This is a genomic window from Pseudomonas sp. R4-34-07, from assembly GCF_003852375.1.
Taxonomy (GTDB): domain Bacteria; phylum Pseudomonadota; class Gammaproteobacteria; order Pseudomonadales; family Pseudomonadaceae; genus Aquipseudomonas.
Genome location: NZ_CP027760.1, coordinates 5,143,953 through 5,256,936, shown reverse-complemented (window position 1 = coordinate 5,256,936; position 112,984 = coordinate 5,143,953). Strand labels below are relative to the sequence as shown.

105 protein-coding genes and 2 pseudogenes (2 of these 107 only partly in view) are annotated in these 112,984 nt (G+C 61.1%); 48 read left to right on the top strand and 59 right to left on the bottom strand.

Going from position 1 to position 112,984, the window contains the following annotated elements:
* Window positions 1–294: the final stretch of a S9 family peptidase gene (locus C4J85_RS24190; RefSeq protein WP_124408307.1), read on the top strand. It extends 462 nt beyond the left edge of the window; only the last 294 of its 756 coding nucleotides appear in the window; the start codon falls outside the window, past its left edge; the stop codon is at window positions 292–294.
* Between the two features lie 127 nt (window positions 295–421).
* Here the strand turns inward: C4J85_RS24190 and C4J85_RS24185 are convergent, their stop codons facing one another.
* The 4 genes from C4J85_RS24185 to C4J85_RS24170 are packed head-to-tail and all read right to left on the bottom strand — an operon-like array spanning window position 422 to window position 4,323.
* Window positions 422–1,375, bottom strand: coding sequence for a lysylphosphatidylglycerol synthase domain-containing protein (locus C4J85_RS24185; RefSeq protein WP_124368525.1), 954 nt, complete (start codon window positions 1,373–1,375; stop codon window positions 422–424).
* Window positions 1,365–2,627, bottom strand: a complete 1,263-nt coding sequence (clsB, locus tag C4J85_RS24180) for a cardiolipin synthase ClsB (RefSeq protein ID WP_124410891.1) — start codon at window positions 2,625–2,627, stop codon at window positions 1,365–1,367. The genes C4J85_RS24185 and clsB overlap by 11 nt, the downstream gene beginning before the upstream one ends.
* Complete coding sequence (locus C4J85_RS24175; protein ID WP_124368523.1) at window positions 2,624–3,400, bottom strand: endonuclease/exonuclease/phosphatase family protein; 777 nt, start codon at window positions 3,398–3,400, stop codon at window positions 2,624–2,626. The genes clsB and C4J85_RS24175 overlap by 4 nt, the downstream gene beginning before the upstream one ends.
* Window positions 3,397–4,323: a DUF72 domain-containing protein gene (locus C4J85_RS24170; protein WP_124368522.1), complete on the bottom strand. Its 927-nt coding sequence runs from the start codon at window positions 4,321–4,323 to the stop codon at window positions 3,397–3,399. Before C4J85_RS24170 ends, C4J85_RS24175 begins: the two co-directional genes overlap by 4 nt.
* Window positions 4,324–4,510: 187 nt before the next feature.
* On the opposite strand from C4J85_RS24170, the gene C4J85_RS24165 reads away from it, so the two are divergent.
* Window positions 4,511–6,601, top strand: coding sequence for a mechanosensitive ion channel family protein (locus C4J85_RS24165; RefSeq protein WP_124410890.1), 2,091 nt, complete (start codon window positions 4,511–4,513; stop codon window positions 6,599–6,601).
* A gap of 107 nt (window positions 6,602–6,708) precedes the next feature.
* On the opposite strand, the gene C4J85_RS24160 is transcribed toward C4J85_RS24165, so the two are convergent.
* Window positions 6,709–10,956, bottom strand: a complete 4,248-nt coding sequence (locus tag C4J85_RS24160) for a DEAD/DEAH box helicase (RefSeq protein ID WP_124410889.1) — start codon at window positions 10,954–10,956, stop codon at window positions 6,709–6,711.
* A 166-nt stretch (window positions 10,957–11,122) separates the two neighbouring features.
* Here C4J85_RS24160 and C4J85_RS24155 point away from each other — a divergent pair, with 166 nt between their 5' ends.
* Window positions 11,123–12,007 (top strand): sugar nucleotide-binding protein, encoded by an 885-nt coding sequence (locus tag C4J85_RS24155; protein ID WP_124364600.1) that lies wholly within the window; start codon window positions 11,123–11,125, stop codon window positions 12,005–12,007.
* A gap of 125 nt (window positions 12,008–12,132) precedes the next feature.
* Here C4J85_RS24155 and C4J85_RS24150 read toward each other — a convergent pair whose 3' ends face one another.
* The 5 genes from C4J85_RS24150 to C4J85_RS24130 form a co-directional block, all read right to left on the bottom strand.
* Complete coding sequence (locus C4J85_RS24150; RefSeq protein WP_124368519.1) at window positions 12,133–12,831, bottom strand: OmpW family protein; 699 nt, start codon at window positions 12,829–12,831, stop codon at window positions 12,133–12,135.
* 224 nt (window positions 12,832–13,055) lie between these two features.
* Window positions 13,056–13,577, bottom strand: a complete 522-nt coding sequence (locus C4J85_RS24145) for a DUF3299 domain-containing protein (RefSeq protein WP_124410888.1) — start codon at window positions 13,575–13,577, stop codon at window positions 13,056–13,058.
* A gap of 11 nt (window positions 13,578–13,588) precedes the next feature.
* Window positions 13,589–14,854, bottom strand: coding sequence for an ABC transporter permease (locus C4J85_RS24140; protein ID WP_124410887.1), 1,266 nt, complete (start codon window positions 14,852–14,854; stop codon window positions 13,589–13,591).
* A gap of 1 nt (window position 14,855) precedes the next feature.
* Window positions 14,856–15,566, bottom strand: a complete 711-nt coding sequence (locus tag C4J85_RS24135; protein WP_124410886.1) for an ABC transporter ATP-binding protein — start codon at window positions 15,564–15,566, stop codon at window positions 14,856–14,858.
* Between the two features lie 6 nt (window positions 15,567–15,572).
* On the bottom strand, window positions 15,573–16,187 hold the full coding sequence (locus tag C4J85_RS24130) for a DUF2796 domain-containing protein (RefSeq protein WP_124368515.1): 615 nt from the start codon (window positions 16,185–16,187) through the stop codon (window positions 15,573–15,575).
* 131 nt (window positions 16,188–16,318) lie between these two features.
* Between C4J85_RS24130 and C4J85_RS24125 the strand changes: the two genes are divergently transcribed.
* Window positions 16,319–16,660: a hypothetical protein gene (locus tag C4J85_RS24125; protein WP_124368514.1), complete on the top strand. Its 342-nt coding sequence runs from the start codon at window positions 16,319–16,321 to the stop codon at window positions 16,658–16,660.
* On the opposite strand, the gene trxA is transcribed toward C4J85_RS24125, so the two are convergent.
* The 3 genes from trxA to C4J85_RS24105 all read right to left on the bottom strand — a co-directional run bounded on the left by trxA (window position 16,657) and on the right by C4J85_RS24105 (window position 19,696).
* The gene (trxA, locus tag C4J85_RS24120; RefSeq protein ID WP_124368513.1) at window positions 16,657–17,529 is read right to left on the bottom strand and encodes a thioredoxin; all 873 of its coding nucleotides are present in this window, start codon (window positions 17,527–17,529) and stop codon (window positions 16,657–16,659) included. The two genes, C4J85_RS24125 and trxA, sit on opposite strands and share 4 nt — an antisense overlap.
* Before the next feature lie 1,061 nt (window positions 17,530–18,590).
* Entirely contained in the window at window positions 18,591–19,244 is a 654-nt protein-coding gene (locus tag C4J85_RS24110; protein WP_124410885.1) for a methyltransferase, read from the bottom strand.
* Window positions 19,241–19,696: a YbaY family lipoprotein gene (locus C4J85_RS24105; RefSeq protein ID WP_124364591.1), complete on the bottom strand. Its 456-nt coding sequence runs from the start codon at window positions 19,694–19,696 to the stop codon at window positions 19,241–19,243. Before C4J85_RS24105 ends, C4J85_RS24110 begins: the two co-directional genes overlap by 4 nt.
* A gap of 139 nt (window positions 19,697–19,835) precedes the next feature.
* On the opposite strand from C4J85_RS24105, the gene nrdR reads away from it, so the two are divergent.
* The 11 genes from nrdR to C4J85_RS24050 all read left to right on the top strand — a co-directional run bounded on the left by nrdR (window position 19,836) and on the right by C4J85_RS24050 (window position 28,011).
* Window positions 19,836–20,300 (top strand): transcriptional regulator NrdR, encoded by a 465-nt coding sequence (gene nrdR, locus C4J85_RS24100; RefSeq protein WP_124364590.1) that lies wholly within the window; start codon window positions 19,836–19,838, stop codon window positions 20,298–20,300.
* Window positions 20,297–21,424, top strand: a complete 1,128-nt coding sequence (gene ribD / locus C4J85_RS24095; RefSeq protein ID WP_124405409.1) for a bifunctional diaminohydroxyphosphoribosylaminopyrimidine deaminase/5-amino-6-(5-phosphoribosylamino)uracil reductase RibD — start codon at window positions 20,297–20,299, stop codon at window positions 21,422–21,424. Before nrdR ends, ribD begins: the two co-directional genes overlap by 4 nt.
* 48 nt (window positions 21,425–21,472) lie before the next feature.
* Window positions 21,473–22,135 (top strand): riboflavin synthase, encoded by a 663-nt coding sequence (locus C4J85_RS24090; protein WP_124368509.1) that lies wholly within the window; start codon window positions 21,473–21,475, stop codon window positions 22,133–22,135.
* Between the two features lie 15 nt (window positions 22,136–22,150).
* Window positions 22,151–23,242 carry a bifunctional 3,4-dihydroxy-2-butanone-4-phosphate synthase/GTP cyclohydrolase II gene (gene ribBA / locus C4J85_RS24085; protein WP_124408297.1) on the top strand — a complete coding sequence of 364 codons (1,092 nt, stop codon included), beginning with the start codon at window positions 22,151–22,153 and terminating at the stop codon, window positions 23,240–23,242.
* A gap of 88 nt (window positions 23,243–23,330) precedes the next feature.
* Window positions 23,331–23,807 carry a 6,7-dimethyl-8-ribityllumazine synthase gene (gene ribE, locus C4J85_RS24080; RefSeq protein WP_122539990.1) on the top strand — a complete coding sequence of 159 codons (477 nt, stop codon included), beginning with the start codon at window positions 23,331–23,333 and terminating at the stop codon, window positions 23,805–23,807.
* Window positions 23,804–24,304 (top strand): transcription antitermination factor NusB, encoded by a 501-nt coding sequence (gene nusB / locus C4J85_RS24075; protein ID WP_101273191.1) that lies wholly within the window; start codon window positions 23,804–23,806, stop codon window positions 24,302–24,304. The genes ribE and nusB overlap by 4 nt, the downstream gene beginning before the upstream one ends.
* Before the next feature lie 16 nt (window positions 24,305–24,320).
* Window positions 24,321–25,286: a thiamine-phosphate kinase gene (thiL, locus tag C4J85_RS24070; protein ID WP_124411230.1), complete on the top strand. Its 966-nt coding sequence runs from the start codon at window positions 24,321–24,323 to the stop codon at window positions 25,284–25,286.
* Between the two features lie 54 nt (window positions 25,287–25,340).
* Window positions 25,341–26,066: an ABC transporter substrate-binding protein gene (locus C4J85_RS24065; protein WP_124410884.1), complete on the top strand. Its 726-nt coding sequence runs from the start codon at window positions 25,341–25,343 to the stop codon at window positions 26,064–26,066.
* Window positions 26,067–26,195: 129 nt separating this feature from the next.
* Entirely contained in the window at window positions 26,196–26,813 is a 618-nt protein-coding gene (ribA, locus tag C4J85_RS24060) for a GTP cyclohydrolase II (protein ID WP_057724861.1), read from the top strand.
* Window positions 26,810–27,229 carry a nuclear FMR1 interacting 1 family protein gene (locus C4J85_RS24055; RefSeq protein ID WP_124364584.1) on the top strand — a complete coding sequence of 140 codons (420 nt, stop codon included), beginning with the start codon at window positions 26,810–26,812 and terminating at the stop codon, window positions 27,227–27,229. Before ribA ends, C4J85_RS24055 begins: the two co-directional genes overlap by 4 nt.
* Complete coding sequence (locus C4J85_RS24050; protein ID WP_124410883.1) at window positions 27,226–28,011, top strand: cobalamin-binding protein; 786 nt, start codon at window positions 27,226–27,228, stop codon at window positions 28,009–28,011. The genes C4J85_RS24055 and C4J85_RS24050 overlap by 4 nt, the downstream gene beginning before the upstream one ends.
* A 191-nt stretch (window positions 28,012–28,202) precedes the next feature.
* On the opposite strand, the gene C4J85_RS24045 is transcribed toward C4J85_RS24050, so the two are convergent.
* The 10 genes and pseudogenes from C4J85_RS24045 to C4J85_RS24000 form a co-directional block, all read right to left on the bottom strand.
* Window positions 28,203–29,336 (bottom strand): IS4 family transposase, encoded by a 1,134-nt coding sequence (locus C4J85_RS24045; RefSeq protein WP_124370322.1) that lies wholly within the window; start codon window positions 29,334–29,336, stop codon window positions 28,203–28,205.
* Window positions 29,337–29,429: 93 nt separating this feature from the next.
* Window positions 29,430–31,322, bottom strand: a complete 1,893-nt coding sequence (locus C4J85_RS24040) for a TonB-dependent receptor domain-containing protein (protein ID WP_124410882.1) — start codon at window positions 31,320–31,322, stop codon at window positions 29,430–29,432.
* Between the two features lie 137 nt (window positions 31,323–31,459).
* Window positions 31,460–33,358, bottom strand: coding sequence for a 1-deoxy-D-xylulose-5-phosphate synthase (dxs, locus tag C4J85_RS24035; protein ID WP_124410881.1), 1,899 nt, complete (start codon window positions 33,356–33,358; stop codon window positions 31,460–31,462).
* Between the two features lie 110 nt (window positions 33,359–33,468).
* Window positions 33,469–34,356, bottom strand: a complete 888-nt coding sequence (locus tag C4J85_RS24030; RefSeq protein ID WP_124368503.1) for a polyprenyl synthetase family protein — start codon at window positions 34,354–34,356, stop codon at window positions 33,469–33,471.
* Window positions 34,353–34,595 carry an exodeoxyribonuclease VII small subunit gene (locus C4J85_RS24025; RefSeq protein ID WP_003176346.1) on the bottom strand — a complete coding sequence of 81 codons (243 nt, stop codon included), beginning with the start codon at window positions 34,593–34,595 and terminating at the stop codon, window positions 34,353–34,355. Before C4J85_RS24025 ends, C4J85_RS24030 begins: the two co-directional genes overlap by 4 nt.
* 75 nt (window positions 34,596–34,670) lie before the next feature.
* Window positions 34,671–35,810 carry a Fic family protein gene (locus C4J85_RS24020; RefSeq protein ID WP_124410880.1) on the bottom strand — a complete coding sequence of 380 codons (1,140 nt, stop codon included), beginning with the start codon at window positions 35,808–35,810 and terminating at the stop codon, window positions 34,671–34,673.
* 524 nt (window positions 35,811–36,334) lie between these two features.
* Window positions 36,335–36,667, bottom strand: a complete 333-nt coding sequence (locus tag C4J85_RS24015) for a hypothetical protein (protein ID WP_124410879.1) — start codon at window positions 36,665–36,667, stop codon at window positions 36,335–36,337.
* 87 nt (window positions 36,668–36,754) lie between these two features.
* Window positions 36,755–37,411: a hypothetical protein gene (locus C4J85_RS24010; RefSeq protein ID WP_124410878.1), complete on the bottom strand. Its 657-nt coding sequence runs from the start codon at window positions 37,409–37,411 to the stop codon at window positions 36,755–36,757.
* 2 nt (window positions 37,412–37,413) lie between these two features.
* Window positions 37,414–42,009, bottom strand: a complete 4,596-nt coding sequence (locus tag C4J85_RS24005; RefSeq protein WP_124410877.1) for an RHS repeat-associated core domain-containing protein — start codon at window positions 42,007–42,009, stop codon at window positions 37,414–37,416.
* Window positions 42,010–42,237: 228 nt separating this feature from the next.
* A pseudogene (locus C4J85_RS24000) lies at window positions 42,238–42,369 on the bottom strand (MerR family DNA-binding transcriptional regulator); the annotation flags it as partial.
* Window positions 42,370–42,562: 193 nt separating this feature from the next.
* On the opposite strand from C4J85_RS24000, the pseudogene C4J85_RS23990 reads away from it, so the two are divergent.
* Window positions 42,563–43,595, top strand: a pseudogene (locus C4J85_RS23990) (YhcG family protein).
* A 61-nt stretch (window positions 43,596–43,656) separates the two neighbouring features.
* Here the strand turns inward: C4J85_RS23990 and ycaC are convergent.
* The gene (gene ycaC / locus C4J85_RS23985) at window positions 43,657–44,289 is read right to left on the bottom strand and encodes an isochorismate family cysteine hydrolase YcaC (protein ID WP_057724871.1); all 633 of its coding nucleotides are present in this window, start codon (window positions 44,287–44,289) and stop codon (window positions 43,657–43,659) included.
* Window positions 44,290–44,498: 209 nt separating this feature from the next.
* On the opposite strand from ycaC, the gene C4J85_RS23980 reads away from it, so the two are divergent.
* The gene (locus tag C4J85_RS23980) at window positions 44,499–45,263 is read left to right on the top strand and encodes a type IV toxin-antitoxin system AbiEi family antitoxin (protein WP_124410875.1); all 765 of its coding nucleotides are present in this window, start codon (window positions 44,499–44,501) and stop codon (window positions 45,261–45,263) included.
* Window positions 45,253–46,176, top strand: coding sequence for a nucleotidyl transferase AbiEii/AbiGii toxin family protein (locus C4J85_RS23975; protein WP_124410874.1), 924 nt, complete (start codon window positions 45,253–45,255; stop codon window positions 46,174–46,176). The genes C4J85_RS23980 and C4J85_RS23975 overlap by 11 nt, the downstream gene beginning before the upstream one ends.
* A gap of 223 nt (window positions 46,177–46,399) precedes the next feature.
* Here C4J85_RS23975 and C4J85_RS23965 read toward each other — a convergent pair whose 3' ends face one another.
* The 9 genes from C4J85_RS23965 to C4J85_RS23925 all read right to left on the bottom strand — a co-directional run bounded on the left by C4J85_RS23965 (window position 46,400) and on the right by C4J85_RS23925 (window position 55,784).
* Window positions 46,400–47,170 (bottom strand): S24 family peptidase, encoded by a 771-nt coding sequence (locus C4J85_RS23965; RefSeq protein ID WP_124408284.1) that lies wholly within the window; start codon window positions 47,168–47,170, stop codon window positions 46,400–46,402.
* Window positions 47,171–47,379: 209 nt separating this feature from the next.
* Window positions 47,380–47,907, bottom strand: a complete 528-nt coding sequence (gene ppa, locus C4J85_RS23960) for an inorganic diphosphatase (protein WP_124410873.1) — start codon at window positions 47,905–47,907, stop codon at window positions 47,380–47,382.
* 108 nt (window positions 47,908–48,015) lie between these two features.
* Window positions 48,016–48,831, bottom strand: a complete 816-nt coding sequence (locus tag C4J85_RS23955; protein ID WP_124368499.1) for a zinc-dependent peptidase — start codon at window positions 48,829–48,831, stop codon at window positions 48,016–48,018.
* A 6-nt stretch (window positions 48,832–48,837) separates the two neighbouring features.
* On the bottom strand, window positions 48,838–49,494 hold the full coding sequence (locus tag C4J85_RS23950) for a DedA family protein (RefSeq protein WP_046069710.1): 657 nt from the start codon (window positions 49,492–49,494) through the stop codon (window positions 48,838–48,840).
* A gap of 301 nt (window positions 49,495–49,795) precedes the next feature.
* Window positions 49,796–50,254 carry an N-acetyltransferase gene (locus C4J85_RS23945; protein ID WP_124368498.1) on the bottom strand — a complete coding sequence of 153 codons (459 nt, stop codon included), beginning with the start codon at window positions 50,252–50,254 and terminating at the stop codon, window positions 49,796–49,798.
* 91 nt (window positions 50,255–50,345) lie between these two features.
* Entirely contained in the window at window positions 50,346–51,179 is an 834-nt protein-coding gene (eutC, locus tag C4J85_RS23940; protein WP_124410872.1) for an ethanolamine ammonia-lyase subunit EutC, read from the bottom strand.
* On the bottom strand, window positions 51,176–52,570 hold the full coding sequence (locus C4J85_RS23935) for an ethanolamine ammonia-lyase subunit EutB (protein ID WP_124408281.1): 1,395 nt from the start codon (window positions 52,568–52,570) through the stop codon (window positions 51,176–51,178). Before C4J85_RS23935 ends, eutC begins: the two co-directional genes overlap by 4 nt.
* 53 nt (window positions 52,571–52,623) lie before the next feature.
* Window positions 52,624–54,057, bottom strand: coding sequence for an ethanolamine permease (gene eat, locus C4J85_RS23930; RefSeq protein ID WP_124410871.1), 1,434 nt, complete (start codon window positions 54,055–54,057; stop codon window positions 52,624–52,626).
* A gap of 206 nt (window positions 54,058–54,263) precedes the next feature.
* Complete coding sequence (locus tag C4J85_RS23925) at window positions 54,264–55,784, bottom strand: aldehyde dehydrogenase family protein (RefSeq protein ID WP_124368494.1); 1,521 nt, start codon at window positions 55,782–55,784, stop codon at window positions 54,264–54,266.
* A gap of 271 nt (window positions 55,785–56,055) precedes the next feature.
* On the opposite strand from C4J85_RS23925, the gene C4J85_RS23920 reads away from it, so the two are divergent.
* The 4 genes from C4J85_RS23920 (at window position 56,056) to C4J85_RS23905 (ending at window position 60,356) form a co-directional block, all read left to right on the top strand.
* Complete coding sequence (locus C4J85_RS23920) at window positions 56,056–57,963, top strand: sigma-54-dependent Fis family transcriptional regulator (RefSeq protein WP_124410870.1); 1,908 nt, start codon at window positions 56,056–56,058, stop codon at window positions 57,961–57,963.
* Window positions 57,964–58,103: 140 nt separating this feature from the next.
* Entirely contained in the window at window positions 58,104–59,453 is a 1,350-nt protein-coding gene (gene mpl / locus C4J85_RS23915) for a UDP-N-acetylmuramate:L-alanyl-gamma-D-glutamyl-meso-diaminopimelate ligase (RefSeq protein WP_124410869.1), read from the top strand.
* Window positions 59,450–60,079, top strand: a complete 630-nt coding sequence (gene ubiX / locus C4J85_RS23910) for a flavin prenyltransferase UbiX (protein ID WP_124364568.1) — start codon at window positions 59,450–59,452, stop codon at window positions 60,077–60,079. The genes mpl and ubiX overlap by 4 nt, the downstream gene beginning before the upstream one ends.
* Window positions 60,072–60,356: a YceK/YidQ family lipoprotein gene (locus C4J85_RS23905; protein ID WP_124368490.1), complete on the top strand. Its 285-nt coding sequence runs from the start codon at window positions 60,072–60,074 to the stop codon at window positions 60,354–60,356. The genes ubiX and C4J85_RS23905 overlap by 8 nt, the downstream gene beginning before the upstream one ends.
* A gap of 135 nt (window positions 60,357–60,491) precedes the next feature.
* On the opposite strand, the gene C4J85_RS23900 is transcribed toward C4J85_RS23905, so the two are convergent.
* The 3 genes from C4J85_RS23900 to C4J85_RS23890 form a co-directional block, all read right to left on the bottom strand.
* Window positions 60,492–61,133: an oxidoreductase gene (locus C4J85_RS23900; RefSeq protein ID WP_124410868.1), complete on the bottom strand. Its 642-nt coding sequence runs from the start codon at window positions 61,131–61,133 to the stop codon at window positions 60,492–60,494.
* A gap of 29 nt (window positions 61,134–61,162) precedes the next feature.
* Complete coding sequence (locus C4J85_RS23895) at window positions 61,163–62,881, bottom strand: C13 family peptidase (protein ID WP_124410867.1); 1,719 nt, start codon at window positions 62,879–62,881, stop codon at window positions 61,163–61,165.
* Between the two features lie 105 nt (window positions 62,882–62,986).
* The gene (locus tag C4J85_RS23890) at window positions 62,987–63,442 is read right to left on the bottom strand and encodes a MaoC family dehydratase (protein ID WP_124368488.1); all 456 of its coding nucleotides are present in this window, start codon (window positions 63,440–63,442) and stop codon (window positions 62,987–62,989) included.
* Window positions 63,443–63,622: 180 nt separating this feature from the next.
* Between C4J85_RS23890 and C4J85_RS23885 the strand changes: the two genes are divergently transcribed.
* The 4 genes from C4J85_RS23885 to C4J85_RS23870 all read left to right on the top strand — a co-directional run bounded on the left by C4J85_RS23885 (window position 63,623) and on the right by C4J85_RS23870 (window position 65,618).
* On the top strand, window positions 63,623–63,976 hold the full coding sequence (locus C4J85_RS23885; protein WP_124368487.1) for a CidA/LrgA family protein: 354 nt from the start codon (window positions 63,623–63,625) through the stop codon (window positions 63,974–63,976).
* Window positions 63,973–64,689, top strand: a complete 717-nt coding sequence (locus C4J85_RS23880) for an LrgB family protein (RefSeq protein ID WP_124368486.1) — start codon at window positions 63,973–63,975, stop codon at window positions 64,687–64,689. Before C4J85_RS23885 ends, C4J85_RS23880 begins: the two co-directional genes overlap by 4 nt.
* 21 nt (window positions 64,690–64,710) lie before the next feature.
* A complete protein-coding gene (locus C4J85_RS23875) occupies window positions 64,711–65,301 on the top strand; it encodes an LON peptidase substrate-binding domain-containing protein (protein ID WP_124410866.1) in 591 nt (196 codons plus the stop codon).
* Between the two features lie 101 nt (window positions 65,302–65,402).
* Window positions 65,403–65,618, top strand: a complete 216-nt coding sequence (locus C4J85_RS23870; RefSeq protein ID WP_124368484.1) for a hypothetical protein — start codon at window positions 65,403–65,405, stop codon at window positions 65,616–65,618.
* Here C4J85_RS23870 and C4J85_RS23865 read toward each other — a convergent pair.
* Complete coding sequence (locus tag C4J85_RS23865) at window positions 65,612–66,928, bottom strand: bifunctional DedA family/phosphatase PAP2 family protein (protein WP_124410865.1); 1,317 nt, start codon at window positions 66,926–66,928, stop codon at window positions 65,612–65,614. The genes C4J85_RS23870 and C4J85_RS23865 overlap by 7 nt on opposite strands.
* Before the next feature lie 146 nt (window positions 66,929–67,074).
* A complete protein-coding gene (locus C4J85_RS23860) occupies window positions 67,075–67,758 on the bottom strand; it encodes a DNA-3-methyladenine glycosylase (RefSeq protein ID WP_124368482.1) in 684 nt (227 codons plus the stop codon).
* A gap of 175 nt (window positions 67,759–67,933) precedes the next feature.
* On the opposite strand from C4J85_RS23860, the gene C4J85_RS23855 reads away from it, so the two are divergent.
* The 13 genes from C4J85_RS23855 (at window position 67,934) to C4J85_RS23795 (ending at window position 80,407) form a co-directional block, all read left to right on the top strand.
* Window positions 67,934–69,199, top strand: a complete 1,266-nt coding sequence (locus tag C4J85_RS23855; RefSeq protein WP_124408269.1) for a glutamate-5-semialdehyde dehydrogenase — start codon at window positions 67,934–67,936, stop codon at window positions 69,197–69,199.
* Entirely contained in the window at window positions 69,199–69,843 is a 645-nt protein-coding gene (nadD, locus tag C4J85_RS23850) for a nicotinate-nucleotide adenylyltransferase (RefSeq protein WP_124408268.1), read from the top strand. Before C4J85_RS23855 ends, nadD begins: the two co-directional genes overlap by 1 nt.
* 69 nt (window positions 69,844–69,912) lie before the next feature.
* Complete coding sequence (gene rsfS, locus C4J85_RS23845) at window positions 69,913–70,407, top strand: ribosome silencing factor (protein WP_003176298.1); 495 nt, start codon at window positions 69,913–69,915, stop codon at window positions 70,405–70,407.
* A 9-nt stretch (window positions 70,408–70,416) separates the two neighbouring features.
* Window positions 70,417–70,884 (top strand): 23S rRNA (pseudouridine(1915)-N(3))-methyltransferase RlmH, encoded by a 468-nt coding sequence (gene rlmH, locus C4J85_RS23840; protein ID WP_003176297.1) that lies wholly within the window; start codon window positions 70,417–70,419, stop codon window positions 70,882–70,884.
* A 15-nt stretch (window positions 70,885–70,899) separates the two neighbouring features.
* Entirely contained in the window at window positions 70,900–72,798 is a 1,899-nt protein-coding gene (gene mrdA, locus C4J85_RS23835) for a penicillin-binding protein 2 (protein WP_124364556.1), read from the top strand.
* A 31-nt stretch (window positions 72,799–72,829) separates the two neighbouring features.
* Window positions 72,830–73,933, top strand: coding sequence for a rod shape-determining protein RodA (rodA, locus tag C4J85_RS23830; protein WP_065952056.1), 1,104 nt, complete (start codon window positions 72,830–72,832; stop codon window positions 73,931–73,933).
* 17 nt (window positions 73,934–73,950) lie between these two features.
* Complete coding sequence (gene mltB, locus C4J85_RS23825; RefSeq protein WP_124364555.1) at window positions 73,951–74,961, top strand: lytic murein transglycosylase B; 1,011 nt, start codon at window positions 73,951–73,953, stop codon at window positions 74,959–74,961.
* Window positions 74,961–75,965: a septal ring lytic transglycosylase RlpA family protein gene (locus C4J85_RS23820; RefSeq protein ID WP_124408267.1), complete on the top strand. Its 1,005-nt coding sequence runs from the start codon at window positions 74,961–74,963 to the stop codon at window positions 75,963–75,965. Before mltB ends, C4J85_RS23820 begins: the two co-directional genes overlap by 1 nt.
* 178 nt (window positions 75,966–76,143) lie before the next feature.
* On the top strand, window positions 76,144–77,301 hold the full coding sequence (locus tag C4J85_RS23815) for a D-alanyl-D-alanine carboxypeptidase family protein (protein WP_124368476.1): 1,158 nt from the start codon (window positions 76,144–76,146) through the stop codon (window positions 77,299–77,301).
* Window positions 77,302–77,385: 84 nt separating this feature from the next.
* The gene (locus tag C4J85_RS23810) at window positions 77,386–77,661 is read left to right on the top strand and encodes a DUF493 domain-containing protein (protein ID WP_048724650.1); all 276 of its coding nucleotides are present in this window, start codon (window positions 77,386–77,388) and stop codon (window positions 77,659–77,661) included.
* Complete coding sequence (gene lipB, locus C4J85_RS23805) at window positions 77,661–78,308, top strand: lipoyl(octanoyl) transferase LipB (RefSeq protein WP_124368475.1); 648 nt, start codon at window positions 77,661–77,663, stop codon at window positions 78,306–78,308. Before C4J85_RS23810 ends, lipB begins: the two co-directional genes overlap by 1 nt.
* 25 nt (window positions 78,309–78,333) lie before the next feature.
* Window positions 78,334–79,335 (top strand): lipoyl synthase, encoded by a 1,002-nt coding sequence (gene lipA, locus C4J85_RS23800; protein ID WP_164484599.1) that lies wholly within the window; start codon window positions 78,334–78,336, stop codon window positions 79,333–79,335.
* Window positions 79,336–79,486: 151 nt separating this feature from the next.
* Window positions 79,487–80,407, top strand: coding sequence for an LD-carboxypeptidase (locus C4J85_RS23795; RefSeq protein ID WP_124410864.1), 921 nt, complete (start codon window positions 79,487–79,489; stop codon window positions 80,405–80,407).
* A gap of 128 nt (window positions 80,408–80,535) precedes the next feature.
* On the opposite strand, the gene C4J85_RS23790 is transcribed toward C4J85_RS23795, so the two are convergent.
* The 5 genes from C4J85_RS23790 to leuS form a co-directional block, all read right to left on the bottom strand.
* The gene (locus C4J85_RS23790; RefSeq protein WP_124410863.1) at window positions 80,536–81,861 is read right to left on the bottom strand and encodes a lytic murein transglycosylase; all 1,326 of its coding nucleotides are present in this window, start codon (window positions 81,859–81,861) and stop codon (window positions 80,536–80,538) included.
* A gap of 62 nt (window positions 81,862–81,923) precedes the next feature.
* The gene (gene arfA, locus C4J85_RS23785; protein ID WP_003176285.1) at window positions 81,924–82,088 is read right to left on the bottom strand and encodes an alternative ribosome rescue factor ArfA; all 165 of its coding nucleotides are present in this window, start codon (window positions 82,086–82,088) and stop codon (window positions 81,924–81,926) included.
* 210 nt (window positions 82,089–82,298) lie between these two features.
* A complete protein-coding gene (gene holA / locus C4J85_RS23780; protein ID WP_124364548.1) occupies window positions 82,299–83,336 on the bottom strand; it encodes a DNA polymerase III subunit delta in 1,038 nt (345 codons plus the stop codon).
* A 39-nt stretch (window positions 83,337–83,375) separates the two neighbouring features.
* Window positions 83,376–83,981, bottom strand: coding sequence for an LPS assembly lipoprotein LptE (gene lptE, locus C4J85_RS23775; RefSeq protein WP_124368472.1), 606 nt, complete (start codon window positions 83,979–83,981; stop codon window positions 83,376–83,378).
* 90 nt (window positions 83,982–84,071) lie between these two features.
* Window positions 84,072–86,678, bottom strand: coding sequence for a leucine--tRNA ligase (gene leuS / locus C4J85_RS23770; RefSeq protein ID WP_124410862.1), 2,607 nt, complete (start codon window positions 86,676–86,678; stop codon window positions 84,072–84,074).
* Between the two features lie 261 nt (window positions 86,679–86,939).
* On the opposite strand from leuS, the gene C4J85_RS23765 reads away from it, so the two are divergent.
* Both C4J85_RS23765 and C4J85_RS23760 read left to right on the top strand, forming a co-directional pair.
* The gene (locus tag C4J85_RS23765) at window positions 86,940–87,257 is read left to right on the top strand and encodes a hypothetical protein (RefSeq protein WP_124408263.1); all 318 of its coding nucleotides are present in this window, start codon (window positions 86,940–86,942) and stop codon (window positions 87,255–87,257) included.
* Between the two features lie 92 nt (window positions 87,258–87,349).
* On the top strand, window positions 87,350–88,111 hold the full coding sequence (locus tag C4J85_RS23760; RefSeq protein ID WP_124410861.1) for a YdcF family protein: 762 nt from the start codon (window positions 87,350–87,352) through the stop codon (window positions 88,109–88,111).
* A 121-nt stretch (window positions 88,112–88,232) separates the two neighbouring features.
* On the opposite strand, the gene lnt is transcribed toward C4J85_RS23760, so the two are convergent.
* The 5 genes from lnt to miaB form a co-directional block, all read right to left on the bottom strand.
* Window positions 88,233–89,756: an apolipoprotein N-acyltransferase gene (gene lnt / locus C4J85_RS23755; RefSeq protein ID WP_124410860.1), complete on the bottom strand. Its 1,524-nt coding sequence runs from the start codon at window positions 89,754–89,756 to the stop codon at window positions 88,233–88,235.
* Window positions 89,757–89,764: 8 nt separating this feature from the next.
* Complete coding sequence (locus C4J85_RS23750; RefSeq protein WP_122483878.1) at window positions 89,765–90,604, bottom strand: HlyC/CorC family transporter; 840 nt, start codon at window positions 90,602–90,604, stop codon at window positions 89,765–89,767.
* A 27-nt stretch (window positions 90,605–90,631) separates the two neighbouring features.
* Window positions 90,632–91,105, bottom strand: coding sequence for an rRNA maturation RNase YbeY (ybeY, locus tag C4J85_RS23745; protein ID WP_124368467.1), 474 nt, complete (start codon window positions 91,103–91,105; stop codon window positions 90,632–90,634).
* Window positions 91,098–92,102 carry a PhoH family protein gene (locus tag C4J85_RS23740; protein ID WP_124368466.1) on the bottom strand — a complete coding sequence of 335 codons (1,005 nt, stop codon included), beginning with the start codon at window positions 92,100–92,102 and terminating at the stop codon, window positions 91,098–91,100. Before C4J85_RS23740 ends, ybeY begins: the two co-directional genes overlap by 8 nt.
* 154 nt (window positions 92,103–92,256) lie before the next feature.
* Complete coding sequence (miaB, locus tag C4J85_RS23735; protein WP_124371962.1) at window positions 92,257–93,585, bottom strand: tRNA (N6-isopentenyl adenosine(37)-C2)-methylthiotransferase MiaB; 1,329 nt, start codon at window positions 93,583–93,585, stop codon at window positions 92,257–92,259.
* A 132-nt stretch (window positions 93,586–93,717) separates the two neighbouring features.
* Between miaB and C4J85_RS23730 the strand changes: the two genes are divergently transcribed.
* Entirely contained in the window at window positions 93,718–94,044 is a 327-nt protein-coding gene (locus C4J85_RS23730) for a DUF1820 family protein (RefSeq protein ID WP_003194436.1), read from the top strand.
* 12 nt (window positions 94,045–94,056) lie between these two features.
* Here C4J85_RS23730 and C4J85_RS23725 read toward each other — a convergent pair whose 3' ends face one another.
* The 4 genes from C4J85_RS23725 to C4J85_RS23710 all read right to left on the bottom strand — a co-directional run bounded on the left by C4J85_RS23725 (window position 94,057) and on the right by C4J85_RS23710 (window position 97,609).
* Window positions 94,057–94,611 (bottom strand): tetratricopeptide repeat protein, encoded by a 555-nt coding sequence (locus tag C4J85_RS23725; RefSeq protein WP_057724919.1) that lies wholly within the window; start codon window positions 94,609–94,611, stop codon window positions 94,057–94,059.
* A gap of 226 nt (window positions 94,612–94,837) precedes the next feature.
* On the bottom strand, window positions 94,838–96,121 hold the full coding sequence (gene hemL, locus C4J85_RS23720; RefSeq protein ID WP_124364539.1) for a glutamate-1-semialdehyde 2,1-aminomutase: 1,284 nt from the start codon (window positions 96,119–96,121) through the stop codon (window positions 94,838–94,840).
* An 11-nt stretch (window positions 96,122–96,132) separates the two neighbouring features.
* Entirely contained in the window at window positions 96,133–96,762 is a 630-nt protein-coding gene (gene thiE, locus C4J85_RS23715) for a thiamine phosphate synthase (RefSeq protein WP_124364538.1), read from the bottom strand.
* A gap of 49 nt (window positions 96,763–96,811) precedes the next feature.
* The gene (locus C4J85_RS23710) at window positions 96,812–97,609 is read right to left on the bottom strand and encodes a hydroxymethylpyrimidine/phosphomethylpyrimidine kinase (RefSeq protein ID WP_124410859.1); all 798 of its coding nucleotides are present in this window, start codon (window positions 97,607–97,609) and stop codon (window positions 96,812–96,814) included.
* Window positions 97,610–97,887: 278 nt separating this feature from the next.
* Between C4J85_RS23710 and C4J85_RS23705 the strand changes: the two genes are divergently transcribed.
* From C4J85_RS23705 to C4J85_RS23690, 4 genes are all read left to right on the top strand, one after another.
* Complete coding sequence (locus C4J85_RS23705; RefSeq protein WP_124410858.1) at window positions 97,888–100,293, top strand: hybrid sensor histidine kinase/response regulator; 2,406 nt, start codon at window positions 97,888–97,890, stop codon at window positions 100,291–100,293.
* Window positions 100,294–100,361: 68 nt separating this feature from the next.
* Window positions 100,362–102,014 carry an acyl-CoA dehydrogenase family protein gene (locus tag C4J85_RS23700; protein ID WP_124410857.1) on the top strand — a complete coding sequence of 551 codons (1,653 nt, stop codon included), beginning with the start codon at window positions 100,362–100,364 and terminating at the stop codon, window positions 102,012–102,014.
* Between the two features lie 185 nt (window positions 102,015–102,199).
* On the top strand, window positions 102,200–103,672 hold the full coding sequence (amn, locus tag C4J85_RS23695; RefSeq protein WP_164484569.1) for an AMP nucleosidase: 1,473 nt from the start codon (window positions 102,200–102,202) through the stop codon (window positions 103,670–103,672).
* 71 nt (window positions 103,673–103,743) lie between these two features.
* Complete coding sequence (locus C4J85_RS23690) at window positions 103,744–104,379, top strand: pseudouridine synthase (RefSeq protein ID WP_124405369.1); 636 nt, start codon at window positions 103,744–103,746, stop codon at window positions 104,377–104,379.
* Here the strand turns inward: C4J85_RS23690 and C4J85_RS23685 are convergent.
* Both C4J85_RS23685 and C4J85_RS23680 read right to left on the bottom strand, forming a co-directional pair.
* On the bottom strand, window positions 104,374–104,583 hold the full coding sequence (locus tag C4J85_RS23685) for a DUF2788 domain-containing protein (RefSeq protein ID WP_025999909.1): 210 nt from the start codon (window positions 104,581–104,583) through the stop codon (window positions 104,374–104,376). The two genes, C4J85_RS23690 and C4J85_RS23685, sit on opposite strands and share 6 nt — an antisense overlap.
* A gap of 197 nt (window positions 104,584–104,780) precedes the next feature.
* Entirely contained in the window at window positions 104,781–105,260 is a 480-nt protein-coding gene (locus C4J85_RS23680) for an Lrp/AsnC family transcriptional regulator (protein ID WP_003194418.1), read from the bottom strand.
* Between the two features lie 417 nt (window positions 105,261–105,677).
* On the opposite strand from C4J85_RS23680, the gene C4J85_RS23675 reads away from it, so the two are divergent.
* Window positions 105,678–106,694 (top strand): DUF6515 family protein, encoded by a 1,017-nt coding sequence (locus tag C4J85_RS23675; RefSeq protein ID WP_124410856.1) that lies wholly within the window; start codon window positions 105,678–105,680, stop codon window positions 106,692–106,694.
* On the opposite strand, the gene C4J85_RS23670 is transcribed toward C4J85_RS23675, so the two are convergent.
* Window positions 106,691–107,584, bottom strand: coding sequence for a cation diffusion facilitator family transporter (locus C4J85_RS23670; RefSeq protein WP_124405367.1), 894 nt, complete (start codon window positions 107,582–107,584; stop codon window positions 106,691–106,693). The two genes, C4J85_RS23675 and C4J85_RS23670, sit on opposite strands and share 4 nt — an antisense overlap.
* 10 nt (window positions 107,585–107,594) lie before the next feature.
* Window positions 107,595–108,014, bottom strand: coding sequence for a polyribonucleotide nucleotidyltransferase (locus C4J85_RS23665; protein WP_124368458.1), 420 nt, complete (start codon window positions 108,012–108,014; stop codon window positions 107,595–107,597).
* Window positions 108,015–108,261: 247 nt separating this feature from the next.
* On the opposite strand from C4J85_RS23665, the gene hrpB reads away from it, so the two are divergent.
* Window positions 108,262–110,772 carry an ATP-dependent helicase HrpB gene (hrpB, locus tag C4J85_RS23655; RefSeq protein ID WP_124410855.1) on the top strand — a complete coding sequence of 837 codons (2,511 nt, stop codon included), beginning with the start codon at window positions 108,262–108,264 and terminating at the stop codon, window positions 110,770–110,772.
* Window positions 110,773–110,855: 83 nt separating this feature from the next.
* Here hrpB and C4J85_RS23650 read toward each other — a convergent pair whose 3' ends face one another.
* The 3 genes from C4J85_RS23650 to C4J85_RS23640 form a co-directional block, all read right to left on the bottom strand.
* Window positions 110,856–111,812: a TauD/TfdA family dioxygenase gene (locus C4J85_RS23650; RefSeq protein ID WP_124368456.1), complete on the bottom strand. Its 957-nt coding sequence runs from the start codon at window positions 111,810–111,812 to the stop codon at window positions 110,856–110,858.
* A gap of 30 nt (window positions 111,813–111,842) precedes the next feature.
* Window positions 111,843–112,580, bottom strand: a complete 738-nt coding sequence (locus tag C4J85_RS23645; protein WP_124410854.1) for a TSUP family transporter — start codon at window positions 112,578–112,580, stop codon at window positions 111,843–111,845.
* Window positions 112,581–112,907: 327 nt separating this feature from the next.
* Window positions 112,908–112,984: the end of a membrane-bound PQQ-dependent dehydrogenase, glucose/quinate/shikimate family gene (locus tag C4J85_RS23640; RefSeq protein WP_124410853.1), read on the bottom strand. Its footprint extends 2,380 nt past the window's final position; only the last 77 of its 2,457 coding nucleotides appear in the window; its start codon lies off the right edge, out of view; the stop codon is at window positions 112,908–112,910.

Sequence of the window (112,984 nt, the reverse complement as noted above, 5' to 3'; positions counted from 1 at the left end):
TACCGCAGCACCCTTGTGCACGCCGAAACCAACCGCGCCTTGCACGCCTGCGCACAATTTACCGGCGATGTGCTGATCGTCGAATCGGAAACCGACGACCACGTGCCCCACGCCACCATCATGAGTTACCGCGCGGCGTGCCAGCAAACCCATTCCCTGACCCACCGCATCATCGACGGCGCCGACCATTCATTGAGCGACCCGGTGTCGCAACAGGCCTACACCTCGATCCTGGTGGACTGGATCACCGAGATGGTAGTGGGCGAACGGTTGAGCATCATTCAGTCGCAATAGCGATGCTCGATGATCGCTCCCACGCTCCGCGTGGGAATGCCTCCCGGGACGCTCCGCGTCCAGCAGATGACGCAGAGCGTCACGGGCTGCGTGCCCACGCGGAGCGTGGGGACGATCATCACAGGTATCAAGCTGTCTTCTTGACCCGCAACGCCTTGGCCTTCGCTTCCACACCCAAATACATCACCAGCGCGATCAGCAGCGGGCAGATAAAATAGATCGCTCGATAAGCAATCAACCCGGCCAGCAAACTCCCGCGTGACGCCTCATGCTGCAGCAAGCCGATAAACACCGCTTCGAGCACGCCCAGCCCCGCCGGAATATGCGTGAGCACCCCGGCAATCGCGCTGATCAGCAGCACTCCCAACACCAGCGGATAGTCCAGTTTCGACGGCAACAGTGTGAAAATCACCGCCGCCATCAGCGACCAGTTCAACGCGCCCAGCATCAATTGCAAACACGCCATGCGCAGCGACGGCAGGTTGATTTCCATGCCGCGAATCGTCCACGCGCGTTTTTTCGAAAACCGGCAGGCGGCCAGGTAGCCCAGGCTGGCCAGCACCAGCAGCGCGCCGATGCCTTGCAAGGCCGTGGTGCTGACCTTCCAGCCCGGCGGCATGGTGACCAGGCCGCTGCTGAAAATCACCCCCGAGATCGCCATATAGCCGAACCAGTTGGTCGCCAGGCTAAGCCCCAGGATCTTGGCGATATTGCTGGTGCTCACCCCCAGGCGCGAGTACAAGCGATAACGCATCGCGATGCCGCCCACCCACGCGCTCAGGTTGAGGTTGAACGCGTAACTGATGATCCCCACCGGCAGGATCTGCTTCCAGCGCAACGGCTGGCGAATGTAGGTGCGGCCGATCAGGTCGAAGCAGGCGTAGACGATAAAGCTGCACACGGTGAGCGCGCTGGCGATCAGCAAGGTGCGCACTTTGAATTCGCTCAGGGTCTGCAGCACTTCGCTCCAGTCGATGCGCCGGGCAAGCAGGGTGAACAGCACGATCAGCAGCAGGAAGAATGCAATGGTCAGGGGTTTCTTCCAGCGCTGGAACCGTGAGCCGTGTTTTTCAGACGTCATGGGCCGGACTCTCGATGGGTTTTAAACGCGGCTTGTGCGCCGGCAGCCAGCCGGTCAGGACGGGGAAGTGGCGCATTACATGAAACACCAGGAAACCCACAGTCAGGCGCCACAACCACAAGCGTGGTTTGCGTTTTTCCGGCATGGTCTGGCAGTGGTTTCTGGCGAGTGCCTCCAGGCTCTCGTACAACTGCTGATTGAAGGCCCGATCCCGAATCAGCACATTGGCTTCCAGGTTCAGTGCCAGGCTCAACGGGTCCAGGTTGCTTGAGCCCACGGTGCTCCAGTCATCGTCCACCAAGGCGACCTTGCCGTGCAGCGGGCGCTGGCAGTATTCATGAATCACCACGCCATCCTTGAGCAGATAGTCATAGAGCATGCGCGCCGCCAGCTTGGCGAGCAGCACATCCGGCTGGCCCTGCATGATCAGTTGGACGTGCACGCCACGGCGCGCGGCGTTGCGGATTTCGCGCAGCAGGCGGTAGCCGGGGAAGAAATACGCGTTGGCGATCACGGCGCGTGTACGGGCTTTGCTCAGGGCGTGGATATAGGCTTCTTCGATGTCATCGCGATGCTGCACGTTGTCGCGATAAATCAAGCGGACCAGGCCGTCTCCCTCGGACGTTGCCCAAAGCGCAGGGCGTTGCTGGCGCCGCCGCCAGCCACGCCGTGTGCGCACCTGACGACCACTTTGCGCCAGGGCGAAGTGGTGCAGGTCGGCTACCGCCGGGCCGACGATTTGCACCGCATAATCTTGCTTGGCTTCAGGGCCGAAGTCGCCCAGGTGGTCGGCGGAAAAGTTGATGCCGCCGATGAAGGCCACAGCGGCATCCACCACCACGATTTTGCGGTGCAGGCGGCGAAACCAGTTGGTGCGAATGCCCAGCGTTTTCGAGGCCGGATCGAACATCTGCACCGCCACCCCGGCCTCGGCCAGCTCGCGCAAAAACGCAACACTCAATTCGCCGCAACCAAAGCCATCAAGGCTGGCAACCACCGTTACCCCGCGCTGCGCCGCCTCGATCAAGATGTCTTTGAGCTCAAAGCCGACCTTGTCTTCGAAGAGGATAAACGTCTCCAGCAGAATCTCGCGCTGTGCCGCGCGCATGGCCTCGAACACCTTGGGGAAGTAGGCCTCGCCATTCTCCAGCAGTTCGATTTGATTGCCACTCTGCCAGCCGTAATCCAGGTCACGGGCCTTGGCATCATCCGGCGGCTGGTCGGTGGCGATATGTTCTACAGCAACGTTCATAGCTCAATCTCCACCGACAGCGGTACATGGTCCGAGAGGTGCGACCAGGGGCGCGTGGTCAGCACACGGGGGTTATGCACAGTCAGATTGCGCACGTAAATGCGGTCCAGCGGCAACAGCGGCAGGCGCGCCGGAAATGTGCGCGCAGGTTTGCCCAGGGTTTCGGCGAAGACCTCCTTGAGGCCGCTTTGGCTGAGGTCGGCGCGCTGGCGCCAGTCGTTGAAATCGCCGGCGACCACCAGCGGCGCGTCAGCCGGAATCTCGCTAATGCGCTGCTCCAGCAAGCGCAATTGCTGCTGGCGATGCACCTCACGCAAGCCCAGGTGGATGCAGATCGCATGCACTTGCTGCCCGCTGCCCGGCAGGCGCAGGACGCAATGCAGCAGGCCACGGTTTTCATGGCCGCTTTGGGAGATGTCGAGGTTGTCGTGACGGATGATCTGGAATTTCGACAGCAACGCGTTGCCGTGGTCGCCGTGGGGGTAGACCGCGTTGCGCCCATAGGCGAACTGCGGCCAGATGCTGTCGGCGAGGAACTCGTACTGCGGCATCTTCGGCCAGTCGCTGTAGCGCTGGGGATGGCGCTCGTGGGTGCCGTGGATTTCCTGGAGGAACACCATGTCGGCGCCGACGCTGCGCACCGCTTCGCGCAGTTCGGGCAGGATGAAGCGTCGATTCAAGGCGGTGAAGCCCTTGTGAATATTGACCGTCAGCACGGTAAAGCGCGTGATGGCAGTGGTGGGCGTGGTGGGGATCAACTCAGGCTGGGTCATGCCAGCACCCCCGGCTCGGGCAGTCGTCCGGGCTCGGTCAGCAGCTGTTTATCCAGCCCGAAGCGCTGCAGCAATTGGCGGGCATCGTAAGGTGCACGCACCTTGATGTCGTTGTCGAAAAAGCAGAATACGTCGCGCTGTTTGCGGGCGCGTGGCTTGTGTTTCGGGTCGATCAGGTGCGCATCCGTGGGCTGTTTGCCGTGACGCCAGCGCTCGATGCGGTCGCCCCAGCGCTTGAGGGCTTCGTCGGTATAGCCGCTGGCGTACAACTGTTTGTCGCCATGCAAACGCAGGTACATGAAGTTGGCGGTAACGTCTTCGGCATACGGCCACTTGCCGGCGGTGTCCGCCACCACCAGGGCCACGCCGTACTTATCCAACAACTGCACGAACTCAGGCACCGCAAAACTTGCGTGACGAATTTCCACGGCATGGCGCATAGGGCGCTTGCCGTAGGCCTTCATGCTCGCCTTGCCATTCAGGCGTGGCTCATGCTGATGGGCGAGGGCGGCCGCCTGCTGGGTGTCGGTGGGCAGTTCGGCGAGGAAGGCTTCGAACAGGGGCGGGTCGAACTTGAAGCTGGGCGGGAACTGCCAAAGGATCGGCCCAAGCTTTTCTTTCAACTCCAGTATCCCGGAGGCGAAGAAATTCGCCATGGGCTTGTGCACATCCCGCAGGCGCAGGATGTGCGTGATATAGCGTGGGGCCTTGACGCTGAATAGGAAGCCTTCAGGCGTGTCGGCATACCACTCGGCGTAGCGCTTGGGCGTTTGCAGCGCATAGAACGAACCGTTGATTTCGATGCCGTTGACGGCGCGTGACGCAAACTGCAACTCGCGTTTCTGGGTCAAGCCTTCGGGGTAGAAATCGCCCCGCCAGGGCGTGTAGCGCCAGCCGGAAATGCCGATATGAATCGCCGCCATGCTTACTCCCATTGATGTAGGGTCGATTGCCCTGCGTTTTGGGATGACTGTGAATTTTGACCGAAAGTTTCCACATTCCTACAAACGGTCGAGCGTCCGAAGGGAGGAGGCAGGTGGTTGAATCAGGGGAACGATCACGGCTCAAACCCGTCAGTTCCTAACAGACCCTCTGAAGGAGCCCGGTGTTTTGCTGAATTTCAAGACTGCATTACTGCTCGGCGCGCTGCTGTTCTGCGGCAATGGCGCACTGTATGCCGCGGCCACCGCGCCTGAGCCCGAAGCCCCGGCCAAGCCGGAATTGCTGGTGGAAGGCGGCCTGCTCGGGGCCATCAGCTCCAGCATCGATGATGTGCAGCAGAAGCTGGACCTCAACCAGAATTTCATCGACGAATGGCGCCTGCGCGCCGACCGCGCCGCTAACGAAGTAGGGCGGCTGGTCAACCAGACGGCCGCGCGCTCGCCGTGGAGCGTGGCCGGGGATTTCCTGTTGCTTTCGGCGGTGTGGATCGGCGCCTTTGCGCTGCTGACCCTGCTGGGGCGCCTGATCGTCCGGCGCTTGAGCCAGCGGGTGTTTTTCCAGCGCCGGGCGCGCCTGCTGGCGGTGCTGGGGTACGTGGTGCCTTACACCATCCCGGCGGTTATCTGCCTGCCATTGACGCTGTCTGTCAGCCACTTTCTAGTCAACTCCGTGGGCCGGGCGCTGGCGCTGTGTTTTGCCTATGCCACCAGTAGCGGCATCTTTTCCACCTCAATGCTGCTGTGCGTCATTGTTATGTTCAACCTCGGCCACAAGCGCCCGGCGGTGCAGATCATTCGCGACTACTGCCCCAAACCGCTGTTTCTGATCGGCTTCCTCGCGGCCCTCAGCGATGCGCTGACCAGCCCGCAGATCGCCCGCCAGTTCGGCGGCAATATCACTAGCAGCATCGCAGTGTTTACCGGCCTGTTCGCCACGCTGATCTTCGGCGTGCTGGTGGTGCGCCTGCGGCGTCCGGTGGCGCATCTGATTCGTAATCGGCCGCTGGCCCAGCGCCTCAAGCACCCAGCGTTGCAACAGTCATTGCGAGTATTTTCCGGGCTTTGGTATTGGCCGATTCTGCTGATGGTGCTGGTCTCGGCGATCAACCTGATCGGTGCCGGCGACGACAACCAAAAGGCCCTGCGCTGTGCCTTGTTCACCACGATCCTGCTGATCGGCACCGTGTTCCTCAGCACCGTGCTGCAACACCTGTTCAAGTCGCGCAGCCAAGTGGCGATCCAGCGCAGCAGCGCCTACAAGGAGCGCTTCCTCAGCCTGTTGCACGCGATATTGCGCATTGTCATGGCCATCGCCTTTATTGAAGTCCTCGGGCGGATCTGGGGCGTGTCGTTGTTCGAGTTTGCCCAGCGCAACTCGGTGGGCCGGGCGATCAGCGATTCCCTCAGCAGCATCGGCCTGATCCTGCTGATGACCTGGCTGTTCTGGGTGGTGCTCGATACGGCGATTCAGGAAGCGCTCAAACCCCCGGTGAACAAGCGCTCCAGCCGCCAGCCCAGCACCCGCGTGAAAACCATCCTGCCGCTGCTGCGTAACGCGGTGAAGATTATCCTCGTGGTGATTTGTGCGATCACCACCATGGCCAATCTGGGTATCAACGTCGCGCCGCTGCTGGCGGGTGCCGGTGTGGTCGGCCTGGCCATCGGTTTCGGTTCGCAGCAATTGGTGCAGGACGTGATCACCGGCCTGTTCATCATCATCGAAGACACCTTGTCGATCGGCGACTGGGTGGTGCTCGACTCTGGCCATGCCGGCACCGTCGAGGGCCTGACCATCCGCACCCTGCGCCTGCGCGACGGCAAGGGCTTCGTGCATTCGGTGCCGTTCGGGCAGATCAAGGCCGTCACCAACCAGTCGCGGCAGTTCGCTTATGCGTTCTTCTCGGTGCAGTTCACCTATGACACCGACGTGGACAAAGCCGTGGAGCTGATCCGCGAGGCCGGGCAGTCGATTCGCGACGATGTGTTCCTCAAGTACAACCTGCAAGGGCCGCTGGAAGTGTTTGGGGTCGACAAGATGGACCTCAACGGCGTGGTGCTGACGGCGCAGTTCCGTACCGTGTCGGGTGGGCAATATGCGGTGAGCCGTGCGTTTAACCAGCGTCTGAAAAAGCTTGTGGATAACTGCGATGAGGTGCATTTCGCGCAGACTTATCCACAGCAGGTGTTGTTGCCCAAGCGCACTGCCCAAGTGGATGAGACTGAGGCGGTGATGCTGACTGAGCAGCCCAGGCCTCAATAATGGTGTTGGTTGTCATGGCCCCATCGGGAGCAAGCCCCCTCCCACATTTTGATCTGTGAACGCAATCAACTGTGGGAGGGGGCTTGCCCCCGATGAGGCCCTCAAACTCAATGCCTGACCAATTTCTCCTGCACCGCCTGCTGATCCACCTCCGACAAAATCTGCTGCTTACCGCCCACCATCACCGCCGCCGGCACCCCATCCCGATACACAATCCGATTGCCACTCACCGCCGGCACCTTGTTGCCTGGTAACAGCGTACCCACCAGATTCAACGGATCCGCCCCGCACACGGCAATCAAGCTACCGTCGTGAGGGCGCCGCCGTACTTCGCGCAGCGACGGGATAGCCTCCGGCAATGCAAACTGCTCACCCGCCAACCCGCTGACAAACCGCCCACCGCGAATTTCGCCCCGGGCCTCCAGCCGATGGAAAGTGCGCAGCAATTCGCGCCAGCTCGGCAGCCAGTCCGCCTCGCGCTCCAGCAAGCGCCAGAACACCACGCCATAGCGGCGCAGCAGGGTCATCGCCACATGCTCCAGCGTCTCGGCCGAATGCGCACCGGCGTCGCTCGGCGCGCGGCGAATCAATGCCCAGCGCCCGGCGTCGTCCATGCCGCCGATAAACGCGCCGCGCCCCCGCCGGCTGCTGCGCGCCTGGCGTTTGCTGGCGGGCGTGGTCAGGGCGCGCAGCCCGGCGAAACTGTCGGCATTGACCAAGCCTGCGCCGACCAACTCCTGCAACGCGGTTTCCAGCTCGCTGCGCAGCAGATGGGCTTCGTGCGCCAGCTCATCGAAAAACAACGCGCCCTGTTCGCGCAGGGCCAAATGAACTTTTTGCGCCTTGGGTGACAGCGTCGTGCTGTCCGTCTGTTCGGTCAGCCCGCTCCACAGCGGCATCTGGCTGCGCGGCAACAGCACGATCGGCGTACTGCGCAAGGCCATGGCGCCGGCCTTGTTGCTCAGGCGCGTCCACACCAGCTTGCCGCTGCGGCACAAGTCGTCGAGCCAGGTCGACGAGTAGTCCTTGATCCGCGCGCTGAGCAGGTCGCTGTCCCAGGTCGAGGTGGCGGCGGCATAGCCTTCGAACTGGCCGACGATTTGCGGCAACACCGCGCTGCCTTGGCCACGCGCGTGGTCGGACAGGTGCTGCCAGTCGAACAGAAAGCGCATGAAATCCTGCAGCGCCACCGGTTCGATTTCCCGGCGCAGGCGCTTGACCGTGTAGCGATGAATACGCGCCAACAGGTGTCGTTCGCACCATTGCTCCTCAACGGCCCCGGGGCTGAAGTGCCCGCGCAGCACATAGCCTTCCTGCTCCAGCCGCGCCAATGCCTGGGCCACGGTGGCGGCGGGCAACGCCAGCGGCGCGGCAATCTCGGGCAGCGTCAACGGGCCGAAACCGCCCAGGCGTGCGCGCAGCACTTCTACCAACGCCTCTTCGAATGTCCACGGCTCATCGAAACCGGGCAGCAGCGCCAGGGTGTGCGGGTAAATCGCCTGCAAACAGCTCAAGCGTTCCACGGCCACCCACAGGCCGTTGGGCAGCGGGTAAGCGCGTCCGGCCTCGGTCAATGCTTGCAGCCACTCGGCCCACTGCGGCGTGACTTCCTGGCTTGCAATGCAGGCCAGGCTCATCAGCGCTTCGTGCATTTCATCCGGCCCCTGGGGCGCCGGCCAGGCCTCTTCGCGTACGCCGGCGATGGCCTCGGCATCCAGTGCGTCGAGGTCGTCGGTACTTTGCGGGTCGCTCCAGCGGCGGTTGAGCACGGCCTGGGTGCGGCGTTCTTCCAGCGGCGCGTCATCGAGGAAGGTGTAGGGGCGCGCGCTGAGAATCTCGGCGGCCATCGGCGAAGGCGCGGGCAGGTCGCGGCTGACCATGCGAATGTCGCCCGCTTCCATGCGCCGCAGCAGGGCCAGCCAGCCATCGCTGTCCATGGCTTCGTGCAGGCAGTCGTCGAGGGTTTGTTCCACCAGCGGATGGTCGGGCACTTCGCGTTCGCCGGCGAGGTTTTCCAGGCAGGCAATCTGATCGGGAAACACACTGGCGATCAGGTCTTCGCTTTTCATGCGCTGGATCTGCGGCGCTACCTTGCGCCCGCCGGTATAGCGCGGCAACGCCAGCGCCACGCCGGCGTTCCAGCGCCAGCGCACACCGAACAGCGGTGCATCCAGCACCGCCTGGATCAGCAGGTGTTCAGCGCTATTGCTGTTGAGGTAACGCCACACTTCATCGAGGGCGAAGCTGTGGCTGGTGGACAGCGACAGCACGATCGCATTTTCGCTGGCCGCCGCTTGCAGCTCGAAGTTGAAGGTGCGGCAAAAGCGCTTGCGCAGGGCCAGGCCCCAGGCGCGGTTGATGCGGCTGCCAAACGGCGTGTGGATGATCAACTGGGTGCCGCCGGACTCGTCGAAAAACCGCTCCATGATCAACGTGTCCTGGGATGGCAACGCGCTGAGGGCCAGGCGTGCGCGGGCCAGGTAATCCAGTATCTGTTCGGCGCTGGCGCGGTTCAAACCCAGCGTACCAGTGAGCCAGGCCTGCGCCGGGAGCAGGTCGCCGGGGCTGGCGCTGAGCAGCTGATCCAGCTGCCCCTGCAAACGGGCGACCGCCGCCGACAACTCATTGCTGCGCCCCGGCGCTTCACCCAGCCAGAACGGAATGGTCGGCGGCTGGCCGTGGGCGTCCTCGACTCGCACCTTGCCGGCCTCTACCCGCAGGATGCGGTACGACGTATTGCCCAGCTGGAAAATATCGCCAGCAATGCTTTCCACCGCGAAGTCTTCGTTGACGCTGCCGATGTTCAGGCTCTGGGGCTCCAGCAGCACGCTGTAGTCGGCGTTGTCGGGAATGGTGCCGCCGCTGGTCACCGCCGTGAGCCGGGCACCACGGCGGCCGCGCAGGGTATGGGTCACGGCGTCACGGTGCAGATAAGCGCTGCGGATACCCTGGCGTCCGTTGTAGCCATCGGCCAGCATGCGCAACAGCGCCTGGTAGTGGCGCTCATCCAACTCGGCATACGGCGCGGCGCGGCGAATAAGCGTCAGCAGGGCTGCTTCCGGCCATTCGCGGGCACTGACCTCGGCGATGATCTGCTGGGCCAGCACGTCCAGTGGCGCCACGGGGATGTGCAAGGTGTCGAGTTCGCCACGGCGTACGCAGTCGAGGAGAGCTGCGCATTCGATCAGGTCGTCGCGGGTAGTGGCAAACAGGCGGCCCTTGGGTGTGCCGCCGACCTGATGCCCGGAGCGGCCGACCCGTTGCAGAAATCCGTTGATCGAGCCGGGCGAGCCGATCTGGCAGACCAGGTCCACGTCGCCGATATCAATCCCCAGCTCCAGGGACGCGGTAGCGATCAGCACCTGCAGCTCACCGGCCTTGAGGCGCTGCTCGGCGTCCAGGCGCATTTCCTTGGCCAGGCTGCCATGGTGGGCGGCCACGGCCGTTTTGCCGAGGCGCTCGCTCAGGTGCCGCGCCAGGCGTTCGGCCAGGCGTCGCGTGTTGACGAATATCAGGGTGGTGCGGTGGTCACGGGCCAATTCGGCGAGGCGGTTATAGACCAGTTCCCACACATCATTGGCCATCACTGCCGAGAGCGGCACCGGTGGCACTTCTATATCCAGGTCGCGCGGGCGGGCGTGGCCGATGTCGACGATGGCGCATTCGCGCCCGGTGCCGACCAGAAACCGCGACACCGCTTCGATGGGCTTTTGCGTGGCCGACAAGCCGATGCGCGTCAGCGGCTCGGCGCACAACGCCTGCAGGCGCTCCAGGCTCAGCGCCAGGTGACTGCCACGCTTGCCGGCGGCAATCGCGTGGATTTCATCGACGATCACCGTGCGCGTGTTGGCGAGCATCTGTCGGCCCGAGTCCGAGCCGAGCAGCACATACAGCGATTCCGGGGTGGTGACCAGGATATGCGGCGCGCGCTTGCGCATCTGGGCGCGATCTTTTTGCGGGGTGTCGCCGGTGCGCACTGCGGTGCGGATCACCAACGGCGGCAGGCCTTGTTTCTCGAGGTGCTCGGTGATGCCTGCCAGTGGGTTTTGCAGATTGATCTGAATATCGTTGGAGAGTGCCTTGAGCGGCGAAACGTAGACCACCAGGGTTTCATCGGGCAATTGGCCGCCGTTGGCCAGACCCTGGTGGACCAGGTCGTCCAGCACCGCGAGAAAGGCGGTCAGGGTCTTGCCCGAACCGGTCGGCGCGGCGATCAGCGTCGAGCGGCGCTGCCGGATCAGCGGCCACGCCTGGGCCTGCGCGCCGGTCACTGAGGGGAAGGTGCTGCGGAACCAGGTACTGACGGCGGGGTGGAAACCGTCCAAAGCCCTGTCCGTGGATTCGGGAAAGTTCATGTAGTGATTGATGCCACCTGCTCCAACAAGTTGCAAACACCTACTTTGTCCGTGACGGTTGCGCTACAAACCCGCAAAATGCAACGATTCTGGAATAAACCTACGGCAAGGCTCACGCGCCTGCCGACACAACCATCGTTCCAAACAGACCGGGCCTGCTCAATCTATGCGAATGCGCCTTATGTTACTGGGCGGCGGGAATGCCCTCGGGCAGGCGCTGATTCGCCTCGGTGCAGAGGAAGACATCGGTTTCCTCGCCCCCAAACCGCCCCAAGACGGCTGGGATGCCGCAAGCCTCACCCAGTTGCTCGACGACACCCGTCCCGATGCGTTGATCAACCTCGCCTATTATTTCGACTGGTTCCAGGCCGAAGCGGTCAGCGAAACCCGCCTGGCTTCCCAGGAATTCGCCATCGAACGGCTCGCCGAACTGTGCCAGCATCACAGCATTACCCTGCTGCAACCGTCCAGCTACCGCGTGTTCGACGGTTCCCGCGCCACCGCCTACAGCGAAAAAGACGAGCCGGTGCCCCTGGGCCTGCGTGGCCAGGCGTTGTGGCGTATCGAGCAGAGCGTACGCGCCACCTGCCCGCAACATGTGCTGCTGCGGTTTGGCTGGCTGCTCGATGACAGCGTCGACGGCACCCTCGGGCGCTTCCTGGCCCGGGCCGAACAGCCGGATGAATTACTGATGGCGGACGACCGTAGGGGCAATCCGACGCCGGTGGACGACGCGGCGCGGGTGATCATTTCCGTGCTCAAGCAACTCGATTGCGCGGCGCCGCTGTGGGGCACCTACCATTACGCCGGCCACGAGGCGACCACGCCGCTGGCGCTGGGCCAGGCGATCCTCACCGAAGCGCGCAACTTCCACCCGCTGGCCATCGAGTCGCCGACCGCCCAGGCCCACGCGGCGCGGCCGGATGCGGCCGAAGAACCGCAACACGCGGTGCTGGCCTGCAAGAAAATCCTGCACACCTTTGGCATCAAGCCCCGGGCGTGGCGGGCGGGCTTGCCGGCGCTGCTCGACCGCTTCTACCGCCACACCTGAAAACAACACAGAACCAAATGTGGGAGGGGGCTTGCCCCCGATAGCAGAGTGTCAGTCAAAGATTTATTGACTGGTCCACCGCTATCGGGAGCAAGCCCCCTCCCACATTTGGTTATGCGTGTTGCTTAGAACTTGTAGCCGATACCCACCATGTAAACCATCGGGTCGACGTCCACGTTGACCTTGGCCCGGGTGCCCTGGCCCAACGCGTTGTTATCCACCGTCGCCTTGGTGCTGATATCGATATAGCGCGCCTGGGCGTTGATCATCCATTTGTCGTTGATCATGTAATCGGCGCCGATCTGCGCGGCCCAGCCCCAGGAATTCTCGGCCTTGAAGTTGCTGAAACCGGCCTGCTCGGCGCGGCTGCCGACGTGCTCGTCGTAGATCCAGGTGTAATTGATACCGGCGCCCACATACGGTTGAAACGCCGACTGGTGGTCCAGCGGGTAGTACACGACGCTCAAGGTCGGCGGCAGGTGTTTCAGCGTGCCGAGCTTGCCGTTGGCGGCGCCGAGGGCGGTGTTCTTGATTTTCACGTCATGCTCGAACGGCGTGGCGGCCAGCAGTTCGATACCGACGTGATCGGTGAGCATGTAGGCGAAGTTCAAGCCCAGTTGGGTGTCGCTGCTCATGGTCGCCTTGCCGCCCAGGTTGGTGCCCGCCAATGGGCCTTGGTCAACCTTGACGCTGCTGCTGTCGGCCTTCGGATTCACGGTGATTGCACCGGCGCGAATCAGGATGTCGCCCGCTTGGTGAGCGTGAGCGACAGGGGCGACGAGGGCGAGCGCGAACAGGGACGCGCCGAGCAGGGACTTGTTCATGGGAGCTCCAAAAGGACGTTAAAAGTTGTACGTCCAATGGTAAAGATCGTTCCGCTCGATCTGTTGACTCAGCTCAATGAAAGGGCAACCACGCGGTAAAAACTGTGGGAGGGGGCTTGCTCCCGATGGCGGTGAGTCAGCCAATAACTCTGTTGACTGGCACTCTGCTATCGGGAGCAAGCCCCCTCCCACATTTTGATCTGCGGTGTGTTTGCAGGTAAGGGTTATTCCTCCAGCTCGTACATATAAATCTTCTCGGCATCCATCTGGTAACCGGCGTCAGCCAGTTCACTGGACGACGGCTTGACCTGCATCGCGCCTTCGATCCAGTACGGCTGGTACAGCTCATCGAGTTTCACGCCGACTTCGCTTTTCACATGCACGATCTGGTTCGACGGCGGCGGCGGCACATGGATGCACGCGCCGAAATACGGCACCAGCAGGAACTCGGTGGTGCGGCCTTCTTCGCTCACCTCCAGCGGCACAATGTAGCCCGGCAGGCGAATATGCTGGCCGTCCAGGCTCTGTACCACCGGCGCGTTGGGCAGGTCCTGCCTGGCAGCCGGCGCGGCCTCGACGGACAAGGCCTCGGCCATGTTCGAGAGGTCATGCAGCGGTTTCATATTGGGCACTTCCGGTGGCGCATCCGGCGGGATCATTTCCTGCCACGACAAATCCCTGGGCTGCTCCTCGGCCCAGGCAGGCACGGCCACCAGCAATAACAGGGCAAACAGGGCACGACGCATCGATACCTTCCTCATAAACGGATGGACAGGCCATCGGCCAACGACTGGCGATAGGCACGCCATGCGGGCACGCTGCCCATCAACAACGCCGCCGCCAGGATACCGGCGAGCAACGTCCATTCATATTCGCTCGGCCACGCCATCGGCAGGTCCAGACCGTAGTTGGCCTGCAAATAACCCCGCGATGCGGCAATGCACAGGTACAACAAACCCAGACCTGCCACCACGCCGGCCAGGGCCAAAGCGAAAGCCTCGAAGATCAGCAGCGTTGCGATATGCCACGGCCGTGCGCCCACCGAGCGCAGGATCGCCATTTCGCGGCGGCGTTCGTTGAGGCTGGTGAGGATCGCCGTGAGCATGCCGATCAAACCGGTGAGCACCACGAACAGCGAAATCACGAACAGGGCTTTTTCGGCCGTGCCCATCATGCTCCACAGCTCTTGCAGCGCCACGCCCGGCAGAATCGCCAGCATCGGCTCGCCACGGAATTCATTGATTTCCCGTTGCAGAGCGAAGGTGGAAATCTTGTTGTTCAAGCCGAGCATGAAGGCGGTGATGGCTTGCGGAGTGAGGTCCATATTGCGCGCCTGATCGGCGCTGATACGGCCTTTGCCCTGGGCCGGCACGCCGTTGTGCCAGTCGATGTGGATCGCCTCCATGCCACCGAGGCTGATATGCAGCGTGCGGTCCACCGGCGTGCCGGTGCGCTTGAGGATGCCGACCACGGTGAAGGGCTTGTCATCGTGCTTGACCAGGCTGACCACCGCCACACCGTGGGCCAGCACCAGCTTGTCGCCAAGTTTGTAGTGCAGTGCGTCGGCCACTTCGGCACCGAGCACCACCTCGAACGGGTCGGTGGCAAAGGCGCGGCCGCTGGCCAGCTCGAGGTTTTGTTTGCGCCCGTACTGGTAATGCTCGAAGTACGACGCGTTGGTGCCCATCACCCGGTAACCGCGATGGGAATCGCCGAGGGAAATCGGGATCGCCCACTTCACCTGGGGGCTGGCGGCGAAGTGCTCGTAGCTGTCCCAGCGGATGTTATTGGTGGCGTTGCCGATGCGGAACACCGAGTACAGCAGCAGGTTCACCGAGCCCGAGCGGGCACCGACGATCAGGTCGGTGCCACTGATGGTGCTGGCGAAGCTGTTGCGCGCTTCCACGCGCACGCGCTCCACCGCGAGCAACAAGCAGACGGAAAGCGCGATGGCGAAGGCGGTGAGGATCGCGGTAAAGCGGCGGTTAGCCAGGCTGGCCATGGCTAGACGAAACAGATACATCTCAAACCTCTGCGGGCGTGGCGGCGCGATTGAGTTCGGCCAGCGACAGGTTGCGGTCGAACAGCGGCGCCAGGCTTTGATCGTGGCTGACAAACAACAGGCTGGCCCCGGCGTCGCGGCATTCGGCGAACAGCAGCTGAAGGAATGCCTCGCGCGCGTCGTAGTCGAGGGCCGAGGTGGGTTCGTCGGCGATCACCAGTTCCGGTTGGCCGATCAGCGCACGGGCGGCGGCCACCCGTTGTTGCTGGCCGATGGACAGCGAGTCGGCGCGGCGCTCGAGCAGGTCCGGGTCCTTCAAGCCCAGGTGTGCCAGCAAGGTTGCCGCGGCCTGGTCGACACTGCCGTGGCGCTGGATCGCCCGCTGTGCACGCAATTTGGAAAAGTGGCACGGCAGCTCGACATTTTCGCGCACCGACAAGAACGGCAGCAGGTTGAACTGCTGGAAGATGTAGCCGGTGTGGTCCACCCGGAACCGGTCACGGGCGCCTGCCGAAAGTTCGGTCAGCTCCTGGCCAAGCAGGCGGATACTGCCCCGGCTGGGCGTCTGTACACCGCCGAGCAGTCCGAGCAAGGTGGTTTTGCCACTGCCGCTGGGGCCCTTGAGGAACAGGGTTTCCCCCGGCTCCAGGCGGAACGCGGGGATGTCCAGCAACTGCGGGTGACCGGGCCAGTTGAAACCCAGGTCGGACAGTTGGATCAATGCATGGGTCATGTGAACTCAGAACTTCAGGGTGGCTGCAGTGGCGGTCGCGTCAACACCTTGCTGGCCGCTCGGGCCGATCAGTTGTACCTGAATCTTCTGGGTGGCGGGAAAGGTCTTGAACACTTGGCTCAGGTCCAGGTTGCTCAGTGCCTCTGGCGTGGCGCAGGTGAACTGGTAGTGGGCGTGGATTTCGCTGTGGTCGTGATGGTGTTCGTGGGCGGCGACGCCTTTGCCGTCGGTGGCGTGGTCATTGTCATCGCCATCGTCGTCATCGTGATCGGCTTCCGGTTTGTCGCCGAACAGCGGGCTGTTGAGTTCCTGGGAGCTGACGACGCAACCGGCGGCCTTGGGCAGCTTGAACAACACCAGCGGGCTTTCCAGCTGTTTGCGCGCAGCGGCGACTTTGGCCTTGTCGGCGGCACTGGTCGCGACGTGTTCGAAACCCACCAGGTTCATGGCCGGGCTGTCCAGTTCAAGCTCCAGGGACTGGCCGTCGAGCACCGCATTGAGACGGCCCACGCCATGTTCATGGGCACCGAGGCTGGCGTGCTCATGGTCGTGATCTTCATGAGCATGAGCGACCGCCAGTGGCAGCAGGGCAAACGGCAAAGCGAGCAGCAGACGGCGCATGACAGGACTCCAAAGATGAAAGTTTTGTTATGTGATCTTATAACACTGATGCCGAGAGTTTGACCGCCCGCTTGGCGTTGCGCAAGCTGCATGGGAGCATGCCCGTCAGAAAAAATGCAGGAGTAAGGACGATGTTGCGAATTCGTGGAACCGTCGGCGACCTGCCGGTGGACTTGACCCTGGAGTTGGACGACGGCGATTGGGCGCGGTTGGGCGCACAACTGCAGGCCGCCCCGGTGCCTACCGAGTCGACTGCGGTACCGGTCAGGCCAAGTGAGGATCTATGGCAGAACGCCCAGGATCTGTTGCGCAACGCCGGGCAGCTCAGCGGCTTGGAGTTACTGGATCAACTGGAAGGCCTGGCCGGCGATGCGGCGGCAGGCAAGCGCCTGTTGGTGCGCCTGCGCCACAGCGCCAAGGTGAAGGTGACCAGCGGCGGGGATACGCCGCTGTACAGCTGGATGGGCGATTAATACAACGCGGCAAACAATTTGCGGCGGTACGCCGTGACCAGCGGGTGATCGTTGCCCAGCAGCTCGAACACCTGCAGCAAGGTCTTGTGCGGCAGGCCTTCGCTGTAGCTGCGATTGCGGATAAACAGTTTGAGCAGGCCTTCCAGCGCGGCGTCGTATTGCTGGCGCGCCAGTTGGTGAATGCTCAACTGATAGGCCGCTTCGTCATCCTGCGGGTTCTGCGCCAGGCGGCTTTTCAGGTCGGCGGCGTCCGGCAGGTCGGCCGCCTGGCGCAGGAAGGTGATTTGCGCCTTGGCCCCGGCGAGGGCAGCTTTGTGGTCATCGCCTTTTACGGCGTCCAGCACGGTTTGCGCTTCATCCAGTTCGCCGCGCTCGGCCAGGCAACGCGCGTACAGGATCAGCGCGGCGGCGTTGGTGTTGTCTTCGCCCAGCAGCACAACCAGCACGGCTTCGGCATCGCTGATGCGGCCTTCGGCAAACAACGCTTGTGCCTGCTCCAACGGATCCGCCGCAGCCGGTGGCGGCATCTGCACATGGGGCTCGAGCATCGCCCGCACCGCCGACTCCGGCTGCGCCCCGGCAAACCCATCCACCGGCTGGCCGTCCTTGAACAGCACCACGGTCGGCAGGCTTTGAATACCAAAACGCGCAACGATGTCCTGCTCGGCCTCACAATCGACCTTGGCCAGCAGCAATTCACCGCGATAACTCTCGGCGATCTGCGCCAGCATCGGCATCAACGCCTTGCACGGCGCGCACCACTCGGCCCAGAAATCCACCAACACAGGTTTTTCAAAAGAGTTCTGAATCACCGCCTGGTCGAAGTTGGCGGTGGTGACGTCGAAGATGTACGGCGTGGGCTCACTCATGAGGCGTCTCGAATAAAGCGGGAATGGGGGCAACTATAAGGGCTGGCGCGGGCTATCGGAAGTCGTATGGGACTCAGCGCTCGGACGCTTGCCAAAACGGGTCGAGGTACCAGTCTTGAGCATAGGTATCTACACAACTTTGTAGCAGCCTACGGTAACCACGATGCGAAGCGAGCCGCTCTTGATCTTGATCTAGGCGCCCCGTTAAACCACGCTGGCCGGAATTCGATAGTGATTTGGGGGGTAAACCGGCAGGGATGCCGGTTTAGCCGCCCCGCGCCATGGATGGCGCGTGGCGGCGGCCCCCCAAATCAATGTCGGATTACGGGCACACCGAGCCTAGGCGAGGTGCCGAGTGGTGGGGCAAGAGCGTTTTGCTTACTTTTGCGCTTTTCAAAAGTGAGCCGCCGTAAGGGCGGAACCCTAAGCCGCCGTTACCGCAGCAACGGATATGTACTCGCCTTGATCCAACATCCTGGTCGGCTGTCAGGCCGCCATCGGGGGCAAGCCCCCTCCCACATTTGGATCGCGCGGCATCAGTCAGATAGCTATAGGCCGCCAGGCCGCCACGGGAGTAAGCTCCCTCGCCACAGGTTCAGGGCTACGCCAAAGTTGTGTAGATACCTATGAGGGAAACCCATTGTTTTGATACTGACCTCGGCAAACTCGCTGATAAGCAAATGCAGGCTGCGGCGCCAGCGAATGCGTGGACTAACTTGGCGCAAATTATCAGTCCGCGCAGCTTGAGCAGTTCCAGTTGAGCTGGAACATCGATGGCAGGTTTGCTGAATGACCTCATGCTCCGAAAATACCGGGCATAAAAAACCCGCACAATTTGTGCTTGGTTACCGAAGCAACCAGAGGCATGGCGGGTGTATTAGCGCAAAGGTTAGGCAGATGCCCTGCATTTGACAAGTCCTTTGCTTCTTTGGTTATCAGAGAATTTGTGTGCGAAGACATTGCAGTCGACTGTCAGAGCTGCGAGCGAGGAATGGCATTTTCCACGCCGTGCTTTTTCTTGTCTCAACCAATTTATTGCTGGAAATTTGTAACGCTGGCGATCATCGCCGCGAATGGTACAAGCTCACCTTGCGAAACTCCCAAGGCTCGGCCAGGTCCGGCAGGGTCAATGCGTCCAGCACTTCCAGGCGCTGATAGCCCGCGTGCTGGAAGTCGCGCACCCGCGAATCGGCCACCAGGGCTTCGCGGCCACGGGTCAGGAACTGGTCCAGCAGCGGCAGGTTGGCGCGGTCGTAAAGCACGTCGGCCACCAGGATCAGGTCGAACCGATCGGCTTCGGTGAAGAAGTCCGCCGAATAACTCAGTTTCACCCGGTTGAGTTCGGCATTCGCCCGGCAAGCGGCCAGCGCCAGCGGATCGAGGTCGCAGGCCACCACCTCCAATGCCCCGGCTTTGACCGCTGCAATCGCGGCCACGCCGGAACCGGCGCCGAAATCCAGCACGCGCTTGCCCGCGACCCATTCGGGATGCGCCGCCAGATAGCGCGCCAGCGCCAGCCCGCTGGCCCAGCAGAAGCTCCAATAGGGTGGCTCATGCAGGATGCGCCGGGTTTCTTCCTGGCTGAAGGCGCGGTCCATGTTGCCGGCGTCGAGCAGCCACAACGACAGTTCGGTGCCCGGCAGCGCGCAGGGCACCAGCTGTGCGTCGCCGATCAACTCGCTCAGGGCGTGTTGCAGGTGCAGCGGTGGCGTCATGGTGCCTTGACGAGCTGCAGGGGGCCGGTGGTCTGGGTGATCGCCTGGGTGATGCGCACGGCGGGCAGGTGCAGGATTAACTGGCCGGACTGGCTGGCGCGAGCGCGCAATTCCACCCGCGCACCGGCCGGGAACGCTTCGGGGTTGAAGCGCAGGCGAAAGGCCAGGGGCTTGCCGTTGCCGGTCAACACACTGCTGGCAAGCAGTTGTTGCGGGCGCGAGCGGTCGTCGATCACCAGCAGCGCCATTTCGACTTCGGCGCCGGCCGGCACGTTGGTCAGGTTGCCGCTGATTTCACGCTGGTAGGCGGGCAGGGGGCCGAGGTCTTCAATGCCGGGGACTTTTTTCTCTTGTGCAGGGGTTGGCTGCGGCGCGGCAGGCTTGGGGGCTTCGCTGCTGCAGGCGACCAGAAAACTGAACAGGGTGATCAAAACAAGTGGTCGTAACTGCATGTACGGCTCCAGAAAGGACAAAATCCGTGGCTTAAAAATATGAAACATATAAGCCTGCCTATATACCGTAAAGGCTATGGCTTGTCTTGCTACGGGGATGCGCTACCATGGCCCTCCCATTTTTTGTTGCCTGCCAACCATGCACTGTCCCTTCTGCGGTGCCAACGACACCAAGGTCATCGACTCGCGTCTGGTCGCCGAGGGCGACCAAGTGCGTCGCCGGCGCGAATGCCTGGCCTGCGGTGAGCGTTTCACCACCTTCGAAACCGCCGAACTGGTATTGCCACGTCTGATCAAGTCCGACGGCAGCCGCCAGCCTTTTGACGAAGAAAAACTGCGCGCCGGTATGCAGCGCGCCCTGGAAAAACGCCCGGTGAGTGTCGAGCGGCTGGAAGCGGCGCTGGCGCATATCAAGCACAAGTTGCGCGCGACCGGCGAGCGCGAGGTCAAGAGCCTGGTGGTGGGCGAGTTGGTGATGGGTGAGCTGCAAAAGCTCGATGAAGTCGCCTATATCCGTTTCGCCTCGGTGTATCGACGCTTCCAGGACCTCAATGAGTTCCGCGAAGAAATCGACCGCCTGGCCCGTGAGCCTTCCAAACAATGACCGCTGAACAGGCTGTGCTCGACGCCCATTACATGGCCCGCGCCCTCGAATTGGCGCGCAAGGGCCTGTACACCACCCATCCCAACCCACGGGTGGGCTGCGTGATCGTGCGCGATGGGCAGATTGTCGGCGAAGGCTGGCATGAGCGCACCGGCGAGCCCCATGCCGAACCTAATGCCTTGCGCGCCGCCGGTGACAAGGCACGTGGCGCTACGGTGTACGTGACCCTCGAGCCGTGCAGCCACCACGGCCGCACGCCGCCCTGCGCCGATGCGCTGGTGAGCGCCGGTGTGGCGCGGGTAGTGGCCGGCATGCAGGACCCCAACCCGGAAGTGGCGGGGCGCGGCATGCAGCGCCTGGCCCAGGCAGGGATCGAGATTCGTAGCGGCGTGCTGGAATCTGAAGCGCGCGCGCTGAACCCTGGCTTTCTCAAGCGCATGGAACAGGGCCTGCCGTTTGTGCGGGTCAAACTGGCGATGAGCCTGGACGGGCGCACCGCGATGGCCAGCGGCGAAAGCCAATGGATCACCGGCCCTGCCGCCCGCGCCGCCGTCCAGCGCCTGCGTGCCGAAGCGAGTGTGGTGCTGACCGGCGCCGATACGGTGCTGGCCGACGGCGCGCGCCTGACCGTGCGCGCCGCCGAGCTGGGCCTGGATGCACACACCACCGCCCTGGCCATGTCGCGTCCGCCGCTGCGCGTATTGATCGACGGTCGCCTGCGCGTGCCGCTCAATGCACCTTTCTTCAAGGCTGGCCCGGCGTTGGTCATCACGTGCGTGACCGCGGAAAACCAGTTTCCCCGTGGCCCCGAGTGCCTGGTGGTGCCGGGCGTGGAGGGCCAGGTCGACCTGCGCTCAGCGTTGGTGGCACTGGCCGCCCGTGGCGTCAACGACGTGCTGGTGGAAGCGGGCCCAAGCCTGGCGGGCGCGTTTGCCCAGCAGGGCCTGGTCGACGAATACGTGATTTTCGTCGCCGGCAAGTTCCTCGGCTCCGCCGCCCGGCCGTTGCTGGACTGGCCGCTTGAGAAACTCGTCGACGCCCCCCACCTCAAGATCACTGACATGCGCGCGGTTGGCGACGACTGGCGAATCACCGCCGTCCCGCTGCCGGCAGCGAGCGTATAATTCCCGGCCTGCGCGCAAGCGTCAGCCCCCCGTTTTCAGGAGCACGACATGTTCACCGGCATTATCGAAGCCATCGGCAGCATCCGCGCCATGACCCCCAAGGGCGGCGACATCCGCCTGCTGGTTGAAACCGGCAAGCTCGATCTGGGCGACGTCAAGCTGGGCGACAGCATCGCCGTCAGCGGTGTGTGCCTGACCGTCGTCGAGCTGCCGGGCAATGGCTTTGCCGCCGATGTCAGCCGCGAGACCCTGGACTGCACCGCGATGAGCGATCTTGCGGCCGGCAGCCCGGTCAACCTGGAAAAAGCCCTGACGCCGACCACACGCCTGGGCGGCCACCTGGTCAGCGGCCATGTCGATGGCGTCGGCGAAGTCGTGGCGCGCAGCGAAAACGCACGCGCCGTGGAATTTCGTATTCGCGCGCCGAAGGAGCTGGCCAAGTACATCGCCCACAAAGGCTCGATCACCGTCGACGGCACCAGCCTGACCGTGAACGCCGTCAATGGCGCCGAATTCGAACTGACCATCATTCCCCACACCCTCAGCGAAACCATCATGGCCGCCTACCAGCCAGGCCGCCGGGTGAACCTGGAAGTGGACTTGCTTGCCCGTTACCTGGAGCGCCTGTTGCTCGGCGAAAAGGCCGCAGAGCCTGCATCGGGTAACATCACCGAAAGTTTTCTGGCCGCTAACGGCTACCTGAAATCCTGACCAAGGGGGTGCCGCGTGGCGCTCAATAGCATCGAAGAACTGGTTGAAGACATCCGCCAAGGCAAGATGGTCATCCTGATGGATGACGAAGATCGCGAGAATGAAGGCGACATCATCATGGCCGCCGAGGCCTGCCTGCCTGAGCACATCAACTTCATGGCCAAGCACGCCCGTGGGTTGATCTGCATGCCCATGAGCCGCGAACGCTGTGAGTTGCTCAAGCTGCCGTTGATGGCGCCGCGCAATGGCTCGGGTTTCGGCACCAAGTTCACCGTATCGATTGAAGCCACCACTGGCGTCACCACTGGCATCTCCGCCGCTGACCGCGCTCGCACCGTGCAGGCCGCCGCCGCCAAGGATGCCAAGGCCGAAGACATCGTCAGCCCGGGCCACATCTTCCCGCTGATGGCCCAACCGGGCGGTACCCTGGCCCGCGCCGGCCATACCGAAGCGGCCTGCGACCTGGCGCGCATGGCCGGGTTCGAGCCGAGCGGCGTCATCTGTGAAGTGATGAACGACGACGGCACCATGGCCCGTCGCAGCGAACTCGAAGCGTTCGCCGCCGAACACAACCTCAAGATCGGCACCATTGCCGATCTGATCCACTACCGCATGATCCACGAACGTACCGTTCAGCGGATTGCCGAGCAGCCGCTGGACAGCGAACTGGGCCAATTCAATTTGGTGACCTACCGTGATTCAGTGGAAGGCGACGTGCACATGGCCCTGACCCTGGGCAATATCTGCGCCGACGAGCCAACCTTGGTGCGCGTGCACAACATGGACCCGCTGCGCGACTTGCTGATGGTCAAGCAGCCCGGCCGCTGGAGCCTGCGCGCCGCCATGGCCGCGGTTTCCGAGGCGGGCAGTGGCGTGGTGCTGTTGCTTGGTCACCCGCTGGATGGCGACGTGTTGCTGGCGCATATCCGCGAAACGGCGGAGCGCGCGCCGGTGAAAAAACCGACCACCTACAGCATCGTCGGTGCCGGTTCGCAGATCCTGCGCGACCTCGGTGTGCGCAAAATGCGCCTGATGAGCGCACCGATGAAATTTAATGCGATATCCGGTTTCGATCTGGAAGTTGTAGAATACGTGCCCTCCGAATAAAGGCTGGCGATTTTTGCCCCTTGTTCGCGGTTAAATCATCACTGAGGGACGCACTTTTCGCGTCCCGGCTCTTTAAGAGATTTGTCGAATGACCCTGAAGACCATCGAAGGTACCTTCATCGCCCCCCAAGGCCGCTATGCCCTGGTGGTTGGCCGCTTCAACAGCTTCGTGGTTGAAAGCCTGGTAAGCGGTGCCGTTGACGCCCTGGTTCGCCACGGTGTGAGCGAGAGCGACATCACCATCATCCGTGCCCCTGGCGCCTTCGAAATTCCACTGGTTGCGCAAAAGGTTGCCCAGCAGGGTGAGTACGCGGCGATCATTGCCCTGGGCGCGGTCATTCGTGGCGGTACCCCGCACTTCGAATACGTGGCAGGCGAATGCACCAAGGGCCTGGCCCAGGTGTCCATGGAGTTCGGCGTGCCGGTCGCATTCGGCGTGCTGACCGTGGATTCCATCGAACAAGCCATCGAGCGCTCCGGCACCAAGGCCGGTAACAAAGGCGCTGAAGCTGCCCTGTCCGCCCTGGAAATGGTCAGCCTGCTGTCGCAGTTGGAGGCCAAGTGATTTCCGACGAGAGCGATCGTTTCAACCCTCGCGACGAGCGTCCAGCTGACGCCGGCAAACCGTCGAAAAGCGAAAAGCGTCGCGCGGCCCGTCAGCTCGCGACCCAGGCCCTGTACCAGCGCCACATGGCCGGTACGTCGCTGAACGAAATCGAAGCGCAATTTCGCGTCGACAACGATTTCACCTTCGCCGACCAGAGCTACTTCCACGACATCCTGCACGGTGTTCCGGCCAACCTGACCGAGATCGACGCCGCGCTGTCGCCATGCCTGGACCTGACCCTCGAAGAGCTGGACCCGGTTGAACTGGCCGTATTGCGCCTGTCCACCTGGGAACTGCTCAAGCGCGTCGACGTACCGTACCGCGTGGTGATCAACGAAGGCATCGAACTGGCGAAAGTCTACGGTTCGACCGACGGCCACAAGTTCGTCAACGGCGTGCTCGACAAGCTGGCTCCGCGCCTGCGTGAAGCCGAAGTGAAGGAACACAAGCGCTGATTTGCGCTTGAGTCCCGTGGGCGAGTTCGAGCTGATCCGCAACTACTTCGCCGCCGCGCCCTGTGCGCAAGGCGGCGAAGGCATTGCCCTGGGGATCGGCGACGACTGCGCCTTGCTCGCGCTCCCTGCCGGCGAGCAGTTGGCAGTCTCGACCGACACATTGGTGGCCGGCGTGCACTTTGCCGACCCGTCTGACCCGTTCCTGCTCGGCCAGCGCTCGCTGGCCGTGGCGGTGAGCGATTTGGCCGCCATGGGCGCCCACCCCCTCGCGTTTACCCTTGCCCTGACCACGCCGACCGTCGATGCCGACTGGTTGCAACGCTATGCCCAGGGTTTGAACGCCATGGCGCAACGCTGCGGCGTGGGCCTGGTGGGCGGCGATACCACGCGGGGGCCGCTGAGCCTGACCTTGACCGTGTTTGGCCGCGTGCCGGCCGGGCTTGCCTTGACGCGCAGCGGTGCGCGGCCGGGGGACCTGCTGTGCGTCGGTGGGGAGTTGGGCAATGCGGCCGGGGCCTTGCCGCTGGTATTGGGTCAGCGCAGCGCGGCAGCCGCCATCGCCGAACCGCTGCTCGCCCACTATTGGTCGCCGCAGCCGCAACTGGCGTTGGGCCTGGCCCTGCGCGGTAAAGCAACCTCGGCCATGGATATCTCCGACGGGTTATTGGCCGATTGCGGGCATATCGCCAGGGCATCGGCTGTCAGCCTGTTGATCGAGCGCGACACATTGCCGTTGTCGGCGGCATTGCTGGCGTTTGTCGGCAACGACGAGGCCCATGTGGCCGCGTTGAGTGGCGGCGACGACTATGTGCTGGTGTTCACGTTACCCCAGGCCGAACTGGCACCGCTGCGGGCCAGTGGCTGGCCGATCCATGTGATCGGACGGGCCGAAGCGGGGCAGGGCGTGACGCTGCTCGACAGCCACGGCCAGGACATTACCCCGGCAGTGCACGGCTATCAGCATTTCCGCGAGCTGCCGTAGCCGGCGCCCTGGGCTACCCTTCATATGAATATCTCCACGTAGGAAGCCGTCACTATGAGTGTGCGCCGCCGGTTGCTGATCATGCTGTGCGCCTTTACCGCTGTGCTCCAGGCGGATGAAGCCCCGGTGCCTGGCAAGATCATGCTGGCCAGCGAGGAGTGGAACGACTATACCGACAAAGATGGCAGCGGCCTGGCCTGGGACGTGTTGCGCCGGGTGTTTGAACCGGCAGGCGTCACCCTGCAAATCCACAGCGCGCCTTATACCCGCTCGATTGGCCTGGCCCAGCGTGGCGAGGTGGATGGCTGCGTCGGCTCCTATCGCGACGAAGCTGACCAGGTGCTGTACCCGCACTGGCCGTTCGACTCCGACCCTATCTATGCCCTCGGGCTGGCCACGTTGCCCACGCCGAACCTGGCGACCCTCGGTGATTACCGCCTCGCTTGGGTGCGTGGCTATAAATACGAGAAATATTTGCCGAATGTGCGCCGGTTCAACCAGATCCAGCGACGCAGCGGTATTTTAGCGATGCTGCAATACGGCCATGCAGACTTCTACATTGAGGCGCTCACCGAAGCCAAGTACGTGCTCAGTCAGGCCGACGACCCGTCCCGATTCACTCTCACCCACATCATGGAACTGCCGCTCTATATAGCCTTTGCCGATAACGAACGCGGGCGGGTATTGATGAAAGTCTACGACCGGCGCATGACTGCCTTGGTGAAAAGCGGCGAGTTGAAGCCGATTTTCGAACGCTGGAAACAGCCGTATCCGTTCTGACCTGCATAGAACCAAGCCGAAGGCCAATCGAACCTATTGATCTTTATCAGCGATCATTCAGCTTAAGCGTCTGTAGGAACAGGCTGTTACAATGCCCGCCTCTGTGAAATCTGAAATCAGGAGCACACGGTGCCCGTCGTTTTCGTCGCCGCTTCCAAGCTGCCTACTCCCTTTGCCACGTTCACCATGCATGGCTTTCTCGAAGAAGCCACCGGGCGCGAGCACGTTGTGCTCAGCCTGGGCGATATCGCTGATGGTGCGCCGGTGCTGGGCCGCGTGCATTCCGAATGCCTGACCGGCGACGCGCTGTTCAGCCAGCGCTGTGACTGCGGTTCGCAATTGGAAGCCGCGTTGCAGGCCATCGCCCGTGAAGGCCGTGGCGTTCTGCTGTACTTGCGACAGGAGGGCCGTGGCATCGGCCTGCTGAACAAGATCCGCGCCTATGAATTGCAAGATGGCGGCGCCGACACCGTGGAAGCCAACGAGCGCCTGGGCTTTGCCGCCGACCAGCGTGACTACGCCATCTGCCTGCCGATGCTCGAGCACCTGGGCGTGAAATCCCTGCGCCTGATGACCAACAACCCGCGCAAGGTCAAAGCCTTGACCGAAATGGGTATCACCGTGGCCGAGCGCGTCCCGCTGCACACCGGGCACAACCCGCACAACAAACTCTACTTGGCCACCAAAGCCAGCAAGCTCGACCACATGATGGGTAATGAGCATCAGGGCGAGGTCGACCGCGCGTGACCCGCGGCCAGGTGAAACGGCGACTGTCCTTCAACTGGTGGCAGTACCTGGCCCTGGCATTGCTGCCATTGTTTGTGATCAACCTGGTGTTCGGCCGCGCCGAGTCCCTGCTTCCCGTACTGGCCATGCCGTTGTTTATCGCCGGCGTGGCCTCGATGTTTCTCAGCCTGCGTTATTTTCACGCCTATAAACACGCGCTGATCGCCACCTCCAAAGCCCTCGACACCCCGGAAGAACCCGCCGCCTGGATCGCCCTCGCGGCACGCCGGCGCACGGCCTTGCTGGTAGCAGCGTTACCGGCCTGGATCGGCGCGCTGGCGGTGTTCGTCGGGCTGGAAGCGGTGCCGTTGTTCTTGCTGGCGCTGTCGACGATGGTGCTGTTTTACCTCTACCGCATACCGCGTCAGTTGGGATGAAGCGCTACGGGCTGGCGTTGCTGCTGGTATTCAGCGCCCAGGTGGTGGCGGTCGAGCGGGTGGTGAGCCTGGCGCCGTCGCTTTCCGAAATCGTGGTCGAGTTGGGTGCCGCTGACTTATTGGTCGGCGTGCTCGATGGCGGCGATCGTCCGGCGCAATTGGCAAGCGTGCCATCGGTCGGCCGCTACGGCCAGTTGGACATGGAACGCCTGCTCAGCCTCAAGCCCGATCTGATCCTGCTCTGGCCCGGCAGCATCGGCGCGGCCCAACGTGAGCAGTTGCAGCGCCTGAACCTGCCGGTGTACATAGCCGAGCCGCATAACCTTGAACAACTGACCGCTCAGGTCCAAGCCATTGCCGAGCAATTGGGGCGCGGGGAGGCCGGCCGAGTACTTGCCGACAAACTGCGCCAACGCCTCGCCGACCTGCGCCAGCGCTATCAGCGCGCCGAGCCGGTGCGGGTGTTTTACCAGGTATGGAACCAGCCGCTGTACACCGTGGGCGGTGGGCAGATCATCAGTGATGCGTTGACGGTGTGCGGGGCGCGTAACGTGTTCGACGACCTCACGCTGCCGGCGCCGCAGGTCAGTGTCGAATCAGTATTGCAGCGTGATCCCGAGCTGATTCTGGTGGGTGATCAGGCGCAACTGGACGCCTGGAAGGTCTGGCCAACGATGCTGGCGCGCGTGCGCTTGGTGCCGGACAAGGGCCTGGAACGGCCCAGCGGGCAGATGCTGGAAGCGCTGGCGCGGTTGTGTCAGGTGATTGCGCCGAATTTGTGAGGCCGCTATCGGGGGCAAGCCCCCATATGCGCTAACCAAACCTCCCTCCCCACAACTCGTCCTGCTGGCGTCCTCGTTTTCGTGGGGATTCACGCAGTGCCTGGCTGATATCTCCCCACTTCTCGATACACGTAAACAACGACAAGTGGGGATTGATCGCGCTGCAAAGTAGCCAGTAAATAAAGGCCATCTCACGCCAGTGACAACGGAGTGGCGGCACTTCCTTTTTCTGTCTCGTCTCCCTCGATAGGGGAAAAATGCTCGCCCGCTGCGATTAACCGCTCAATCAGGCAAGCCACTAATAATTTCCCTTGCAACCATGCTTTTGCGCCTTCCGGATTTTTCTTTCTGAGGTGGGATAACCCCAGCAATGACTTCATCCGCTTGAACGCCAACTCCACCTGCCAACGGTGCCGATAGAGAGCCAAAACCTCCTGCGTATCCAGGCAGTCCAAGGTTGTTACCAGCACCACGTAACCGGCCGCTTCCATCGTTTCAGGTTTCAATTGCTTCTGCTTTTTTTGCCCGACTCTCTTGAGCTTGCACTCGCTTTGCGATCGCTGCTCGTCGGTTTTTCGATAGGCGCACACACGTACTGCAATATCCCCCTTTGAACCTTTCATCACAGCTGCCCACTCGCCCGTTTGCCCTGGCTGCAAGGTCCGTAGTCGCGCCAGTTGCTCAAAAGGCGACCCTTGCTCATCGCTAAGCGGCAGGCTGCTCAGGTTCATTCGTACCAGGATGTCACCGCCTGCATTGAGTACATGATTGACTCCACGCCGGTTGGCAAACCCTCGATCCGCGATGAAAACATCGCCCTGCTGCACCGAAAACCGAGTCAACGATTCGCCTGTTTTGGACGGTGTCACTTGCACTTCACAGCAACGCAACGTGCTGATATCCATCGTGTAATGCAGCCGCCATGTTGAGGTGACCGCGCCAGGCTCCATTACGACACTGCCATCAGCAGCCAGTATTCGTCTCCCCAGCAGCGCCGGGCATTGCATGGCCGCGACCGGCGATTGTTGGATCAACTGCTCTGTGATCCAACCTAGCCAGGCCCCCGATTTGTTGACCCTCTTGAGAAGGCCCACGTCTGATAACTCCAGCAATTTCCCTGTACGCGCTCGCTCTACCGTTTCGACCATCGAGCAATCGGCGCTCATGTACATCAATAATGTGCGCAATAGACTCTCTGGCCCGCTGAATCGGCGACCGAACTTCAGGGCCCCCAGCTCTTTTGCCTTGGCTTCCCATCCAGGCGGTAGTAGTGCCAGGAGCTTGGGCCAGTCTTCATTCAGTTTTTGTGTTGGGTCTATTGTCACTGCTCTCGCATCCTAAAGAGTCAGACTTGATTATATCTTTTGGGGTTTGGTTAGCGCATATGGGGCAAGCCCCCTCCCACATTTTGTGCCGCCTCACATCTGCGGCGTCCACGTTACGCCGAACATCCAGACCCGGCCTTCTTCCCGGTAATCCTGATTGTTCAGGAACGCCGGATCGTTATAGCTGTAGCGCGCACGGGAATAGGCCTTGTCCAACAGGTTGTCGACCTTCAACGACAGCGACACCGCGTGGCTCAACGCCCAACTGCTGCGCAGGCCCAGCAAGGCGTACCCGCCCAGGCGATTACGGTTGGCTTCGTCATCGTAGCTGCTGCTGATCGCCTGCCAGCTTGCACCTACGCCGAACTTATCGAACTGCCGGTCCAGATCCAGGTTCACCGTGCGCCGTGCACGACGTGCCAAAGTATGGCCGCTGTCGCGATCACGCGGGTCGATCAGCGACACACCCAGGTTGCCCTGCCAGCCAAACAGGTCCTGTTTGAGCGCCGCTTCAAAACCATTGATCCGCGCCGAGGCGACGTTCTGCGGCTTGCCGCCGTCGAGGATGATCGCATCGCTCAGGTCGGTGCGGTACAGCGAGGCCTCGAGCCGGGTGCTGTCGGTTAACTGACTGCGCCATTGCAGCTCGTAACTCTTTGAGCGCTCAGGCTGCAGGTTGGGGTTGCTGTACTGCGTATCGGGGTAATACAGGTCGTTGAAGGTGGGCGCACGGAAGCCTTCGCTGTAGCTGAGCAACACATCGTTGTCCGGATTGATCGGCACCGTCAGCGTGCCACTCCAGCTGTTCTGGCCGCCGAACTGCTGGTTCTGGTCGCGGCGCAGGCCCAGTTCGGTGGAAAACCACTCACCCTGGAAACGGTGCTGCACAAAGGCGGCGCGGTTCCAGCGGCTGTCTTCGGTAAAGGTGGTGGAGCCGTGGAAGCGGTCTTCGTACCAGTCGCCACCGACGATCAAGCTGTTGCGGTCGTTCAGCGTCAGGTCGTTCTGCCAGTTGACCGAGTCGCGGTAGGTATTGAACACGCTGAAATCGTCGCTGAGGGTATCGCGCTTGGTGTCGCGGTTTTCGCTGTGGCCCAGTTCCAGGCGCGACTGCCAGCCTTCGCTGAGGGTGGCGTCGACATAGCCGCTGGCACTGCTGACGGTGTAGTCGGTGTAGGGTTTCTGACCGAGGCTTTGCCCGGTGGCGAAGTCATAGCGCCCGAAGCTGTTGTCGTACTCCGACTTGCCACGGTTATCCAATAGGTTGAAACCCACCTCCAGCTCGTCGCTGAACGAATGGCTGAGGTTCAGGCTCAGGGACCGGTTGCGGTAGGCATCGTGGTCGCCATCGCTGGGAAACGACTGATGGGTTGAATTGATGCCGGCGGTTTCATCCAGGCTTGCGCCCAGGTTGAAGCGCGTCTGTTCATCGCCGCCCGACAGGCCGAGGCTGCGTTGCCACGTCTGGTTGCTGCCAACGCCCAGCTTCAGGCGCGGTTGCAGGCCTTGCGCGGCGTTGCGCCGGGTAAACACCTGGATCACCCCGCCAATCGCATCGCTGCCGTAAATCACCGAACGTGAACCGCGCAGCACTTCCACGCGCTCGATCTGGTCGACGTTCAGGTATTGCAGGCCGCTGTCACCGGACGTGGTGTTGGCAATGCGCTGGCCGTCCACCAGCACCAGGCTTTGTGCAGACTTCGTGCCGCGAATGTAAATGCCCGGCAAGCTGCCACGGCCGCCGGTGGGCGCGACTTGTACGCCGGGCACACGGCTGAGCAGATCGGTCAGGCTGGAAGGTTGCAGGCGGTCGATATCGGCGCGGGTGAACACGGTGTTGGCGGCGCTGCTGTCATTGCGCGCCTGCACCTGGCGGTTGGCGCTGATGACCACGTCGGAGAGCTTCAGGGCCTGGTCACGGGTGTCGGCGAGCAGGTGCGAGGTTGGCAGAAGCAGCAGGGGCAGGGCGAGACGAAGATGTTTCATGGGCTACCCATGGCCTTTGAAGGTGACACAAATCAAATGTGGGAGGGGGCTTGCTCCCGATGGCGGTGGTTCAGTCATATATAAGTTGGCTGATCCACCACTATCGGGAGCAAGCCCCCTCCCACATTTGGATCCGGTTACTGATTCAGGAGCGCCAAGCGCTCGCGCACCGAGGCTTCGATACCGGCTTCATCCAACCCACATTCAGCCAGCATCTGCGCCGGTTTGGCGTGTTCGACGTACATATCCGGCAGGCCCAGGTGCAGCACCGACTTGAGGATATTCGCCCGCGCCAGGAACTCGCTGACCGCCGCGCCGGCACCGCCCATGATGGCGTTTTCTTCGACCGTCACCAGCAGCTCATGGCCAGCGGCAATCTCGCGCACCAACGCTTCATCCAGCGGTTTGACGAACCGCATGTCGACCACGGTGGCGTCGATCTTCTCGGCGACTTTCAGGGCTTCGGCCAGTTGCACACCGAACACCAGGAAGGCCGTCTTGCTGCCCCGGCGGCGCACGATGCCCTTGCCGATCTCGATAGGTTCCAGGTCTTTCTCGATGAGCGCATTCGGGCCATTCCCGCGCGGATAGCGCACGGCCGCCGGACCGTTGTACAGGTGGCCGGTGCTGAGCATCTTGCGCAGTTCGTTCTCGTCGCTGGGCGTCATCACCAGCATGCCGGGGATGCAGCGCAGGTAGGACAGATCGAAGCTGCCAGCGTGGGTCGGCCCGTCTTCGCCCACCAGGCCGGCGCGGTCGATGGCGAACAAGACGTCGAGGTTCTGCACCGCCACGTCATGCACCAGCTGGTCATAACCGCGTTGCAGGAAGGTGGAATAAATCGCCACCACCGGCTTGGCGCCTTCGCAGGCCATGCCGGCGGCGAAAGTCACCGCGTGCTGCTCGGCAATCGCCACATCGAAGTAACGCAGCGGGAAACGCTCGCTGAACGCCACCAGGTCGGAGCCTTCCTTCATCGCCGGGGTAATCCCCACCAGGCGCGGGTCGGCGGCGGCCATGTCGCACAGCCATTCGCCAAAGACACCGGAATACTTCGGCCCGCTGGCCTTTTTTGGCGCAGCGGCGGGGGCGTCCAGCGGTTCCAGCTTGGTGATCGCGTGGTAACCGATCGGGTCGACTTCCGCCGGCGCGAAGCCTTTGCCTTTTTTGGTGACGATATGCAGGAACTGCGGGCCCTTGAGGTCACGCATATTGCGCAGCGTGGCGATCAGGGTCGGCAGGTCATGGCCGTCTATAGGGCCGATGTAGTTCCAGCCCAATTCTTCGAACAGCGTGCCGGGCACCAGCATGCCCTTGGCATATTCTTCAGTACGACGGGCGATTTCCCACGCACCGGGCAGACGCGACAGCACTTTCTTGCTGCCTTCACGCATGCTGGCGTAAGTGCGGCTGGAGAGGATTTTAGCCAGGTAATTGGACAGGCCGCCGACGTTTCGCGAAATCGACATGTCGTTGTCGTTGAGGATCACCAGCATGTTGGCGTCCACTTCCGGCGCATGGTTCAACGCTTCGAAGGCCATGCCCGCAGTCAGCGCGCCATCACCGATCACCGCAATCGCCTTGCGATCGCTGTTTTGCAGGCGAGCGGCAATCGCCATGCCCAGCGCTGCGCTGATCGAGGTGCTGGAGTGGCCGACGCCAAAGGTGTCGTACTCGCTCTCGGAGCGACGCGGGAAGGCGGCGATACCGTCCTTCTGGCGCAGGCTGGCCATACGCTCGCGACGCCCGGTGAGGATTTTATGCGGATACGCCTGATGGCCCACGTCCCACACCAGCCGGTCGTCCGGGGTGTCGAATACGTAGTGCAAGGCGATGGTCAGCTCGATCACGCCCAGCCCGGCGCCGAAATGCCCACCGGTCTGGCCGACCGTGTAGAGCAATTCCAGGCGCAGTTCATCGGCCAGGGTTTCCAGCTCGGCTTCACCCAGTCGACGCAGGCCGTCCGGCGTGGCAGCGCGGTCGAGCAGGGGCGTGGACGGGCGCTTGCGGGGAATCTCTTGGAACGTCGTGGGCATCAGGCGAATCGTTATAGGTATAGAAGAGGCGGCAGTTTACCTCAAGCGTTGCAAACTGCCCACGCAGGGGCGCCAACTTGGCCGATATGCGGCGCTGATCGCCACGGTTATCAGTGGCGACGTTCGACGATATACCGCGCCAGGTCACGCAACGGCTCAGCCGCCGCGTCGAAAGGTCGCAGGGCGTCCAGGGCCTGGTCGCGCAGTTCCAGGGCATACGCCTTGGCAGCTGCAAGCCCGAGCAGCGCAGGATAGGTGGGCTTGTCCCGGGCGATATCGGCGCCTTGGCGTTTGCCGAGGGTTGCGGTGTCACTTTCCACGTCGAGAATGTCGTCCTGCACCTGGAACGCCAGGCCAACAGCCCGTGAATAGGCGTGCAGCGCCGCCAATTGCGCGGCTTCGGCCCGGCCACTGGCCAGGGCGCCGAGTTGTACTGCAGCCTCGATCAACGCGCCGGTCTTGTGGCGATGCATGTGTTCCAGGGCTGTTTGATCCAGCTTGAGGCTGACCGAACCCATGTCGATCGCCTGCCCGCCGACCATACCGGCCGGTCCCGCCGCCAGGGCCAGGGCGGTGACCATGCGCAGGCGGATCTCGGCATTCACGCGGCTCAAACGCGGGTCGAGCAACGCGCTGAACGCCAGGCTCTGCAGGCCATCACCGGCCAGGATCGCATAGGCTTCATCGAAGGCTTTATGGGTGGTCGGCTGGCCGCGACGCAAATCGTCATCATCCATCGCCGGCAGATCGTCGTGTACCAGGGAATAGGCGTGAATCAGTTCTACCGCACAGGCCGCGCCATTCGCGTCCTCGGCTGGCGCACCCAGCGCTTCACACGCCGCATACGCCAGCAACGGGCGCACGCGCTTGCCGCCATTCATCACGCTGTAGCGCATGGCGTCGTAAAGGCGCTTCATTTCCGGGCTTGGCGCAACAAACAAGGGCTCCAGCGCCGCATTCACCCGGGCTTGGCTACTGGCCTGATACGCATCGATCATTCGGGTTGTTCCGCATCGAAAGGTTCTTCGGCCAACTCCCCATCACGCTCAAGCAATACCTGCACTTTCTGCTCAGCCTGCGCCAACGCGCTCTGGCAGTCACGGGTCAGGCCGATGCCTTGCTCAAACGCCGTCAACGAGTCTTCCAGCGACAACTCGCCGTTCTCCAGACGCTCGACCAGGGTTTGCAGGTCGGCGAGGGATTGTTCGAAATCGAGTGCAACTTTTTTGCGGGCCATGGCGGCAATTCCGGTAGACGGTAAACCGGCGCGACACTAGCAGACATGGGGGATTGGGGCAAATGAACGGCGGTGTCATCCGCCTTCGGTATTGACCTGATAACGCGTGCTGCGACCGCTTCCGGGGAGACGGATCAGGCAGTTTTTTTCCAGCAAATCAGACAGATGGCGGGTGGCTGTCGCCTTGGACACTTTGGCGACTGCCTGGTACTGCGCGGCGCTGATCCCATGCTCAAAGCCTTTATCACCACCGTCGAGCAGACGATTGAGTACTTTGACCTGCTCGGCAGATAACGCAGCGCCGCGGTGTTGGTCCCAGAACCGGGTCTTGCTCAACACACGGTCTATCCGCGCCATCGCCTGCTGCAGGCTGCGTAACAATGTTCTCAGGAACCACTCCAGCCAATCTGTAATATCAAGTGTGGCCTTTTGGTTGGACTCCAGCGCTTTGTAGTAACCCGAGCGGTCGTCAAGGATACTGGCTGACATCGCATAAAAGCGTATCGCGTGATGGTCGCCCTGGGCCAAGGCCAAGTCAGTGATGGCGCGTGTCAGGCGACCATTACCGTCATCGAACGGGTGAAGTGTGACAAACCAGAAATGCGCAATGCCAGCGCGTATGAACGGGTCCAGTTCTGGTTGATGGCGGCTCAGTTCGAACCATTCAAGGAAGTCATCCAGCGCCTGCTCCAGCCCCTGGCGTGGCGGCGCCTCAAAGTGCACGGTCGGCCGGTCAAGACGCCCCGATACCACCTGCATAGGCTCATCCCCTCGCAACCCCCCGACCTTTATGCTTCGCGCGGTAAGGCCCGCTTCCGAAGTTGGGAACAGCAAATGGTGCCAATGCATTAAACGCGCGTACGTGAACGGCTGAGCGAATTGCTCGGTGGCATCCATCATCAGATCAGCGAGACCTTCACTTCTGCGGCTTACCTGGCCGGCTTTCGTGGCCTCCAGGCCTAACCGTCGCGCCAGGGAGGACCGCACCGAGCCGACATTCAGTTGCTCACCTTCAATAGCGGAGGAGGTCAGGATGTTTTGCAGCAGCGCGTCCAGTTCGTTCTGCGCGCTGGCTGCCTGACCAGCGGAGCCGAGCATGCCTAGGAGTTTGCCTTGGGAGTGACCGCAGTCGCGCAGCAAAGCAGCCAAGCGTCCGGGCTGCCAGTGGAAATGGGGCCAGTCGATGTGTTGCCAGATCCAGCGTGAATAATCCATGGGCGGGGGCCTGGGAGTAAGTCGAATGGAGAGGTTATTCGGCTCATATTGTGAGCCGATTGTGCTGGTTATTCGGCTCATCGTCTAGACTTGATCTGTGAGTGGCGTCGTGATGGTGATGAGGGACGGTTATTAACACCTCAGTGGAAACTGGCGTCGATTCTTTCAATCTTTAGTTTGATAAAGTGCTCATTGCATTCGGGATGAACGTAATGTATGTCCTCATCATGAAGTGATGTGAAAGTGACGAACATGTTATTACTCAAATATCCGTAGAGAACATAGGCGTAACCTCGACCTATCCGTTTTACCAAAGGTCGGCTGACCACTGTGCGCTCAATTTCGTAATCGTCGGAAAGGTTTAATGTCAGCTCCACGGCATACGTTTTTCCTACTTCTAGCTCGTAGGGGCAGTAGCTGATAAAGCAGTTTATGAACGTACCCTCAATGAGCAGTGTAACGTCTTCTTCAACATGTTTGTTGAGCGCTATAACTTCTGCTTTTTTTAAGTTTATATTCATTGTTTAAAAATAGAAAAAGACGCCAGTTTTTTTATCGATAGCTAATTTATTTAGATGGATTATTTTTTTTAGTAATTCGGGGTTTTCAGGTAATGATTTTTTTTCCAGTATTCTCAGCATTTCGGAAAGATCTTCGTGATTTTTAATATGTTCATCCTCGTAGTCATCGATAAGTTTTCTCAAGGAATTGTTGATTTCTTCGAATATTCCTGAGTTTTGAAGCTGTAGGTGTTCTGCGTTTGTGAGGATGAGTCTTGCCATTTGGTCGTCTGGGCAGGCGTTAATATCTAGCAAAGACATGGCCTTGTCAGTCAGCGGCGTGCACATTATTTTCATTGCTTATCCCTATGTGCTACTTTTTTTGCCCCGCTCTTATTAATCTGAGTCTTGTTGGTTGGGTATTATTTTCGACAAGGTTTCTGATTAGTCTGAGCGATTTGTATGGGTGTTGTTTATATAGTTGCAAATTTCGCTTTCTCGTAATTGGTTAAAATTGTGCTCAATAAGATTTAAGAGTGTGCGGCTTTCGCCGTTAGTTGCGTAAAAAAATTGAGCTGCTGCATGGGTTTCTGAGTCATAAAATCTGCATAGCATGGTGTCAAGTTGTGATCCCAAAAAAATACTTATTTTCTCTGGCGTGATGCGATCTTCAAAAATTTTCATTTTGTCCCAGAGTTGTTCTATATCAGTTCCGTTTTTTTCCATAATAATTAGTGTGCCGTGAGAGCCCTCCAGAGCTAGATTGTCTATATTTTTTGGGCTGCTCGGAAGGTTTCTAATGGTGCTATAAATATTACTTATTTCATTTTTTTTGAACAGGTCGCCAGAGTTCAATGTGCTGATTTTGTTTTTTTTGTATAAATATTCTTCAGTTCGTGAGTTGAATGTGGCGCCAGTGGCGGCGCGCCATTCTCTTTTTATACGCCACTCTACTAATGGCTCCATAATCTCGCACCATGATCGCCATAGATTGCTAAAGCTGTGGTTTATCAATGTCGTAGTAACGAATTTCACATCATTTGTAGGGCGTGCGCTTTCCCATGGTCTTATGCCGAATTCGCTTATGTATGCGGTTTTCATTTTTATCTCTTGAAGTAGGTGTGTGAATTGTCACCGGTTTTTAATGGGGCTTTGATTTCATTTACCGTAGTTTTGGTGTTGAAGTGAGGTCCATGATTGCCTTTTTTGTGACCTAGCGAATGCTCATATATTTTAGTTAGATGGTTCTTTGCTAAGCTGAAAACGTACACTCGTCCTACAGTATGGCAATCCTGATCGCGAATGGTTTCTCGGTAGATGCCTATCGGTTGAGTATTTCTTGGTATGCCTCCAATCTCTTTGGCTCTTCTAAATGCGCCGTTTCTTGACAGTTTGCTATCGAAACCTTTCGGAAGCTCTACATCCCCTTCATTGGCCTTGACGTTTTCCGCAGGATCTTCAGAGCGATGTGCCGGCTTATATCCATCAATGCCTGGACATCTACTCAGCCCCAGCGGATCCACCCACCCCGTTGGGTTGGGCGCATATCGGTATGCATTGATCCCACCCGCCAGCTTCACCGGGTCGGGCGTCAAGTAACGACCAATATCCGGATTGTAGTAGCGATGGCGGTTGTAGTGCAGGCCGCTTTCCTGGTCGAAGTATTGGCCTTGGAAACGTAGCGGGTTGTCAATTTTGCCTACGTCGAGGCGGCTGATTTCGCCGTAGGCGCGGTAATGGGCGGACCAGACGATTTCGCCTTCAGGCGTGGTGAGTTCCTGTGGGGTGCCGAGGTGGTCGAGTTGGTAGTGGTAGAGCTTGGTTTCTTGTGGGCCGAAGCCTTCCAGCAGTGCTAATGGGCGGAAGCTGTCGGGTTCGTAGAGGTAACTGCGATGACGATCCGCGTGATGCTCAGCGACGATTTTGTCGCCTTGCCAGAAGAACTCCGTGGTGATGCCGTCGACGGTTTTGCTGATACGCCGCCCAAACGGGTCGTAGCGATAACTGGCGGTTTGGCCGTTGGGCTTGGTGATGCCGATTAGCCGGTGCTGGCAGTCGTAGCGGTACTCGGTAACGAGTTGATGACCCTTGCCACGCCGCTCGCGGATCAGGTTGCCGAAGGCGTCATAGTCGTAATGGTGATCGCCTTGGATCACCAACCGATTACCCGCGACGATGTCCGGGCCAGGACGGTCTTGCATGAGCAAGTTGCCGGCCGGGTTGTGGCCGAAGCGTTCCTGGACGTCTTGCGAGTGATCGGCGCGGGTCAGGCGGTGGAGCGGGTCGTAGCGGTAAAGGTGTTCGCCTTTGCGGGTGTCGTGCAGGCGGGTGAGGTTGCCGGTTTTGTCGTAGTCGTAGTGGCGTTGGTAGAGGTGGTTTTGCTGTTGGGTGACGGCGTGGGTATGTAGCCGGTTTTGCTCGTCATAGTGGTAATGGCTGAGCAGTTGGCCTTGTTGGCGTTGGTGTTCGCGGCCGGCTTTGAACAGGTGTGAGGTCAGCAGCGAACCGTTCAGCTCGACGGTGGCAAGATGGCCGCCTTTGTCGTGGTTGAAGGTGAGGCGGTTGTTGTCCGGTAGGCGTAAGTGCTGAAGTTGGCCGCAGGCGTCGTAGCCGTAGCGCAAAGTGCCCCAGCCTTGGTGTTCGGCAGTGAGGCGGTTTTGGCGGTCGTATTCGTAGGCCAGGAACCAGTGGCCGTCGTCGACGCTGAGGAGGTTGCCTTGGCGGTCGTAGGTGTATTCAACCGTATTGCCGTCGGGCAGGGTTTTTCCTACGAGGCGACCGGCATGGTCACGCTGGTATTGAGTGACGAGCTGACTGCCGTCGTCGCCGTATTCGGTTTTCTCCAGCAGGTTGCCGTTGAGGTCGTAGGTGTACGCGGTGCGTTGGCCGTCGAAACCGGTTTCCTGTTGGATCAGGCCGTTGGGGTGGTAGTCGAGCCGGTAGGTTTCGCCGACTTCGTTTTCGATGGCGGTCAGCAGTAAGCGGGCGTTGTCGTAGCGGTAGTTGACCTGAGTGCCGTCGGCATTAATGCGGCGGCTGATCAGGTGCAGGCCGTCGGCGTATTCGTAGCGGGTGACGTGGCCGAGTTCGTCGCGCTCGGCGATGATTTTTCCGTAGGGGTTGTAGCTGAATTCTCGTGTGGCACCGTCCGGCAATACCAAGCGAGTTAACCGGCTTACGGCGTCCCATTGATACTGGGTCAGCGCGCCTTGTTCATCCTCACGCGCAACCTGCCGGCCCAGGTCGTCATAGAGATAGCGCTTGATCCCGCCATTCGGTAACTGCTCTTCAACGAGCTGCCCGCGTTCGTTCCACACCAACCGATGGCAGCTGTTGTCGGGATACCAAACCCCGGTCAGTTGCCCTTGCTTGTCGTAGCTGTAGTCGGTCGCATTGCCATCCGGATCGATCTGGCGAATGACATCGCCCTGGTCATTACGCTCGTATTTCCAGACCGCCTCACCGCGCCTTACAACCCGTACGAAACCGTTGTCATGCTCGTAGGACGTCGGCTCATCATCCCCCGGAAACAGCGCGACCAAGCGTCCGGCGTCGTCGTATTGATAGGCCGTCACCGCACCCAGCGGGTCCTGCTCGACGGTCAGGCGGCCCTTGTCATCGTAGGTTTTGAAATGCTGGGCGCCGTCGGGATCGATGCGCTGTACCAGCCGTGCCCGCTGGTCATGTACGTAAACTTCCTGGCTGCCGTCGGCGTTGTGCACGGTGACGCGACCGTCATCGCCCCAGGCATACCGCGTGTCCATCTGCGAGAAACTGGCCAAGTGCCGAATACAGCGCGCTGCCTTGCCAGCGCGTTCCCATTCCCAAAAGAAACTCGCCCCACCGGCCAGCTGGCGCTCAAGAATGACGTGCTGCTCGTCGTACCGATAACGCTCGCATTCACCGACAGCGTTGGTCGCTGAAACCAGTCGTCCAGCGTCGTCATAGGCGTAGGAAACGACGTTCTGCTCGGTCACCCAGACGAAGGGTTCATGCCCCGTGGCGCGATGAACCTGGTAGTCCACCGCGACAATGCGATCCAGCTCATAGCGCAAGAGCAAAGAGCGGCCCACGCCGTTATCCAGTCGCTCAATCCGCCCCAATCGATCCCGGACAACCAACAACCGGTTGTCATGCGCATCGCTGATCGCCGTCAGCACACCGTCGCAAAAGTGGTAGAACCGCGAACCCTGGGCCAGCACCAGTTCATCAGGCAACGACCCCAAGTAAATCGCCGCTTCCGCCAGGCTGTTGGTAATCGCCGGCCGCGCCACCGTCGGCAAGGGCAGGGTGGTCGCGCGATTTTCGTGGTCCGTCCACACCACCGAGTCGTCTGACACCACAAGCCGCTGCGCCAGCGCATGACTCCAGCCAAACCCCAAGCCACAGTCCACTTCCACCGCACTGCTGCGATACAAGCGCGTCCACTCAAACGGCAAGATCCCATCCAGCGCGCCATCGGTAAGGGTCAGCAGTTCCTCGCCAGTGACCATCGACACCGGGCAGCCGTGGGTGACGGTTTTATCCGCAGAGTCAGCAGCCTCCCCAGCCGGATTTTTAGACGGGGCAGGCACATCATCCACATGCTCTTTGTGCCGCAGCACCGCGTTCTGCCGAGCCTTCCAGCGCATCTGCAGGGTGCCCTGTTTCAGCCCACCGACCACCCCTCGAACCGCCACCGCTTTATAGCGATCCACCGCCTGCATAAACTTGGTCAGAATCGCCAACATACTCTGTACGAAGCCAACCGCGGCCTCAACAATCCGAGCGCCATACTTGACCAGCCGCAAGCTTAAATACGCCACACCCGCCGCCGGTAAGGCGATGGTCAGCACCGCGCCAATCACCAGATCAATCAGCAGCGATACTATTAACCCTGCAGCCATTTCCGCGACCTGGCTCGGCGGCAACGCGTCCAGCCATATCATCGCCGTACGTATCAGCAGGTACAGTGCAGCCTCATCGCTGGCGAGCAACATCGCCTGTTCCATGATCTTGGGGGCATCGGTGGCGATTTGCGCCAACTTGGCTGCCTGGGCTCCCAGTTGTTCTACATATTGCAACGGATCTTCAAGGATCGACTGCACCAGCTTTATGCTGTCCCACACATCACGGATCGCCGCCCAACTGCCCGCCAGTACGCCGCTGCCAATTGCACTGGCCGTGGATTGCTGCCAATGCGGCTTGAAGTCCTTCCACTGATCGCGCAGCCATTGCTCCAGGTCTGCTGTCAGCCCGGCATAAGAGTCAAACAAGGCATCCACTTGCTGCGCTGAAACTCCGCCTTGAACCCGAACTTGATAGCGCCCGCCAGCGGCGCAGTAGTGCGAACCCTCGCCGTGTTCATCGAGCATGATCACTGCTGAGCTACCGTCATCCAGGCGGGTCACCTCAACGGGGATGTCGCCAATCGGCACGTCATACAGCGACTCGAACCTGCTCTGGATCTTAAGCACGCCACCCGCAGGGCAAAGAGCCACGGTAGAGAAATCCGCGTCGGTAAGGCTCACCGACTGCTGCGAATCCCCGGCCCGTAACACCCGGTCCATTCCCAGCAACGACGGCATATCCGTGGCATGGCTCACCGAATCCAGTGCCCGGGAATACCAGGCACCCATTTGCTGGCGATAAATCATCAGGCTCTGATGGAAAGTATCTAGCTCATATTCGATCGAGGTGATGTGGGCAGCGTGGGTCATCCATGACGTCTCGGCAGAAGGCAAGGCGTCGGAGTCTGCCCCAGCGAAAGGCAGCTGGATGAGTGGTTTGAAAAATCAGATTGCGCTTACAAACGGCGGGCAATAGTCGATGGCGACTGATGCCCACGGAGCACTTCAGATTGCGATGCTGCTGATTGACGAATAGTGCCCAATGAGCGCCTTTCAGCAGGACTCAAATGCATTCAACCAGACCCCCATCCGTTGCGATTCGAAACTTTTCGCCGTATAGACGCGATGACCGCCCTGGCGCTGGGGCTCGGGCATCAACCTGATGACCTCATAATGACGAAACGCCTTGATGGTCGTGCCGGACACCTGCGCGGCTTTGCCGATATGCATGAAAAGTTCTTTTTCAGATAGTGCGCCGGCCTATTTCAGCCGGTTGGCCCTCTGCGTCAGCGGAGAGCCCCGCGCGGGCCCGAACAGCAGGACCGTTCCGTAAGGTAAGCAGGACCCTTCCTAGACTATTTAAGAGCTCTTGTGACGGCCCGGCGGCTTGACTAGCCTGCCGAAAACACAACGGTAAAAAAATATGAACGAGGCCTCTATCGGTTTAAACGCGCCGCCTGATGGCTACACCGATTGGCTGACAGGCCTCAAGAGCCGTATCCATAACGCACAGCAGCGCGCGTCAATCGCGGTCAATCGTGAATTGGTGATGCTCTACTGGCAGATTGGACGCGAAATTTTGGCCCGTCAGAGCGATCAAGGCTGGGGGAGCAAAGTGATCGACCGCCTTGCGCAGGATCTGCGTGCAGCGTTTCCCGACATTAAGGGTTTTTCGCCGCGCAACCTCAAGTACATGCGTGCTTTTGCCGAGGCGTGGCCGGATTCGGAATTTGTGCAACAGGCTGCTGCACAATTGCCCTGGGGTCACAACGTGGTGTTTGCTCGAAAAGCTTCCCGGCCCGGAAACACGTCGCTGGTACATCACCCAGGCAGTTAAACACAGCTGGTCGCGGAACACGCTGTTACTGCACATCGAAAATTGCTTGCTGGAGCGCAGTGGCAAGGCAGTCAGCAACTTCGAAAGCCATTTGCCCAAGGCACAATCCGATCTGGCACGAGAATCTCTCAAGGACCCTTATCGCTTTGACTTCCTAAGCCTGGGCCTGGATGCGAAAGAGCGTGATATCGAAAATGCTTTGATCAAACATGTCACTGAGTTCTTATTAGAGTTGGGCGCGGGCTTTGCCTACGTTGGCCGGCAAGTACTGCTGAATGTTGGCGGTGATGAGTTCTTCGTTGACCTGTTGTTTTACCACTTGAAACTGCGCTGCTACGTAGTGATCGAACTCAAGGCGGGTAAATTCAAGCCCGAGCATCTGGGCAAGTTGAGCTTCTATCTCGCGGCTGTAGATGCCGAACTGAAGCACCCACAGGATGGCCCGACCATTGGCCTGTTGCTGTGCAAGGGTAAAAATGAGGTGGTGGCTGAATATGCTCTGCGCGATAACAACCGGCCTATCGGTGTGGCGGAATATCAGTGGGTAGAGTCTTTGTCGGCAGAACTGCAGACCAGTTTGCCCAGCATTGAGCAGATAGAGAGAGAGCTGGCGGGGTAAGCCGGTTCAAACACCGAAAGCCTGCCTTTTCAGGGCAGGCTTATCGTCACACTGGGCTGACTTATTTCTGCTGAGCCGTCAGCGCCGCATACCCATTCATCAAATTGCGATAGTTAGGAATCCGCTGGGACAACAAATTCCCCAGCCCTTCGATATCGTTGCGCCAGTCACGGTGCAACTCACACGCCACCGAAAACCAGTTCATCAACTGCGCACCCGCCTGGGTCATCCGGCTCCATGCCGCCTGCTGCACCGTGGTATTGAACGTGCCCGACGCATCCGTTACCACGAACACCTCAAACCCTTCCGCCAGCGCCGACAAGGTTGGGAACGCCACGCACACATCCGTCACCACGCCGGCGATGATGATCTGCTTGCGCCCGGTGGCCTTGATCGCCTTGACGAAGTCTTCGTTGTCCCAGGCGTTGATCTGGCCTGGGCGAGCGATATACGGCGCGTCCGGGAACATTTCCTTCAACTCCGGCACCAGTGGGCCGTTGGGGCCTTGCTCGAAACTGGTGGTGAGAATGGTCGGCAGGTTGAAGAACTTGGCCAGGTCGGCCAGGGCCAGCACGTTGTTCTTGAACTCGTTGGGGGAGAAGTCCTGCACCAGGGAGATCAGGCCGGTCTGGTGGTCGACCAGCAGGACAATGGCGTCGTCTTTGTTGAGGCGGTTGTAGGTTGGAGTGCTCATGGTTGAATCCTTTTTTTGTTTAGGTTGGTTGGGCGTTGTGTTCAACATGGGCACAGATTAATGGTTGGTCTGAAAGTGATAAATCGGCTGGCGCGTGTCTTACCGTCAACAGGAAGGAGACAATCAAAAGGTGGAAAAGAATGACTCCACATAGCGCTACCATGGTTTAATATTCATTATATAAAGACCCTTATAGGGTGATATTTTAAATGAAAATAAACCAGCTTCTAGCCAATTGGCCATCGGGCGTCATCGCCACCCAAGCGTGGCTGCGCGAACAGGGTGTTGGCCCGAATCTCATTCAGAAATATCAGCAAACAGGCTGGGTCGAACGCGTGGGTCACGGTGCCTGGAAACGCAGCGGCGAGAGCATCGACTGGCACGGCGGTGTATTCGCGTTGCAACAGGGCGCAACAGTGCAGGTTTGGCCGGGCGGCGCGACGGCCTTGAGCTTGGCCGGTTACAGCCATTACCTGACGTTTGGAAAAGAGTCTGTAGATCTATTCGGCCTATCAGGGGCCGTTCCTCCCGGTTGGTTTCGCAAGCATGCATGGGAAGCGCAGGTGAACTTCTATCCGGGCGTGCTCTTTACGGAATTGGAAGATATGGCGTTACAAGTTTTCCAAATACCTTACCGTCAATTCGCGCTAAAAATCTCCACCCCGGAACGTGCGGTGCTCGAGCTTATTCACCAAAGCGCCGACGAGATGCTGTTCAGCGGCGTGGCCGATATCCTCAACGGGCTTGCCACACTGAGCCCCAGGCGCCTGCAGAAGCTGCTTGAAGCGTGCAACTCCATTCGCGTCAAACGTGTGTTCTTTGTGCTGGCGCGTAAGGCGGGCCATGCCTGGTACGCGCGAATAGATCGTTCCAGCATCGATCTAGGCAAGGGCAAGCGGCAAATCATCCGGGGCGGTCGACTCGATAACGAGTTCCTTATTACCGTTCCGGAGCGTTTTGCCAATGCCACTTGATCCACGTTATGCCGCTCAGGTTCGTCTGCTGGTGCAGGTCATTCCTTACGTAGCGGCGCAACGATGTTTTGCACTGAAGGGCGGAACGGCGATAAATCTGTTCGTACGTGACCTGCCTCGGTTGTCGGTAGATATAGACTTGGCGTATCTGCCCAGCTCTGATCGCCAGCAGGCATTGGTCGATGTTCGTCAGGCCCTGGAGCGGATCGCCGATGCTATAGGGCGGGGCCTTCCCCGAACCCTCGCGACCGTTCAAGGCAATCGAGACGATGAGCTTCGGATTCTCGTCAGAAACCCTCAGGCCCAAATCAAGATTGAAGTTTCGCCGGTGCTGCGCGGCACCGTGCATCCACCGGCAACGCAAGACGTAGTGCCACGGGTCGAAGATGAATTCGGGTTCGCCTCCATTGCAGTGGTGTCCTTGCCCGACCTATACGGCGGCAAAATCTGCGCTGCGCTGGATCGGCAACATCCCAGAGACCTTTTCGACGTGATGTTGATGCTTCGAGAGGAAGGGCTGACGCGTGAAATCTTCGACGGCTTTCTGGTGTACCTGATCAGCCACGGCCGGCCCATGGCTGAATTGCTTGCTCCGCGCTGGAAACCGTTGGCGAGCGCATTTGAGGCTGAATTTGCCGGCATGACGCGAGAGCAGGTCACACTTGGCCAGTTGGAAGCTACCAGGGAGGCATTGCTGGCTGCGATCCGCCAACAATTCGGTGAACAGGATGCCGCCTTTCTGATTTCGGTCAAACATGGAGAGCCAGACTGGGCGACGCTGAACGTGTCGGGAATAGATCAGTTGCCTGCGGTGCAATGGAAGTTACATAACATCAGGCAAATATCTGCTGCAAAACGGATGGAGGCAGTGGCGAAGCTGGAGGCGGTGGTTGAGGGATTATTGGCTGGATAAGGCCGAGATAGACGGGCATTAAAAAGCCGGCTTGTGGCCGGCTTCTCGGGGACTGTCTCAGCTTGTTTTTGACAAACCTCATCAGCCTTCAAATCGCTCAGCCCACATTGCGTCGGGCTGAATAGTAGGGCATCTGCGGGAACTCCTCCGCATCGCCTGGCAGGGTAAATAGCTTAAAAGCCACCCCCTGCCAAATGTGCGGCGCATGATACCCACATTCACCTCAGTTGCCCACCTCCGGTTCCGATTCAGAGCCTTCCCAGCCCAGCAGGTGTTCGTCCAGCGGTACCGGTGGGCGGCGGTTGTTGAGGGTGGACCACCAGAATACCCAGCCGACTATCTGGAAGTTCTGCTCGAAGCGTTCGTCGTAGGTGAGGTATTCGTCCGGGTGTTCGCTGGCGTTGTGGCTGCGCATGCGCAGGCCACCGCCAGGTCGGTTGTAGAGGTATTTGATGCGCAGCATGCCGTCGTGTTCGACGGCGTAGATTTCGCCGTCGATGATTTGGGTGCGGCCTTTATCGATGGCGAGGGTGGCGCCTTGTTGGATGATGTCGATCATGCTGTTGTCGACCATGTAGGCGCCGACCGCGCGGTCGGGGTTTACGTTGAGGGTTTCGAGGGTGTGCTGGGTGACGCGGATGCGTTCGGTTGAGGTGAATGTGGGGTGGAGGGGGATCTCCACGTCGGTACTATCCGGGCGGCAGGCAGGGCCTGTGAGGTATTTGCCGATGTCTTCGCGGGTCGGTGCAATCCTTGCGGTGGGGCCGTCCAACAGGTAGTTGACCGGTGGGTGTTTGGGGCCGCGACCGTCGCTTAACCAGCGACTGGAAACGCACAGCAGTTCTGCGAACTCGTTGAGTCGGCCCATGGGGACGCCGCGTTTGAACCAGTTGTTCACGTGCTGAGGCGTGACGCCGCGATTCTTGGCGAAGTCGGAGGCGGAAAGATGAACTTCCCGTAATAGCGCTTTTAAACGATCACCTGATGTATTCATAAACGCAGAGTTTACCGGCCAGGAAAACTATTCAAATAAACTATGCGTTGAGTTGCGTGTGTAGGTTTTTCCTTAGTTGTAGCTTGATTCTTCATTCGTTCGTGTTAGTTAAACATGGAAATCAAACGTTGAACTCGGTGTTTAATGTTCATAAAAAAAGCCCCGAATAATCGGGGCTTTTTAATTGCCGTGGCAATGAGGCGCAAGTATCAGCCTTTGTAGGCGGCTACCGACTTCATGATCTCGGCGCGGGCAGCGTCTGCGTTGCCCCAACCGTCGATCTTCACCCATTTGCCTTTTTCGAGGTCTTTGTAGTTCTCGAAGAAGTGCTTGATCTGTTCCAGCAGCAGTGTCGGCAGGTCGGTGTATTCCTTCACGTCGACGTACAGCTGGGACAGCTTGTCGTGTGGCACTGCGATAACTTTGGCATCGCCGCCGCCGTCGTCGGTCATGTTCAGGATGCCGACCGGGCGTGCGCGAATGACCGAGCCTGGGGTGACCGGGTAAGGGGTCACGACCAGCACGTCGAGGGGGTCACCGTCGTCAGCCAGGGTGTTGGGAATGAAACCGTAGTTGGCCGGGTAGAACATCGGGGTGGCCATGAAACGGTCAACGAACAGGCAGTCGCTGTCTTTGTCGATTTCGTATTTGATCGGCGCGTGGTTGGCCGGAATTTCGATGGCGACGTAGATGTCGTTCGGCAGGTCTTTGCCAGCCGGAATCTTGCTGTAGCTCATTGGGCGTTGCCCCCGTAGTTGGCCATATGACATGGCCGGATTGGCCTAAAAGTGGCGGCGATTATAGGCATATTCTGACGCCGATGCCATGCGCCAAGCGTCGTACGGTCATTCGACCTGCGGCTGGTAGCGCGGGTCGTGGGCTTGCAGTTGGGTCAGGCGGGCCAGCGGGTCCTGGCGGTAGAAGCGGCTGAGTTGGGCGTACACCTGTGGGTAATGGCGGACCAGTAAATCCGGGGCGCTGAAAAAATACTCGCTGGTGACGGCAAAGAATTCCGCCGGGTTTTCCGCTGCGTACGGGTCGATCTCGGTGTCGGCGTCCGGGTTGGCGTCCAGTTGGTGATTGAGGTCGTCGAAGGCGCTTTGCATCACGCTGGCCCATTCCTGCACGCGCATGTCGTTGTGCAGTGGGGGCAGGCCGTTGGCGTCGCCGTTGAGCATGTCCAGTTTGTGCGCCAGCTCATGGATGACCAGGTTGTAGCCTTCCCATTGGCCGCTGGCCAGTACGCCGGGCCAGGCGAGGATCACCGGGCCTTGTTGCCAGGCTTCGCCGCTGTGCTCGCCGTCCCACTCATGTTCCACGCCGCTGGCATCGCGATGACGTTGCGGGCTGAGAAAGTCGTCAGGGTACAGCACGATTTCATGGAAGCCCTGATACCAGTCGAGGTCACCCAGGTTCATCAGCGGCAGTTGCGCCTGGGCCGCGAGCAGCAAGCGCTGTTCCTGATGCAGTTCGACGCCGGGCAGGGCGGTGAGGTGTTTTTCGGCGAGGAACAGCACACAGGCTTCGCGCAGCCACTGGTCTTGCTCGGCGGTGATGCCGTCGAGGAAGGTCAGGTGGTGACGCACCCGTTGCCAGGTGTCATCGGCAATCGGGTGCTTGGCCAGCAGGCGCCGGCGACGCCAGGCGCTGAGGGACCACATGGGCGATCAGTGCGGGTTGGCTTCGGAGGAGGTGCGGCCAAAGCGGCTGCGCACCACGCCGATGATCATCGGCACAAGGGATAGCAAGATGATGAACACCACCAGCAACGACAGGTTCTTCTTGATAAATGGCACGTTGCCGAAGAAGTAACCCAAAGTCACTAGGCCGCCGACCCAAAGGATGGTGCCCAGCACGCTGAAACCGAAGAAACGCGGGTAGGGCATCTTGGCAATGCCGGCGACGAACGGCGCGAAGGTGCGCAGGATCGGCAGGAAGCGCGCCAGGGTCACGGTCTTGCCGCCGTGCTTGTCATAGAAGTCGTGGGTTTTTTGCAGGTAGTCGCGGCGGAAAATTTTCGAGTTCGGGTTGCTGAACAAGCGCTCGCCCACGGTTCGTCCTATTACATAGTTGGTGCTGTCGCCGAGGATGGCTGCCAGCATCAGCAGGCCGGCCAGCAACACCGGGTCCATGCCGCCACCTGCGGCGACAGCGCCGGCAATGAACAGCAACGAATCACCCGGCAGGAACGGCATGACCACCAGGCCGGTCTCGCAAAAAATCACCAGGAACAGAATGGCGTAGATCCACGGACCATAGTTGGTTACCAGCATGTCGAGGTAAACGTCGAGATGCAGGATAAGGTCAAGCGGGTTGAAATCCATGGATGGCACCTGTGTGAATGGCCCGGCTCAGCAGGCCAGTGCGGGGACGACGGGGAATAAGGCTACACGTGTATGTCGAGATTCTTACAACCCTGAAAGGTCGGCATTATACGGATTGAATGGTGAAAAGCGTGTGGCTTTTGTAGCGGGGAGTGTCGTGAAAGTGTGAAGCGGTTGGGTGCCGGTTTAATGTGGGAGGGGGCTTGCTCCCGATTGCGGTGGGTCAGGGACATGAGTATTGGCTGACATACCGCTATCGGGAGCAAGCCCCCTCCCACAGGGGATCGGCGGTGTTTGAGGGTCAGTCTTCGTTGATCGACAGCACGTAGTTTTTGAATTCGGTGTCTTCGCGAAACCCTATCGACTCATAAGTCTTTTGCGCCACGTCGTTGTCGCTGCTGGTAGACACCCGCAACCGCACCGCGTGGGTTTCCTTGGCCATCTTCTTCGCCGTGCGCATCAGGTTGTCGGCGACCAATTGTCGACGTGCGTCCTCGGCCACATAGATGTCATTGAGGATCCACACGCGTTTTAACGACAACGAGGAAAAGCTCGGATACAGCTGGCAGAACCCCAGCAGTCGCTTGTCATCATCATCGGCCAGCGCCAGGTAGATCACCGATTCCTTGCGCCGCAGGCGCTTTTCCAGAAAGGCCCGCGAGGAGTCCGGGAACGGCAGGGCACCATAGAACTCGCGGTATTTGACGAACAACGGGGTCAGCAGGTCCAGGTGTTCCAGGGTCGCTTGAATAATCCGCATGCCAGGCCTCAACATCCAAATGGGTATGACCACACGCGCGGTGGTGGCTTGATGCTGCCTAATGCCGCGAAAAAGCGCAATCGTGCCGCGATCAATCCGCAGGTGGGCTAAGCAGGAAGTTGCCTTTCATCAGGTCCGGGTCATCTGATTCGATCGTCTGCAGTTGCGCCTCATCCTTGAGATGGACCCCGGACAGTTGCCGGCGACAGGCCTCGCGCATCAGGTACAGCAGGCGATGGGCCGCCATGCCGTAACTCAGGCCTTCCAGGCGCACATTGGAGATGCAGTTGCGATAGGCGTCGGTGAGGCCAACCTTGGGGTTGTAGGTGAAATACAGGCCCAGGCTGTCCGGCGAACTCAGCCCCGGCCGTTCGCCGATCAGGATCACCGCCATTTTGGCGCCGAGTAGCTGCCCGATCTCATCGGCCACGGCGACGCGGCCCTGTTCCACCAGGATCACCGGTGACAGGGACCAACCTTCGGCGTGGGTCTGTTCTTCCAGGCGTGCAAGAAAAGGCGCGGTGTGTTTATGCACGGCCAGCGCCGAAAGGCCATCGGCGACCACGATCGCCAGGTCCACGCCATCGGGATGCGCCGCCGCGTAATCACGCAGGGTCTGCGCCGATTCATCGCTGAGGCGACGTCCCAGATCCGGCCGTTGCAGGTACATATGCCGGTCGGTGGCGGCGCTGTGCAGCAACAGGCTGTCGCGGCCGCGTTCGGCGAATTGGCGGCTCAGCGCTTCATGGTCGAAGGGCAGATGCACCGCATCCCGCGCCTGGGCGTGGGCCAACTGGAAATCCAGCTGCGCGTTGGTGGGAATGCTGGTGCCGGTGCGGCCCAGGGCAATGCGCGCCGGGGTCAGGCGGCGCAATTGCAGCCAGGGGTTGTCAGGCAGGTCGAGTTGCACAGGCGGCTCCTTCATCCCAGTTGCGCCAACGCGTGGCGGAACGCCGGTGGCAGGCTGTTGCCGAAGCGCACCTTGCCGTCGGCTTGCGTAAAGATGCCCATTTTCGCCAGCCATTGCTCGAACTCCGGCGCCGGTTTCAACCCCAGGGTCTGGCGCGCATACAGCGCGTCGTGGAACGAGGTGGTCTGGTAATTGAGCATGATGTCGTCGGAGCCGGGGATGCCCATGATGAAATTGATCCCGGCCACGCCGAGCAGGGTCAGCAGGGTGTCCATGTCGTCCTGGTCGGCTTCGGCGTGGTTGGTGTAGCAGATGTCGCAACCCATCGGCACGCCGAGCAGCTTGCCGCAGAAGTGGTCTTCGAGCCCGGCGCGGATGATCTGTTTGCCGTTGTACAGGTATTCGGGGCCGATAAAGCCGACCACGGTGTTCACCAGAAACGGTTTGAAGTGCCGGGCCACGGCATAGGCGCGGGTTTCACAGGTTTGCTGGTCGACGCCGAAGTGCGCGTTGGCCGACAAGGCGCTGCCCTGGCCGGTTTCGAAATACATCAGGTTCTGCCCCAGGGTGCCGCGGTTGAGGCTCAAGCCCGCGTCATAGCCTTCCTGCAACAGGCTCAAGCTGATGCCGAAGCTGGCGTTGGCCGCTTCGGTGCCGGCGATCGACTGGAACACCAGGTCCAGCGGCACGCCACGGTTGATCGCTTCGATGGAGGTGGTGACGTGGGTCAGCACGCAGGCCTGGGTGGGGATGTCGTAGCGCTGAATGATTGCGTCGAGCATCTCCAGCATGGCGCAGATCGAGGCGATGCTGTCAGTGGCCGGGTTGATGCCGATCATCGCGTCGCCGTTGCCGTAGAGCAGGCCGTCGAGAATGCTGGCGGCGATACCGGCCGGTTCGTCGGTGGGATGGTTGGGTTGCAGGCGTGTGGACAGGCGTCCGCGCAGGCCCATGGTGCCGCGAAACTGGGTGACCACGCGGATCTTCTGTGCCACCAGTACCAGGTCCTGTACGCGCATGATCTTGGACACGGCGGCGGCCATTTCCGGGGTCAGCCCCGGCGCCAGTGCGCGTAGGGATTGTTCATCGGCGGCGTCGCTGAGCAGCCAGTCGCGCAGGCCGCCGACGGTCAGGTGGCTGACCGTGGCGAAGGCCTGTTTGTCGTGGGTATCGATGATCAGCCGGGTGACTTCGTCGTTTTCATAGGGAATCAACACTTCTTCCAGGAAGTGCTTGAGCGGGGTGTTGGCCAGCGCCATTTGGGCCGCGACCCGTTCGCCATCATTGTGCGCCGCCACGCCCGCCAGGAAGTCGCCGGAACGCGCCGGGCTGGCCTTGGCCATCAGGTCCTTGAGGCTGTCGAAGCGGTAGGTCTGTGCACCCACCGCGTGGGAAAAGCTTGCCATACAGTGTCTCCTTGACGACGCGGGCAAGGCGCCCGCGTCGAGGTTTACGGCAGTTAGTGCAAGGCGGCCTCTGCGGCCTGGATCGCCGCGAATTCTTCTTCCGGCGTGCCCGCTACCAAGTGATGCCGGCTGTAGAAAGCAAAGTAAGCAATTAATACTCCATAGATGATCGCGGCGCCAATGACCACGCGCGGATCCACCAGAAAGCCCGCCACCACGGCCACGCAGGCCAGTACCAGCGCCACGCCCGAGGTGAAGATGCCGCCCGGCGTGCGGTAGGGGCGTTCCATTTTGGGGCGACGGATGCGCAGGGTGATGTGGGCGGCCATCATCAGCACATAGGAGATGGTGGCGCCGAACACGGCCACCAGAATCAGCAGATCACCCTGGCCGGTCAACGACAGGCCAAAACCGATGATGCCGGGGATCACCAGCGCCAACACCGGCGCCTTGCTCTTGTTGGTCTCGGACAGCTTGCGCGGCAGGTAGCCAGCGCGGGACAGGGCAAAGATCTGCCGCGAATAGGCGTAGATGATCGAAAAAAAGCTGGCGATCAAGCCGGCCAGGCCTACCAGGTTGACGAAGCTGCCCATCCAGGTCGAGCCGCCGTAGGACAATGCCAACGCTTCCACCAGTGGGTTGCCGGATTTGATCAAGGCGTAAGTGCCCGCACCGCCCGGCGCGATCACCAGAATCAACAGGGCAAAACTGGTCAGCACCACAATCGCGCCGATCAGCCCGCGTGGCAGGTCGCGTTTGGGGTTCTTGGTTTCTTCAGCGGCCAGGGGCACGCCTTCTACCGCGAGGAAAAACCAGATCGCATAGGGGATCGCCGCCCACACGCCGACGTAGCCGAACGGCAGGAAAGGGCTGGCACCCTTGGCTTCGGTCACCGGGATATCCAGCAGGTTGACGACATTGAAGTGCGGCACCATCGCTACCAGAAACACGCCCAGGGCGATGGCTGCGATGGCGGTAATCACGAACATCAACTTCAGCGCTTCACCCACCCCAAAGATGTGGATGCCGATAAAGATGATGTAGAACGCCAGGTAGATCATCCAGCCGCCAATGCCGAACAGCGACTCGCAATACGCGCCGATAAACACCGCGATGGCGGCGGGCGCGATGGCGTATTCGATCAGGATCGCCGTGCCCGTGAGAAACCCGCCCCAAGGGCCAAACGCGCTGCGGGCAAAGCCGTAGCCGCCGCCTGCGGTAGGAATCATGGAAGACAGTTCGGCCAGTGAAAAACACATGCACAGGTACATGGTGGCCATCAGCAGTGTGGCGAGAAACATGCCGCCCCAACCGCCCTGGGCCAGGCCGAAGTTCCAGCCGGCGTAATCGCCGGAGATGACGTAGGCGACACCGAGGCCAACTAATAACACCCAGCCGGCGGCGCCTTTTTTGAGTTCGCGTTGTTGAAAGTAATCGGTGCCGACTTTTTCGAAATCGACGGAAGAACTTGTGGGTTCGCTGGGCATGGGAAGTACCTTCCATTCTTATTGTTTTAACTCGGCCTCTGTGTGCCGAATGCAGTTCGCAAGTACTTGTGAAGTTCTAAGTGTGGGAGGGGGCTTGCCCCCGATGGCGGTGTGTCAGCTACTGAGTTGTTGGCTGATCCACCGCTATCGGGAGCAAGCCCCCTCCCACCTTTGATTGCATTGCAAGGGTGGGAGGGTGTTGTGGGTTAGAAGAAACCCAACGGATTAATGTCGTAGCTCACCAGCAAGTTCTTGGTCTGCTGGTAATGGTCCAACATCATCTTGTGCGTCTCACGGCCCACACCGGATTTCTTGTAACCGCCAAACGCGGCGTGCGCCGGGTACAGGTGGTAGCAGTTGGTCCACACGCGGCCGGCCTTGATCGCACGGCCCATGCGGTAGGCGCGGTTGATGTCGCGGGTCCACAGGCCGGCGCCCAGGCCGAACTCGGTGTCGTTGGCAATGGCCAGGGCTTCGGCTTCGTCCTTGAAGGTGGTGATGCTTACCACTGGGCCGAAGATTTCTTCCTGGAACACGCGCATTTCGTTGGTGCCCTTGAGCAGGGTCGGCTGGATGTAATAGCCGGTGGCCAGGTCGCCGCTGAGCTTCTCGACCTTGCCGCCGGTGAGCAGTTGCGCCCCTTCGCCCTTGGCGATTTCCAGATAGGACAGAATCTTGTCGAACTGCTGCTCCGACGCTTGGGCGCCAACCATAGTGTCGGTGTCCAGCGGATCGCCGCGCTTGATCGACTCGACCTTTTTCATCACCACTTTCATGAAGTCTTCATAGATCGACTCTTCCACCAGCGCGCGCGATGGGCAGGTGCACACTTCGCCCTGGTTGAAGAACGCCAGCACCAGGCCTTCGGCGGCCTTTTCGATGAATTGCGGTTCGGCTTTCATGATGTCGGCGAAGAAGATATTCGGCGACTTGCCACCCAGTTCGACGGTGGACGGAATGATGTTCTCGGCCGCCGCATGCATGATGTGCGAACCCACCGGGGTGGAGCCGGTGAAGGCGATCTTGGCGATGCGCTTGCTGGTGGCCAAGGCTTCGCCGGCCTCTTTACCGAAACCGTGCACGACGTTGAGTACGCCGGGCGGCAGCAGGTCGCCGATCAGCTCCATCAGTACGTTGATGCCCAGCGGCGTCTGCTCGGCAGGCTTGAGCACCACGCAGTTACCGGCGGCCAGGGCCGGGGCGAGCTTCCAGGCGGCCATCAGCAGGGGGAAGTTCCACGGGATGATCTGGCCGACCACGCCCAGCGGCTCATGGAAATGATAGGCGGCGGTGAGTTCGTTGATTTCGGCGCTGCTGCCTTCCTGAGCGCGGATGCAGCCGGCGAAGTAGCGGAAGTGGTCGGCGGCCAGCGGGATGTCGGCGTTGAGGGTTTCGCGCACGGCCTTGCCGTTGTCCCAGGTTTCGGTGACGGCCAGCAGTTCAAGGTTCTGTTCGATACGGTCGGCGATTTTCAGCAAGACCAGCGAGCGGTCCTGGGCCGAAGTCTTGCCCCAGGCGTCAGCGGCGGCGTGGGCGGCGTCCAGGGCGTTGTCGATGTCTTTGGCAGTGGAGCGCGGGAATTCGGCGATGGGCTTGCCGTTGACCGGCGACGTATTGGTGAAGTAATTGCCATCGACCGGGGCAACGAATTCTCCACCGATGTAGTTGCCGTACTTGGCCTTGAACGAAACGATAGCGCCTTCAGTACCGGGGTGTGCATAACGCATGGTGGGCATCTCCTGCTTTTATGTTTATTGGAGTACAGCGCGGCAAGCGCGTGATAAAGCGTAGAGCAAAGGTTGGGCCACTGCGTTGCAGGCCAGGTAAATCAAGGGGTTAATATTTTTACCGGGCGTTGCTGTCACCCCGTCGGTACAGGTGGGGTGACAGTGTGTGTCATAAACGATACGGCCCGTGACCGGCGGGTCGGGTCGGGATTGCAATGGCTGGGTGCCTGGAGGATGCTGGGCGTTCTCACGCAGGGAGAATAATAAGAACATGCACAACGATCAGTTCAGTCGCCACGCCCGGCAAGTCTTGACCGTCACACGCGGGCATGAATGCTCCCAAGGCCCCGGCAGCGATCCGTCCATTGCTCGCTCCTGGCTGCGCTGCCTGGAGGATTACCACCTCGATCCCGCGCAAACTATCGCCCCTACCGTGCTCGAACAGGGTCGCCTGCTGGAAAGTCGCGAACGCCTGCAGCAGGTGCTGCACATCGCCGGCAACGAGATGAACAGCCTGCATCAACAGCTCTCCGGCGCGGGCCACGCGGTGCTGCTCACCGACGCGCGCGGCGTGATCCTCAACTGCGTCACCGCGCCGTCCGAGCGCAAGATTTTCGAGCGCGCCGGGTTATGGCTGGGCGCCGATTGGAGTGAGGCCCGCGAGGGCACCAATGGCATCGGGACGTGCCTGGTTGAGCGCCAGTCCGTGACGATTCATCGCGACGAACACTTTCGCGGCCGTCACACCGGGCTGACCTGCTCGGCGAGCCCGGTGTTCGATCCTCACGGTGAACTGCTGGCGGTGCTGGACGTGTCGTCGGCTCGGGAAGCGGTGTCGCGCCAGAGCCAATTCCACACCATGGCGCTGGTCAATCTCTCGGCGAAGATGATCGAGAGTTGCTATTTCCTGCGCCACTTTGAGCACCATTGGCTACTGCGTTTTCACCTGCAAGCCGAGTCCGTGGGCCTGTTCAGTGAAGGGCTGCTGGCGTTCGACGGTGAGGGGCGCATTTGCGCGGCCAACCAGAGCGCGCTCAACCTGCTCGCATGCACGCGTAGCGGTTTGCTGGGGCAGCCGGTGGAGGCATTTTTCGATTGTTCGCTGGACCAACTGCTGAGCCGCGCCAGCGCCAGTGCGACCGCCAGTTGGCCGTTGCGTACCCGTGAGGGGCGCAGCCTGTTTGCGGCGTTAAGAGGCCAGCCGCGCCGTGTGCCCACACCGGCTACCCAGCCCGCATCGCCACGGCTTTCCGGGATTTGCCTGGGCGACCCGGCGCTGCAAGACGAAATGCGCAAGGCGCTGCGGGTGTTCGAGCGCGATGTGCCACTGCTGATCAACGGTGAAACCGGGTGCGGGAAAGAAGCGTTCGCCAAGGCCGTGCACCAGGCCAGCCAGCGTTCCGATAAGGCCTTTGTCGCGCTCAACTGTGCGGCCATCCCGGAAAACCTGATCGAAAGCGAGCTGTTTGGTTATCGCGGTGGCAGTTTCACCGGAGCGCTGAAGGAAGGCATGCGCGGCAAGCTGCAACAAGCCGATGGCGGTACGCTGTTTCTGGATGAAATCGGCGATATGCCTGTGGCGCTGCAAACCCGTTTGTTGAGAGTGCTGGAGGACCGCCTGGTGGTACCTATCGGCGGTGAGCCCCAGGCGGTGAACGTGCGAATTATCAGCGCCACGCACCGAAATCTGCTTGAGCGTGTGCAGGACGGCAGCTTTCGCGAAGATTTGTATTACCGCTTGAACGGCCTGGAAGTCGCCCTTCCGGCGTTGCGTGAGCGCCGTGACAAGTCGCAACTGCTGGACTTCCTGCTGGCGCAGGAGGCGGGTAAGCAGGCTGTTGGCCTGACGCCTGCGGCGCGTGAAGTGCTGTTGGCGTACGCGTGGCCGGGCAATATCCGACAGCTGCGTACGGTGTTGCGCACGCTGGTCGCGCTGTGCGACACAAGCTTGGTCGGGCTTGAGGATTTACCTGCAAACATCCGCCAGGCTCGCGCGCAATCGAGTGAACAGCGCCCTGCACGTTCGCCCCTGGACGACGCCGAGCGGTCGGCTTTGCTGGCAACGCTGGAGCAGCAACGCTGGCACATGAGCCAAACGGCGCAGCAGTTAGGGGTGAGCCGTAATACGCTTTACCGAAAGTTGCGAAAGTATGAAATTTCACGCAGTTTGGTCGTTTAGCCGTGAAAAATGCAGTTCACCTCAAGCCCATGGGGGGCTCCACTGGGCTGCCTACTGCCAGCGCACTTGGCAGAGTGACCTAAAGAGTGCCATTTCCTATTCCCTGCGCTAACCTGCCTCGATGATTTACGAGGTCAACTATGCACATTCATATTCTGGGTATCTGCGGCACGTTCATGGGCTCGATGGCGGTACTTGCCAAAGAGCTGGGCCATCACGTTACCGGCTCCGATGCCAATGTTTATCCGCCCATGAGCACTCAGCTACAAGCTCAGGGCATTGAGCTGACTCAAGGCTACGACCCGGCGCAGTTCGACCCGGTCCCCGATCTGGTGGTGATCGGCAACGCCATGTCCCGCGGTAACCCTGCGGTCGAGTATGTCCTTAATAAAGGCTTGCCGTATGTCTCCGGCCCCCAGTGGCTGGCCGACCATGTGCTGCAGGGGCGCTGGGTGCTTGCAGTTGCCGGCACCCACGGCAAAACCACCACCAGCAGTATGTTGGCCTGGGTGCTGGAGCATGCGGGCATGAGCCCGGGTTTCCTGATTGGCGGTGTGCCACAGAACTTCTCGGTGTCGGCGCGCCTGGGGGAGACGCCGTTCTTCGTGATCGAGGCCGACGAGTACGACAGTGCGTTCTTCGACAAGCGCTCCAAGTTCGTCCACTACCGTCCGCGCACGGCGATCCTGAACAACCTTGAATTCGATCATGCCGACATCTTCCCGGATCTGCCGGCCATCGAGCGGCAGTTCCACCACCTGGTGCGTACCATTCCAAGTGAAGGGCTGGTGATTCACCCGACCACCGAACCGGCGTTGCAGCGCGTGATCGAGATGGGCTGCTGGACTCCGGTGCAAACCACCGGCGCGGGCGGGCAGTGGCAGGTCAGATTGCTCAGTGACGACGGTTCCAGGTTTGAAGTGCTGTTCGAAGGCCAACCCCAAGGCACGGTCGAGTGGGACATGACCGGCCAGCATAACGTCGCCAACGCCTTGGTCACCCTGGCGGCTGCGCGGCATGTGGGGGTGGTGCCTTCCATGGGTATCGCGGCATTGAGCGCATTCAAGAGCGTGAAGCGGCGCATGGAAAAGGTCGCCGATGTGAATGGGATTACCATCTACGACGACTTTGCCCACCACCCCACGGCGATTGCCACGACGTTGGACGGCCTGCGCAAACGCGTCGGTGATGCGCAGATTATTGCTGTCGTCGAGCCGCGCTCCAACTCCATGAAGCTGGGGGCGCACCGTGATGGCCTGCCGGAAAGCGTCAATGACGCCGACCAGGCGGTCTGGTATGCACCGGCCAACCTGGGCTGGGACCTGCCGGCGATCGCCGCGCGGTGCAGTGTGCCTTCGACCGTCTGTGATTCGTTGGAGGGTATCATCGAGCACGTCAAGCAGCTGGCCAAGCCAGGCACCCATGTGGTGATCATGAGCAACGGCGGCTTCGGCGGCCTGCACGGCAAGCTGGCCGAGGCGCTCAAGTGAGCGGCCCGGAACGCGTCACCCTGGCGATGACCGGCGCCTCCGGTGCGCCTTACGGCCTGCGTTTGCTCGATTGCCTGGTGCGTGAAGACCGTGAGGTGCATTTTCTGATCTCCAAGGCGGCGCAGTTGGTGATGGCGACCGAAACCGATGTCGCATTACCGGCCAAGGTGCAGATGATGCAGGCCTTCCTCACCGAATACACCGGCGCGGCGGCGGGGCAGATCAAGGTCTATGGCAAAGAGGACTGGATGTCGCCGGTCGCTTCCGGCTCCGGTGCGCCGGCGGCGATGGTGGTGGTGCCCTGTTCCACCGGCACGCTGTCGGCGATTGCCACGGGCGCCTGTAATAATTTGATCGAGCGCGCGGCGGACGTGACCTTGAAGGAACGCCGTCAGTTGATCCTGGTGCCGCGTGAAGCGCCCTATTCGAGCATCCATCTGGAGCACATGCTCAAGTTGTCGAACATGGGCGTGACCATATTGCCCGCATCGCCCGGCTTCTATCATCAGCCGCAGACCATCGACGACCTGGTGGACTTTGTGGTGGCGCGTATTCTCAACTTGCTTAATATCCCGCAAGACATGCTGCCACGCTGGGGCGAGCATCACTTGAGCGGCGATGAATAAGGCGCTGCTGGTCGTGCTGGCGCTGCTATTGGCGGGCTGCGCCACCGCTCGCACGCTGGATGCCGCGCAACCTGGCGCGCCGGTGGTGTATGCCGGTACGCGGTTGGACCTGTATGCGATCAATGGAGGCTGTTGTGCCAAGGACCGGTTCGGCGCTGAGGCGCCGAGTTACCCGCATATCGACCTGCCGGCCAGTGCGCTGCTCGACACCCTGCTGTTGCCACTGTCGGCGTTGACGGTGCTGGGTGTGGGCTTCAACGCCACCGGCGGGCTATAACTCGACCTTAATGGCAACACAAAACCAAATGTGGGGGGGCTTGCTCCCGATAGCAGTGGTTCAGTCAACCCATCAGGCGACTGACCCACCGCGATCGGGAGCAAGCCCCCTCCCACATTTGTTGCTGTGTAGACTTTATTTGCCGAGCTTGCGCAGCTCATCCGACTCCACCACGCGCACCCCGTCCTGCTCTTCCAGCGCCAGGCGCCACATGGCGCGGGCCAGTTCGCAGACTTCAATGCCGTGGTACTTGCCCGGAATCAGGCGTGACAGCGGCCCTGCCAGTTGTTCGGCCAGGCGCGGCTCGAGTCTTTCGCCCAACAGCAACGATGGCCGCACGATCGTCAGTTGCGGCCAATCCTGTGCTCTCAACGCCTGCTCCATTTCCCCTTTGACCCGGTTGTAGAACACCGAGGATTTCGGGTCGGCGCCAATCGCACTGATCACGATCAGGTGCCGCGCGCCCATTTCCCGTGCGCGCTTGGCGAAGGTCACCACCAGATCCAGGTCGACCGCACGGAACGCCGCTTCCGAACCTGCCTTCTTGATCGTAGTGCCCAGGCAGCAGAAAGCGATATCCACTTGGCCGTCCAGGTGTGGCAGGACCACTGCCGGGTCGCCCACCGGGTTTTCCAGGCGCGGGTGTTCAGCCAGTGGTTTGCGGCTGGGTGCCAGTACGCGGGTCACGGTAGGTTCGTTGAGCAGGCGGTCCAGCAAGTGTTCGCCGGTGAGGCCAGAGGCGCCGGCCAGCAGGATATGCTGCGGTGTCAGGTACATGGTGTTTCCCCCTTGTTACACGTTACAGCTTAGTTGCCTTTGGCTTCCTTGCTATTCATTGAGACGCTTTCGAGCGCCTTTCGTGCCTGCTGTTTGCGTAATAATTGCCAATGGGCGATCACGCCCTTGGGGGCCCAGATCTGCGGTTCGGAGGCTTCGAAATTGTCCGCCTGTTCGCGTTCGGCCACGTGCAGTTGTGCCAGTTTGAACGCCTGTTGCAAATCGTCTGTTTGGCTGAAAGCTTGTGCGAAAAGGGCATCACCAAAGTAGGTGAAGTCTGCTTCTTCTGAACAACCGAACGACACGCGATCCGCGCGCGAGGCGGTCATGATCAGCGTGCGTTCATCCTTCAATGCCGGGATGAATCCGCCGGAGTAACAGGCGGAAATCACGATGATCTTGTCGCGGTTTTTCAGCGGCGCGAGCACGGCGGCCAGCTCGTCGGCCGGCAGGTCGGCCAGCTCCATGCGCGGCTGGTCCAGCACCAGTTCGTGTTCATGAGTGCCGTGGCTGGTCATATAGATGAACACCAGGTCTTCCGGCCCGCTGCGTTCGGCCAGGGTTTGCACGGCACGGCGCAGATTTTCGCGGGTGGCCATGGGGCGGTCGGCGATATGGTCGCGGTGGTTGACCAGGCGAATCTGCCCATGTGCACCGAAGCGGGTGGCGAGCATATTGCTGACGTAATCGGCTTCGCGCAGGAATACGCTTTGCTTGCCGTCACCGGCCAGTGCCAGGGTGTACAGCTCGATGGCAGGCGTAGACGCGGGCACGGCGGCGAGGGCGTCAGCCAGCAAGCGACCCTGGGCCAATACGCCGATTTCCAGTGGGTCGGGCAGCAGCTTGCCCTCGGCATCGCGCACGCGCATGCCGTTGACCCAGGTGCCGGCCTGAACCGTGCCATCGGTGAGCACCAGCGTGCCGCGGCCCTGGTAGCTGTCGCTGTCGAAGCCGCCGATATAGAAGCTGCCATCGGTAAGGTTCAGGCGACCTTCGCCGCTGAAGCGCCAATCGATGAACTGGCCGACGTAGTGGCTGCCATCGACGCCGATCAATTCGCCCTTGCCGCTGAGCGCGCCTTCCTTGAACTGGCCGATCCACACGTCGCCGTCGGCGTTTTCATAGCGGCCCTTGCCGTTGAGCTGGTTCTGTTTGAACTGGCCGACGTAGATATCACCATCCGCGCTGTTGAACGTGCCGTTGCCTTCCAGCTGACCATCGACGAAGTGGCCGCTGAACTGATTGCCGCTGTCGTCGTTGCGCTGGCCTTCGCCATTGGGCTTGCCGTGGGCGAATTGGCCCTGATATTGGCTGCCGTCGGCCAGCTCCAGGCGTCCGAGGCCGGAGTACTGGTCGTCCTTGAATTCGCCGCGGTAGGTCATCTGCCCCTCTTTGAGGGTGCCTTCGCCGTTGCGTCGACCGTTCTTGAAGCCGCCGACGTAGCTGCTGCCCGCTGTGGTCAGGCGGCCCTGGCCGTCAAACAGGCCTTGCTTGAATTGGCCCTGGTAGACTTCGCCGTTGCTGCCATGCCATTCGCCCTGGCCATGCCACTGGCCCTTATCGAACTCGCCGGCGTACCAACTGCCATTGGGGTAGTCGACACGGCCCTGGCCTTGCAGCAAGCCGTTGACCACATCACCACGGTAGCGGCCGCCATCGGGCAGGCGCGCGTCAGGCGGCAACAGCGATTCGCCGTCTCCGCACGCGGTGAGCAACAGGGCAAGGGCAAGGGGAGCGAGTGGGCGCATAGCGGGATCCGGATAATTGAGCGCCGAGTATGCCGCAGCCGCGAGGTTCATACATAAATTTACATACACTGTGGCAAGGTTTGTTGCCTCACCACAGGCGGCGTCCTACACGAAGCAGAGTGACAGCGACTCGGCGATGTAGGCAGGTTTCTCCTGGCCTTCGATTTCCAGGGTGGCGGTGGCCTTGAACAGCCATTGGCCGGGTTTTTTCTCGTGGACATCGGTGAGCGTGACGTTCAGGCGCACCTTGGAGTCGACCTTTACCGGCTGGATAAAGCGCACGCTGTCGAGGCCGTAATTGACCGCCATCTTCAGGCCTTCGGGCATGATCAGGATGTCTTCCATCAGCTTGGGCATCAGCGACAGCGACAGGAACCCATGGGCAATGGTGCTGCCGAACGGGGTTTGCGCCGCCTTGACCGGGTCGACGTGGATGAATTGATGATCGCCGGTGGCCTCCGCGAACAGGTTGATGCGCGCCTGGTCGATGGTGAGCCACTCGGAACGTCCGAGTTCCTTGCCGACATACTCTTTGAGCTGCGCTACGGGTACCTGGGGCATTGCATCTCTCCTGGTTTCATCGTTTTTATCCCCCGCTGATGAGGGTTTTTTATGGGATACAGAGAACCAATGTAGATCATCATGGGCAATCGGCCCGGTCAACGACATGCTTTTGGCGAATGCCGGAGCATAGGGCGGGCGTGCTTATAATGCGCGCAGGCTTTAAGGGGGAGAAAGCGGATGCTGTTACGTGGCCTGACCTGGCTGGTGTTGTTTCAACTGATCGGCACAGCGATCAATCATCTGCTGTTGCCGGTATTGCCGGGACCGATCATCGGCCTGCTGCTGATGCTTGGCTTTCTGATCTGGCGCGGCGAAGTCAGCGAGCCGCTGAGCCTGGCGGCCGGCAGCCTGCTGCGGTATCTGCCGTTGCTGCTGGTGCCGCCGGCCGTGGGCGTGATGGTGTATGCCAAGGACATCGTTGCAGACTTCTGGGCCATTGTCGGCGCGCTGGTGCTGTCGCTGGTCATCGCCATGGGCGTCGTCGGCGTGCTGATGCAACAGATGGTCAAGCGCAAGGAGAAGGGTCAATGATGTTCGATTGGCAGGGCGCCTGGACGGCCGTCATTCATCACCCGCTGTTCGGGATCGGCATCACCCTGGGTGCTTATCAACTGGTACTGGCGGCTTTCGAGAAAACCCGCTGGATCTTCCTGCAGCCGGTGCTGGTCTCCATGTTGCTGGTGATTGGTGTGTTGCTCACTTGCGGCCTGAGCTACGTCGAATACCGCGAAAGCACCGAGATCATGGGCATTCTCCTGGGGCCGGCGACGGTAGCCCTGGCGGTGCCGCTGTATCTGAACCTGCGCCGGATTCGCCAATTGTTCTGGCCGATCTTTACTACGCTGGTGATAGGTGGGGTGTTGGCCACCGGCCTGTGCGTGGTGTTGGGCTGGTGGTTCGGCGCTGAACACAGGGTGCTGATGACCATGGCGCCCAAGTCGGTGACGTCGCCAATTGCCATGCTGGTGGCCGAGCAGATCGGTGGCGTGGCGGCATTGGCCGCGGTGTTCGTGTTGATCACCGGGGTGGTCGGCGCGATGATCGGCCCGGCGCTCCTGTCGCGCCTGGGCGTACACAGCCCCGAAGCACGCGGCATGGCCCTGGGTATGACGGCCCATGCCGTCGGCACCTCGGTGGCCCTGCAGGAAAGTGAAGAATGCGGCGCCTTCGCGGCGCTGGCGATGAGTCTGATGGGCGTGGCCACGGCGGTGTTCCTGCCGCTGGCCGTGTCGGTGATCGTTTGAACCGGGTTTAAGGAAACCTTTATGAGTCTGGCGCTGTTTCCGCTCAACACTGTGCTGTTCCCTGGCTGCACCCTCGATTTGCAACTGTTCGAGGCGCGCTACCTGGACATGATCAGCCGCTGCATGAAAAAGGGCGAAAGCTTCGGCGTGGTGTGCATCCTTGACGGCAAGGAAGTCGGCCTGGCCCCGGACGGCTATGCGCTGATTGGCTGTGAGGCGCTGATTCGCGACTTCAAGCAACAGGACAACGGCCTGCCGGGCATTCGTGTCGAAGGCGGGCGGCGTTTCCGCGTACGTGACGCCCAGGTGCACAAGGACCAGTTGCTGGTGGCCGAGGTGCAGTGGCTCGAAGAGCTGCCGGACCAGCCGCTGGAAGAAGAGGATGCCGACCTGCTGGCGCTGCTGCAGGCATTGGCGGAGCACCCGATGGTCGCTTCGCTGGATATGGACGCCCGTGCCGAGGGCCAGCAGGCCCTGGCTAATCAGCTGGCGTATCTGCTGCCGTTCACCGAGGCCGACAAGCTCGACCTGCTGCAACTCGACGATCCGCAGCAGCGGCTGGATGCGATCCAGATGCTGCTGGATGAGTTGCAAGGTGAATTATTCACCTGAAATTCGGATTTCCCTGACGTGGTTTTCAGACTTTGTTTCGTTGCTTCCAGCAGCGTGGCTTGCACTATTTTCCGATCACACCCTAATGATCGGAGATGACCATGATTCGGCTGACACCCTCGGAACAAGAAGCCTGGGACGCGTACCTTGTCAGCGTGACCACGCAATTACTCCAGCAGGATGCCACGCGGGGCCCGGAATACATCGCCGAACGCGCCGCTGAAATCGCTGATGAAATGCTGCTGGAGCGACGCGAGCGTTGCGTTGAGCGCCGCTCGGCATCGGTGGAGTGGATCGGCCCGGCCAAGGATCAGTAAGCGTACCTGAGCAAAGCATGGGACGTGCCGGTAAAAGCAATAAACCCGAGCACGGCCACCACGGCGGGCAACACCAGCCACCAGGCTTTTTGCGTCATTGGCGGCAAGGGGCTGCGGTATTGGCTGAGGGTGAGGCTGAACGCGCAGACGGTCATTGCCAACAGCGTGCCGGCCAGGATGTCCGAGGGCCAATGAGCACCGAGGTACACCCGCGACACTGCAATGAACGCGGCGGGTATGCAGCCCAGTAGCAGCCAGGTCAGGCGTAACCGCGTGGGTTGGCCGCGCCCGGCCAGTACCGCCAGGGCCAGAAAGAACGCAAACGCGCCGGAGGCATGGCCGCTGGGCATGCTGAAGCTGGTGAGCGGGTCGGTGAGGATTTCCGGGCGGCCACGGGCGAAGAAGAGCTTGGTGCCGGTGTTGATCACGGCGGCTCCCGCCAGTGTGACGCCAACGAATAGGGCATGACGCCACTGTCGCGCCAGTAACAGCAGGCCGGTGAACACCGCGCTGGCCACGAACATTTTCTTGAACTCGCCCAGTTGGGTGATGCGCACCATTACTTCGTCAAGCCACGGGCTGCGATGTTCCTGCACAAGGGCGCTCAGGCCCTGGTCGAAATGGTTGAGGTGCGGGTAGCCGATGAACAGCGCGACCAGCAAGGTCAGGCTGGCGCAACCAATCCACAGGGTCGCGCGACGATGGCCGCGCAGGCTGCTGTTCAAGCTCAGCCCCAGCAACACCGCCAGGCAGGCCGCGACAATGGCCGCCTCCGGCCAGAAACCTTCCGGCAATGGCAGGCGGAACGCAGCGCCGGCGGCCCATCCCGGCAGCAGATAAGCCACCGACCACCCCGCTGCCGCGATAACGCTCACGGCGGCGAAGCGCGGGAACGGCATGTCGCACATGCCGGCCACCATCGGCAGCATGGGGCGCAGCGGGCCGATGAAGCGCCCGACCAACAGGCTGGCGATGCCGTACTTATGGAAATAGGTTTCAGCGCCATTCATCCATTCGGGGTGCTGACGAAGGCCGGGCAGGCGTCGGATGTTCTGGTGGAAATGCCGGCCCAGGTAGTAGGAAACCCCATCGCCCAATAAGCCGCCGAGAAATCCCAGCAACAGGGTTTCGCTCAACGACAGCGCGCCGCTGCCGGCCAGTGCAGCAATCGCGAACAGCAGCACCGTACCCGGCACGATCAGTCCGGCGATGGCCAGGCATTCCACGCACGCAACGATAAACACCGCCGCCGCCAGCCATTGTGGGTTCAGGGTCAGCCAGCCGGTAATGCTATCGAGCCATTGGCCCATACACTCCACTCCATTTCTGTAATGCATATGCTGAAACGCTGATGATCAACTGTGGGAGGGGGCTTGCTCCCGATGACGGTGAGTCAGTATCAGATGGTCTGACTGACACTCCGCCATCGGGAGCAAGCCCCCTCCCACATGGAGCATCAAATCAAAAAATAATCGCGGCCTTCGACCTGTCCCCGGCGCAGCGGGTTCCGTGTGCAATAAGGCGCATAGCCAGCATCGACGAAACGGTACATCAAATGCTCATCGCGCCCGCTGGGGATGCCCAGTCGCGTGGTCTGGATGATCTGCGTGGGCACCTGGCCTACGTCTTCCACATACAACAGTTCCTGATCGAAGCGCTTGGCATCCCACATCGGCACCTTCAGGCCCAGCGCCTTGCACAGCAGCGTCTGGCCTGCACAGAGTTTCTGCGCGGCGCGCGGGCTGCCGTCGGGGTTCGGGTTGTTCAACAGCATTTGCGCCAAACTCGCCGGGCCGGAAATTTCATCGACCCAGGGATACGCCGATTTGATCAGCACGGCATTGCCCGGGCCATGGGCGCTGAAATTCAGCGAATCACCGCCACGGGCGTAATACATATAGATATGCCCGCCATCCAGAAACAAAGCCTTACGCTTTTCTGTGTAGCCGAGTGAGGCGTGGCTGCCTTTTTCGGCCACGTAATAGGCTTCGGTTTCAATAATTCGGGCTGAAAGCCAAATTCCGCCGACACGATGACGGATGACTTTTCCGAGCAGTTCTTGCGCGAGCAACTGTGCATCGCGGTCGAAGAAGCTGTCGGGGAGGGCGCTGGCAGGGAGTTCGGGCGTCATTGTGGGCATAACGTTCAAGGTAATTACGGCTAAATGTGACGGAATCATAACAACTCCCACCTTAATTACCGCTGAACCCCAGGTTTTTACAGTTCATTTCGACCATCCGCCCCTCACCGCTGTCAGTCGGGCGGCGTCACAGCTATAATCTGCCGCTTTCCTCTTTGCCAAGACTACCTGACCCATGACTGAGTCCGTTCTTGACTACATGACCCGCCTGGGTCGCGCTGCCCGTCAGGCCTCGCGGTTGATCGCCCGTGCGAGCACTGCGCAGAAGAATCGCGCGTTGTTGGCCGCCGCCGACGCTCTGGATGCTTCGCGCCCAGCGCTCACCGCCGCCAACGAACAGGACTTGGCCAACGGCCGCGCCAATGGCCTGGAGCCGGCCCTGCTGGATCGCCTGGCGCTGACCCCGGCGCGTATCGACGACATGATCGAAGGCTTGCGTCAGGTGGCCAAGCTGCCTGACCCCATCGGTGAAATCCGCGATATGCGTTACCTGCCGTCCGGCATCCAGGTCGGCAAGATGCGCGTGCCCCTGGGCGTGATCGGCATCATCTATGAGTCGCGCCCGAACGTGACCATCGACGCCGCGAGCCTGTGCCTCAAGTCGGGCAATGCCACCATCCTGCGCGGCGGTTCCGAGGCCATCAACTCCAACCGTGCCATCGCTGCCTGCATTCAGCAGGGCCTGGCCGTGGCCGAGTTGCCCGCCGAGGTGGTGCAAGTGGTGGAAACTACTGACCGCGCGGCGGTTGGTGCGTTGATCACCATGCCGGAATTCGTCGACGTGATCGTGCCGCGCGGTGGCAAGAGCCTGATCGAGCGCGTCAGCCGCGACGCCAAGGTGCCGGTGATCAAGCACCTGGACGGCGTGTGCCACGTCTACATCGACATCGCCGCCGACCTCGACAAGGCGATCCGCATCGCCGACAACGCCAAGACCCACCGCTACGCGCCGTGCAACACCATGGAAACCCTGTTGGTGCACGCCGGCATCGCCGAGCGCGTGCTGCCGCCGCTGGCCGCCATTTATCGCGACAAGGGCGTCGAGCTGCGCGGTTGTGAGCGTACCCGCGCGTTGCTGGGCGCGGATGTGATCGAGGCGACCGAGCAGGACTGGTACACCGAGTACACGGCGCCGATCCTGTCGATCCGCATTGTCGACGACCTGGACCAGGCCATCGAGCACATCAATAAATACGGTTCCAAGCACACCGACGCCATTGTCTCTGAGCATTTCAGCGATGCCCGGCGTTTCCTCAATGAAGTGGACTCCGCTTCGGTGATGGTCAACGCCTCGACGCGCTTTGCCGATGGCTTCGAGTACGGCCTGGGGGCGGAAATCGGCATCTCCACCGATAAGCTCCATGCCCGTGGCCCGGTTGGCCTGGAAGGCCTGACCAGTGAGAAGTACGTGGTGTTCGGCGACGGTCACGTGCGCACTTGATGGCTAAACGCATCGGGCTGCTCGGCGGTACTTTCGACCCCGTGCACATCGGCCATTTACGCAGTGCCCTGGAAGTCGCGGATGCCCTGGCGCTGGATGAATTGCGCCTGATGCCCAATTTCCGGCCGCCCCATCGCGATACGCCGCAGGTGTCAGCGCAACAGCGCCTGGAAATGGTGCGCGTTGCCGTGGAGGGTATATCGCCGTTGGTGGTGGACGATCGCGAGCTCAAGCGCGATAAACCGTCCTACACTGTCGACACCCTGGAACTGATGCGCGCCGAGTTGGCCGCCGATGACCAGTTGTTTCTGCTTTTGGGCTGGGACGCATTTTGCGGCCTGCCCTCTTGGCACCGCTGGGAGGAACTCCTCCAGCATTGCCACATCCTGGTTTTGCAACGCCCGGATGCCGACAGCGAACCGCCGGATGCCTTGCGCAACCTGCTGGCTGCGCGGTCGGTAAGTGACCCCTTGGCCCTGACCGGGCCGAACGGGAATATTGCATTCGTCTGGCAGACCCCGCTTGCGGTGTCCGCCACCCAGATCCGTCAACTGCTGGCCAGCGGTAAGTCGGTACGTTTCCTGGTGCCTGACGCGGTCCTGGCCTACATCGATGCGCACGGATTTTACCGTGCGTCGAACTGAAAAGGCGCGCTTGTCGCTACGCACCGTCGTGCAGCGAGCGCCCGAACATACGAGCAAAACGAGTTTTATATGACGAACAAAGACGTAAGCAAAGTTAAGCGCAAAGGCACCTTCAAGAGCGCGCCGCTGCCGGTAGAAGCCCACGTTGGTCCGGAACTGGCTGGCGAAGAGCTGGTAAAAGTTGCCGTGGCTGCCCTGGAAGACGTGAAAGCCCAGGACATCCAGGTGCTCGACGTACGCGACAAGCAGAGCATCACCGACTTCATGATCATCGCCACCGGTACCTCCAACCGCCAGATCGGCGCGATGCTGGACAAGGTTCGCGAAGCGGTCAAAGCCCAAGGCGTGAAGCCACTGGGTGAAGAAGGCAAGGGCGACAGCGACTGGGTGCTGCTGGACATGGACGACGTGATCGTTCACATGATGACCTCCAACGCCCGCCAGTTCTATGACCTGGAGCGTCTGTGGAAAGGCGCCGAGCAGAGCCGTGCCGCCGATGGCAAGCACCACAGCCCGGAAGTGGGCCACGCGCACTTCGACAAGCTCAACAAAGACCAGGAATAAGGAACGGCTGTGCGCCTGCGTCTGATCGCTGTCGGTTCACGCATGCCCAAGTGGGTGGAAGAGGGCTGGCACGAGTACGCCAAGCGTCTGCCTGCCGAGCTGTCGCTGGAGCTGGTGGAAATACCGCTCAATACCCGGGGCAAGAATGCCGACGTGGCGCGCTTTATCCGTCAGGAAGGCGAAGCCATGTTGGCCAAGGTCGGGCCCAACGAGCGCATCGTTACGCTCGAAGTGCACGGCAAGCCCTGGAGCACCGAGCAGTTGGCGGTGGAACTGGACCGCTGGCGCCTGGATTCGCGCACCGTCAACTTCATGGTCGGCGGCCCCGAAGGGCTGGCGCCGGAAGTCTGTGCGCGAGCCGATCAGCGCTGGTCGCTGTCGGCACTCACGCTGCCGCACCCGTTGGTAAGGATTCTGATCGGTGAACAGCTGTATCGCGCCTGGACAGTTCTGTCCGGGCATCCTTATCACAAATAATCTGCGCCATTCCCGATGACCCAGCCGATCCGCATCAAGGACCACGAGAAAGACGCACGTCTGGTACGTGCGCGCGTGGTATTTGGCGCGATCATGGTGGTGGCGCTGATCGGGGTGCTGATCGCGCGCCTGTATTACCTGCAGGTCATCCAGTACGAATATCACTCCACCTTGTCGGAAAACAATCGGGTGCATGTGCAGCCGATCCCGCCGACCCGTGGGCTGATTTTCGACCGCAATGGCGTGGTGGTGGCGGATAACCGGCCCAGCTTCAGCTTGAGCATGACCCGCGAGCGTTCCGGCGACTGGCAACAGGTGCTCGATGTGATCGTCGAGGTGCTGCAGCTGACGCCGGAAGACCGAGTCATTTTCGAGAAGCGCATGAAGCAGGGGCGCCGACCTTTCGAGCCGGTGCCGATTCTGTTCGAGCTGAACGAAGAGCAGATTGCACGGATCGCGGTGAACCAGTTCCGCTTGCCGGGTGTGGAGGTGGTGGCGCAGTTGGTGCGGCATTACCCCCAGGGGCCGCACTTTGCCCACTCGGTTGGCTATATGGGGCGCATCAACGAGAAAGAGCTGAAAACCCTCGATCCGGTCAATTACAGCGGCACCCATCACATTGGCAAGACCGGCATCGAGCGTTTCTACGAGCCCGAACTGCACGGCCAGGTGGGTTACGAAGAGGTCGAGACCAACGCCCGCGGCCGCGTGTTGCGCGTGCTCAAGCGCACTGATCCGTTACCGGGCAAAGACATCGTGCTGAGCCTGGACATCAAGCTGCAGGAAGCCGCCGAAATGGCGCTGGGTGGTCGTCGCGGTGCGGTGGTGGCGCTGGACCCGAAGACTGGCGAAGTGCTGGCCATGGTCAGCCAGCCGAGTTTCGATCCCAACCTGTTCGTGACCGGCATCAGCTTCAGGGCCTACGCCGAGTTGCGCGATTCCATCGACCGGCCGCTGTTCAACCGCGTGTTGCGCGGCCTGTACCCGCCGGGTTCGACCATCAAGCCGGCGGTGGCGATTGCCGGCCTGGATTCGGGTGTGGTCACGGCGTCGAGTCGGGTCTATGACCCCGGCTACTACATGCTGCCCAACTACGATCACAAATACCGTAACTGGAACCGCACCGGTGACGGCTATGTCGACCTGGATACCGCGATCATGCGCTCCAACGACACCTATTTTTATGACCTGGCCCACAAGTTGGGTATCGATCGCTTGTCGACCTACATGGGCAAGTTCGGCCTCGGTCAGAAAGTCTCCCTGGACATGTTCGAAGAGTCCCCAGGCCTGATGCCGTCGCGGGAATGGAAGCGGGCGACGCGCCGCCAGGCGTGGTTCCCCGGCGAAACCCTGATTCTCGGCATTGGCCAGGGTTATATGCAGGCCACCCCGCTGCAACTGGCCCAGGCGACGGCGCTGGTGGCGAACAAGGGCATCTGGAACCGTCCGCACCTGGCCAGGACCATCGAGGGCGAGAAACCGCTGGATGAGAACCCGATCCCCGACATCGTGCTGCGCGACCCTTCCGACTGGAACAAGGTCAATCACGGTATGCAGCAGGTCATGCACGGGGCCCGTGGCACCGCACGCAAGGCGGCGATCGGTGCGCAGTACCGCATCGCCGGCAAGAGTGGTACTGCCCAGGTGGTCGCGATCAAGCAGGGTGAAAAGTACGACCGCTCCAAGGTTCAGGAACGCCACCGCGACCACGCCTTGTTTGTCGGTTTTGCCCCAGCAGATGACCCGAAAATCGTGGTGGCGGTGATGGTGGAGAACGGTGAATCCGGCTCCGGCGTCGCGGCCCCGGTGGTGCGTCAAGTGATGGACGCCTGGCTGCTGACCGCCGACGGCAAGCTCAAGCCCGAATATGGCGGCCCCCCTTCAAGCCCCGAGGTTACGGCCCGTGAAGAGTAATTTTGACCGCATCCTCTCCAGTGAGGATGTGATGCGTCGCCGTGCGACGTTGCTGCAACGCATGCACATCGATGGCCCGCTGCTGGTGCTGCTGCTGATCTTGGCGGCGGGCAGCCTGTTCGTGCTGTATTCGGCCAGCGGCAAGAACTGGGACCTGCTGATCAAGCAAGCGTCTTCGTTCGGCCTGGGCCTGTTGTCGATGGTGGTGATCGCCCAGCTCGAGCCGCGCTTTATGGCGCGCTGGGTGCCGCTCGGTTATGTCGCCGGGGTTTTGCTGCTGGTGGTGGTGGACGTGATGGGCCACAACGCCATGGGCGCGACCCGCTGGATCAACATCCCTGGGGTGATTCGCTTCCAGCCGTCGGAATTCATGAAGATTCTCATGCCGGCCACCATCGCCTGGTACCTGTCCAAGCGCACGTTGCCGCCACAGCTCAAGCATGTGGGGATCAGCCTGGTGCTGATCGGCGTGCCGTTCATTCTGATCGTGCGCCAGCCGGACCTCGGCACCTCGTTGCTGATCCTGGCGGGCGGCGCGTTCGTGCTGTTCATGGGGGGCTTGCGCTGGCGCTGGATTCTCAGCGTGCTGGCCGCCGCCGTGCCCGTGGCCGTGGCCATGTGGTTCTTCTTTATGCACGACTACCAGAAGCAACGGATCCTGACGTTCCTCGACCCGGAGAGCGACCCACTGGGCACCGGCTGGAACATCATCCAGTCCAAGGCAGCGATCGGCTCCGGCGGCGTGTTCGGCAAGGGCTGGTTGCTGGGCACCCAGTCGCACCTGGACTTTCTGCCGGAAAGCCACACCGACTTCATCATCGCGGTGATGGGCGAAGAGTTCGGCCTGGTCGGCATTTGCGCGCTGCTGCTGATCTATTTGCTGTTGATCGGTCGCGGGCTGGTGATCACCGCGCAGGCGCAGACGCTGTTCGGCAAGTTGCTGGCCGGCAGCCTGACCATGACTTTTTTTGTTTATGTTTTCGTCAACATCGGTATGGTCAGTGGCCTGCTGCCGGTGGTAGGTGTGCCGTTGCCATTCATTAGCTACGGCGGAACTTCGCTGGTGACATTGCTGTCAGCGTTTGGGGTTTTGATGTCGATTCATACGCATCGCAAATGGATCGCACAGGTTTGAATAAGGTGAAGATGTCAATGCAAGTAATGCGCGGCTGGGCAACTCGGCATGCGTCCTGGATGGGCCTGATTGGGCTGCTGGGCGCAACGCAGGAGGTGCAGGCCGGTGACTACGATGGCTCACCTCAGGTCGCCGAATTCGTCGGTGAGATGACCCGCGACTACGGTTTCGCCGGTGAACAGCTGATGGGCGTGTTTCGCGAGGCCCAGAAAAAGCAGGCGATCCTCGACGCCATCTCGCGCCCCGCCGAACGCGTGAAGCAGTGGAAGGAATATCGCCCGATGTTCCTCACCGACGCTCGCGTGGCCAGGGGCGTGGACTTCTGGCGCCAGCATGAGGCGGTACTGGCCCGCGCCGAGCAGGAATACGGCGTGCCGGCCCAGGTCATCGTCGCGATCATCGGCATTGAAACCTTCTACGGGCGCAATACCGGCAGTTACCGGGTGATCGACGCGTTGTCGACCCTGGGCTTCGATTACCCGCCCCGCGCCGAGTTCTTCCGCAAGGAGCTGCGCGAATTCCTGCTGCTGGCCCGCGAAGAACAGGTCGACCCGATGACTCTCAAGGGCTCGTACGCCGGGGCGATGGGCTTGCCGCAGTTCATGCCGAGCAGCTTTCGCGCCTACGCCGTGGACTTTGACGGCGACGGGCATATCAATATCTGGAGCAACCCCGACGATGCCATCGGTAGCGTGGCCAGCTATTTCAAGCGTCACGGCTGGGTCGGCGGTGAGCCGGTGGTCGTCCGCGCCGATGTGACGGGCGAGCGTGCCGACGAAGGCCTGACCCAGGGTATCGACCCGGTGAAGACCGTCGGGGAGTTGCGAGCGCTGGGCTGGTCGAGTCAGAATGCGCCACGCGATGACATGCCGGTGACGGCGTTCCGCCTTGAAGGTGAAAATGGCCCGGAATACTGGATGGGCCTGAAGAATTTCTACGCAATCACGCGTTATAACCGCAGTGTGATGTACGCCATGGCCGTGCATCAGCTGTCAGACGAGCTGGTTCAAGCACGGGGCAACAAGTAATGCGGGTATCGCCGTTCAAAAAACCGCTCAAGCTGGTGGCGTTCGCCGCGTTGTCCCTGCTGATCGCCAGTTGCTCCACCAGCCCGAACCGTGCGCCGGCCAAGAAGGCCGGCGGCGCGGTGGTTCGCGCCCAGCCGGGCCTGGACATCAACCGTGCGCACAAAGATGGCGCGCCGTGGTGGGATGTGGATGTGTCGAAGATCCCCGATGCCACGCCGACCTTGCACTCCGGCCCCTACAAGGCCAACCCCTATACCGTGCTGGGCAAGAATTACTTCCCGCTGCAGGACTCCAAGACCTACGTGCAGTCCGGCACGGCGTCCTGGTACGGCACCAAGTTCCATGGCCAGAATACCGCCAACGGCGAAGTGTATGACCTGTACGGCATGAGCGCGGCGCACAAGACCCTGCCGCTGCCCAGCTACGTTCGCGTGACCAACCTGGACAACAACCGCACGGTGATCCTGCGGGTCAATGACCGTGGGCCGTTCTATTCGGACCGGATCATCGATTTGTCCTACGCCGCCGCGAAGAAACTCGGCTACGCCGAAATCGGTACCGCACGGGTCAAGGTCGAAGGCATCGACCCGGCGCAGTACTGGGCCCAGCGTGGCAAGCCGGCGCCGTTGATGCTCAACGAACCGCAAACCCCGCAACCACAAGTGACCGCATCGACCGGCAAGATCGAACAATGGACGCCGCCGCCCGCGCAGCATGCGCCGGATACGGTCGTCGTGCCCCGTGCCGCGCCCGGTGCCTCCACCGTGGGCGGGCAGTACCTGCAGGTGGGCGCTTTCGCCAACCCGGATGCGGCAGAACTGTTAAGGTCCAAGCTCAGCGGCATGGTCAGCGCGCCAGTGTTCATCAGCTCCATCGTGCGTAACCAGCAAACCCTGCACCGTGTGCGCATGGGGCCGATCGGCTCGCCGAGCGAGGTGGCGCAAGTGCAGAACAGCGTACGCCTGGCGAACCTGGGGCAACCCAGCGTAGTGACCGCGGAATAAGGCAATAAAGGACTGCAGGTTCAGGCGCATGCCTGGGCCCTGGTTGTTGGCTCGTTGAACAATAAAAACCCAGGGGCAAGGGGTGAGCGGGCAACCGAACACGTGACAGTCTGGAAGCGGGCTGTCTGAATAGTTTTGCCCGCGAGGGCAAGTTTCCATAAGCAATTTCGAGAGACGGATGAACATCACCACCTTAGCCAAACGTACGTGCCTGCTTATCTCGCTGATCATCACCCCGGCCGCCTGGGCGGTTGAGATGGTGCCGGCTTCCCCGCAACTGGCCGCCAAGGCCTGGGTCCTCATGGATGCCGCCAGTGGCAACGTGCTGGTCGAAAACGGCGGTGACATGCGCCTGCCGCCTGCCAGCCTGACCAAGCTGATGACCGCCTACATCGCGACCCTGGAAATCCGTCGCGGCCAGATCGGCGAAAACGACCCGGTGACCGTCAGCGAAAACGCCTGGCGTACCGGTGGTTCGCGGATGTTCATCAAGGTCGGCTCGCAAGTCACCGTCAGCGACCTGCTGCACGGCATCATCATCCAGTCCGGTAACGACGCCAGCGTCGCCTTGGCCGAGCACATCGCCGGCAGCGAAGACGCATTCGCCGACATGATGAACAAGACGGCCGGCGACCTGGGCATGACCAACAGCCACTTCATGAACCCGACCGGCCTGCCGAATCCTGAGCATTATTCGTCGGCTCACGACATGGCGATCCTGGCCCGCGCGATCATCCGTGTCGACCCGGTGCACTACGCCATCTACTCCCAGAAAGAGTTCTTCTGGAACAACATCAAGCAGCCTAACCGCAACCTGTTGCTGTGGCGCGACAAGACCGTCGATGGCCTGAAAACCGGCCACACCGACGAAGCCGGCTACTGCATGGTGTCGTCCGCTGTACGTGATGGCCAGCGCCTGATCGCCGTGGTATTCGGCACCAACAGCGAGCAGGCCCGTGCGGCCGAGACGCAAAAGCTGCTGACCTACGGCTTCCGCTTCTTCGAAACCCAGACCTTCTACCAGAAGGGTACGGAGCTGGCGACCGCGCCGGTATGGAAGGGCGCAACCTCCCAGGTCAAGGCCGGCCTGGCTGATGACCTGACCTTGACCATGCCTAAAGGCCAGCTGAAAAAGCTCGCTGCCAGCATGACCATGAACCCCCAATTGGTTGCCCCAATCGCCAAGGGCGACGTGATCGGTAAAGTCGAAGTCAAACTGGACGACAAGGTGGTGCACAGCGCCGACCTGATCGCACTGGATGCCGTCGACGAAGGTGGTATCTTCCGCCGCGTGTGGGATAGCATCCGTCTATTCTTCTACGGCTTGTTCAACTGATTGTGTGCACCTGCAAAGCCCCGCGTTGATCCGACGCGGGGCTTTGCCGTCGCCACGGCTTACCGCTTACGAGGCCGTTACGCCATGACCGATACCGAAGTAAAGGCGCCAAAGATCGAATTCCCGGTGGTGGACTACCCCATCAAGATAATCAGCGATACCGGCGTAGGCCGCAAAGACTTGATCCTCGAGATTGTGCGCAAGCACGCGACGATCAATGATCAGCGTGTGGACGAACGATCCAGCTCCACAGGCAAATACACCACGATCCAATTGCACATCGTTGCAATCGGTCAAGACCAGCTCTACGACATCAACAGCGAACTGCGGGCCACCGGCTTCGTGCACATGGTGTTGTGATGCCACAGGTCCTGGGCTTTCGCGAGCTCGGCCGGATGGCCTACGAGCCGGTCTGGCACGCCATGCAACGCTTCACCAACGAGCGCGGCAGCTCGGCTGCGGATGAAATCTGGCTGGTCGAACACCCGCCGGTATTTACCCAGGGCCAGGCCGGCAAGGCCGAGCACCTGCTGCTTCCGGGTGATATTCCGGTGGTGCAGGTCGACCGAGGGGGTCAAGTGACTTACCATGGGCCTGGCCAACTGGTCGCCTATCTGTTGCTGGATGTGCGCAAGCTGGGGTTTGGCGTGCGTGACCTGGTAAGCCGCATGGAAGCTTGCCTGATCGAGCTGTTGGCCAGTTACGGCGTGACCGCTGCGGCCAAGCCTGATGCACCGGGTGTGTATGTGGATGGCGCGAAAATCGCTTCCCTGGGATTGCGCATTCGTCACGGGTGTTCCTTTCATGGCCTGGCCCTGAATGTGGACATGGACCTGGCCCCGTTCCGGCGCATCAACCCGTGCGGCTACGCCGGGCTGGCGATGACCCAGTTGAGCGACCATGCAACACCCATAGAATTTGCCGAGGTAAGTGCCCGGCTGCGCGCGCAGCTCGTCAAACACCTCGACTATGCTGAGCAGACGACCCTGACGGGCGGAATCGATTGATATGACTACTGATGTTGTGCAAACCATGATCCCGACACTGGACGTTACCGAGCGTCCAGCCCCGGCCCCGCGTGCCAAGGTGGAAGCCGGCGTCAAGCTGCGCGGCGCCGAGAAGGTTGCACGCATCCCGGTCAAGATCATCCCGACCACCGAACTGCCGAAAAAGCCTGACTGGATTCGCGTGCGCATCCCGGTCTCGCCGGAAGTCGACCGTATCAAGGCCCTGCTGCGCAAACACAAGTTGCACAGCGTGTGCGAAGAGGCGTCCTGCCCGAACCTGGGCGAATGCTTCTCCGGCGGCACCGCCACCTTCATGATCATGGGTGACATCTGCACCCGTCGTTGCCCGTTCTGCGACGTGGGCCACGGCCGTCCGAAACCCCTGGACGTCAACGAGCCGGAAAGCCTGGCTATCGCCATCGCCGACTTGAAACTCAAATATGTGGTGATCACCTCGGTCGACCGTGACGACTTGCGCGACGGCGGTGCCCAGCACTTTGCCGATTGCATCCGCGAAATCCGCAAACTGTCGCCAAACGTCATGCTTGAAACCCTGGTGCCCGACTACCGTGGCCGCATGGATGTGGCGCTGCAAATCACCGCCGCCGAGCCGCCGGATGTGTTCAACCACAACCTGGAAACCGTTCCGCGCCTGTACAAGGCCGCGCGTCCGGGTTCGGATTACCAGTGGTCGCTCACCCTGCTGCAGAAGTTCAAGCAGATGATGCCGCACATTCCGACCAAATCCGGCTTGATGCTGGGCCTGGGCGAAACCGACGAAGAAGTCATCGAAGTCATGAAGCGCATGCGCGAGCACGACATCGATATGCTGACCCTGGGCCAGTACCTGCAACCGTCCCGTAGCCACTTGCCGGTGCAGCGTTTCGTGCACCCGGATACCTTCGCCTGGTTCGCCGAGGAAGGGTACAAGATGGGCTTCAAAAACGTGGCCTCGGGCCCGTTGGTACGCTCTTCGTACCACGCCGACGAGCAGGCCAAGCTGGTCAAGGCGAGCCTGGTGTCGTAACACCGAGCTATGTAACGCCGCAGGTCCAATGTGGGAGGGGGCTTGCCCCCGATTGCGGTGTGACAGTCAATACACGAGTGACTGATACATCGCCATCGGGAGCAAGCCCCCTCCCACATTTCGTTATGCGTCATATTAAGGAGAATTGTGCATGACTAGCGCCGTACCCGCTCTGCGCCCCGAAGGCACCATCGGCCTGATCGCTCCCGCCGGCCCTGCCGCGCTGGACGTTGAAAAAGCCGGGCAATGGATGCGCGCCCGTGGCTACGAACTGCGCATTTTCCCGGGTGTGTATGAGCGCGACGGCTACTTGGCCGGCAGTGATCAAGTGCGTCTCAACGACCTGCATGCTGCCTTCGCCGACCCCGAAATCGACGCGATTTTCTGCCTGCGCGGCGGCTACGGCACGCCACGCCTGCTCGACGCGCTGGACTTCGACCTGTTGCGTGCCAACCCCAAACCGTTCGTGGGTTACAGCGATATCACCGCCTTGCACCTCGCGATCAACCGCTACGCCGGCTTCGTCACTTTCCACGGGCCGATGCTCAATGCAGACCTGCTCGGTGGCAAGCAACCCCCCACCGAGTCATCGCTGTTCAGCCTGCTGCGTGGCCAGCTCGGCGCCGGCAGCTTGTTGACGCACCCGGCGGCCTACCCGTTGACCACCATTGAACCTGGCATCGCCTGCGGGCGCTTGTTGGGCGGTAACTTGTCGATGATCGCGGCGGTGATGGGTACCGCCTACGACATTGACGCTGAAGGCATCATTCTGTTTATCGAGGACATCAACGAGCCGCTCTATCGCATCGACCGCTTGCTGACGCACCTGCGCCTGGCAGGCAAACTCGACCAGGTCGCGGGGGTGTTGGTGGGGGATGTGGCCGGTGTGGATCAGGTGGGGCTTGAGCGATTGTTGCAACAGACCTTCGAACCGCTGTGCGTTCCGGTGCTGTCCGGCTGGCGCAGTGGGCATTGCGATCCGAATCTGACGTTGCCGATGGGGGCTTTGGTGCGTTTGGATGCGGGGGAGCAGCGGGTGGTGTTGGAGCAGGATGTCGTGTTTAGCCGCTGAGTTTTCGGCGCCTGCTAAACCGCATCGGGGGCAAGCCCCCTCCCACAATTGGACCTGTACACCCTTTGGAATGCGGTCAAATGTGGGAGGGGGCTTGCCCCCGATGGCGATAGTCGCCATAAACCAATCTATCGGCCCTGCAGTGACTCCAGCAGCTTCACCGTCGGATACCCATCCGCCGGCCAGCCCAGCGCTTGCTGCGCCGCTCGAATCGCCTTGCGTGTGTTGGCGCCAATGATCCCGTCGGCATTGCCCGCGTCGTAGCCCTTGGCGCTGAGCGCCGTCTGCAGGTCGATGCGTTGCGAGCGGCTCAGCGGTAGCTCATCCTTCGGCCAGCTCCCGCGAATCACGCCACCGCCGCCAAATCGCTCCGACAGCAGGCCAACGGCCAGCGCATAGGACGACGAGTTGTTGTATTTCAGGATCGCACGGAAGTTATCCAGTACCAGGAACGCCGGGCCACGGTAGCCGGCCGGCAACAGCAGGGCGGCGGACAGTTGGTCGACATTGGCTGGCAGGCTTGCGCCAGGCGGCAGCTGGATGCCCAGTTGCAGCCATTCGGCGACGGGCTTGCGGATGCCACCATCGGCCAGGGAGTAGTCGAAGCCCGTTGGCAGTGGCTGCACCTCAACGCCCCACGGCTGGCCTTTTTGCCAGCCGGAGCTTTGCAGGTAATGGGCAGTGGACGCGAGGGCGTCACCGGGGCTGTTCCAGATATCGCGGCGGCCGTCGCCGTCGAAATCCACGGCATGGGTGTTGTAGGTGGTGGGGATAAATTGGGTCTGGCCCATTGCGCCGGCCCAGGAACCTTTCATCTGGTCGGCCGCAATATCGCCGTGCTGGATGATCTGCAGCGCCGCCAGCAGTTGCGCCTGTGCGAACGCCGGGCGACGGCCCTCATAAGCCAGGGTCGCGAGGGAGCGAATCACCGAGTTATTGCCCTGGAACTGGCCGAAGTTGCTTTCCATGCCCCACACCGAGACCAGTGCCTGGCGATCGACGCCATACCGCTCTTCGATGCGCTGCAGGATATCGGCGTACTTGACCAGCAAGGCCTGGCCATTACGCACGCGCAGCGGCGACAGCGCGCCGTCGAGGTATTCCCACACCGGGCGGGAAAACTCCGGCTGGCTGCGGTCGGCGCGAATCACCGCCATGTCCGGGCTGACGCCGGCGAAGGCATTATCGAAGACGTCGGCGGTGATTCCGGCTTGCAGGGCCTGCGCACGGAAACCGGCCTGCCATTCGGCGAAGGTCTGGGTCGGTTGGATGTTCAGGTTGTCTACCGCCAACGGCGCAACGACGGCAGGCGCGACGGCCGGTACGGTCTTGACCGTGGGCAGGGGTTGAGCATCCGCGGCGGTGGGTTTTTCCGCGCAGGCGACAAGCAGAATGAGGCTGGAGGCAGCGATCAATTGGCGAAGGTGCCAACGACGGGAAAGACTAGAGGGCATGCACAGGTCCAGGGGGTTACAAATCCAGTGCAGACCTTATCATGCCAGAGGGGCGCTTGCCTTCAGGCAGCCAGAAAGTAAGAAGCCTCCCAGCTATTAGACTGGAAGGCTTCGCGGCGGTAGCTGCCTTTGCCCTTGCCGGCGCGTTCCTGACGGCTGCGGAACAGTGGCTGGGCGATGATGGATTTGGCCTTGTTCGGGCCATGCTTGGATGGCTTTTTGCTCATGATCTTTCTCTCGTTCGGGTGGGTGGAGCGGCGAAAATAATCTGCCTATATTGCGGCGCTGTAAAGCCTGAGAATTGTAAACACAAACAAAATGTGGGAGGGGGCTTGCTCCCGACGGCGGAGTGTCAGTCACCAGATTTATCGACTGTTACATCGCTATCGGGGGCAAGCCCCCTCCCACATTGTTCCGCGGTGTTGCTGATAGATGGGTTACTCGGCAGGCAACGCCAAGCGCTGGCCGGCCATCAACAGTGACAAACGGCTCAGGCTCATCCACGGCGAGCCGGCCGCCTGGCCTTTGATCTGTGCATCGATGCGCTGCGCTTCCAGCAACAGTTGCGCCCAGCGTTGCGCCGAGTGCCGTTGCAGGGCCTTGCTCATCAGGGGTTTGCGCTTGTCCCACACAGGCGGTCGGGCTTGGCTGAAGCATTTGTCCAGGGGTGTGCCCTGGCTGTATTGCAAAGCGATGTTAGCCAGCACCCGCAGTTCCCGGGCCAGGGCCCAGAGAATCACCGGCGGTTCCACACCCTCGCCGCGCAGCCCTTCGAGCATGCGCAGGGCGTGGGCCGGTTCACCGTTGAGGATCGCGTCCACCAGCCCGAAGACATCGAACCGCGCACTGTCAGCCACCGCGCCTTGCACGGTTTCGACGGTAATCTGCCCATCTTCCGCCATCAGCTTGAGCTTTTCGATCTCCTGGGCGGCGGCCAGCAGGTTGCCCTCGACCCTGGCGGCGATCAGCTCGACGGCGTCTTGCGTGGCCGACAGGCCGGACTGTGACAGGCGTTGGCGGATCCATTGCGGCAGCTGGCTGCTGTCCACCGGCCAGATCTGGATGAACTGGGTCTGCGGGCCTTCCACCAGCGCCTTGCCCCATTTGGTTTTCTGCGCACTGCCGTCGAGCTTGGGCAGGCTGACCAGCAGCACCGTGTCTTCAGCAGGGCGCGCGCAATATTCCATCAACGCCGCCGCGCCCTTATCGCCCGGCTTGCCCGAGGGCAGGCGCAGTTCCAGCAGGCGTTTTTCGGCAAACAGCGACATGCTCGCGCCTGCCTGCAGCAGCGTGCCCCAGTCGAAACTGGCATCGGCGCTGAACACCTGGCGTTCATCGAAACCTTGCTGGCGCGCCGCCGTGCGAATGGCGTCGGCCGCTTCCTGGCACAGCAACGGGTCATCGCCGCTGACAATATAGACAGGTGCGAGGCCACCTTGCAGGTGTTTGGCGAGTTGGGCTGGGGCGAGTTTCATAGGCAGGGTGAACGGGGCGCCATGAGCGCCCCGTTTGGCTTACTCGACAGGGACTTCAACAGGCGACTGTTTCGGCGTGTTGTCTTCATACTCTTGCGCGGCTTTCAGGGCATCGGCGTCAGCCTTGGCCTTGTTGTCGGCGATTTGCTGCAGCTCCGCGAGTTTTTCCGGGGTCAGCAGTTGCAGGCGAGTCATCATGCGCTGGACCAGCTCACGACGCATTTCCTTGCGCACCTGAAGGGTCTCGGAGTCTGAGCCCACCAGGTTGTTGCCGTCGTGGCTCACGACTTTCTGCACCTGAACCTTGTCACCCATCAGTGGCAAGTGATCGCGGCCTTGTACTTCAAAGTTGACGGTGGTGGTCAACTCGACATCCGACGCGCGGCCCGCACTGGCGTAGCTGATGTTGCGCTGGGTTTCGCGCTCATCGACCAGGTCCAGTTTGTAGGTGGCGCCGGTATAGACGCGCACACCGCTGTTTTCCAGGGCCTGGCGCAGCTGAATCACGGTCTCGCCGTAGGCATTGCGTGCGCTGACGTCGAGTTCCTTGAGCGACAATTCGTTGGTGCCGGTGCCGCGCAGCTGGAAGCCGCACGCGCTCAACAGAACGGCCAGGCCCATTACCAGCAGATTGCGTTTGATCATGTTTGTTGCTCCCCTTGAAACCAGGCGGGCCGTATCGAGGCCCTGAAGGTTTAGTTCGGCACAGGGCTCAAGCCCTGCGCCCGATCCGATTTAGCTGGCGACGATATTGACCAGTTTTCCGGGCACTACGATCACTTTGCGGATCGTCAGGCCTTCGGTAAAGCGCAGCACGTTCTCGTTGCAGCGTGCAGCCGCTTCGACTTCTTCACGACTGGCGCTGGCCGGCATGTCGATCTGGCCGCGCAGTTTGCCGTTGACCTGAATCACCAGTTGCAGCGTGTCCTGTACCAGCGCGCTGTCATCCTGCACCGGCCAGCGGGCGTCGATGACGGCACCGCTGTGGCCCAGGCGGTTCCACAACTCGTGGCTGATATGTGGGGTGATCGGCGCCAGCAGCAGGGTAACCGTTTCCAGGCCCTCGTGGATCAATGCGCGATCCTGTTCCGTGGCCTGCGGGGCTTTTTCCAGCACGTTCATCAGCGTCATCACCTGGGCGATGGCGGTGTTGAACTTGTGGTTCTGCCCTACGTCCTGGCTGGCCTGGCGGATAGCCAGGTGGGTGCTGCGGCGAATGGCCTTCTGCTCATCGTTCAGGGCGGCGACATCCAGCTTGCCCGGCAAGCCCTGGCTGACGTGGGCATGGGCCAGGCGCCAGACGCGCTTGAGGAAGCGGTGCGAGCCTTCGACGCCGGAATCGGACCATTCGGCGCTCATGTCGGGCGGCGAGGCGAACATCATGAACAGGCGGCAGGTGTCGGCGCCGAACTGATCGATCATCGATTGTGGGTCGACGCCGTTGTTCTTCGACTTGGCCATCTTCTCGGTGCCGCCGATTTCCACCGGCAGGCCGTCGGACTTGAGCTTGGCGCTGATGACCTTGGCTTTGTTGTCACGCTCGAGCTCGACGTCCGCCGGGTTGAACCAGGTGTAGGCGCCATTGGCTTCGCGGCGATAGTAGGTCTCGGCGATTACCATGCCCTGGGTCAGCAGGTTCTTGAACGGCTCGTCGGAGCTGACCAGGCCTTCGTCACGCATCAGCTTGTGGAAGAAGCGAGCGTACAGCAGGTGCAGGATGGCGTGTTCGATGCCACCGATGTACTGGTCCACCGGCAACCAATGGTCGGCTGCGGATTTCTCGACCAAGCCACCTTCATAGTGCGGCGAAGCGTAACGGGCGTAATACCACGAGGACTCGACGAAGGTGTCCATGGTGTCGGTTTCACGCTTGGCCGGCGCGCCGCATTTTGGGCAGCTGCATTCGTAGAACTGCGGCATGCGTGCCAGAGGCGAACCGGCGCCGTCCGGGACGACGTCTTCGGGCAGGACGACCGGCAACTGGTCTTCCGGGACCGGCACGTCACCGCAGCTTTCGCAGTGGATGATCGGGATCGGGCAGCCCCAGTAGCGCTGGCGGCTGATGCCCCAGTCGCGCAGGCGGAACTGGGTGCGCGAGGCGCCGAGGTTTTTCTTGATCAGCGCGACTTCGATCGCATCGAACGCGCCCTGGAAGTCCAGGCCGTCAAATTCGCCGGAGTTGATCAGGGTGCCGTGCTCGCCGTAGGCGTCTTGCCACGGGGCCGGGTTGGTCTCGCCCGCGCTGGTGCGCACCACGGACTTGATCGGCAGGTTGTATTTGGTGGCGAATTCGAAATCGCGCTCGTCGTGAGCCGGCACCGCCATGACGGCGCCGTCGCCGTAGTGCATCAGCACGTAGTTGGCGACCCAGACCGGCAGCTTCTCGCCAGTCAGCGGGTGCTCGACGAACAGCCCGGTCGGCAGGCCTTTCTTCTCCTGGGTCGCGACATCGGCTTCAGCCACGCTGCCACCTTTGCATTCGGCGATGAACGCCTGCAGCTCAGGGTTGTTCTGTGCGGCCTGGGTGGCCAGCGGGTGTTCAGCGGCCACGGCGACGTAAGTTGCGCCCATCAGGGTGTCGGGGCGGGTGGTGAACACCTTGAGTGCGCCGGCTTCGCCGATCGAGTCGACGTTGTACGGGAACTGCACTTCCATGCCCTTGGATTTGCCGATCCAGTTGCGCTGCATGGTCTTGACCTGCTCGGGCCAGCCCGGCAAGTCGTCGAGGCTCGACAAGAGTTCATCCGCATAGGCGGTGATCTTGAAGTAGTACATCGGGATTTCGCGCTTTTCGATCAGCGCGCCGGAACGCCAGCCGCGACCATCGATCACCTGCTCGTTGGCCAGTACGGTCTGGTCGACCGGGTCCCAGTTCACGGTGCCGCTCTTTTTGTAGATCACGCCTTTTTCGAACAGGCGCGTGAACAGCCATTGTTCCCAGCGATAGTAGTCCGGCTTGCAGGTGGTCACTTCGCGGGACCAGTCCACCGCCAGGCCCAGGCTGCGCAGCTGGGTCTTCATGTAGGCGATGTTTTCGTAGGTCCACTTGGCGGGGGCTACGTTGTTTTTCATCGCGGCGTTTTCCGCCGGCATGCCGAAAGCGTCCCAACCCATGGGTTGCAGGACGTTCTTGCCGAGCATGCGCTGGTAGCGGGAAATCACGTCGCCGATGGTGTAGTTACGCACGTGCCCCATGTGTAGTTTGCCGCTGGGGTAAGGGAACATCGATAGGCAATAGAAAGTCTCCTTGCCTGGCTGTTCGCTGACTTCAAAGGACTTTTGCTCGTCCCAGAAGGTTTGTGCGGCATTTTCTATTTCACGGGGCTGATATTGTTCGTGCATGGCTACTTTTGAACTGAATAAGGGTGGCCTATTCCTCTTCGGTGCATGGTCGGGGTTGTTCGACACCAGAAAGCGGCGCGTCCGTGCCCAAACCCTGCGGGAAGTGGAGTTACAGGAAGCGCCGTAGCATACATGACCCCACTCTATCGAGGGAAACCCTGATTGCGCAGGCAGGGCCGTCTGTCGCGGCATCGGGCAGGCGCAGCCACGGGGGCTACGCTGTTTATTGGGGAGCATGTATTTCTTCAATGAGGTGAGGGGATGGCTGAATCGCAGCGAACTTTAACGAAACCGCAATTATATGAAGGATTGATCGACCGTTTGGGTCGGGCATTGGATGCCGCAAGAACCGCAGGCCGATTGCGTGGTGAACGGCCTCTGGAGCTGGAGTTGCAAGGCTTGAGCCAGGCAGAGCTTGAACTGATCGAGAACTATCTGGCGTTGCACCACCAACGCGCCTCTGATGGGCAGGCCTCCCCGCCACTCCAGGCGCCTTCCCGTTCGGCCAAGGTAATCTGGCTGAAGGACCTGCCGGCCGGCTGCGGCCCGGAACGTTTCCGATCCGTACGGTGTAAGTAACCCGCGTTATCCGCCACTTTACAAAATGTGCTGGTAAGGATTGTTGCCGAACCCCGTTGCATCTAGGCTTCGGGCATCTTTGGAGATGCCCGATGCCTTTTCGTTATTTCATCAAACAATTGTTGCTGCCGCCCGGTATTTTCTTGCTGTTGCTGGCGCTTGCCTGGTGGTTTCGTCGCAGTCGACCGCGCCTGGCGGGGTGTTGCTTTGCCTTGGGATTGGGCGGGATGTGGCTGATCAGCCTGCCGGTAATGGTGCAGTGGGGCGCGCACGCCTTGGAGACGGCGCCGCCTTTGGCCCGTGAAGACTGGGCAAACCTGGCCCAGCGCGCCGATGCGATCGTGGTGTTGGGTTCCGGGCGCGAGCGCGGCGACATTGCCTGGGGCACTGACCAACCCACCGGCATCGGCCTGGAGCGTGAGCGTTATGCGGCGCGGCTGGCCAAGGCGTCCGGGTTGCCGGTGCTGACCACCGGTGGCCTGCATTACGGCACGCCGCCCAGCGAGGCGCAGTTGATGGCGGTGTCGATGCAGGATGACTTCGGCGTGACGGTGCGTTGGAAAGAAGAGCGTAGCCGCACCACTTGGGAAAACGCCCAGATGAGCGCCGAGATCCTGTTGCCTCAAGGCATCAAGCGCGTGGTGGTAGTGACTCAAGCCTGGCACATGCCGCGTTCGGTGTGGAGCTTCGAAAAGGCCGGCTTTACCGTGGTACCCGCGCCAGTGGGGTTCCTGGGCGTGGATAACGCGCGTCCACTGGGCGGCTGGATGCCGGAGGTCAAGGCGGTATGGCAGAGCGGGCAGTTGATCAATGAGGCGGTGGGGCAGGTGGGGTATCGGTTGTTCTACAAGTAGCACCGCAGGCCCAGTGTGGGAGGGGGCTTGCTCCCGATTGCGGTGTATCAGTATCAAATGTACTGACTGACACACTGCTATCGGGAGCAAGCCCCCTCCCACATTGGTTATGTGTCGGCTGTCAGACGGTTTTGGCCATTCGACCCGCCAGCAGCGCCCAGCCGAACAACAGCACGCACACAATGATCAACGGCCACGACCGCCATTGCAGGTACGGCGTGAGGTTGTGCATTGGCACCACTTCACCGTAAAGAATGCCGCGCTCGAATTGCGGGATCTGTGCGGTGATCTGCCCAAACGGGTTGATCAGGCCGGTCACGCCGTTGTTGGTGGCGCGGATCATCCAGCGGCCGGCTTCCAGCGCGCGCATCTGCGCCATCTGCAGGTGCTGCAGCGGGCCGATGGAGCGGCCGAACCAGGTGTCATTGCTGATGGTCAGCAGCAGGTCGCTCTGGGCCGACAGGCCGGCGGCAAACTCCGGGTACACCACTTCATAGCAGATGAACGGCGCAATCTGATAACCCTTGGCCTGAAGCATCGCCTGGTCGGAAGGGCCGCGGGCGAAGTCCGACATGGGCAGGTCGAAGAAGGCGATCAACCCGCGCAACATGTCCTGCAACGGCACGTATTCACCAAAGGGCACCAGCTTTTGCTTGAGGTAGGTGCCATCACCTTCGCCGACCACGGTGATGCCATTGAAGTAGCGCTTCTCATGGCGTACTTCCTGGCGAATCGGTACCCCGGTGATCAGCGCGGTATTACGCTCGGCGGCGAACTTGCCCATCATGCCCAGGTAGCCTTCGACCGACTCCTTGAGCACCGGAACGGCGGTTTCCGGCCATACCAGCAGGTCAACGCGCCTGGAGCTCAAACTCATGTCGCGGTACAGCGCCAGCTGCGCATTGAGCTGCTCGGGGTCCCACTTCATGCTTTGTTCGACGTTGCCCTGGATGGCGGCCACGCTCAAAGGCGGGCCGGAGGGCGAGGTCCAGGCATGGTGCTTGAGCGCCAGGCCAATGGCCCATGGCGCAACGAGCAGCACCAGGCCGGCGGCGATGAAGCTGTTGCGCTTGCTCGCCAACAGGCGCGGCAGGTTGCACAAAAGGGCTGCCGTCAGCGCCAGGGCGAACGAAATCAGCCACATCCCGCCCAAGGGCGCGAGGCCGGTCAGCGGGCCGTCGAGTTGACTGTAGCCGGAGTACAACCACGGAAAACCGGTGAGGAACCAGCCACGAAAGGCTTCCTGGCCGACCCACAACGCCGCGAAGGTCAGCGCATCGGCCAGGGGCGCTTCATTGCGGCGCAGCCAGCGTGCCCACAGCCAGGCGGGCAGGGCGAAGAACCAGGCGATGGCGGCGGTGAACAGCAGCATCAGGAAACCCGCCAGCAGCACCGAAGCGCCGCCGAAGTGGTGGATGCTGTAGTAGATCCAACTGGTGCCGGCGCCAAACAGGCCGAAACCGAAACACCAGCCGCGCCCCAGGGCCTGGCGGGGTGTCAGCTCGCGCAGGCCGATATAGAACACACCGACCGCCACCAGCGCCAGCGGCCAGATATCAAACGGCGCCAGCGCCAGGGTGGTGATGGCGCCGGCCACCACGGCCAGCAGATTACCGGGCCAGCCGGGTGCGATCAGACGGCGCATTTCAGTCCTTAACGGGCAATAGGAGTCAAACGGATCAAGTGGATCCGGCGGCTGTCGGCATTCAGGATGCGGAAGCGATAGGCGCCGATCTCGGTGGTTTCGTTACGCTTGGGCAGGTGCCCGAACGCACTCATCACCAGGCCGCCGACGGTGTCGAATTCATCGTCGGAGAATTCGCTGTCGAAGAACTCGTTGAAGTTCTCGATGGGCGTCAATGCCTTGATCAGGAAGTCACCGCTGGGCAGTGGCTTGATGTAGCTGTCTTCTTCAACGTCGTGCTCGTCTTCGATGTCGCCGACGATCTGCTCCAGCACGTCCTCGATGGTCACAAGGCCCGCCACGCCACCGTATTCGTCGATCACGATGGCCATGTGATTGTGGTTGGCGCGAAATTCGCGCAGCAGCACATTCAGGCGTTTGGACTCAGGCACGAAGGTAGCCGGGCGCAGCAGGTCCTTGATGTTGAAGTTGTCGCCGTTCTCCTTGAGGATCAGCGGCAACAGGTCCTTGGCCAACAGGACGCCCATGACGTCGTCATGGCTTTCACCGATCACCGGGTAGCGCGAGTGCGCCGAGTCGATCACGGCCGGGAGGAATTCGCGCGGGGTCTGGGTCGCCCTGATGCTGATCATCTGCGAGCGCGGCACCATGATGTCGCGCACTTGCAGGTCAGCCACCTGGATGGCGCCTTCGACGATGGCCAGCGCTTCGCTGTCCAGCAACTTGTTCTGATGGGCCTCGCGCAGCAGCTCCAGCAGCTCCTGGCGGTTTTTCGGCTCGTGGGCAAAAGCCTGGGTCAGTTTACCCAGCCAGGACTTTTGCCCGTTGCTCGATCGGTCTTCGCTCATAGCGATTACTCTAAATCCTTGATTGTTTCAGTTGAGTGTCGATTGGTTTTCGTCGTCGGCATACGGGTCGCGATAGCCCAGTTCTGCAAGCAACGTTCGTTCCAGTGCTTCCATTTCCAGGGCTTCGTCATCGTCTATATGGTCGTAACCCAAGAGATGCAGACAGCCGTGGATGACTAGATGGGCCCAGTGGGCCTCAAGTTCCTTTTCCTGCTCCCGCGCTTCGCGCTCGACCACCGCGACACAAATCACCAGGTCGCCCAGCAGCGGGATATCCAGAAACTCGTCCGGCACATCGGCGGGGAAAGACAGCACGTTGGTCGCGTAGTCTTTCTGGCGCCAGGTGTGATTCAGCTCACGGCCTTCGGGCTCGTCCACCAGACGGATGGTCAGCTCCGAATCGGCGGTGCGCTGGCGCAGGGCCAGCTCACACCACTGACGGAACTGTGCTTCGCTGGGCGCGGCCGCTTCGGTGGCCAGTTGCAGGTCAAGCTCAAGCATCGCGGCGCACGTCCTTGGACAGGCCGTCGTCGCGGTGTTCGAAGCGCTCGTAGGCCTCGACAATGCGCTGCACCAGCGGGTGGCGCACCACGTCCTTGGGCATGAAATGCGTAAAGCTGATACCTGGCACGTCCTTGAGCACTTCGATCACCTGGCCCAGGCCCGACTTGGTACCCTTGGGCAGGTCGACCTGGGTGATGTCGCCGGTGATCACGGCCGTGGAGCCGAAACCGATACGGGTGAGGAACATCTTCATCTGCTCGACCGTGGTGTTCTGGCTCTCGTCGAGAATGATGAAGCTGTTGTTCAAGGTGCGACCGCGCATGTAGGCCAGCGGCGCGATTTCGATCACCTGGCGCTCGATCAGCTTGGCCACGTATTCAAAGCCAAGCATTTCGTAGAGCGCGTCGTAGAGCGGGCGCAGGTACGGGTCGATCTTCTGGGCCAGGTCGCCGGGCAGGAAGCCGAGCTTTTCGCCCGCCTCAACGGCCGGGCGCACCAGCAGGATGCGGCGAACCTGTTCGCGCTCCAGGGCATCCACCGCACAGGCCACGGCCAGGTAAGTCTTGCCGGTACCGGCCGGGCCGATGCCGAAGTTGATATCGTTACCGAGGATTTCCTTGACGTACTTCTGCTGATTCAAGCCGCGTGGGCGAATCATGCCTTTTTTGGTACGCAGGGCCACGCTGGCTTCGGCCACCGGATTGTTGGCCAGGTCGTCCACGGCGGATTCCTGCAGGTACAGGTGCACCGTTTCCGGCGACAGCTCACTGCCCTTGGTTTCGCGGTAGAGACGGCGCAGCAGGTTTTCCGCAGACGTGGTGTGTTGAGGTTCACCAATGAGCTCGAATTGATTGCCGCGGTTGCGGATCTCGATGCTCAGGCGTTGTTCGATCAGCCGCAGATGCTCGTCGAACTGTCCGCACAGGTTGGCGAAACGGCGAGCCTCAAACGGCTCGAGGAGAAAACGATGGGGTTCTACTGTAGGTGCGTTCAAGGTCGCTTTTAGCCGCCCTTTGGCTGTTGAGGTGAAAGAGAGAATAACGCCACGCGCCGGTGTGCGAAAGCACTTACGTCATCGGAATGTTGCACGGTCTCAGTGTGGGAGGGAGCAAGCCCCCTCCCACATTGGATATGTGTTGACCGGGGAATTACTGGATCAACGAGCCACGCAACGAGTGCGGTTGCGCCGCATCGATGTGCACATCGGCAAACTGGCCGATCAGGGTCGGGTTGTCGCAGCGGAAGTTGACGATGCGATTGTTCTCGGTGCGGCCCTGCAATTCGCCGGGGTCTTTCTTCGAGTAATCGGTTACCAGGATGCGCTGGATCGAACCGACCATTTGTCGGCTGATCTCGAAACCCTGCTGATTCAGGCGATGTTGCAGCGCATTCAAGCGCTCCTTTTTCAACGCTTCCGGGGTTTCGTCCAGCAGGTCGGCCGCTGGGGTGCCGGGTCGTTGGCTGTAGACGAACGAGTAGGAAAAGTCGAAACCCACGTCCTCGATCAGCTTCATGGTCTGCTGGAAGTCCTTCTCGGTCTCGCCAGGGAAACCGACGATAAAGTCCGAACTGATGCAGATGCCTGGTACGGCGGCGCGCAGTTTGCGCAGCTTGGATTTGTACTCCAGGGCCGTGTGATTGCGCTTCATCGCCGAGAGGATGCGGTCCGAGCCCGACTGCACCGGCAAATGCAGGTGTTTGACCAGCTCCGGCACGTCGGCGTGGGCCTGGATCAGGCTGTCGGAGAACTCCAGCGGGTGCGAGGTGGTGTAGCGGATGCGCTCGATGCCATCGACGGCGGCGACTACGCGAATCAGCTCCGCCAGGTCGGCCAGGCGCCCATCGTGGGTCTGGCCGCGGTAGCCGTTGACGTTCTGGCCCAGCAGGGTCACTTCACGCACGCCGTTTTCGGCCAGATGGATGATTTCCGCCAGCACGTCGTCAAACGGCCGGCTGACTTCTTCGCCACGGGTGTAGGGCACTACACAGAAGGTGCAGTACTTGCTGCAGCCTTCCATTACCGACACATAGGCGCTTGGCCCGTCGATGCGCGGCTCGGGCAGATGGTCGAATTTTTCGATTTCGGGGAACGACACGTCCACTTGCGGCAGTTTGGTGGCGCGTGCGGCATCGATCATTTCCGGCAGGCGGTGCAGGGTCTGCGGGCCGAAGACCACGTCGACATAGGGCGCGCGGTCACGAATGGCCGCGCCTTCCTGGCTGGCCACGCAACCGCCGACGGCGATCACCATGTCCGGGTTGGCCAGTTTCAATTCGCGCCAGCGGCCCAGCTGCGAGTAGACCCGGTCTTGGGCCCGTTCGCGGATCGAGCAGGTATTGAGCAGGATCACGTCGGCATCTTCGGCGCGAGCCGTGACTTCCAGGGCCTGATGTTCACCCAGCAGATCGACCATGCGCGAGCTGTCGTACTCGTTCATCTGGCAACCGTGGGTTTCGATGTAAAGCTTCTTGGCCATGGGAATCGTCAACTGGTGGTAAAGAACCGCGCATTATAGGGGGCATGTCCATTGGTTCCTAGCACTGTGCATCGGGTGCCATGCTATAGTTCGCGCCCTCATTTATATCCGCCGATGTGCTGCCCGCCCCCCATGACCAAACGTGAAGCTCCAATCTACAAGGTGATTTTCCTTAACCAGGGCCAGGTGTTCGAAATGTACGCCAAGCAGATCTATCAGAGTGATCTGTGGGGCTTCCTGGAAGTGGAAGAGTTCGTCTTTGGCGAGCGCACGCAGCTGGTCGTCGATCCAGGCGAGGAAAAGCTCAAGGCGCAGTTTGAAGGCGTAGTGCGCAGCTTCGTGCCGATGCATTCGATTGTGCGCATCGACGAAGTCGAGCGCCTGGGCACGCCCAAGATCAGCGAGGCGCGGGGCACCAGCAATGTGATGCCGTTTCCGATGCCAATGCCTGAGAAGTAAGGCAACGCTGAATCAGGGAAGGGGTGAAAAGGGCGAACGCCCATCGGCGCTCTGCAATTCCTGCAGGTAATTGCGGAAAATCTGCCCCAGCACCTGGGTCGCTACTTCCAGTTCATCACGCTGCATGTGCTCGGCCACTTCGTCGGCGGTGTCCAGCGCGTCTTCGGCGCCGTTGACCGCCGCCATTTTCAGCACGATGTAGGCCTGGACGTTATTGGCCGGTACACCTTCGCCACGGAAAAACATGTTGCCCAGCTGGAATTGCGCCTGGGCGTGGCCCTGCAGCGAAGCCTTCTCGAAATAGCTCAACGCTTTGTTGAGGTCGACGGCCGGGTTCTTGCTGTCGTGGTAGTACTCGCCCAACTCGTATTGCGCTTGCGCATCCCCTTCATCAGCCTGTTTCTGGCACGCGCTCAGGGCTTCGGCCTGGGTGTCGGGCTGGGTATTGAGGGTGCAACGACCCATCGCTGGGATTAACAACGAGTTGCCGCCTGCTTGTGCATGTGCCAGCAGCGGCTGAAGGAGCAACAGGCAGCCCAGAACCAGGGTGCGGCCGGTGCGTTTCATGGGAATCGACTTACCTCTGACGGGGCGCGCGGACCCTCGCGGGGTCCAATAAGCGCGCATTATGAAATAAGCAGGCCTCTGCTTACAAAGTCTTTACTCGTTTTTCTGCTGCTTGGGCAAGTTATCTGCCGGATTGCAGGGCAATTCTCGAAAAAAGCGAGAAATGTCTGTAAGCAAGGTAGCAAATCTGACGTTGGCACGGGCAAACGTCAGAGGATGCCGTCACTTATTTCAGGGCCGCAAAGGCGCGCTCGGCAGCGTCCAGGGTCAGCTTCAACTCGGCATCGCCGTGGGCGATCGAGGTGAAGCCGGCTTCAAACGCACTGGGCGCCAGGTACACACCGCCTTCGAGCATCAGGTGGAAGAAGCGCTTGAACAGGTCGGCGTCGCTGCCCATCACGTCATCGAAGGTGACGATGTCGTCGGCGCCGCTGAAGTACAGGCCAAACATGCCGCCGGCCTGGGTGGTGACAAACGGGATGCCGGCAGCGTCGGCCCGCACTTGCAGGCCGTCCAGCAGGCGGGTGGTGTAGTCGGTCAGCTCGGCGTGGAAGCCAGGGCGGCTGATCAGGCGCAGGGTGGTCAGGCCGGCGGCCATCGCCAGCGGGTTACCGGACAGCGTGCCGGCCTGGTAGACCGGGCCCAGTGGGGCGATGTGCTGCATGATCTCGCGCTTGCCGCCGAAGCAGCCCACTGGCATGCCGCCACCGATGATCTTGCCGAAGGTGCTCAGGTCCGGTGTAACGCCGTAATGGGCCTGGGCGCCACCGAGGGCGACACGGAAGCCGGTCATCACTTCGTCAAAAATCAGCACCACGCCGTGCTTGTCGCATTGCTCGCGCAGGCCTTCGAGGAAGCCTGGGGCCGGTGGTACGCAGTTCATGTTGCCGGCGACCGGCTCGACGATGATGCACGCCACGTCCTGGCCGACTTCACCGAGCATCTGCTCGACCGCGGCGATGTCGTTGAATGGCAGGGTCAGGGTGTGTTTGGCGAACGCCGCCGGTACGCCGGCCGAACTCGGTACGCCCTGGGTCAGCGCGCCGGAACCGGCTTTTACCAGCAGGCTGTCGGAATGGCCGTGGTAGCAGCCTTCGAATTTGATGATGCTGTCGCGACCGGTGAAGCCACGGGCCAGACGGATTGCGCTCATGGTGGCTTCGGTGCCGGAGCTGACCATGCGCACCATTTCCATCGACGGCACGATCGAGCAGACCAGGTCGGCCATCTCGGTTTCCATCGCGGTCGGAGCACCGTAGGACAAACCATGCTGCAGCTGCTGGCGTACGGCGTCCAGCACGTCCGGGTGGCTGTGACCGAGGATCATCGGGCCCCAGGAGCCGACGTAATCGACGTAGCGCTTGTCATCTTCGTCGGTGACATAGGCGCCTTCGGCATGCTTGAAGAACAACGGCGTGCCGCCCACGCTCTTGAACGCACGCACGGGGGAGTTCACACCGCCGGGGATGTGTTTCTGGGCATTGGCAAACAGGGTTTCGGAACGGGACATGATCGGGCTCTCTACACTGAAGATTTAAGAAGATCGTTGAACGCACGGGCGCGGCGCGTGACTTCCTGGGTGCTGTCGGCGCCGAACAGGCCGTGCACCACGGCGAGCAGGTCGGCGCCGTGGGCCACCAGCGGCTCGGCGTTTTCCAGGGTGACGCCGCCGATCACGCAGATCGGCAGGTGCAGGCGTTGGCGCGCCTCGGCCAGCATTTCAAGGCTGGCGGCCGGTGCGCCGGGCTTGGTGGTGGAATTGAAGAAGCGGCCAAAGGCGACATAACTGGCGCCCTCCCGGGCGGCCTGTTCGGCCAGCTCGATCTGGCTGTGACACGTTGCGCCGATGATCGCCTTGGAGCCGAGCAGCGCTCGCGCCGGGGTCAGCGGGCCGTCGGTCTGGCCCAGGTGCACGCCCACGCCCAGGCGCGCGGCCAGTTCGGCGTCATCGTTGATGATCAAATGGGTCTTGTAGCGCGAGCACAGTTCCCGCAGTTTCTCGGCTTCACGCAGGCGGCGCGCTTCGTCGCTGCTTTTGTCGCGGTACTGCAGCAATGTCACGCCGCCGTCCAACGCCGCTTCGACGTAGGCGAGGAATTTGCCGGCCAACAGTTGGCTGTCGGTAATGGCGTAAAGGCCACGTAGTTTCATCGGGCAAGCCCCTTGCTGTGACGAGCGGTAAGTGGTGATGAAAGGTGAACTACGAGCAGAAATCCAGTGGCAACCGACGCGGTACGAACTGGCCCTGGCCGAGTCGTTCGGCATCGCGCAGGGTGCGCCAGGTGTAGTTGAGCGCCGACTGCACGGCGCTGACCAGGCCTTCGCCCTGGGCGAGCCGCCCCGTCAGCGCACTGGCCAGCGTGCACCCCGAGCCGTGATAACTGCCGGGTAAACGCTGGCACGTGTAGGTATGGCGGCTGCCATCGCGGCTGTACAGGCGATTGTGCACTTCGTGCTCGTCGCCGTGGCCGCCGGTGATCAGCAGATGCTTGATGTAGGGCAACAGCTTCTCGGCGCATTCGTCGGCGCTGCCGTCAGGCAATTCGGCCAGGATGCGGGCTTCGGGCAAGTTGGGTGTGGCGATCAGCGCCAGGGGCAGCAGCCGCTCGCGCATCGCATAACCGACTTCATCCTTGCCCAGGCTGCCACCGCCGCCGGCGCGCAGTACCGGGTCGCACACCACCGGCAGGTGCGGGTGCGCCTGCAGCAGTTCGACCACCGTGTCGACCATCGCGGTAGAGCCGAGCATGCCCAGCTTGACCGCCGCGACTTCTGAATCGCTGAGCACCGCATTGGCCTGGGCCAGCACCCACTCGCGGTCGAGCACGCGAAAGTCACTGACGTTGACAGTGTTTTGCACGGTCAGCGCGGTGACGGCCGCAGCGGCGTGGCAGCCCTGGGCGATCAGGGCTTCGATATCGGCCTGCAAGCCGGCGCCACCACTGGGATCGTGGCCGGAGAGACAGAGAACAACGGGGCGAGAGCTGTAGATATTCATGGTGCGCGAGCTTACCACCAAACGCTTTTTGCGTGGCCGTCCGGCGATAAGGGAATGCTGCCCTGGGGTGACGCTTTCGGGGTGGCTGAACATCCTCTGCAAATACGCTGAAAGCCTCGTCCTAGGGCCATCTGAAAAATAGTTACCATAGTGTCCAATGGCCTTTACCGGCTATGCTAGAGTGGATCCAAACAAACTTACTGTATCGCCGGTGTACGTCTTCTCAAAAGGAACGGGGGAGCTTTTTGCCATAACCGGACAGGCCACGCTGGGGCTCTATGCGCTATTTGCTGATTTTATTATTGTGCGGGCTGCCGCTGCTGGCCGGCGCCGCCGAGTTCAATCAGAGCACCCGAAGCCTGCCACTGGGCCGGGTCATGCAAGTGCTCGAAGACCCGACCGGCACCCTCACCATCGCCGACGTCAGTTCCCCTGCCTACGCCGCTCAATTCAAACCCCATGAGACACCCACCCTCAATGCCGGTTATTCGCATTCGGTGTTCTGGTTGAAGGTCAACCTGCATTACACCGCCGTTGACCCCCGCTCCCCGCGGACCTGGTTTGTGGAACTGGCTTACCCACCGCTCAATCGCCTCGAGCTGTACCAGAACGACGGCACCGGCAGCTATCGGCTCACCACTCGCACCGGCAGCGCGTTACCGTTTTCCAGCCGTGAAGTGCGCCAGGCCAACTACCTGTTCAAGCTCAATTTCCTGCCCGGCCAGCAGCAGACGATCTACCTGCGCCTGCAGAGCCAAGGCTCGATCCAGGCGCCGTTGACCCTTTGGGCAGGCACGGCCTATATGGAAGAACAGCCGCTGCGCTTGTATGTACTGGGTGCCATCTACGGCGTGTTGCTGGGCATGCTGGTCTACAACCTGTTCATTTATTTGAGCGTGCGCGACACCAGCTACCTCTATTACATCCTCTACATCGCCTCGTTCGGCCTGTACCAGCTGTCGGTCAATGGCGTGGCCGTGGAGTACTTCTGGCCGAACAACCCGTGGTGGGCGAACGCGGCGGTGCCGTTTCTGATCGGCTCGGCCGCCTTGTTCGGCAGCCTGTTCGCGCGCAGCTTCCTGCACACCGCACAGCACAGCCGCTGGCTCGACCGCATCCTGCTGGGGCTGGCGGCCTGTGGCGGGGTGGTCATGGCGCTGGCGCTGTTGACCAGCTACGCGGTGGCGCTGCGCCTGGCCACCGGCCTGGCCCTGGTGTTTACCGTGACCATCTTCGTGGCTGCGATCAAGGCCTGGTATTGCGGCCAGCGCATGGCGCGCTATTTCATCATCGCCTGGTCGGCGTTTTTACTCGGCGGGGTAGTCAACACGCTGATGGTGCTGGGCTACTTGCCCAACGTATTCCTCACGATGTATGCCAGCCAGATCGGCTCGGCCATTGAAGTTGCGCTGCTGTCCCTGGCCCTGGCCGATCGCATCAACGGCATGCGCGAGCAGCAGGCGCAGATCCTGTTCGACGCCAGCCAGAAACTCGAAGTGCTCAACCAGCAATTGGCCCGCAGCAATCGGCTCAAGGATGAATTCCTTGCCACTTTGACCCATGAATTACGCACCCCGATGAACGGCGTGATCGGCTCTCTGGAACTGATGCAAACCGTGTCCCTGGACGATGACCTGGCGCAGTACCAGCAAACTGCCGCCGGTTCGGCGCGGGACATGATGCGCATGGTCAACGGCATTCTCACCCTGACCGAGTTGCAGGCTGGCCGCCTGGCTGCCCGCCCGCAGGTGTTCGGCCTGCGCGGCGTGCTGGAAACCGTGCGTCAACAGTTCGCGGCCAGCGCCCAGGCCAAGGGCCTGGCGTTTTCCATTGACGTCGCCGATGCCGTGCCGGACCGCGTGATCGGCGACGCCGACAAACTGATCCAGTGCCTGGATTGCCTGCTGGACAACGCATTCAAATTCACCCACGACGGCGCGGTGCGCATACGCGTGGTGGGCGTCCACCAGGCGGATGGCGGATTGCGCCTGAGCTTTATCGTGACCGACACCGGTATCGGCTTCGCCTTCCTTGACGAGGCCACGCTGTACCAGCGCTTCTTCCAGCTCGATGGCTCGATGACCCGCGAATACGGCGGCCTGGGCATTGGCCTGGCAATTTGTCGGCAGTTGATCGAGCTGATGGGCGGTCGCCTCACCCATCATTCGGAGCCGCGCAGGGGCAGTCGCTTCCAGCTGGAAATGGACGTCAAGCCGGTGCCGCCCGAGCCCGATCCCAAGCCCAGCGCACAGTTGCGGCCTGCACAACGAGCGCCGCAGGATTGCACGGTGTTGTTGGTGGACGACAACAGCGTGGCGCAATTGGCGGTGCGCGGCATGCTGCTCAAGCTGGGTTATCGGGTCAAGGCCGTGGATGGTGGCCCGGCGGCATTGGCGGCGTTGCAGGAGCACAGGTTCGACGCGGTGGTGCTGGATGTGCCTGAGGGCGGCTTCTCATTGTGCTGTCAGATCCGTGCCTTGCCGGGCTGCGGTGAGTTACCGGTGATCGGCCTGAGCAGCGCGCTCAATGTCGCGGACCGTGAGCGCTGCCATGGCATCGGCATGAGCGATCACTTGGCCAAGCCAGTACGTTTCGAGGCTTTGCAGGCGACGCTGGAGCGACTCGTGCTATGTCCATCAGAGGGCGAAAGCGCCGAACATTCGGCGCGTATGCCACTTTTTTAAGGCCTGGGTCGGTGCTTAACTGAAATCAAGGCCTCGATGTCACGTGGCCTGTTTCCAAGAGGCCCGTCATGAACCTGCACCGGTTTGCCGAAACCCACGACGTCACCAACCAGCCACCGTCTTTGGACGGCACCAACCTGTACCGTATCGACCTGCCCCTGCAAGAGTGGGCGCGTCGCTTTGGCGCCGGCTGGGCCGAGTCGCGCATCGATGCCTATGGTGCACTGGCCGGCGGGCCGTTGATGGAGGCCGGGTTCCTGGCCAACCAGCACAAGCCGGTGTTCAGCAGCCATGACCGTTATGGTCATCGAATTGACCTGGTGGAGTTTCACCCCGCCTACCACGAACTGATGCGCACCGCCGTCGAGCACGGCCTGCCGTCGCTGCCGTGGGCCCATCCGCAATCCGGCGCCCACGTCGCACGCGCGGCGATGACTTACCTGCACAGCCAGGCCGAAGCGGGCACCGGTTGCCCGCTGACCATGACGTTCGCCTGCGTCCCGGCCCTGCGCTTGCAACCGGAGCTGGCGGACCTCTGGCTGCCGAAGATCCTCAGTACCCAATACGACCCGCGCAACGTCGGCATTGCCCACAAGGCCGGTGCCACAATCGGCATGGCCATGACCGAGAAACAGGGCGGCACCGACGTGCGCGCCAACACTACCCGCGCCTACGCGGTGGGCGCGGGTGGGCCGGGGCAGGCCTACGAACTGGTCGGTCACAAATGGTTCTGCTCCGCGCCCATGTGCGACGCCTTCCTCACCCTGGCCCAGACTGACAAGGGCCTGACCTGTTTCCTGCTGCCCCGGCATCGCCCGGATGACACGCGCAACGAGTTCTACATCCAGCGATTGAAGAACAAACTCGGCAACTGCTCCAACGCTTCCAGCGAAGTGGAGTTCCGTGGCGCCCTGGCCTGGATGATCGGTGAAGAGGGGCGCGGCGTGCCGACCATCATTGAGATGGTCGCCATGACCCGCTTCGATTGCATGGTCGGTTCCAGCGCGCTGATGCGCCAGGCCTTGACCCAGGCAAGCCACCACTGCGCCCACCGTTCGGTCGGCGGCCGCGTATTGAGCGAACAACCGTTGATGCAGAACGTGCTCGCCGACCTGGCCCTGGAAAGCGAAGCGGCCTTGGCCTTGAGCCTGCGCATGGGGCGCGCGCTGGATCATCTGGGAAATGAACAGGAAGCCAAATTCGCCCGGCTGGTGACGGCGGTGGGCAAGTATTGGATCTGCAAACGCGCACCTGCCATGATCAATGAAGCCGCCGAATGCATGGGCGGCGCCGGGTATGTCGAGGACAGCATCCTGCCGCGTCTGTACCGTGAGGCACCGGTGAATTCGACGTGGGAAGGTTCCGGCAACGTGCAATGCCTGGACGTGCTGCGGGCATTGTCCAAGGAACCGGGTGTGCTGGAGGCGTTGTTTGTCGAACTGGGCGATGGGCATGGCGACCCCCGGCTGGCGCGGCATATCGAGGGGTTGAAGTCAGCGTTCATGGACACCCAGGATATCCAGTACCGCGCCCGTCAGCTCACCGAGGATATCGCCCTGGCGCTGCAGGCCAAGTTGTTGCTGGAGGCGGGGAATGGGGCGGTCAGCGATGGGTTTGTGGCCAGTCGGTTGGGTGAGTCGTCGGGGCGGACGTACGGCGCGTTGCCGCGCGGGGTGGATGTGCAGGCCCTTGTCGCCCGTTCAACCCCGCTATCTCCTTGAATAAATGCGGTAAAGTGTGGGAGGGGGCTTGCTCCCGATAGCGGTATGTCAGCCAAGAATCCAGTGACTGTCACACCGCTATCGGGAGCAAGCCCCCTCCCACATTTTAAAGGGCATTCCAACTCTGGTGTTTCAGTGAGGCAGGGATACAGGCAAGATAAAGGCCTGCAAGTCCAGAACACAGGATGCTTACCGTGACCGAAGCTTTTGTTGTCGTTCAAACCGCTGAAGAGGCCGTGGATCGGCTGGCGGCCCTGCATGAGCGTGCGACTGGCGCGCTCAATCAAGCCCTCAAGCAATACCTCAAGGACCGCGTCGAACCCGACGCCGCACAACGTGCGCTGTTTCGCTATCCGGAACTGCGCCTGACTTACCACTGCCACGGCGAAGTCCCACAGACCACCCGGGCGTATGCCAAGGTGCAGTTGCCGGGTACCTACAGCGTGACCGTCACCCATCCGGCGGCCTTCCGTAAGTACCTGCTGGAGCAACTGGTGCCGCTGATGCACGACTTCACCGTGACGGTGGAAGTGGGCGTCAGCCAGCAGAACATTCCGTACCCGTACGTGGTGGAGCAGGGCGACGAGTTGGCCGGTTCCGGCGTGACTGCCGCGACCCTGGCCCGCGTATTTCCCAGCACTGACTTGTCGGCCGCCACCGATGGCATCGCCGACGGCCTCTATGACTGGGAAAACACCGACCCGCTGCCCCTGGCCCTGTTCGACGCGGCCCGTGTGGATTTTTCCCTGCGCCGCCTGGTGCACTACACCGGCAGCGACTGGCGCCATGTGCAGCCGTGGATTCTGCTGACCAACTACCATCGCTACGTTGACCAGTTCATCGTGCATGGCCTGGAGCAACTGCGCAGCGACCCGCGTTTTATCCGCATGGTGCTGCCGGGCAACGTGGTGATCGACAAGAGCATGGACCACGGCGAAGCGTCGGCGATTGCCGCAGGCGTGGTCTGGCACCGCTACCAGATGCCGGCCTATCACCTGCAGGCCACTGACGGCCACGGCGTGACCCTGGTAAATATCGGCGTGGGCCCGTCCAACGCCAAGAACATCACCGACCACCTGGCAGTGCTACGCCCGCATTGCTGGCTGATGATCGGGCACTGCGGCGGCCTGCGCCAATCCCAGACCATCGGCGACTATGTATTGGCCCACGCCTATATGCGTCGCGACGGGATTCTCGACCGTGTGGTACCGCCGAACATCCCGATCCCGGCCCTGGCCGAGGTGCAGCTGGCGCTTCAGCAAGCGGCGGCCAACGTCACCGGCGAGAAAGGCGAAGAACTGAAAAAACGCCTGCGCACCGGCACCGTGTTGACCTACGACGACCGCAACTGGGAGCTGCGCTGGGCTCAGGAGCGACCGCTGATCAACCTGTCCCGCGCCGTGGCGGTGGACATGGAAAGCGGCACCATTGCCGCCCAGGGTTACCGTTTGCGTGTGCCGTACGGCACGTTGTTGTGTGTGTCGGACAAACCGCTGCACAGTGAGATCAAGTTGCCGGGTTCGGCCAACGCGTTCTATGAGCGGGCCGTCAGCCAGCACTTGAAGATCGGCATCGAAGCGGTCGACCTGCTGCGCACCGAACTCAATGCGCTGCACTCGCGCAAACTGCGCAGCTTCGACGAGCCGCCGTTCCGCTAAGCGGTGGGGATGGTCATTTAGCGGTCAGGCCACTAGCATTGTCGGTCCTGACCGTTAGATGTTCCTTCGCCATGTCCCGTCCTACCCGTCCCGATTCGCGCCGCCCTGGCGTGAAACCCCCGCATGCGGGCCCGCGCCGTGTCGCCAAGGCACCGCCGGCCGAGCCGAAGCTGATCCTGTTCAACAAGCCGTTCGATGTGCTGACCCAGTTCAGTGACGAAGGCGGGCGCGCGACCCTCAAGGACTTTATCGACATTCCCGGTATCTACCCGGCAGGCCGCCTGGACCGTGACAGCGAAGGCCTGTTGCTGCTGACCAACGATGGTCAGCTACAAGCGCGCATTGCCGACCCCAGGCACAAGCTGGCGAAAACCTACTGGGTGCAGGTCGAAGGCGAACCCACCGAAGCACAGCTGCAATGTCTGCGCGACGGCGTGGAGCTTAACGACGGCATGACCCTGCCCGCCGAGGCCCGGCGGTTGGAGGAGCCTGATTTATGGCCACGCAACCCGCCCGTGCGCTTTCGCAAAAGCGTGCCCACCCATTGGCTGGAACTGGTGATTCGTGAAGGGCGTAACCGCCAGGTACGGCGCATGACCGCCGCGGTGGGCTTGCCAACGTTGCGCCTGGTGCGCGTCCGGATTGGCGACTGGTCTATCGAAGGCCTCGATCAGGGCCAGTGGAAGGCAGTACCGCCACGTTTATAAGGCACCGGACTCGATCAGGCCGATCACCACGCTCTTGATGATGAACGCGGCCACGCCCAGGCCCAGCACGAAAAACAGAATGAACGAGCCAAAGCGCCCGGCCTTGGACTTTTTCGCCAGGTCCCAGACGATAAAGCCCATGAAGATAATCAGGATCGTGACCAGGCCGGTCATCATCCATTCTTCGAACAGGGCGGGGTCGATGTTGTTCATGGGGCTTCCTACTAAGGCAGGCGGGCAGTATACGGCAGCGTCACAGGCACAACATTGACCTGGATCGAAGTGCAATCAAACTGTGGGAGGGGGCTTGCTCCCGATAGCTGAGTGTCAGTCAGTATATTTATCAACTGACCCACCGCTATCGGGAGCAAGCCCCCTCCCACATTTGAACTTCATTGTTCTCAGGTGCGCAGGTGAGTCAGGGGCAGTTCGGTGCTATTCAAGACTTGGTTCAGCACAAAGCTGGAACGCACACTGGTCACGCCTTCAATCCGGGTCAGATGCCCCAGCAGCAGTTTCTGGTAGTGATCCATATCTGGCACCACCACTTTCAACTGATAGTCGGCATCCATCCCGGTCACCAGGCTGCATTCCAGCACCTGGGGCAAGGTGCGGATGGCCGCTTCGAAATTTTCGAAACGTTCCGGGGTATGCCGGTCCATGCCGATCAACACGTAGGCGGTCAGGCTCAGGCCGAGCATCTTGCGGTCGAGCAATGCGACCTGACGGGCGATGTAGCCGTCGTCTTCCAATTGCTTGACCCGGCGCGAGCAGGGCGAAGGCGACAGGCCGATGCGCTCGGCCAACTCCTGGTTGGAGATCCGTGCGTCACGCTGCAATTCCGCCAAAATACTCAGGTCGTATCGATCAAGCTTGCTCATTGGGTTGGCCTTTGTCGTAACTATTGCGGTGAATTATCCATGAAGGGTTAAAAATTGCGCAAGCACTGTTTGTTGACGCAATCTTCGCAATCATCCGTCGGGCGCAGGCCTGTATCGTTATCAACAGAATCACCGCCTGGACAACAGTCCACTCACAGCGAGCCCAATCAGGCCCGCTGCGGCCGCCACCCGAGCAGGGTTGAGCCGGCCTCCAGGCTGCACACTGTCCACAAGACGGCGTGAGGTGAGGCAACGTCAAAAGCGTTGAGCCAGGACGAAATTCTCAAGGGGTGGCCGACGGGTCACCCCTTTTCTTTGCGTTCAAGAAAATAGTTCTCGTGACTGATAACCTGTCTCAGAACCGGGCGAGGCTTTTCCAGTCTCATGATCGAGCCCTAATCCGCAGTGAGGAAAAGCATGAAGCGCATCTGGCGTATGGCAGGTGTTGGTTTGCTGGTGGCCAGCGTTGGCGCCCAGGCGGTGGCCGACGAACGCGATAACTCACCGGGCCAGGGGCAGCGCCCACAGGGCGGCGGCGGTCAGCATGAGCGCGGGCCGGAAGGCGGCGGGCGCCCGGAGAACAACCAGCCACGCCCGCAGAATCCGCATATTGATCGCGGCGGCCAGAATGGCGGCGGTCAATGGCAGGGGCGCCCGCAGGCGAATGAACAGGGGCGGCCGCAACCGCAGCCGCAGCCGTCGAATAACCTGCCGATCCAGGGGCGGCCCGATACCGTGCGCCAGACCCAGGAGCCGCGCCAGGGCTATTACCGCGATATCCCACGGCGTAACGACGACAACCGACATTGGGAGGCGGGCGGTCCAGGTTCGCGGCCTGGTGACCATGGCCGTCCCGGCGACAACCGCTGGCCGGGGCGTCCCGATGGGCACGGCAACGGTTGGGGGGCGGGCCCGCAATATCGTCCAGGCTATGTCGTCGACCGGTTCCCCGACCGCAATTACCGCGTGCCCTACCGTGGCCAGGATTACTTTTTCTCCGGCGGTTACTGGTACCGTCCACAAGGCCCGCGCTATGTGGTGGTGAGGCCACCGTATGGCATCCGGGTGCAGTACTTGCCGGACTACGCGCGTGAAGTGTGGGTGGGCGGTTCGCTATTGTTCCTGGCGGCTGGCGCCTACTACGCCTACGAACAGAACACCCAGCAATACGTGGTGGTGGAACCGCCGGCGCAGGTGCCGGCGCCTCAGCCAGCGTCGCAAGGCAATGGCTATAACGTGGTGGCCTACCCGGCCAACGGGCAATCCCCGGCTCAGGTGCAGCAGGACGGTTACGATTGTTATCGCTGGGCTGCACAGCAAAGCGGCTTTGACCCGCAGACCGCCACCTATGCCCCCGACCCGGCGGTGGTGCAAACCTACCGCCAAGCCCAGGGCAACTGCCTGAGCAGTCGCGGCTATCAGGTCCAGTATTAAGCGCTGGCGCCGGTGACCACTTCCTGCGGGTCGGCGTGCACCAGCACCTCGGCCTTCGGGTAGGCCTGATGAATGGCATCGGCGGCCTGGTCGCTGATGCCGTGGGCCACCGACAGCGTCAGTTCTCCCGGCAACTCCAGGTGCAACTGCACGAACCAGTGGTTGCCGGAAACCCGCGTGCGCAAGTCATGGGCGCCCAGCACGCCCGGTACGCTGCGGGCCAGGTCGAGCATGTGCTGGCTGATATCCGCCGGCAGTTCTTCGTCCATCAATACGGCAAAGCTTTCCCGGGCGATCTGGATGGCGCTCCACAAGATGTAGGCGGCGATGCCCAGGCCGAACCAGGCGTCCACCTGATGGAAGCCAAAGCCCGCGAGCACCAGCGCCACCAGGATGCTGCCGTTGAGCATCAGGTCGGAGCGGTAATGCAGCGAATCGGCGCGCACCGCGTTGGAGCCGGTTTCGCGGATCACCCGGTGTTGCAGCATCAACAACGCCACGGTCAGCGCCAGTGAGAACACGATTACGCCAATGCTCAGCCAGGGCGCGCCTACGGGCTCCGGGTGTTGCAAGCGTTGGTAGGCCTGAAAGGCGATCAACACCGCGCTGCCGCCGATAAACAGCGCCTGGGCCATGCCCGACAGCGACTCCGCCTTGCCGTGACCGTAACGATGATCGTCATCGGCGGGGCGCAGGGCGTAGTGCACCGCCAGCAGATTGAGCAGCGATGTCACGCCGTCGAGCAGCGAGTCGGTCAACCCGGCGAGCATGGCCACCGAGCCACTGAACCACCAGGCGATGGCCTTGGTGATGATCAACGCACTGGCCACACCCACCGAGGCGCGGGTAGCCAGGCGCAGGAGCCTGGCGTGTTCGGGACTGCTGGTCATGGCGCTGTCCTTATGCCGCAGGCTGCAGGCCCAGGGACGCCAGTTGTTGCACGCTGCCCTTGAATTGGATCAGGCGTGGATCGTCCAGCGGCAGGGTATGCCCGGTTTCCTTCTGGATGATGCCTTGCAGCTTGGCGTTGTCGACCGTGCCGTCGGCGCCGATGGCTTCGTGCAGTTTTTCCGGCGCGACTTGGGCGGTCTTGCCCGGTTCGAAGTAGATCGCCCCCGTGGCGAAGTCGACGCCGAACGCGATCAGGCCAGGGATCACATAGAACAGCAAGCCAACCGCATCGAGCACGGCAATCGCCGGGTCGATCTTGCCGTCGATCTGGCCACGGCGATCCGGGTAGAAAATCGAACCGCAGGCGGTGAGTTGGCTCAGCAGGGTGACGGCCAAGACGCCGCCAATGACACGGGAAGCGATACGCATGAAAAAGTCTCCTGAACACAATTGATAAATGACTATATCGCACTGCCTGATCGTTCCCACGCTCTGCGTGGGAATGCATGCCGTGACGCTTTGCGTCAACTTGCGCAGGTATTGGAACGCGGAGCGTTCCGGGCGGTATTCCCACGCAGAGCGTGGGAACGATCTCAGTATGGGAACGATGTTATTCAGACCCGCGCAAGCATCCGGCAGTTCGCCGTTATACTCGCCGCTCTGCTTTGGAGCCAGTATGAATTCGTTGCCGATTGATGATGTTTTACCCGCCCTGCGTGACGCCTTGGCGATTCGCCATGAAGCCGTGCTGGAAGCGCCCCCCGGCGCCGGTAAAACCACCCGCGTGCCCCTGGCCTTGTTGAATGAGCCCTGGCTCGCCGGGCAAACCATCTTGATGCTCGAACCCCGGCGTCTTGCCGCGCGGGCCGCTGCCGAGCGCCTGGCCAGCGAGTTGGGCGAGAAGGTCGGTGAAACGGTCGGCTATCGCATTCGCCTCGACAGCAAGGTCGGCCCCACTACCCGCATAGAAGTGGTCACCGAAGGCATCCTCACCCGGCGCCTGCAGGACGACCCGGCGCTGGACGGCGTGGGCCTGCTGATCTTTGACGAATTCCACGAGCGCAGCCTCGACGCCGACCTGGCGCTGGCCCTGAGCCTCAACGGCCGCGAGCTGTTTCGCGACGACCAACCGCTGAAAATCCTGCTGATGTCCGCCACCCTTGAAGGCGAGCGCCTGGCCGAGCTGCTGGATAATGCGCCGATCCTGCGCAGCGAAGGGCGCATGTTCCCGGTGCAGATGCGCTGGGGGCGGCCGTATCAGGCCGGGGAATTTATCGAGCCGCGCGTGGTGCAGACAATCCTTGAGGCCCTGCATGACGAGACCGGCAGCGTGCTGGTGTTTCTGCCGGGGCAGGCGGAGATTCGCCGGGTGCATCAACAACTGGCCGACGCCTTGGGGGATCACCCCACCGTTTTGCTGTGCCCGCTGCACGGCGAGCTCGACCTCAATGCCCAACGCGCCGCCATCGACCCGGCGCCGGCCGGCAAGCGCAAAGTGGTACTGGCCACCAACATCGCCGAAACCAGCCTGACCATCAACGGCGTGCGCGTGGTCATCGACGCCGGGTTGGCGCGGGTGCCACGCTTTGACCCCGGCAGCGGCATGACGCGCCTCGACACCCAGCGCATCTCCCGCGCCAGCGCCACCCAGCGTGCCGGCCGGGCAGGGCGGTTGGAACCGGGGGTGTGTTATCGCCTGTGGTCCGAGGACCAGCATGAAGGGCTGGCCGCCTATGGCAGCGCGGAAATCCTTGCCGCCGACCTCGCCGGCCTGGCCTTGCAACTGGCGCGCTGGGGCGTCACGCCCGCGCAGTTGGTGTGGCTGGATAGGCCACCGACCGCCGCCTACGCCCAGGCCCAGGATTTACTGGTGCGCCTCGGCGCCCTGAATGACGACACACTCAGCGCCCATGGCCAGAAAATGGCCGAGTTGCCGGCCCACCCGCGTATCGCCCACTTGCTGCTGCGCGGACAGGACCTGGGCCTCGCCGCGATGGCCTGTGATGTCGCGGCGTTGTTGGGTGAGCGCGATATCCTGCGCGGCGCCGGTGCCGACTTGCACAGCCGCCTGGCGCTGTTGTCCGGCGAAGAGCGCGCCCGTGGTACTCAGGGTGGTGTGCAACGGGCCAAGCAGTTGGCCCGCCAATATCGCGGCTATTTAAGAGGCAAGGCCACCCAACCGGTGGCCGATCCCGATCATCCGCGTTGGCTTGGCGCCTTGCTGGCGTTGGCTTACCCGGATCGCGTCGCCCAACAGCGTCGCCCCGGTGGCGCCGAATACCGTTTGGCCAATGGGCGCGCCGCGCTGTTTGCCGAAGCCGACAGTTTGATGAAACACGCCTGGCTGGTGATCGCCGACCTGGGCAGCCGCCAGGGCCAGCGTGAAGAGCGCATCTACCTGGCGGCGGCCTTCGACCCGGCGCTGTTCGACACGGTGCTGGCCGAGCAAGTGCGCAACGTCGACCAGCTCGACTGGGACGAGCGCGAAGGCGTATTGCGCGCCGAACGCCAGCGCAAGGTCGGTGAGCTGGTCCTCAGTCGTGAAGCGCTCACCGGTCTCGACGAGGCCACACGCAGCCAGGCCCTGGTTGATTTGGTCCGGCGCAAGGGCCTGGAGCTGTTGCCCTGGACACCGGAACTGCGCCAATGGCAGGCACGCGTCCTGCTGCTGCGCCAGCTCGATGCCGGCAAAACCAGCGAATGGCCCGACGTCAGCGACAGCGCTTTGCTCGCGGGCCTGGAACACTGGCTGATGCCCTACCTGGGCAAAGTCTCGCGCTTGAGTCATTTCGCCCACCTGGATATATCCAGCTACCTGCACAACCTGCTGCCCTGGCCACTGCCCCAGCGCCTCGACGAACTGGCGCCGCAGCATGTGAAAGTGCCGTCTGGCTCATCGGTGCGCCTGGACTACAGCGAGCACCCGCCGATCCTGGCGGTGCGCTTGCAGGAGCTGTTCGGGCTGGCGGATACGCCACGGATTGCCGGCGGGCGCCAGGTGGTGAAGTTGCACCTGTTGTCGCCGGCGCGGCGGCCGGTGCAGGTGACGCAGGATTTGGCGAACTTCTGGCGCAGTACCTATGCCGAGGTGAAGAAGGATTTGAAGGGGCGATACCCCAAGCATTACTGGCCGGATGATCCGTTGGTAGCCGAAGCGACGGCGCGGATCAAACCTAGGAAGCCTTGAGTGTAAGTAACTCCCCAGTCTTTTTGATGACTGGGGTGTTTACCTGAAAGTGTGGAATCACAGCAGGGGGTGTCTTGAAGGACTTAAAGCTCTTCAGGCGCGCTATCAAATTCCTTATGCGCGTTTAGCAACGACTTGCTCGATAGGGCGTGGATGCCGCAGGTGTACTCGATAAAAGAATGCTCGGCGGTTTCAGACTGGGCAATATTGTAGTTCTCAAAGGGCTGCATGGCCCTGCGCACTGGGGACTGATCCAGGATATTTTTGAATGTGGTGCTTGCGTCATCAGCGATCCACAGCCTTCTTGTTTTTCTCTGCTGGTTGCCATCGATGAATTTATGCCGGGCATGCAGGACCCGCAGGTTATCCATTACCAGAATGTCCCCTGGCTGAAGGCTGATAGGGGTCATGTAACGCTCGTTGGTGGAGTAGTGGGTCTGGATGTATTTAAACGCAGCGCTGGCCCATTCGGGAATAAAAGCAGTGCTGTCATACCGGTAGCGAATTCTTAATTTTGTGTCATCGATTTTTTCAAAGACTGCGCAATCGATGGACAACAAATCGTCGCGGCAGTAAGTGACACTGCCGCTGGTCATCAATATTTTTAATGTGTCAGCGTGATTGGCACGCAGGTCATTGTAGATTTTCTGCCCATCCACCAGGAAGTTGTCGCCGCCAAATTCAGGCTTTGAAACGCATTGGAGAATAACGAATTTGGGAGGCGTGATTTTTTTCGCAGTCCCCGCTACGTAGGCGATGCCATTCAAGAATGACCCATCGGTATGTGGGAAAAAATCGCTCGACAGTTCGCCGTGATAATCATCCTTGAAACGTTGCCAGTCCTTGTTGATTGGCTCGCCACCGCCCACCACACCATGTTTATCGGACTTGGTATGAAACTGAATCAGCCCGAACTTGCCGGCGGTCTCTCTAAAGGCTTCCAGAGAGTGGTCTTGAGGCTTGATGACGCAATATCCATGCTCTTTCAGAAACGTTGAGATTTCTTTGGTTTCAAAAAAATCAAACTTACGTGTGCTCATTTCACGCTCCTTGTTTTATTGGAAAAACTTTTATAGGCCGTTGAAAAAATGATCGAAGATCATCTTCAAACCAAAAAACGTCACCCCTGCCTTTAAAAGCATCGCGCCGACACGCTGCGATATACGGTCTCTGAGAAAGCCGCCCAAGTACGAACCCAATGTAGAGGCGGTAATCATGATGATGATCAGGTTGGCGTAATCCATGAACGCAAAACCTGCAATAACAAAGGCGGCGACCTTGAGCCCGTGCAGCACGCTCATTTGCATGGCGTGGGTGACAATGACTTCGTTTTTATTAATATTCATCTTCATCAGGATGGGCTGCGATATCAAACCGGTTACTGCCACGAACAGTGAAAGGAAGGTTTGAAAAAAGCCTACCAGTGCGAAGTTTTTAAATATAAAACCCAGGCGTGCGACGACCTTGGTCCAGGTGATGGCCAGAATGAAGAAGCCGAGAATCAGTGATAAATATTGCTCGGGAAATTTGCCAATGAAGAAGTAGCCGATGAAAGCGCCGACCAGGCAGCCGATCACATATTTAGGCAGGATTTCAACTTTTGCACTTTTGAAGTCAAACGCGAATCGGCTGGCATTGCTGACCATTTGAATCAAACCGTGAACCGGTACAACTGCGGAGATGGGGATAAATTGGGGCATTACCGCAAGCAATCCAATCCCGCCGCCCACACCAATTGCAGCCGTCATGAATGAGGTGATAAAACTGACGCCCACCAATAGATACAAACCATCAGAAAGTTCGAGCATTATTAATTCCTGTCCAATTTTATAAAACGTAAAGCGTACATATTGATGCGCTGGCTTTTCACAGGGTGAATTAACCGGGCGCAATCGCCTGCTAGCGCGCTGAAAGAGTCAGGCGCTTTAAATCTTGCGTAGAAGTGGGTATCGATACGTGATTAAAGGGCAGCCGTGATAGCCGTTACTTAACCTTCCCGCGATAAGTCATTAGAACTTCATCACCCTGAAGTGATGCGATACGTGCCGCAAGCTACGTCATGACTACCGGGGTAGAACATGTATATGTTTTACCCACAGACACGGTCATAGCGAGCCTCTCATACTGCCTGCGCTTTACTGCTCGGGCAGGGCCCAGGCGATGATGCTGTCGCCTAACTTGGTTGGGATCCGGTCATGACCGCCAACCACTG

Excerpts from the sequence above, each read along its gene's own strand:
- C4J85_RS24185 (WP_124368525.1), bottom strand. The coding sequence starts at position 1,375 with ATGACGTCTGAAAAACACGGCTCACGGTTCCAGCGCTGGAAGAAACCC.
- clsB (WP_124410891.1), bottom strand. The coding sequence starts at position 2,627 with ATGAACGTTGCTGTAGAACATATCGCCACCGACCAGCCGCCGGATGAT.
- C4J85_RS24175 (WP_124368523.1), bottom strand. The coding sequence starts at position 3,400 with ATGACCCAGCCTGAGTTGATCCCCACCACGCCCACCACTGCCATCACG.
- C4J85_RS24170 (WP_124368522.1), bottom strand. The coding sequence starts at position 4,323 with ATGGCGGCGATTCATATCGGCATTTCCGGCTGGCGCTACACGCCCTGG.
- C4J85_RS24160 (WP_124410889.1), bottom strand. The coding sequence starts at position 10,956 with ATGAACTTTCCCGAATCCACGGACAGGGCTTTGGACGGTTTCCACCCC.
- C4J85_RS24155 (WP_124364600.1), top strand. The coding sequence starts at position 11,123 with ATGCGAATGCGCCTTATGTTACTGGGCGGCGGGAATGCCCTCGGGCAG.
- C4J85_RS24150 (WP_124368519.1), bottom strand. The coding sequence starts at position 12,831 with ATGAACAAGTCCCTGCTCGGCGCGTCCCTGTTCGCGCTCGCCCTCGTC.
- C4J85_RS24145 (WP_124410888.1), bottom strand. The coding sequence starts at position 13,577 with ATGCGTCGTGCCCTGTTTGCCCTGTTATTGCTGGTGGCCGTGCCTGCC.
- C4J85_RS24140 (WP_124410887.1), bottom strand. The coding sequence starts at position 14,854 with ATGTATCTGTTTCGTCTAGCCATGGCCAGCCTGGCTAACCGCCGCTTT.
- C4J85_RS24135 (WP_124410886.1), bottom strand. The coding sequence starts at position 15,566 with ATGACCCATGCATTGATCCAACTGTCCGACCTGGGTTTCAACTGGCCC.
- C4J85_RS24130 (WP_124368515.1), bottom strand. The coding sequence starts at position 16,187 with ATGCGCCGTCTGCTGCTCGCTTTGCCGTTTGCCCTGCTGCCACTGGCG.
- C4J85_RS24125 (WP_124368514.1), top strand. The coding sequence starts at position 16,319 with ATGTTGCGAATTCGTGGAACCGTCGGCGACCTGCCGGTGGACTTGACC.
- trxA (WP_124368513.1), bottom strand. The coding sequence starts at position 17,529 with ATGAGTGAGCCCACGCCGTACATCTTCGACGTCACCACCGCCAACTTC.
- C4J85_RS24110 (WP_124410885.1), bottom strand. The coding sequence starts at position 19,244 with ATGACGCCACCGCTGCACCTGCAACACGCCCTGAGCGAGTTGATCGGC.
- C4J85_RS24105 (WP_124364591.1), bottom strand. The coding sequence starts at position 19,696 with ATGCAGTTACGACCACTTGTTTTGATCACCCTGTTCAGTTTTCTGGTC.
- nrdR (WP_124364590.1), top strand. The coding sequence starts at position 19,836 with ATGCACTGTCCCTTCTGCGGTGCCAACGACACCAAGGTCATCGACTCG.
- ribD (WP_124405409.1), top strand. The coding sequence starts at position 20,297 with ATGACCGCTGAACAGGCTGTGCTCGACGCCCATTACATGGCCCGCGCC.
- C4J85_RS24090 (WP_124368509.1), top strand. The coding sequence starts at position 21,473 with ATGTTCACCGGCATTATCGAAGCCATCGGCAGCATCCGCGCCATGACC.
- ribE (WP_122539990.1), top strand. The coding sequence starts at position 23,331 with ATGACCCTGAAGACCATCGAAGGTACCTTCATCGCCCCCCAAGGCCGC.
- C4J85_RS24065 (WP_124410884.1), top strand. The coding sequence starts at position 25,341 with ATGAGTGTGCGCCGCCGGTTGCTGATCATGCTGTGCGCCTTTACCGCT.
- C4J85_RS24050 (WP_124410883.1), top strand. The coding sequence starts at position 27,226 with ATGAAGCGCTACGGGCTGGCGTTGCTGCTGGTATTCAGCGCCCAGGTG.
- C4J85_RS24040 (WP_124410882.1), bottom strand. The coding sequence starts at position 31,322 with ATGAAACATCTTCGTCTCGCCCTGCCCCTGCTGCTTCTGCCAACCTCG.
- dxs (WP_124410881.1), bottom strand. The coding sequence starts at position 33,358 with ATGCCCACGACGTTCCAAGAGATTCCCCGCAAGCGCCCGTCCACGCCC.
- C4J85_RS24030 (WP_124368503.1), bottom strand. The coding sequence starts at position 34,356 with ATGATCGATGCGTATCAGGCCAGTAGCCAAGCCCGGGTGAATGCGGCG.
- C4J85_RS24025 (WP_003176346.1), bottom strand. The coding sequence starts at position 34,595 with ATGGCCCGCAAAAAAGTTGCACTCGATTTCGAACAATCCCTCGCCGAC.
- C4J85_RS24020 (WP_124410880.1), bottom strand. The coding sequence starts at position 35,810 with ATGGATTATTCACGCTGGATCTGGCAACACATCGACTGGCCCCATTTC.
- C4J85_RS24015 (WP_124410879.1), bottom strand. The coding sequence starts at position 36,667 with ATGAAAATAATGTGCACGCCGCTGACTGACAAGGCCATGTCTTTGCTA.
- C4J85_RS24010 (WP_124410878.1), bottom strand. The coding sequence starts at position 37,411 with ATGAAAACCGCATACATAAGCGAATTCGGCATAAGACCATGGGAAAGC.
- C4J85_RS24005 (WP_124410877.1), bottom strand. The coding sequence starts at position 42,009 with ATGACCCACGCTGCCCACATCACCTCGATCGAATATGAGCTAGATACT.
- ycaC (WP_057724871.1), bottom strand. The coding sequence starts at position 44,289 with ATGAGCACTCCAACCTACAACCGCCTCAACAAAGACGACGCCATTGTC.
- C4J85_RS23980 (WP_124410875.1), top strand. The coding sequence starts at position 44,499 with ATGAAAATAAACCAGCTTCTAGCCAATTGGCCATCGGGCGTCATCGCC.
- C4J85_RS23975 (WP_124410874.1), top strand. The coding sequence starts at position 45,253 with ATGCCACTTGATCCACGTTATGCCGCTCAGGTTCGTCTGCTGGTGCAG.
- C4J85_RS23965 (WP_124408284.1), bottom strand. The coding sequence starts at position 47,170 with ATGAATACATCAGGTGATCGTTTAAAAGCGCTATTACGGGAAGTTCAT.
- ppa (WP_124410873.1), bottom strand. The coding sequence starts at position 47,907 with ATGAGCTACAGCAAGATTCCGGCTGGCAAAGACCTGCCGAACGACATC.
- C4J85_RS23955 (WP_124368499.1), bottom strand. The coding sequence starts at position 48,831 with ATGTGGTCCCTCAGCGCCTGGCGTCGCCGGCGCCTGCTGGCCAAGCAC.
- C4J85_RS23950 (WP_046069710.1), bottom strand. The coding sequence starts at position 49,494 with ATGGATTTCAACCCGCTTGACCTTATCCTGCATCTCGACGTTTACCTC.
- C4J85_RS23945 (WP_124368498.1), bottom strand. The coding sequence starts at position 50,254 with ATGCGGATTATTCAAGCGACCCTGGAACACCTGGACCTGCTGACCCCG.
- eutC (WP_124410872.1), bottom strand. The coding sequence starts at position 51,179 with ATGAAGGAGCCGCCTGTGCAACTCGACCTGCCTGACAACCCCTGGCTG.
- C4J85_RS23935 (WP_124408281.1), bottom strand. The coding sequence starts at position 52,570 with ATGGCAAGCTTTTCCCACGCGGTGGGTGCACAGACCTACCGCTTCGAC.
- eat (WP_124410871.1), bottom strand. The coding sequence starts at position 54,057 with ATGCCCAGCGAACCCACAAGTTCTTCCGTCGATTTCGAAAAAGTCGGC.
- C4J85_RS23925 (WP_124368494.1), bottom strand. The coding sequence starts at position 55,784 with ATGCGTTATGCACACCCCGGTACTGAAGGCGCTATCGTTTCGTTCAAG.
- C4J85_RS23920 (WP_124410870.1), top strand. The coding sequence starts at position 56,056 with ATGCACAACGATCAGTTCAGTCGCCACGCCCGGCAAGTCTTGACCGTC.
- mpl (WP_124410869.1), top strand. The coding sequence starts at position 58,104 with ATGCACATTCATATTCTGGGTATCTGCGGCACGTTCATGGGCTCGATG.
- C4J85_RS23905 (WP_124368490.1), top strand. The coding sequence starts at position 60,072 with ATGAATAAGGCGCTGCTGGTCGTGCTGGCGCTGCTATTGGCGGGCTGC.
- C4J85_RS23900 (WP_124410868.1), bottom strand. The coding sequence starts at position 61,133 with ATGTACCTGACACCGCAGCATATCCTGCTGGCCGGCGCCTCTGGCCTC.
- C4J85_RS23895 (WP_124410867.1), bottom strand. The coding sequence starts at position 62,881 with ATGCGCCCACTCGCTCCCCTTGCCCTTGCCCTGTTGCTCACCGCGTGC.
- C4J85_RS23890 (WP_124368488.1), bottom strand. The coding sequence starts at position 63,442 with ATGCCCCAGGTACCCGTAGCGCAGCTCAAAGAGTATGTCGGCAAGGAA.
- C4J85_RS23885 (WP_124368487.1), top strand. The coding sequence starts at position 63,623 with ATGCTGTTACGTGGCCTGACCTGGCTGGTGTTGTTTCAACTGATCGGC.
- C4J85_RS23880 (WP_124368486.1), top strand. The coding sequence starts at position 63,973 with ATGATGTTCGATTGGCAGGGCGCCTGGACGGCCGTCATTCATCACCCG.
- C4J85_RS23875 (WP_124410866.1), top strand. The coding sequence starts at position 64,711 with ATGAGTCTGGCGCTGTTTCCGCTCAACACTGTGCTGTTCCCTGGCTGC.
- C4J85_RS23870 (WP_124368484.1), top strand. The coding sequence starts at position 65,403 with ATGATTCGGCTGACACCCTCGGAACAAGAAGCCTGGGACGCGTACCTT.
- C4J85_RS23865 (WP_124410865.1), bottom strand. The coding sequence starts at position 66,928 with ATGGGCCAATGGCTCGATAGCATTACCGGCTGGCTGACCCTGAACCCA.
- C4J85_RS23860 (WP_124368482.1), bottom strand. The coding sequence starts at position 67,758 with ATGCCCACAATGACGCCCGAACTCCCTGCCAGCGCCCTCCCCGACAGC.
- C4J85_RS23855 (WP_124408269.1), top strand. The coding sequence starts at position 67,934 with ATGACTGAGTCCGTTCTTGACTACATGACCCGCCTGGGTCGCGCTGCC.
- nadD (WP_124408268.1), top strand. The coding sequence starts at position 69,199 with ATGGCTAAACGCATCGGGCTGCTCGGCGGTACTTTCGACCCCGTGCAC.
- rsfS (WP_003176298.1), top strand. The coding sequence starts at position 69,913 with ATGACGAACAAAGACGTAAGCAAAGTTAAGCGCAAAGGCACCTTCAAG.
- mrdA (WP_124364556.1), top strand. The coding sequence starts at position 70,900 with ATGACCCAGCCGATCCGCATCAAGGACCACGAGAAAGACGCACGTCTG.
- rodA (WP_065952056.1), top strand. The coding sequence starts at position 72,830 with ATGCGTCGCCGTGCGACGTTGCTGCAACGCATGCACATCGATGGCCCG.
- mltB (WP_124364555.1), top strand. The coding sequence starts at position 73,951 with ATGCAAGTAATGCGCGGCTGGGCAACTCGGCATGCGTCCTGGATGGGC.
- C4J85_RS23820 (WP_124408267.1), top strand. The coding sequence starts at position 74,961 with ATGCGGGTATCGCCGTTCAAAAAACCGCTCAAGCTGGTGGCGTTCGCC.
- C4J85_RS23815 (WP_124368476.1), top strand. The coding sequence starts at position 76,144 with ATGAACATCACCACCTTAGCCAAACGTACGTGCCTGCTTATCTCGCTG.
- C4J85_RS23810 (WP_048724650.1), top strand. The coding sequence starts at position 77,386 with ATGACCGATACCGAAGTAAAGGCGCCAAAGATCGAATTCCCGGTGGTG.
- lipB (WP_124368475.1), top strand. The coding sequence starts at position 77,661 with ATGCCACAGGTCCTGGGCTTTCGCGAGCTCGGCCGGATGGCCTACGAG.
- lipA (WP_164484599.1), top strand. The coding sequence starts at position 78,334 with ATGATCCCGACACTGGACGTTACCGAGCGTCCAGCCCCGGCCCCGCGT.
- C4J85_RS23795 (WP_124410864.1), top strand. The coding sequence starts at position 79,487 with ATGACTAGCGCCGTACCCGCTCTGCGCCCCGAAGGCACCATCGGCCTG.
- C4J85_RS23790 (WP_124410863.1), bottom strand. The coding sequence starts at position 81,861 with ATGCCCTCTAGTCTTTCCCGTCGTTGGCACCTTCGCCAATTGATCGCT.
- arfA (WP_003176285.1), bottom strand. The coding sequence starts at position 82,088 with ATGAGCAAAAAGCCATCCAAGCATGGCCCGAACAAGGCCAAATCCATC.
- holA (WP_124364548.1), bottom strand. The coding sequence starts at position 83,336 with ATGAAACTCGCCCCAGCCCAACTCGCCAAACACCTGCAAGGTGGCCTC.
- lptE (WP_124368472.1), bottom strand. The coding sequence starts at position 83,981 with ATGATCAAACGCAATCTGCTGGTAATGGGCCTGGCCGTTCTGTTGAGC.
- leuS (WP_124410862.1), bottom strand. The coding sequence starts at position 86,678 with ATGCACGAACAATATCAGCCCCGTGAAATAGAAAATGCCGCACAAACC.
- C4J85_RS23765 (WP_124408263.1), top strand. The coding sequence starts at position 86,940 with ATGGCTGAATCGCAGCGAACTTTAACGAAACCGCAATTATATGAAGGA.
- C4J85_RS23760 (WP_124410861.1), top strand. The coding sequence starts at position 87,350 with ATGCCTTTTCGTTATTTCATCAAACAATTGTTGCTGCCGCCCGGTATT.
- lnt (WP_124410860.1), bottom strand. The coding sequence starts at position 89,756 with ATGCGCCGTCTGATCGCACCCGGCTGGCCCGGTAATCTGCTGGCCGTG.
- C4J85_RS23750 (WP_122483878.1), bottom strand. The coding sequence starts at position 90,604 with ATGAGCGAAGACCGATCGAGCAACGGGCAAAAGTCCTGGCTGGGTAAA.
- ybeY (WP_124368467.1), bottom strand. The coding sequence starts at position 91,105 with ATGCTTGAGCTTGACCTGCAACTGGCCACCGAAGCGGCCGCGCCCAGC.
- miaB (WP_124371962.1), bottom strand. The coding sequence starts at position 93,585 with ATGGCCAAGAAGCTTTACATCGAAACCCACGGTTGCCAGATGAACGAG.
- C4J85_RS23730 (WP_003194436.1), top strand. The coding sequence starts at position 93,718 with ATGACCAAACGTGAAGCTCCAATCTACAAGGTGATTTTCCTTAACCAG.
- C4J85_RS23725 (WP_057724919.1), bottom strand. The coding sequence starts at position 94,611 with ATGAAACGCACCGGCCGCACCCTGGTTCTGGGCTGCCTGTTGCTCCTT.
- hemL (WP_124364539.1), bottom strand. The coding sequence starts at position 96,121 with ATGTCCCGTTCCGAAACCCTGTTTGCCAATGCCCAGAAACACATCCCC.
- thiE (WP_124364538.1), bottom strand. The coding sequence starts at position 96,762 with ATGAAACTACGTGGCCTTTACGCCATTACCGACAGCCAACTGTTGGCC.
- C4J85_RS23710 (WP_124410859.1), bottom strand. The coding sequence starts at position 97,609 with ATGAATATCTACAGCTCTCGCCCCGTTGTTCTCTGTCTCTCCGGCCAC.
- C4J85_RS23705 (WP_124410858.1), top strand. The coding sequence starts at position 97,888 with ATGCGCTATTTGCTGATTTTATTATTGTGCGGGCTGCCGCTGCTGGCC.
- C4J85_RS23700 (WP_124410857.1), top strand. The coding sequence starts at position 100,362 with ATGAACCTGCACCGGTTTGCCGAAACCCACGACGTCACCAACCAGCCA.
- amn (WP_164484569.1), top strand. The coding sequence starts at position 102,200 with ATGCTTACCGTGACCGAAGCTTTTGTTGTCGTTCAAACCGCTGAAGAG.
- C4J85_RS23690 (WP_124405369.1), top strand. The coding sequence starts at position 103,744 with ATGTCCCGTCCTACCCGTCCCGATTCGCGCCGCCCTGGCGTGAAACCC.
- C4J85_RS23680 (WP_003194418.1), bottom strand. The coding sequence starts at position 105,260 with ATGAGCAAGCTTGATCGATACGACCTGAGTATTTTGGCGGAATTGCAG.
- C4J85_RS23675 (WP_124410856.1), top strand. The coding sequence starts at position 105,678 with ATGAAGCGCATCTGGCGTATGGCAGGTGTTGGTTTGCTGGTGGCCAGC.
- C4J85_RS23670 (WP_124405367.1), bottom strand. The coding sequence starts at position 107,584 with ATGACCAGCAGTCCCGAACACGCCAGGCTCCTGCGCCTGGCTACCCGC.
- C4J85_RS23665 (WP_124368458.1), bottom strand. The coding sequence starts at position 108,014 with ATGCGTATCGCTTCCCGTGTCATTGGCGGCGTCTTGGCCGTCACCCTG.
- hrpB (WP_124410855.1), top strand. The coding sequence starts at position 108,262 with ATGAATTCGTTGCCGATTGATGATGTTTTACCCGCCCTGCGTGACGCC.
- C4J85_RS23650 (WP_124368456.1), bottom strand. The coding sequence starts at position 111,812 with ATGAGCACACGTAAGTTTGATTTTTTTGAAACCAAAGAAATCTCAACG.
- C4J85_RS23645 (WP_124410854.1), bottom strand. The coding sequence starts at position 112,580 with ATGCTCGAACTTTCTGATGGTTTGTATCTATTGGTGGGCGTCAGTTTT.